Below are 110111 nucleotides of genomic sequence, written 5' to 3' on the forward strand. Positions count from 1 at the left end.
CGGCTTTTGCCGCCGATCGCGCGCCGATGCCGATCGACGGGGATCGTGCCACCCTCATGCGGCGGTGAGCCGCCGCATGAGCCTGGCCAGCGCGCTGACCAGGCTCAGGGCGTCCAAGTCGGCCCAGGCCTTGGCCCCGATGATCCAGATCGATACCGGTCCGCCGATCCGCCCGGCGGCGAAGGCTGCGGTCAGCCGCGCCAGCAAGGGGGTGCGTTGTCGGGGCGCTACACGCGCGCTGTAGGCCCGCCATACTGACGACCATGAACGTACCGCTCACGAGAGCCGCCGACGCGGCGATGGCCCAGAGTGTCGGGGCGGTCAGCGGCAACGCGGTCCCGAGGACCAGCGTCCCCTGTGCCACGGCTCAGAGCCGCTTGCGCGACCACATCGGGAGCCAGCGCGACGGCCACGAGGGCGACCATACCGCTGCCGACGACCGGCCACGACGACGGGTCGGGTCCCGGGGGAGGAGGCCGCTCCGGGACTCATGGATCTCTGTCCCGGTGGACCTCGTCGGATCGGGACGAGGTCCTTCAAGCTTGGCGAGGTCGGACCTCGGCGGCGGCGGTGGCCGGGACGCGCTCAGGCGGCCTGTCTCGGTGCCTCGATCAACTCATCGGCGGGGCCGAAGAACTCGAAGCGGATCCGCTCAAGGGGGACTCCGTTGCGCAGGAGACCGTTCACGAGTGCGCCCAGGAAGGGTTTGGGGCCGCACAGATAGTAGGTCGCCTGCTCCCGCGGGGTGTGCGTCACCAGCCATTCCGCCGTGATCAGGCCGGCCTCGGCGGGCTGTCCGTCCGTGCCCTCCTGCGCGTGCCCCTCCGCATAGAAGACCTGGGCGTGCAGGTTCTCGTGGCCGTCCGTCAGGGCCCGCGCATGTGCGCCCATGGCGTGGACATGTCCGTTGAGGGCGCCGTGGACGAACCAGGTCGGACGCTCCGGCGCGGTCGCGGCGATCGTCTCCAGTATGCTGATCATGGGGGTCAGCCCAACGCCGCCGCTGACCAGGACGACGGGCGCGTCGGTGCCCCGATCGAGGAAGAAATCCCCGGCCGGCGGAGCGGCCCTGACCGACGTGCCCGGCCCGGCATGGTCGTGCAGCCAGTTCGAGACGATGCCCGCCGGCACATCCGGGGAAGCTTCCCGCTTCACGGTGATGCGATAGGCGCGGTCGTTCGGGGCGCAGGAGATGGAATAGTTGCGCCGGAGCGCGCCCCGACCGGGGATGTCGAACAGGAGGCCGAGATATTGGCCCGGCTCGTGCTGCAACACCGGCTGCCGATCGGCCGGCACCAGCACGAAGGAACGGATCGTCGCGCTTTCCTGGGTGACGCTTTCGACCATGAACTCGCGCCAGCCATTCCAGCCGCCGGACTTCCGGGCGAGATCCCGATAGATCGTGGCCTCACGTCCGATCAGTAGCTCTGCGAGGAACCAGTACGCCTCTCCCCAGGCCGCGCAGATCTCCGGCGTGGCGGCTTCGCCGAGCACGTCCTGGATCGCGCCGAGCAGGGCATCGGCGACGTAGGGGTAATGCTCCGGCAGGATGTTCAGGGCGACGTGCTTCTGCGCGATCCGCTCGACGGCGCCTGCGAGGACGCCGAGGTTGTCGATGTTGCGGGCGTAGGCGAGCACGGCTTGCGCCAGCGCCTTGGGCTGCGACCCGGTCTCGCCATGGTGCGACTGGTTGAAGAGTTCACGGATGCCGGCATCGGCGAACAGGCGTTCGTACATGCGGCTGGTGATGGTGAGCCCGTGTCCCTCCAGGGCCGGTACGGTGGCCTTGATCAGGGCGATGGTGGCCGGAGCGAGAGGGGTCGGCATCTGCATCTCTCATAAGGTTCATTGGATATGGACCTTATACGACGCCGATTGAAAAGGTGCAAACGAGATATACCTTAGCCGGCGACGGGAGCTGCCATGCGTCTGACGCGCTACACCGACTACGCCCTCCGGACCCTCATCTTCGTCGGCCTGAACGAGCCGCGACAGAGCTCGATCGCCGAGATCGCGCGGGCCTACGGCATTTCCGAAAGCCATCTCACGAAGGTGGTGCACCAGCTCGGACGCCTGGGACTGATCCGTACCATCCGAGGGCGCGGTGGCGGATTGCGGCTCGCCAGGCCCCCTGCGGAGATCGTCGTCGGAGCCGTGGTGCGCCAGACCGAGGAAGACCTCGCGCTGGTCGAGTGTTTCGCGAGCGGTGCCTGCGCGATCACGGCACCGTGCCGCTTGCGGCGCGCCCTCGGGGAGGCGCTGGCCGCATTTCTTGCCGTTCTCGATCGCTATACCTTGGCGGACCTGCTGGGCGGATCGGACGGGATTGCGATCGCCACCCTGCTGGGCCTGCCTTTGCCGACCCCGGAAGCGGCGGAACGCGGGGAAGCACGCCGACCCGTCGACGTGGCCCGGGCAGAACTCGCTGGCCGAAACGAGGGCGGCGGCACGCAATAGGGCCGCGCCGAGGCCGTCACGCGGAATCGGCGACCCGTTCGGGGCCGCACCGCGCTCGGCGTATCTCATCCGCTGTCGGTGCGTCTTCCCTTCGACCGGATCCGATAGAATTGGGACCGGCTGATCCCGAGCTGGCGGGCCGCGTCGTCCACGTCGCCGCCGGCCTTGGCCAGAGCTTCTTCCGCCGTCTGGGAGCGCTGGCGATCCGTGAGCGCCTTCAGGTTGCCGGTCGCCTCCGCTTCGCCGATGGAATCTGTACCGGGGATCCGGCTGATCTCAATATCACCCATCACCAGAAATCGGGTGAGGACGCTTTCGAGTTCGCGTACGTTTCCCGGCCAGCGGTGGGACTGCAATCGGCGCATTTGCGGCTCCGTCAGCGCCCGGTTCACGATGCCGCTCGTTTCGCGGATACGGCCGAGCAATGCGTCCACCAGCATCGTGAAGTCGTTGCGTTCGCCCAAGGCGGGCATCCGGACCCTCAGGACGGCGATGCGATAGAAGAGGTCGCTTCGGAAGGCTCCCGTCGCCAGCCATTCCTCGAGCTTCCGGTGCGTGGCGCAGACCAGCCTGAAGTCCACCGGAATCGGCCGCGTACCGCCCACCCGCACGATCTCCCCGGTCTGCAGCACCCTGAGCAGGCTGCCCTGAAGGCGAAGCGGCATGTCGCCGATCTCGTCCAGGAAAAGCGTACCCCCGGAGGCGAGTTCGATCTTCCCCACCTTGCCGGTGCTCGCCGCACCGGTGAACGCGCCCCCCTCGTAACCGAACAGCTCGGAATCGACGAGTTCGGCGGGAATGGATGCGCAGTTGACGGTGACGAACGGTCCGTCGGCTCGGGACGACGCGGCGTGAAGGGCGTGGGCGGCGAGCTCCTTGCCGGTCCCCGTCTCGCCATCGATCAGCACCGGGAAGTCCGTGTCGGCCGCCGATCTCAGGCGTGACCTGCATTCCTCCATCGCGGGGTCGTCACCGATCAGGTGACCGAGATCGAATTTCGCCCGCCAGGCTGCCGTCGTCGCCGGAACCGCGACGGCGCTCTCGAAACGCTGGTAGGCACGACGGAGGGCGGAGGAGCTGGAGAACAGAGCTACGCCGATGGCCCCCACCGGCTTTCCATCCTTCAGGACCGGGGTCTGGCGCGCCAGCAGCTTGTGACCGCGTACCTCCAGGGGAAAGGGTGACATCGGCTTGTCACCCTGGGCGACGAGATGGAGGCGCGTCTGGGGTCCGATGACGTCGGTGATGTGCCGGCCGAGGAAGTCCTCCTCCCGGCCACCCAGCAAGGTGCAGTAGGAGCGGTTGATCAGGACGATCAGCCCGGCGCCGTCGACGGCGACCAGGCAATCCGAGACGTGGTCCAGCAGGAGACGAAGCATCTGTGCGTCGTCCGTACCCGCTGCGGGCCATGCGAGCGGAACGTGCATGACGTCTCAGATCTGCGACAGAAGTGTCATCGATGCGACGATACGGGGCGCCCCGCGCGCCGTCAATGCGTCGCCGATCACCGAGTTCGCGAAATTACCCTCACGAAATCAATATCTTGATCTATTTCAGGCTGGCCGTTCCGATGTGGCGTCCGAGTTGCCCTGTCTCAGCAGGTCCAGCAACCCTCCGGAGCATCGGCGTGACGAAGAATCAGCGGCGAGTGATTGGCGACAGCGTCGTCGAGATCACGGGTCAGGGACCCGCGATCGTGTTCGTTCACGGCTTCACGACCACCGCCGAATTCTGGAAGGAGCAGGTCGCGCCTTTCTCGCAGGATTGGCGCGTCATCCGCATCAACCTTCCGGGCCACGGCGTCTCACCGCATCCGGACGACCGGTTCTACACGATCGACGCATTCGTGTCGGACGTGGACCGGGTGTTGTCGGAGCTCGAGATCGAGTCCTGCGTGCTCGTCGGACTCTCCATGGGCGGCACCATCGCCCAGCGCTTCACGCTCCAGTACCCGGACCGCGTCACGTCGCTCGTGCTGGTGGGTGCGACCCCGCATGGCCTCGGACCCGACGTGAAGGTCGAGAACGTGATCGCCGCCATCGACAGCGTCGGCGTCGCCACGGCGAGCCAGAACGTCATCGAAAAATCCTTCGCCGCCTGCGCCCCCGCCGCGCTCGTGCAATGGGCCAAGAACGAGGTCATCCAGACCCCGGATCACGTCGCGCGCACCGCGATTCGGTCCCTCAACGCGAGCGACAGCCGGTCCGAACTCGCCTCGATCGCGGTGCCGACACTGGTGGTCGTCGGTGCCGAGGATGCCATCACGCCGCCGGCCCAGTCCCGCGCGCTCGCCGACGGCATTCCCGGAAGCATGCTCACGGTGATCCCCGATGCGGCGCATTTCCCGATGATCGAGCAGCCCGACGCCTTCAACGCGGTCTTCCGCGAGTTCCTCGGCCGTTACGCGCTCCGCTGACCTCGGTTCCGGACCGGGCCGTCACGCTCCATTCAAGGCAAGTCATCATCAGAACGAGGGGATACCGATGTCGACCAGCGCCACGACACCCATCAGCGGCCAGGGCTCCACGCTCGATCAACCGTCTCCCGGGATCCATGATCCGGCCGACACCCGCCGCGTCGTGCTCGCCGCCGCCCTCGGCACCGTGTTCGAATGGTACGACTTCTTCATCTACGGAAGCCTCGCGGCCTTCTTCGGGGTCCTCTTCTTTCCGCCCGGCAACGAGACCGCGGCCTTCCTCGCTTCGCTGGCCACTTTCGGAGCCGGGTTCGTGCTCCGGCCGTTCGGCGCCCTCGTCTTCGGTCGTCTCGGGGATGTCGTCGGCCGCAAGCGCACGTTCCTCATCACGATGCTGATCATGGGGCTGGCGACGGCGGTCGTCGGCCTCCTGCCGACCTTCGCTCAGATCGGCTGGTGGGCGCCCGTCATCCTGGTCCTTCTGCGATTGCTGCAGGGATTGGCGGTCGGCGGCGAGTTCGGCGGCGCCGTCACCTACGTGGCGGAACACGCCTCGAGCGGACGTCGCGGATTCCTCACGAGCTGGATCCAGATCACCGCGACCGGCGGCCTCCTGCTCTCGCTCCTCGCGATCCTCGTCTGCCGCAACGCGATGTCGCCCGAGGCCTTCGCCTCCTGGGGCTGGCGCATCCCGTTTGTCGGTTCCGTCGGCCTGCTGCTGCTCTCGCTCTACATCCGGCTGAAGCTGCACGAGTCGCCGGTCTTCAAGCAGATGCAATCGGAGGGCAAGACCTCGAAGAACCCGATCAAGGAAGTCCTCGGCGAGAAACGCAACCTGAAGATTGTCCTGATCGCGATCTTCGGCGCCGTCGCGGGTCAGGCCGTGATCTGGTATACGGGCCACTTCTACAGCCTGTACTTCATGACCAATACCCTGCGGCTCGATGCGAGCACGGCGTACGTCTACCTGACGATTGCCCTCGTTCTCGGAACGCCGTTCTTCGTGGTGTTCGGGTGGCTCTCCGACATCATCGGCCGCAAGTGGATCATCATCGCCGGCTGCGCCTTGTCCGCGTTCCTCTTCATCCCGGTCTTCAACGGGCTGATGACCTACGGCAATCCGCGCCTTGCGGCGTTCCGGGCGAGCCACGCGGTCGCGCTCCAGGGAGCCGAGTGCATCGCCGAGCAATCGGTCGTCACGCAGCTGTTCACCCCTGCCAAGACCACGCCCTGCTCGAAGGCCAAGTCGTTCCTGACGGCCTACGCCGTGCCGTACACCGTCGAGCCCGGCGACCGTTTCACCCTGCGTCTCGGCGACCGTGCCTTCGAGGGCTTCGACGAGCCGGCGCTCAAGGCCGCCCTCGTCGAGGCGGGAATGCCGCTCAAGGCCGATCCGGCCCAGGTCAACGCCCCGATGATGGTGGGGCTGCTGTTCGTCCTCGTCTTCCTCGCGACCATGGTCTACGGCCCGCTCGGGGCGATGCTGGTCGAGCTCTTCCCCACCCACATCCGCTACAGCGGCGTGTCGGTGGCGCTGCAGTTCGGCAATGGCTGGATCGGGGGCTTCGCTCCCCTGATCGCCGCCTCGATGGTGGTGAGCGCCGGCGATGTCTTCGCGGGCCTCTGGTACACCGTCGTCATCGCCGCCGGCACCGCCATCATCGGGGCCCTGCTGCTGCGCGAGACCAGCACCGCACGCCTCTGACCGACCATCCCCGCCGTCCGACCCTCGGGCGGCGCGGCCCTGCTTCCGGTCGGAGCGGCATCGGCCGTTCCGACCGGCGCCATCGACCCGTTCACGTCCCGGCACAGTAGACCGATGTCCGATCCCGAACGCCGCGTGATCAACGTCGGCATCGTCGCCCCGGGCGGATCCCCGGCCCTCGACATCGTCGGTCCGGTGGATACGTTCGCTCAGGTCGACCGGATCCCCGACGCACCGGTCCACTACGCGGTCTCCCTGCTCGGCACGGCCCCCGGCCCGATCCTGGCATCGTCCGGCCTTCGCATCCTCCCGGATCGGCTCATCGGCGAGGCCCGCGAAATCTTCGATACCCTCCTCGTCGTGGGCAGCCCCGCCATCGAAGGCGGGACGCAGGAGCCGGCCCTGAGGGCCTGGCTCCTGGAAAAGGCACCGACGACGCGGCGGATCGCCTCCATCTGCAACGGAGCCTTCATCCTGGCTGAGGCCGGCCTCCTGGAAGGCCGGCGCGCAACCGCGCAGGGGCGGGACGCCGACGCATTGGCGGCGCGTTACCCGGGGGTCCGGGTCGAACCCGACCGGATCTTCGTCCGCGACGAACACATCTACAGCGCGTCGGGCGTCACCGCGGGCATCGACCTCGCCCTCGCCCTCATCGAGCAGGATTGCGGATCCGGCGTTTCGCGCGCCGTCGCCCGGGCCCGCGTCGTCCCCCTGCCTCGGCCGGTTGGGCAGTCGCAGTTCGGCGTGCACCCCCGGGTCCTTCTCGCGGAACAATCCCAGCTCGGCGAGATAGCGGATTTCGTGCGCACCAACCTGTCCGCGGACCTCTCCCTCGCCAATCTGGCGCGCCGGGCGGCCATGAGCGAGAGAAGCCTGATGCGCCTCTTCAGGGAGGCGATGCACACGACGCCGGCCCGATACGTCGAGGCGGCACGGGTCGAGGCCGCCCGCAACTGCCTCGAAACCGGGACGACGGGAATCCAACAGGTCGCCCATCAGTGCGGCTTCGGATCGACCGATACCCTGCGCCGTGCCTTCCTGCGCCATCTCGGGACCTCCCCGGGCGACTATCGGCAGCGTTCCCAGGGGACCGCGCGAACCGCCGGTGCGCAGTCCGATCCGGCGGGCGCGCCCATCCTGCAAATTCGGTAGGCAGGGGATGTCCAAGCTTGCGGCAGCATGGAGAGACTGTCGCGATCTGCAGTCCGTTTGGCGGAAACTGCCGCCTCGTCAAGCTGGCCATCAAGGTTCGATGGTCCTAGCCTTGCTTTCGAAAGTGCAAGACTTCTGAGGAGTGTGTCTGATGTCGGAGACCAACGGCAAAGTCCCGGTGACGGTTCTCACGGGCTTCCTCGGCTCGGGCAAGACCACCCTCCTGAACCAGCTGCTGGCCCAGGAGGGGGCGGAAGGGACCGCCGTCATCGTCAACGAGTTCGGGGCGGTCGGCATCGACGGCCAACTCGTCGTCGGCGTCGACGAGGACATCATCGAGATCAACAACGGCTGCATCTGCTGCACGGTGCGGGCGGATCTCGTCTCGACCATCGAGCGTCTGCTCGCGCGGCCCCAGCGGGTCCGCCGGATCCTGATCGAGACGACGGGCCTCGCCGATCCGGCGCCGGTCATCCAGAGCTTCATCCTGGACGAGCGGCTGCGGGCGAGCACGGAACTGGACGCGCTCGTCACCGTCGTCGATGCGCTCCACAATCCGATCTGGCTCGCCATGGGCGCGGAGGCCGAGGCGGCCGGCGGCGAGAACATCGCGGCCGAGCAGATCGCCTTCGCGGACCTCCTGGTGCTGAACAAGACCGATCTCGTCGATGGAGACACGCTCGCGCTGCGCGAAACGGACCTGCGCCGCCTCAATCCCCTCGCGCGCATCCTGCGCGTCCGGGACGGGACGGTGCCGGCCGCCGAGGTGCTGGGCATCCGGGCCTTCGACCTCAAGAACGCCCTCGCCATCGAGCCCGAGCTCCTGTCCGATCTCGAGCACGAGCACGACGACGCGATTACGAGCGTCGCGCTGACGATCGAGGACGACCTGGACCCGGCGCCGTTCTTCAAATGGCTCAACACCTTCGTCCAGGCCAAGGGCTCCGATATCTTCCGGATCAAGGGCATCGTGCCCGTGCGGGGCGAGGCGCGCCGCTACGTCTTCCACGGCGTCCACATGACGCTGGACGGCCGGCCCGGGCGTCCGTGGCGGCCAGGTGAGATGCGACGCGGCGAGATCGTCTTCATCGGGCGCAACCTCGACCGGACTGCGATCGAGGCCGAGGTGCACGCCTGCATCGCGCGCCGCGCCGCCGCCTGAAGACACGTACCGCCCCGTTCCGACAGGAGTGCCCCGAATGTCCCCGACACTTGCCCTGGCCACCAGCATCGCCGTCCTCGGAGGGCTCGACACCTATCTCACGGCCACCGCGCTTCCGATCCCCGTCTGGGTCACCTTCATCGCGTGGGCCTCGTTCTTCGCCTGCGGTGGCGGCGTTCCCGGGCTCGTCAAATCGGTCGCGTCGAACTGGATCGGCATCGTCATCGCGAGCCTGTGCCTGCTCGTGATCTCGCTCGCACCGGGATCGCCCGTCGTCGCCGCCGTCTCGGTGGGCGTCGGCAGCGGCCTCATGATCCTGGCCGCATCGGCGGGGTTCCTCGGCTATCCACCGGCCATCGTCTTCGGCTTCGCCTCCCTCGTCGGCACGACGCAGGCGACCGGCCACGGCGTGCTCGACGGAGGGATCACCCATCCCACCCTCGTGGCCGGGTTCTCGATGCTGGTGGGAGCCCTCTTCGGCATCGTCTCGGAGATGCTGGCACAGGCGCTGACGCAACGTTCCACCGCCCCCGCGACGGTTCGCTAAAACCGGAGGTCACATGAAACTTCAGCACACCCTCGGCGGCCTCGAAGGCCTCGACCCCGTCGTTCCGGAACTCCGCGTCTTCGTCGAGCCCTGGGAGGAACGCATCTTCGGCATCCACACCGCGATGATGGCGCTCAGCCCGCAGCTGAACCTGCCGCAGACATCGAGCACCTTCAAGACGATCTGGACCTGGGCCGACCTTCGCAAGGGCGCGGAGGCGATGAATCCGTTCGATTACTTCAAATACCGCTACTACGAGAAGTGGCTCGGCGGAATCTCGGGCTACTTCGTCGCCCACGGCTACATCACGCAGGCGGAGCTCGACGCCCGGACGGACGAGTACCTCGCCGATCCGGCAAAGCCTCTGTCGTCCGGCGGTACGCCGGAGGTCGACGACCGCATCCACACGTACCTCATCGACGGGGACTCGCCCTGGCATCAATGGGCGGACAAGCCTCGCTTCGCCGTCGGCGACACCGTCCTCATCGGCGACCCGCCCACGGTGGAGCATACCCGCCTGCCCGGCTACCTGCGCAACAAGGTCGGTGTCGTCGAGACCGTCTACGACGACGCGTTCAGCTACCTGTGCTCGACCGGCCCGGACGGCATCGGCCCGGCGATGCCGGTCTACTGCATCAAGTTCGATCCGCAGCACCTGTGGCCGGGCAATGCCGAACCCGGCTTCTTCCTCTACGCGGACCTGTTCGACGCCTACCTGCGCCCGGTGGCGCAGCAGGCCGCCGCCTAGATCCGATCCTCGACGAGACGCACTCGTCGAGGACCCCTCACCCGCCCGCCCCGCGAAGACCTTCGCCCGGACCCTTTCGCCCGCGATCACCCGTCGACGGCAGCGAACCGGCATCGACAAGGTAGGAACCCCATGACTGATCGTTTCGCCTATTCCGAGGACCGCGAGAAGCGCAACGCGGCGCGCGTGCGGGCGCTGGAAGCCCTGCTGATCGAGAAGGGCGTCATCACGGACCAGACCGTCGACAAGGTGATGGAGACCTTTGCGACCGAGATGGGGCCCTTCAACGGCGCGAAGCTCGTCGCCCGGGCCTGGGTCGACGACGCCTTCAAGGCCCTGCTCGTGACCGATACCATGGCGGCCGTCGCGCAACTCGGGCTCCCGACGGGAGCGGCAGGGGCCGAGGGCGAGCACATGCGGGCCGTGGCGAACACGCCGGACGTCCACAACCTCATCATCTGCACGCTTTGCTCGTGCTATCCGTGGCCGGTCCTGGGTCTCCCGCCCTACTGGTACAAGGACCCATCCTTCCGTGCCCGCGCGGCCCGTGAGCCGCGTGCCGTGCTCAAGGAGTTCGGGCTGGAGGTCGCGCCGTCGAAGGAGATCCGGACCTGGGACAGCTCGGCCCAGATCCGCTGGTTCGTCGTGCCCGAGCGGCCGGACGGCACCCAGGGCATGAATGAGGACGAACTCGCGGCGCTGGTCACCCCGGAGACGATGATGGGTGTCGCCATCGCGTTGCCGCAGGCCGCCTGAGGCGTCCCCCATGCAGACGAGCTTCGAGCACTTCGCCGTCGCCAGCATGTTGGGGCAGTCCGATACGCCCCCCCGGGCCAATGGCAGCCTCTGCTTCCATCAGCCCTGGGAGCGGCAGGCGTTCGGCCTGGCCGTGGCGCTCGCCCGGGACGGGCACTTCGAATGGGAGGCGTTCCGGCAGGCGCTGATCGCCGAGATCACCGCGTGGGAGGCGTCCCACGCCCGCGACGACCCGGACTGGGACTACTACGAGTGCTGGCTGAACGCCCTCGAACGCGTGATGCCGCCCGAGATCCTGCCCGGCATCGCAACGGGGTCTCGGGCCTGACCGCGCGTGGATCGAGAGATCCGGGCGGACGATGCCTCATCCGACGCATCTCCGCCTCCATCCCGGGGCAATCCTCGGCCGCGGGCAGACAGCCTGCCCGTATGGAAGCGGTGACCCTGCCGCGATGACGGGCTGCCGTGGCCAGGACGGCCAACCGGAGTGAACTCTTGACCGCCACCCGTCCGACCGACCCTCACCTGCCCGGCTCGGTGCGGCGGAAGATCGGCGTGCTGTACCTGTTCCTGGTTTCCGCGAACGTCGCGGTCTGGGCCTGGGCGTACGATCTCTTCGCCGGCAACCCGGCCCTGCTCTCGACGGCATTCCTGGCCTATGTCCTCGGGGTGCGGCACGGCGTCGATCCGGATCACATCGCGGCGATCGACAACGTCACGCGCAAGCTGATGCAGGAGGGCCAGCGACCGATCGCCGTCGGTCTCTGGTTCGCGCTCGGTCACTCCACCGTCGTCGTCGTCGCGGCCACCTTCGTCGCGCTCGCCACGACCAGCATGCTCGATGTCCCGGGGCGATACCGGGAGCTGGGAAGCCTAGTCGGGACGGGCGTGTCGGCGACGTTCCTGATCCTCATCAGCCTCGTCAATTGCGTGGTTCTGGCCGGCGTCTGCCGCGCCTTCTGGCGCCTGCGCCGGGGGCGGGACGTCCCCCGGGATCCCGAGCGCATGCCGCCCGCGCATCAGGGTCTCCTGACCCGGATCCTGCGTCCCCTGTTCGGGCTGATCACGCGGTCCTGGCAGATGTACCCGTTGGGCCTGCTCTTCGCGCTCGGCTTCGAGACGGCCACGGAAGTGAGCCTGTTCGGCCTCTCGGCGGCACAGGCCGGGAGCGGGGCGGATCTCTGGCTCGTCCTCGTGTTCGCAGCCCTCTTCACCGCCGGCATGACGCTGGTCGATGCCACCGATGGCGTGCTGATGCTCGGGGCCTACAGCTGGGCGTATGTGCAGCCGCAGAGGAAGCTTCTCTACAACCTCGTCGTCACCCTCCTGTCCGTCGTGGTCGCCCTGGTGATCGGCACGTCGGAGGCCATCGATATCGTCGCCGACCGGTTCGGATCACAGAGCGGGCACGGGACCTGGCTCGGCAGCATCTCCGACCATTACGATACGCTCGGGTTCGGAATCATCGGCGCTTTCGTCCTGGCCTGGGCGGTGTCCTGGCTCATGCACCGCCGTGACCGGTCCGGTTCCGACAATCCCGGGTTCTGGCTCGACCGTTCGCGAGCCGCGCCTGACGCCTGTACGCGCGCCGCACTTGCCGGGCCTCCGATCGGCTTGGCTTCTCCGCCCCGACCCGCTCCGCCGGGCTGACGACCTGGCGCTCGAAGGAGGCCGGGTGGCCGCTGGGGTCCGCCCTACCGCAGATCCCCGTCCATCCGAACACCGTTCGAACGGTCGTGCCCAAGGGCGGGGGCGGGCAAGGATTCGGCCGTCGCGCGCCCCGTCTCGTCCGTCGCTGCAGCATCGCCGTCGTGGAAGGTGGCGGGCTGCTGGCGCCGGCGTCGAACCGTGAGGTCGAAGATGTCGAAGCGATTGTAATACCCGACGACATCGTGGAACTGCTTCGGCTCGATGCAGGCGTTGAGGTCGATGTCGGCGTAGACGATGCCTTCCTCGTTCTGAAGGACTTCGCTGATCTGGCGTCCGGTGGGATCGATGACGAAGGATGCGGCGCGCGGCGTTTCGTCGAGGACGCGCGCGGCCCTTGCGTCGCGTCCGACGAGGGCGTCCCGCATGGCACTGTCCATGAAGCCGGCGGTCACGATGCCGAAGGCCTTGGCTTCGAACGAATGGGCGCTCGCCCGGATCCGGTTGGCCGCAACGTTGTCGAAATTGCCGTCTTCCGCCGGCGGACGCGTCGGCTAGATCGGCGGCCAGGACGAGACGTGGACCTGCTCGCCCTGCGCCATCAGCGCGAACCGCGCGAGGGGGTTGGTGTTCTCGCCGCAGATCAGCCCGCCGAGGCGCCCGATCCGGGTGTCGGCCACGCGCAGACCCTCGCCGTCCCCGGCAGCCCAGACGAGCTTCTCATAGAAGGTCGGCACCAGCTTGCGGTGGTGAACGAGGATGGCGCCGTCATCGCCGATGAGAAGGTTGGTGTTCCACAGGCAGCCGACGCTGGCCGGCGAGCGCTCGCTGATGCCGATGGAGACGAAGACGCCGAGTTGCCGGGCCTGGTGCCGGATCTCGGTCACTTCCGGCCCGTCCACGAAGACGGATTCGGTCACCATGCGCTGGAACAGGTCGTGGTTCTCGATGGGCGCCCACAGGGCCGCCCAGACGGGAAAGGCCGGGATGTAGGTTTCCGGGAAGGCGATGAACTCCGCGCCGGCGCGAGCCGCTTCCCGAAGAATCGAAACGGCCTTTCGGGTGGTCGCGGCCTTGTCGAGAAAGACCGGGGCGGCGTGCACGGCCGCGACCTTGAAGCGTGGAAGCTGACCCATCTGCGACCTCTCTGCCTGGGTGATCCGCGAAAGTTCGCCGATGCCGCCGTGCGGGTTTTTCTCCCCGGCGCGGAACCGCGATGTCTCGCCCGTTCCACCTCGAACCGGTTCGACCTTGGGACCTTCGGGGGAACCGATAACAGGGGGCCGCGACCGCCGTTGAGAGCCTTTCGCTGCAAAGGGGTTTGCAGACCTGCACGGGGCTGACCCGGTATGCGCCGGCGATCGCGGCCTCGCCCACGGAGCCGGTCAGAAGCGTGTCAGATACGCGTTCTCGCGATCGAACAGCCCGGTGAGGAAGCGGGTCACCGCACGGACGCGACCGAGATGTTCGATGTCCTCGTGCACGGACAGGTACACGTCCCGCATGACGACGGCGGTGTCGGGAAGGACGGGCACCAGACTAGGCTCGCGCTTCGAACAGAACAGCGGCAACAGCCCGATCCCGAACCCGGCGGCCACCGCGTTCTGCTGTGCGGCGAGGCTCGTCGACCGGAAGACCACGCTCTCCGGCTGCAGGATGTCCAGGAGCCAGTGCACCGTGTCTATGGCGAGGAGATCCTCCACGTAATCCACGAAGTCGTGCCGCTGGAGTTCACATCGCTCCGTGGGTGTACCCCGATCGGCCAGGTAGGCTGGCGCGGCGAACAGGGCGAGGCGGATCGCCCCGATCCGCTGGACCTTCAGGCGCGGCCCCTGGGGTGGGACGAAGCTGACGGAGATGTCGGCCTCGCGCTTGGTGAGGTTGATCAGGTGGCGTTCGGTGACGAGCTCGATCACGATGCCCGGATGGGTCCGGGCGAGTTCGCGGAAGCGCCCGCTGAGATAGAAGGCCGCGATTCCCTCCATGCTCGCCACCCGGACCCGCCCGGCGGGTTCCGTCCCGACCGACGAGCCGAGCACCCCGGGGACCGAGAGCGCCTGCGCCTCGATGGCCTCCGCGACCGCCAGCAGCCTGTGCCCGTGCTCGGTCAGGATGAAGCCATCGGGGCGGCGGTCGAAGAGTTTCGCGTCGATGGAGCGCTCGAGCTCGGCGACGCGACGGCTGACCGTCGTGTGGTCGACCCTCAGCCGCTTGGCCGCCGGCATGAGGCGCCCATGCCGGGCGAGTTCCAGAAAGAACGTCAGGTCGTTCCAGTCGAACACGGACGACTCGGGTGTGAGGCCACGGATGCCGAACGGTACCTCGGCGTGCGGCAAGCGCCTAGCAGTGACAGGGACCGAGCGTTCGATGCGCCGAGCACGGATCGACAATGGGCCCCAAGGGAGCGTCGGACCAATCGGCATCGCTTAAACGGGCGGCGTATTGATGCAAGAAGTGGCAGGGCGCGCTGCAGTTTTCAGCGGAACTTCCGCAGGGGGCTGTGCGCGTTTTTCCAGTCCCGCGTCGCTCGGGCTGCGGTTACCCTCGCGTCGAATTGGGGGGATCCACATGCTTCGAGTACTGGCGAACACGCTGCTGGCGGCCGTGACCGTTCTGGGCCCGGCGCGGATGGCGGAAGCGAAGGATACGGTGAAGATCGCCTTCATCGGGCCGTTGACGGGCGGCAACGCCGCTGCCGGCATGGGTGGGCGCAACTCGTCGCTGCTCGCCGTGCAGATCTGGAACGCGGATCCGAAGAGCCGATACCTCTACGAGCTCGCCGTCTTCGACGACGAATGCAAGCCGAACATCGGCGTCCAGGTCGCGACCAAGGCCGCCGCGGACCGTTCGGTCACGGCCGGCATCACCCATTACTGCTCGGCCGTCGGGATCGCGACCGTCGACACCTACGCCCGCTTCAAGCTCCCGGTGGTGGTCTGGGGCGCCATCCTGCCGGAGATCACCTACGGCAACGCGCATAAACAGATCCACCGTGTGAACGGCACGATGATCAACGAAGGCAAGCTCGCGGCGTCGTTCCTCTCGGAGCACGGTTTCAAGACCGTCGCGGTGATCCACGACACGACGGATTACGGCAAAGGACAGAACAAGTACTTTTCCGAATATCTCAAGCCGGCCGGAGGCGAGATCCTGGCGACCTTCGCGGTCGCGCCCGACCAGCAGGATTTCACGGCGGAACTGACGCGGATCAAGGAGCTGAGGCCGGACCTCGTCTTCATCGGCGGCCTGACGCCCCTCGGCGTCCGCGTCCGCTCGCAGATGGAGCGTCTCGGGATCGAGGCCCGCATGGCGGGGGTCTCGGGGATCATGACGGCGGGCTTCCTCGAAGGTGCGGGCGCCGCCGCAGAGGGAACCGTCTCGTTCCATAACGGCGCGCCCCTCTCGAAATACGCCAACGGTCAGGCCTTCACCGAAGCCTACGGGAAGGCCGGGTTCCGGGAGGATCCCGATGCCTACGGCCCGTTCGCCTATTCCGCCGCGAACCTGATCATGGATGCCGTCGAGAAGGTCGGGCCCGATCGGGCGAAGGTCACGACCGAGCTGAACGGCACCAAAGGCTACCCGTCCCTCATCGGCGAGATCAACTTCGACGATCACCGTCAGAACCTCGTGAACGCGAACGTCTACGTCGCGCAGGGTGGGAAGTGGGTCTACTGGCCGGACAGCGACTATGCGGCCGGAAAGAAGGCCCTGGTGCCCGCCCGGCGCTGATGAACAGGGCCGGTTAGGCCCGCCCCTTCGATCATCTCGTAACACGCGGGAGCACAGGATGGATTTCGGCTTTCTGGCCCAGCATCTGTTCAATGGACTGATGCTGGGCGTCATCTACGCGATGATCGCCGTGGGGTTCTCGCTGTTCTTCGGCGTCCTCGACGTGATCAAGTTCTCGCACGGCGATGTCGTCACCCTCGGCGCTTTCGCGGCCCTCGGTGCCGTCGCCTTCGTGGGCTCCCTCGTTCCCGTGCCGGGCCTCGCCCTGATCCTCGGGCTCCTGGCCGCCATCGCGGCCGGCATGGCGGCGGGCGTCCTGATCGGCGGCACCCTCGTGCTGCCCCTGCGCAACGCGCCGCCCGTCAACGTCCTGCTGATCACCCTGATGGCCGGCACCATCCTGCGCGAGGCGATCCGCCTCGGCGTGCCGAACGGCGGCAACCCCAAGCCGTTCCCGGCCCTGCTTCCGGAACAGCGCATCACGGCGGGCTCCTTCAGTGTCGGGCTCGACAGCGTGATCATCCTCGTGGCGGGCCTTGCGGTGATCTTCGCCACCCATCGCCTCGTCACGCGCACCCGTCTCGGGCTGGCGATCCGTGCGGTCGCCCAGGATCCCGAGGTGGCCTGTCTGTCCGGCATCGATTTCCGCCGCACGGTGCTCGGGACTTTCGCCCTCGGCTCGGCGCTCGCCGCCATCGCGGGCTGCATGCTCGGGCTCTACTACCGCGAGATCAACTTCAGCATGGGTCTCGTTCTCGGCGTGATCGGCTTCGCCGCCGCTGTGGTGGGCGGGCTCGGCAGCCTGCTCGGACCCATCCTCGGCGGCTTCCTGTTCGCCGGCGTCCAGACTCTCGTCACGATCTCCGTGCCCTCCGCCAGCGCCTACAAGGACGTGGCGGCCTTCGCGGTGGTGATCGTGCTTATCGGCCTGTTTCCCACGGGCCTGATCTCCGAACATTCCAGCGAGCGGGTCTGACCATGAACTCTGCCGAGATCCAGCTCTCCGGCGCTGCCCCTGCGGCCGCGGGCGCCCCGTTCGAACGCATCGCCGCGGTCGCGGTGCCGATCCTGAGTTTCGCCGCCCTGGCCTGTCTCCTGGGGGCCGAGCGGGAGTGGGAGATCCTCGGGATTCTCCTCGCCTTCCTGGCCGCCCTCGTCGTCCTCGACCGGACGCCGACCGGCCGAGCGGCGGTCGCCGCCTGCCGCAGCCAGCGCGGGATCGCGAACGCCACCGCGGCCCTGGCGACCCTGGTTCTCCTGTGGATCTTCCGCGAGGAGCACTACGCCCTCCTCATGGTCGCGACGGTGGCGCTCTCCGCCACGGCCTGCATCGGCCTCAACATCCAGATGGCGCTCGGCGGCATCGCCAACTTCGCCTCGGCGGCGTTCTTCACCCTCGGTGCCTACACCGCCGCCGTGCTGGCGGGACACACCGCGCTCCCGCACCTCGCGGTGCTCGCGGCGGGCGGACTCGTGACCGCCGCCCTCGGCCTGCTCCTGCTGCTGCCCGTCCTGCGGACGCGTGGCCACTACGTGGCCCTCGTGACCATCGCCTTCGGCGTGCTGCTGCGCAACCTGCTGGAGGTGAACGATACCCTTGGCGGACCCCAGGGCCTGAAGATCCCGAGTTTCGCGCCGTTCGGCCTCGATTTCGGGGCCGTCAGTGCCGTGGCCGGCTACGAGGTCTCGTTCTACCTGCCCTACGCCCTGGCGGCGGCGATCCTCTTCGCCCTGGCCTTCGCGGCGATGCGGTGCCTGGAGCTTTCCTGGATCGGCATCGCCATCGACGCCGTGCGCACCGACCCCATCGCGGCGTCCACCTTCGGCCTGTCGCCGGCGCGCTGGAAGGCCACCGCCTTCCTGTTCGGCAATGCCATGATCGGCGTCGCCGGCGCGCTCTACGGAATGATGAACGGGTTCGTGAACCCCAACGGCGCAGGCTTCGGCGAATCCCTGACCCTGCTCTCCATCGTGGTCCTCGGCGGCCTCGGCAACGTCTGGGGGACGGTGGCGGCCGCGGCCATCATCCTCGTCCTCCCCGAGAAACTTCAGGCGATCCAGGAGTACCGCCTGCTGATCTTCGCCGCCGTGGTGATCGCGATCCTGCGCTTCCGCCCGAGCGGTCTTCTGCCGCGCCCCTTGCGCATCCTCGGCGGCCGGACGGGAGGCTGAGACCATGACTGCGTCCCTCATGACCGCGCCCCTGCTCACCTGCTCCGGCCTGACCATGCGTTTCGGAGGCCTCACCGCCCTCGACGGGCTCGACATTTCCGTCGACCCCGGCACGACCATCGGCCTCGTCGGCCCGAACGGATCGGGCAAGACCACGTTCTTCAACGTGCTCACCGGCCTCTACCGCCCCTCGGCGGGCACGGCGGCCCTCGCCGAGGCGGACATCTTCGGAAAATCGCCCCAGGCGATCGGACGCGCCGGCGTGGCGCGCACCTTCCAGAGGTGCCGGCTCATGCTCGACCAGAGCGTATTCGACAACATCGCCCTCGGTGCCCTGCGCCACCAGGATCTCGGCCTCGCGGCCCAGTTGTTCCGTCGGCGCCGGCTGCGCGCGGAGATCGACGCCCTGGTCGAACGGGTGCACGGCATCGCCATGCGGTTCAACCCGGCTATCGCCGCGTCCCTGTTCGAGCCGGCGGGGAGCTTCACGATGATCGACCGCCGCCGCATCGAGATCTGCCGCGCGCTGATCGCCAATCCGCGCCTCCTCCTCCTCGACGAACCGTCGGCGGGCATGACCCCGGAGGAGACGCGCCGCCTGATGGACGACCTCCTCGATTTCCGGCGGGAGGCTCCGGACCTCGCGGTGATCCTCGTGGAGCATGAGATGGACGTGATCCGCCGGGTCTCGAACCGCTGCGTCGTGCTGAATTTCGGCCGCAAGATCTTCGAGGGGTCCTTCGAGGACCTGATTGAGGACCGGGACGTCCAGACCGCCTACCTGGGGAGCGGACATTGAGCACGGTGCGCAAGGCCGCCTCGCGGCACCTCTCGGTCTCCGGGGTCAGTTCGGGCTACGACCGCGCCGATGTGCTCAAGCAGGTCTCCCTGGACGTCCGCCCCGGCGAGGTCACCTGCATCCTCGGGGCCAACGGCGCCGGCAAGAGCACGCTCATCCGGACGATCCTGGGGTTGAACCGGGTCCGTTCGGGCACGATCCGCTTCGGGACCACGAACCTCGACGGGCTTCCCCCGCACAGGATCGTGGCGCTCGGCATCGGCGTCGTCCCGGAGGGCAACCGGGTCCTGCCTCGGATGACGGTCGCGGAGAACCTCGAAGTCGGCGGACTCCTCGATCCCGACCCCGGCAAGGTCGCCGAGCGGATGGAAGCGATGTTCGCGGTGTTTCCGCGCCTCAGGGAGCGGCGCACGCAGCTCGCCGGCACCCTGTCGGGGGGCGAGCGCTCGATGCTCTCCATCGCCCGCGGCCTCATGACCGATCCCGAACTCGTGGTGTTCGACGAACCGTCGCTCGGTCTCTCGCCGCTGTTCGTCTCCGAGGTCTTCGGCATCGTCCGGCGCCTCAAGGAGACGGGCCTGACGATCCTGCTCGTCGAGCAGAACGTGCGCCAGACGCTCGACGTCGCCGATCACGGCTACGTCCTCTCCCAGGGGAGCGTCGTGGCCTCGGGAGAGACGCGGGCGCTCCGGGAGGACGCCGAACTCCACAAGGCCTACTTCGGCGTGCATTGATGGACGACACCGGCAGCCTGCGCGCGATCTGGCTGGATGCTCCGCCCGGCCTGACGGCTCCGAGCCCTCGGAGCGCTCTCGAGCTTCGCGCCGGGGGGCCGGTGACTGAGGGGGAGGATCTCGCGACTATCCTCACCGGCCGGGCGATCGTGGTGACCGCCCACGTGCCCTTGCGCGCGCCCCTGCTCCGGCGCTGCCGCTGGGTCCGGGGCATCGTCGGGATCGGCCCCGGCGCCCCGGTGGACTGGGAGGAAGCCTCCCTCATGTGCCTCCTGACCGCAAAGGTCGGGCTCGAAAGCAGTCCGCCCCTGATGGCGAGCCGCGTGAGGGAGGCGGTCACCGCGATGGCGATTCGCCTGCGCATCCTCGATGATCTCGCGGACGGCTGGGAGGGCACGTGAGGTTGCCGGGGCCGACGTTTCGGATCTGCATGCGGCTTCCGGGGCCATGGGCACCCGGCCAAGGTTGGGCGCCCGGCCAAGGCCGGGGCGCAACCTCACCCAACTGCGACGATGACGGCGGACCTCGCCCGGTCGACGTTTGCGCACGGATCGTTGCGGCGAACGCGTGCTGATTCCGACGCCGATCCTGGGCATGCTCCGTCCCGAGGTTCCAGAGCTCAGAGAATGCCGTCATGACCCTTCGTTCGGATGAAGCGCCACGGCACGGTGGTGCACGGATCCTCGATGCGGTGCCCCCCGAAGCCTTCGGGGCGCTCGAACGCATCGCGCCGCTGCGCAAGCCACCGGGCTTCACGCCCGCGGTCCAGCGCTGGTCGTTCCTCCTTCCGGAGGGTGAGACGGGACTGCACGTCGCCTTCTTCGGGGCCCAGGCCGATGCCCAGGCCGAGCTCGACGGCCACCCGATGCGGCACTGGATCGACACCCATCTCGTCGGCCATGCCGACGGGCCGACCTGCCTCGACCATGCACGCGCGCCCCTGTCCGGCGGACGCGTGGAGCATGTCGTCTGCGCGTACTGGGTCTCGGCGGCGCGGTTCGCGCGCTGGGCCGCGGACCCGGCGGCGGAAGGCTGGTGGCACGACCCGAAGCGGCTCACCGGCCGCCACGGCGCTTGGCGCGAGGTTCTCTGGGTGCCGCGTGCGCGCCAGGAGAGCATCTACTGGAAAGATTATCCCGCCGGCCTGATGGCGAGCCCGGAGGTTGCGATCTTCCCGACACCCTTCTGTGGATATTACGGCGCCATGCGCGACCGACTCCCGGCGGCCGCGACGGATCGCCTGGACGCCCCTCCGGGCGCCGAACTCGCGGTCCGGTCCGAGCGGCGCGGCTATGGCGAGCACTGGTCGGTGCGTCCGCCGCACAACCTCGCGCTCATCCGCTCCGCGAACAGCTGGGCGCGCATGGATGGGGAGCAGCGCGCCGATTACGACGCCAAGCTGCGCGATCCCCTCGCAGCCGGCATGGACTACCTCGGCGAGAATCCCCTGCCCTCCGGCTGCGCCTGCATGCGCTGGCAGGGCACGACGGACACGGAGGGAGCGCCCCAGCCGGAAGCGCACGCACACGCCTATTTCCTCTCCCTCAGCCACATGGAGCGCTGGGCGGAGGGCCATGCCACGCATGCCGCGATCTTCAGGGCTGCGATCCAGCGCTACCGTCACTACGGCTCCGCCAACCAGCTCCGGACCTGGCACGAAGTCTATGTGCTTCCGGAGGACAGGCAGCGGTTCGAGTACCTGAACTGCGATCCGCAGACAGGCCTGCTGCGCTGGTTCGAGGCCGATCGACTGGCGTGAAGCGCGAGAACGCAGACTTCGGATCGACAATCATCCCGCCTGCCTGTCCCCGTCCGGGGGCGCGATCGTGTTGCCGGCCCTCTCCTTTCCCGAATCGGCTGCGGGTGGCGGCTCTCTGAGCTTGCCAGCATTCGTCTCGAGTGTCGGCCGGATTACGAACCCTCGCCGCCGGGTCACGGGTGGGGACTGCGTCGGAATCCTGATGAGACCCTGATGCGGAAGCCCCGGGCTCCCGCTCGAACCCTGATGCGCCGGGGTCCAGCTTACGGGGGCGGTCCAGCCACGGATCGCGCGAACCCCCGACGTTCCATGCCCCTCACCAGCCCGGCCGCTATCGTCTCCGAGGCGGCCCCGTCCCCATCCACACGGTTCATCGTCGGCCAGGATCCCCAGGGGCGCTGGGTCGCCATGGAGGTCCACGGCCTGGGGGGTGGCCTGTTCCGCACCCGGAACGACGCACTCCACTACGCGACCGACGTCACCGACCATCGTCCGGACGCGGTCGTGATCTCGACCGACCGTGTCGAGCTTCGGCTCTGAGATAGGTGCCATCCTGCATAGGACCGGTGCCCGCGGGTGCGGCCTTGCCCGCCTCGCGCACGCCGATGGTGACCTGATCGGGCGAGGGAAGCCCATCGATGGTCATTCGGCTCGGTCGCGGGATTGCGGCTCGGTCGCGGGATTGCGGGTCGGGTCGATGGGTTCGCTCCGACGCGCCCTGCATCGAGGGATCGCGCGGGAACAATCTCTGCGCGCGCGGACGCCACCCTCAGGCGTGAGTGTCGTCCTCGGGCGCACGCAGGCGATAGCCGACGCCGGTCTCCGTCAGGAGGATGCGCGGGCGCTCCGGGTCGGCTTCCAGCTTGAGGCGAAGCTGGCGCATGTAGACGCGCAGGTATTGCGGGTCGGACGAGGTCGAGACCGCCTTCATGAGCTGGGCATGGGTCAGGGCCTTGCCCGCATGCTGGATCAGGACGCGCAGGAAGTCGTACTCGCGCGGGGTCAGCTTCACCTCGGCGCCCCGAACCCGCACGCGGCGGCGGACGAGATCGACGCTGAGGCCGTCGACCTCGAACAGCGCGCGTTCGCCCTGGACGGCGAGTTGGTGGCGCAGGGCCGCACGGATGCGGGCCAGCAACTCGCCCATGCCGAAGGGCTTGGTGACGTAGTCGTCGGCGCCGAGGTCGAGGGCTTCGACCTTGCCGGGTTCGTCGTCGCGGCTCGACAGGACCACGACGGGCAGATCGCGAAAATCCCGGCGGATCAGGCGCAGGAGGTCGTGCCCGCGCATGTCCGGCAGCCCGAGGTCGAGGAGGACGAGTGCGACGGTCTCGCGCGCCAGGACGTCGAGGGCGGTGCGGGCGTCCGGCGCCTCGAAGATCCCGTAGCCCTGCGTGGCCAGACCCGTCCGCAGGAGCTTTCGGATCGGCGGCTCGTCGTCGATGACGAGGATGCTCAGGCTCATGCGGCGATGTCCGAATGCGCGTGTCCCGCCGGGGGGATGGGCAGGAGGATGGTGAAGACGGCGCCAAGGCGCTCGCGGCGATTTCCGGCTGTGAGCGTGCCGCCCATGGCCTCGATGAAGCCGCGCGCGATGGCGAGGCCGAGCCCGGTTCCGGCCCGGACACTGTCGGACTTGTGGACCCGGTAGAATTTGTCGAACACCCGCTCCCGGTCGGCCTCGGGCAGGCCCTCGCCCTCATCGAGGACCTGGAGCCGGACCTGCCCACGCTCCACTGCGCCCCGGATGGTCACCGTCGACCCGTCCGGCGCGTACTTGGCGGCGTTGTCGAGGAGGTTGACCAGGACCTGCTCGAACAGGACCGGATCGAGCCGCAGGGCCGGCAGGGTGGTCGGAAGCTCCAGGCGCACCCGGTGCCCGGCGAGGATCGAGCCCAGCCGGCGCAGGGCGGTGTCGACGCTCTCGCCGACGTCCTGCGGGGTGAGGCTCGCCGCCACGGCACCCGCCTCCAGCCGGGTCATGTCGAGGAGGTTGACGATGAAGCGGTTCAACCGTTCCGATTCCGCGATGACGGTGGTGAGGAGGTCCGCCTTGGCGTCGCGGGACAAGGCCTCGTCGAGGTCGCGCAGGGTCGTGGCCGCACCCAGCACCGATGACAGCGGGGTGCGCAGATCGTGGCTGATCGAGGTGAGCAGGGCCTGCCGCAGCCGGTCGGTCTCGGCGGCGCGCTCGGCCCGGTCGAGATCCTCCACCAGCCGGACCCGCTCGACGGCGAGCGCCGCCATGTCGGCGAGCGCGTCGAACAGGCGACGGTCCTCGGGCGAGAGGATCGGGCCGGTGCCGTCGGCGTCGAGGCCGATCACCCCGACGATGCCGCGCCCCGTGCGCATCGGCAGGAACAGGCGCCTGGCCCCCGGCAGGGTGTCGGCGCCCCGCCCCGCCGGCCTCTCGTTGTCGAAGGCCCAGGTGGCGGCACCGAGGTCGGCCGCGTCGAGACTGTCCTCGGGCGGGAAGCCGGCGCGCACCGAGACCGCACCGTCCTGGGGCAGCAGCAGAACGACGCGAACCCGCAGCATCGCGGCGATCTGGGCCGAGGTCGCCCAGAGCACGTCGTCGAGGGTGCCGCAGCCGGCGAGCTTGCGGCTGAAGCCGTAGAGCCGCTCCGTGGCCCGGGCCCTGCCCTGCGAAACCACGGCCTCGCGCCGGGAGCGGGAGGCGAGGTTCGAGACGGCGACGGCCACCACCGTGAACAGCAGGAACGCGGCGACGTTGGTCGGGTCGGCGATGGTCAGCGTGTAGACCGGCGGCAGGAAGAAGAAGTTGTAGGACAGCGAGGCCGCGACGACGGCGGCCAGCGACGGTCCCAGGCCGAAGCGCACGGCGACCGCGACGATGGCGGTCAGCAGGATGAGGTCGGCGTTCTCCACGCCGAGATACGGTTCGACCACGAGGGCGAGCCCGAGGGCTGCGGCGGTGGCGAGGACGCCCACCATGTAGGGCAGCGGCTGGAACGATGGGCTGGCCCGGGCCGTGGCGACCGTCTTCGCCGGGATCGTATCCGTCTTCGCGGCCTCGCCGGCGATGACGTGGATGCTGATCGTGCCCGAGCGCCGGACGATGTCGTGCACCACCGAGCCGTTGAGAAGCTCGAACAGCGGCGAGCGGTCGGCCTTGCCGAGGATGATGTGGTTGACGTTGGTCGAGCGGGCATATGCCAGGATGTCGTCGGCCACGCGCCGTCCGCCCGGGAGGGTGACGGCGTCTCCGCCGAGGCGGTCGGCCAGCCTCAGGGTGTCGGCGATGCGGTCGTGCGCGGCCTCGTTCAGGGAGAGGCTGCGGGGCCCCTCGACCGTGATGGCTGTCCAGGGGGCGTGCAGCCGGTCGGCGAGGCGCTTGGCGTGGCGCACGAGGCCGGCCGAGCGGGGATCCTCGCTGATGCAGACCAGTACCCGCTCGCCGGCGCCCCAGGGGCCCGCGATGGCGTTGGCCCGCATGTGGCTGAGGAGTTCGTCGTCGACCCGGTCGGCGGTGCGGCGCAGCGCCAATTCGCGAAGCGCCGTCAGGTTGCCGCGCGAGAAGTAGTGCTTGAGGGCGCGTTCCGCATTGCCCTTCACATAGACCTTGCCGTCGCGCAGACGCTGGATCAGGTCGTCCGGATTGAGGTCGACCACCTCGATGTCGTCCGCCCGGTCGAGGATGCCGTCCGGCACCGTCTCCCGCACCCGGATGCGGGTGATCTGGGCCACCACGTCGTTCAGGCTCTCCACGTGCTGGATGTTGAGGGTCGTGTAGACGTCGATGCCGGCGTCGAGGAGTTCTTCCACATCCTGGTAGCGCTTCGGGTGTCGCGAGCCCGGCGCGTTGGTGTGGGCGAGTTCGTCCACCAATGCCAGCGCCGGCCGGCGGGCGCGCAGCGCGTCGAGGTCCATCTCCGCCAGGACGGCACCGTGATACGGGACCTGGCGTCGCCCCAGGATCTCGAAGCCCTCGAGGAGGGCCTCCGTCTCGGCCCGGCCATGCGTCTCGACCACCCCGACGACCACGTCGGTCCCGGCCTTGAGCCGCGCACGCCCGACGGTCAGCATTTCGTAGGTCTTGCCGACGCCGGGCGCCGCCCCGAGGAAGATCTTGAGGCGGCCGCGATGGCCCTCTTCCCGGTGGGCGGCAGTCAACAGCGCCTCGGGCGACGGACGGTCCGGATCGCGAGGGGGCGTCGACATGGTGTGGCCTGTCATCCGGCGGGCTTACTGGGTTCCCAAGTCGTCCAGGGCAAGGTTGAGGGCGAGCACGTTGACCCGGGGTTCGCCGAGGATACCAAGAAGACGGCCCTGGGTCCCGGCCTCCACGAGGGCGCGCACCCGATCCTCGGACAGGCTGCGCGCCCTGGCGACGCGGGGCACTTGGAACAGGGCAGCGTCCGGCGAGATGTCCGGGTCGAGGCCCGAGCCGCTCGCCGTGACGAGGTCGACCGGGACGGGTTTGCCGGGGTTCTCGGCCTGGCGCGAGGCGAGGTCGGCCTTCACGCGCTCGGCCAGCGCGGCACTGGTCGGACCGAGGTTGGAGCCCGAGGAGTTCGCTGCGTTGTAGGGCGCCGACACCGTCTTGGTGGCGTCCGCCGGGTCGACGGCGCTCGTGGCGGAGGGGCGGCCCTGGAAGTAGCGCTCGCTGGTGAAGGATTGCCCGATCAGGCTGGAGCCGACGATCCTGCCGTCGCGCTCGATCAGGCTGCCGGCGGCCTTGGCGGGGAAGATGGCTCCGGCGAGGCCGGTCATCGCGAGGGGGTAGGCAAGCCCGGTGAGCGCCGTCAGGGCGATCAGCAGGACGAGGGCGGGGCGAAGCTGGTTCAGCATGGTGGATCTCGAGGTTGGGAAGGGACGGCTCAGACGAGGTGCAGGGCGGTGATGGCGAGATCGATGGCCTTGATGCCGATGAAGGGCACCAGGATGCCGCCGAGGCCGTAGAGAGCCAGGTTGCGCCGGAGGAGCGCGCCCGCCCCCACCGCCCGGTAGGAGACGCCGCGGAGCGCCAGCGGGATCAGCGCGACGATGATGAGCGCGTTGAAGATGATTGCCGAGAGGATCGCGCTCTCGGGCGAGGCCAGCCGCATGATGTTGAGGGCCTGGAGCTGCGGGTAGAGCACCAGGAACATCGCCGGGATGATGGCGAAATACTTGGCGACATCGTTGGCGATCGAGAAGGTGGTCAGCGCTCCCCGGGTCATCAGGAGCTGCTTGCCGATGCCGACGATCTCGATGAGCTTGGTCGGATCGCTGTCGAGGTCGACCATGTTGCCGGCCTCGCGGGCCGCCACCGTGCCGGTGTTCATGGCGACACCGACATCGGCCTGGGCCAGCGCCGGGGCGTCGTTGGTGCCGTCGCCGCACATGGCGACGAGCTTGCCCTGCGCCTGCTCCTTGCGGATCAGCGCCAGCTTGTCCTCCGGCGTGGCTTGAGCGAGGAAATCGTCGACGCCGGCTTCCGCCGCGATGGCGGCGGCGGTCATGGGATTGTCGCCGGTGATCATCACCGTGCGGATGCCCATTCGGCGGAGTTCCGCGAAGCGCTCGCGGATGCCGCCCTTCACGATGTCCTTCAGGGTGACGACGCCGAGGAGTTGCCCGTCGCGGGCGACCGCCAGGGGCGTCCCTCCGGCCTTGGCGACCTCCTCGGCGATGGCCTGGATCTCGCGCACGGTCTCGGAAGGAACACCGGGGCTGTAGGCCAAGGCCGTGCTGGCGCCGCGCGTGGCCATCGGCTGCGGGCTCACCGAGGCGACGATGGAATCCACCGCGCCCTTCCGGATCGAGGCGCCGTCGAGGTCGACGCCGCTCATCCGGGTCTGCGCCGTGAACGGCACGAAGGTGGCGTTCAAGCTTCCCATGTCGCGCGCCCGGATGCCGTACTTGTCCTTGGCCAGCACCACGATGGAGCGACCTTCCGGCGTCTCGTCGGCGAGCGACGCCAACTGGGCGGCGTCGGCGAGATCCTGCTCGGACACGCCGCGCACGGGACGGAACTCGGTGGCCTGCCGGTTGCCCAGCGTGATGGTGCCGGTCTTGTCGAGGAGGAGCGTGTCGACGTCGCCGGCCGCTTCCACGGCCCGGCCGGACATGGCCAGCACGTTGAAGCGCACGAGGCGATCCATGCCGGCGATGCCGATGGCGGACAGGAGCGCGCCGATGGTCGTCGGGATCAGGGTCACGAACAGGGCGACCAGCACGATCAGCGGGATCGTGCCACCGGCATAGGATGCGAAGCTCGGAATGCTCGCCACCGCGAAGACGAAGATGATGGTGAGGCCGGCGAGCAGGATGTTGAGAGCGATCTCGTTAGGGGTCTTCTGCCGCGAAGCGCCCTCGACCAGGGCGATCATCCGATCGACGAAGGTGGAGCCGGCCGCGGCCGTGATGCGCACCCGGATCTCGTCGGAGAGCACCTGCGTGCCACCGGTGACCGCCGAGCGGTCGCCGCCGGACTCGCGGATGACGGGGGCGGATTCGCCGGTGATGGCGGCCTCGTTGACGGAGGCAACGCCGAGGATGACCTCGCCGTCCGAGGGGATGATGTCGCCGGCCTCCACCAGCACCACGTCGCCGACCTTGAGGTCGTTGCCGGGTACCGTCTCGAACACCCGGCCAGGGCCTTTCAGGCGCTTGGCCATGGTCTCGGTGCGGGTGCGCCGCAGGCTGTCGGCCTGGGCCTTGCCGCGCCCTTCCGCGAGCGCCTCGGCGAAGTTGGCGAAGATCAGGGTAAACCACAGCCAGAGGATGATCTGGCCGGAAAAGGCGAGGTTGGCGCCGCCGGTGAGGACGTCGCGCGCGAACAGCACCGTGGTCAGCGCGGCCACCACCTCGACCACGAACATGACCGGGTTCCGGATCATGGCGCGCGGGTCGAGCTTCCTGACGGAGCCGAGGAGCGCCGGACCGACGAGGGCGGCGCTGAAGAGGGACGACGAGGGACGGGACATGGTGTTGTGTCCGGGATGGGAGGTTCGGAACCGGGCGCGGGGCGCCCGGTCGGGATTTCGATTCAGGGCGCGACGGCGCGACCGATCAGGGAGGCCGCGACCACCAGGGCGAGCCCACCGAGCAGCGTGACGCCGAGCAGTCCGAGGATCAGGTTGGAGAGCCGGACCGGCGCAGCGGCGGCCCGGGCGGAGGCGCGGTTCCTGCGCTGGGGCCGCCGGCGGATCATCAGGTGATGGCGCGGGATGCGTCGGGCCGGGAGGGCGCGCGGCATCTCAGCCTCCCGTCGAAAAGGTCTGGCCGAGGCCGCCGGCGAGGTGCTCGACGATGGGTCCGAGCGCCAGCGCCGGGAAGAAGGTCAGGCCGCCGACGATGAGGATCACGCCCACCAGCAGCCCGACGAACAGGCCGCCATGCGTCGGGAACGTCCCGGCCGAGGCCGGCACGGTCTTCTTGGCGGCGAGCGAGCCCGCGATGGCGAGCGCCGGGACGATGACGAAGAACCGCCCGAACAGCATGCCGAGGCCGAGCGTGGTGTTGTAGAAGGCGGTGTTGGCCGTGAGCCCGCCGAAGGCCGAGCCGTTGTTGGCGGCCGCCGAGGTGAAGGCGTAGAGGATCTCCGAGAACCCGTGCGGGCCGACATTGGCGGGTCCCGCGAGACCGGCCGCAATCACGGTGGCCAGGGCGGTGAAGCCCAGCATCATCAGCGGCAGGCAGAGGATGGCGAGCATCGCCATCTTGACCTCGCGCCCCTCGATCTTCTTCCCGAGGTATTCCGGCGTGCGCCCGACCATGAGGCCGGCGACGAAGATCGTCACGATGACGAAGACCAGGATGCCGTAGAGCCCCGCCCCGACCCCGCCGACGATGATCTCGCCGAGCTCCATGTTGATCAGCGGGATCATGCCGCCGAGCGCCGTGAAGCTATCGTGCATGGCGTTGACCGCGCCGCAGGAGGCTGCCGTGGTGATGGCCGCGAACAGGGCCGAGGCGAGAATCCCGAACCGGACCTCCTTGCCCTCCATGTTGCCGCCGGTCAGGCCGAGCCCGTTCAGGACGGGGCTGCCCGCGCTCTCGGCCCAGTAGACCACCGCCGTACCGGCCAGGAACAGCACGCCCATGGCGGCGAGGATCGCCCAGCCCTGGCGCTCGTCGCCGACCATCCGGCCGAAGACGTTGGTCATCGCGGCGCCGATGGCGAAGATCGAGACCATCTGGACGAAGTTCGACAGGGCGGTCGGGTTCTCGAACGGGTGCGCGGCGTTGGCGTTGAAGAAACCGCCGCCGTTGGTGCCGAGCATCTTGATCGCGACCTGGCTCGCCACCGGCCCGACCGCGAGGGTCTGCCTGGCGCCCTCGAGGGTGGTCGCTTCGACGGCGCCGCCCAGCGTCTGGGGAATGCCCTGGGAGACCAGGAACAGGGTGTAGACGACGCAGAGCGGCAGCAGCACGTAGAGGGTCGTGCGGGTGAGATCGACCCAGAACGAGCCCACGGTCCTGGCCGAGGCGCGGCTGAACCCGCGCACCAGGGCGACGGCCAGCGCGATGCCGGTGGCGGCCGAGAGGAAGTTCTGATGGGTCAGCCCCAGCATCTGCGTGAGGTACGACATCGTCGTCTCGCCGCCGTAGGACTGCCAGTTGGTGTTGGTGAGGAAGCTCACCGCGGTGTTGAATGCGAGGTCCGGTGCCACGGCGGATTGTCCGTCCGGGTTGAACGGCAGCAGCGCCTGGACGCGCAGCAGCGCGTAGAGGGCCAGGAATCCGAGGGCGTGGAAGCTCAGCACGGCGAGCGCGTAGGCCAGCCAGTGCTGCTCCTGAGCGGCGTCGATGCCGGCCACGCGGTAGAGCCCGCGCTCGACGGGCGCGAGCACCGGCGACAGGACGGTGCGCTCTCCCGCGAAGACGCGAGTCATGTAGCCGCCCAGCGGACGGGCGAGCGCAAGGATGACCGCGCAGAACAGCGCGATCTGGAACCAGCCGTTGAGGGTCATGGGAGGTGTTCCTTCAGAACCGCTCGGGGCGGACGAGGGCGTAGGTGAGGTATCCGAGCAGCCCCAGGGTCACGAGGGCGCCGAGGGTGAGATCGAGGGTCATGGCAAGGGTCCTGGCGAGGGTCTCTTGACGAGGCGGCTCAGAGGCGTTCGCAGAGGGCGGCGTAGCCGGCGGCCAGGCCGAAGAAGGCGAGGCCTGCGGCGATGAAGGCGAGGTCGAGCATGGTGCGTCCGTTTCGGTTCGGCGGGCCGGTGGCATGACCGGTCGCGCTCGCCTTCCGATGTGGCCTGGAACCGCGTGAGGGTTCGAGAGGGACGCGAGGGCGATCTTATAAGGATCGCATGAGGATCAGTCGGTCCCGGGCGTCCCGGGGCTGATCGCGCGGCTCGTCCGGCGCAGGCTGGCCTGGAGTTCCCGGCAGGCGCAGGGCGCGGGCAGGCGTCCCGCACCCGGGCACGAGGCGCGCCACCGACGACGCTCGACCCGGATGACTCCGGTGTCGTGATCCACGAAGCCCCCGAACGGGAGGCCGCAGGAACGGCAGTGGCCGCTGAGCCGCCGAAGGTCGGCGGCCGAATGCGTATCAGCCTCCTCCCGCGGCGTTCGCAGCATCGTGGACCGAAGGCCGGGAGCGGTCGCGTGACCCGCGATGCCGGCGCGCGATCCGATGCTCAAGACCGTGGAAGCAGGTCGAGGAGGATTACGGCGAGCAGCGCAAGGGACAAGGCCGACCAGACGCCCAGGACGGCGACCATGGTGGCGAAGACGCGGTCAGCCCCGCATTCGGTGGCGATATCCCGGAAAACACGCATCGCTCCACTCCACCCGGGCGGAGGCCCGGTGGTGCGAGATCTCCCGCTTCGCCCATTAGGAAACCAGACGAAGGCACGGTTCGCCGTATGAGGGAACCATCAACGCGGCCATCGGATCTTCGACCGTCGTTGAATATGCCTGGAGTTCGACTTGGAGCGATCTCTCGCCTGAGGGCCATCGATGTCCGCTTGAATCAGGTACGGACGCGAAAGCAGCCTTTCCGTTCTCAGGCGACGATCCATGGTTGGTGGAGCGTGCACGGCCGTCTTCCGGGGAAGCCGCCATGCACGCCCCACGGATGCGATCCGTGCTGGTCAGCGCCACTGCTGAGGCATCAGCGCGCGGGCCTGTTGCACCGCGTCCCGGCAGGATTGATCACCCTTGGCGTTGAGGTCGGTCGCGCGCTGCAGGGCCGTCTTGGCCTGGGAGACCTTGTCCTCGGGGGACAGGCTCGCGGACGCCGAGGCCTCGCCACCCTTCGCGGCTTCGGCGGCCGCGGTCGGCTTGTTCTCGGATTGCGCGCGGACATCGGCCGGTGAGGTGGCGATCCGCCCGCTGGCGACAGAATCCGCCTGGCCGACCCCGGCCGCAGCGGCCACGGGTCCGGAGACACCGCCCACCGTGCCCGGCGATCCGCCGGTCTCGCGGGAGGCGCCTCCCTGCTGCGAACGATCGGTCTCGGCGTTCCCGACGGGCTTGGCGGCGCCCGAGGCCGTGCTCGCCGTCTGGTCGCTCGAACCCTCGTTCGGTCCTTTGCGCTGTCCGGTATCGGGCTGGGAGACGGGCGCTCCCAGCCCGACCTGGGTTCCGAGTTCGCGCTTGAGCTTGGCGATGTCGTCCGAGCAGGGGCCGCCCTCCTGCGCGGAGGCAACGGTGTGTACCAGACCCAGGGCGGAGATGGCGGCTGCGCCACACAGCATCTTCAAACGTGACATGTGCTTCCTTTGATCAATCTGATAACCAACGAAAACATCAGAATAAAGTTCATCTTCTTTCGGATAGATTTGTATTATCGCGTCAATATTCGGCGGATGCTTTGAATGTAACGGACGCTGCCTCCAGTTGGCACCGGATTCGCGGCTGTAGGGCGGATCGAAGCCAGCGTAGCCCCATCCGCGCCCCCCGGCGGGCGCGGATGCCGGCGATCCGGTCTGGAAACAGTCGCCGCGCCCGCCGCCGTTCAAGACGTCAGAGTCTCAATAGCCGTTGCCGCCGTGGTAGCCATCGTATCCGATGGCTGGTGCAAAGCCATGCGATACCGGTGACGGGCCACCCCAAGTATAGCTCTGGCCGACGGGATAGATCGCCCCTTCGCTGAGGGGATGGGATGTTGCGGCAAAGCTCGACCTTAACGCCTTTTGCGGCGATTGTTCAGGTTTGCCGCGTCTCCTGAATATCGAGAGGGCAGATGGTACGCGACGCATGCACGCCTCCGGCTTGAGCTGGGAAGCCGAAAACAATTCTGCGTCTAGACCGTTCCTTCACTAACCCGTTATTCAGTCTAGATCCTCGACCCGGGTTCATGGCCGTCGCCTGCTAGGAACTTGCGAGCATGCTCGTCGACTGAAGGACGACGACGATGAGGGTGGCGAAGGCCGCGGCGGCCAGAACGTAGGTGATGGTCTTGTTGAACTTGGTCATGGCCCTGATCCCATTGGTCGTGCTTGTCATACCGCCCTGCCCTGCCGGCATTCCGGTTCCGCGCCCTGTCGGGGGATCCGTGAGCGAGGGCGCGGAGGACCCACGCTGGCGGTTGCTCGCGTGGGTCGGCGTTGCCTCAGCGAGCCGGCTGGCCGCTCCCGGACGGGCTCGGTGACGCAGCGGGCGGAGCGGCGAGCTGCTGGCGGACCTCGGCGAGCGTCGCCTGTGCGGTGCTGAGGTCCTGTCGGGCCGAGGCCAGTCGCTCGTCGATGGCTGCAGCCTCCCTGTTGCGCGAGGCCAGCGTCTCGGTGAGCGTGGCCAACTCGGCTTGAGCTTCGGTTTGGCGCTTGCGCAGGGCGTCGAGGGCGGCGGTGCCCGCGTCGCGGTCGGCGGAAAGCGTCTGCAGCGCCTGCTCGGCCTGGCCGCGCTCGGAAACCACGCGGTCACGCTGCGCCTGGGCCTCGGCGAGTTCCTTGCGGATATTCGCCAGGGCGTCGCGTGCCTGCTGGGCGTCGCGCTGGGCGAGACCGATCTCGGAGGTCAGCTTGTCCCTGGTGGCGGTCAGGTCGGCGATGGCCCGATCGGTGTCCGTACGCTGCCGGGTGGCCTGCTCGGTCGCGGTCCGCGCGTCGGCCAGGTCTTTCTGGGCTGCGGCGGCGGCCTCGCGGGCGGTCTGCTGGCGCTCCTCCGCCTTGGCGAGATCGGCGGTCTTGCCGGTCGCCTCCTGGGTCATGGTCGCGAGGTCGGCGCGGAGCTTGGCTTCCTGCACGCGGGCGTCCTCGAGACGCCGTCCGACCTCGGCGAGGTCCTGCGTCCGGTCGACCGCGGCCTTCTCAGCGGTGGTGATGGCCTCGCGCAGCGGGGTCAGCTTCCCCTCGGCCTGCGTGACCTGCGACTGGAGCTCGGTCAGCGTCCGGGTCGCGGCCTCGGCCGTCGTCTTCGCCTCCGACGCCTTGGCCTCGGCCGCCCGCTGCTCCTGGGTCAGGGTCGTGGTGCGAGCGCTCGCCTGCTCGGCGGCCTGACCCGCTTCGCGCTCCTGCTGCTGGGCGGTGGCGATCTTGGCCTGGAGCGCGGTCAGGGTGCCGGCGGTCGAGATCTGCCGCTCGAGGTCGGCGCGCAGCGCCACCTGCTGAGCCTGCAGATCCTCGATACGGTGGTCCCGGGCGCTGCGCTGGCGCGCGCCGGCGATCGAGGCGACGATGAGCCAGACGAGCAGGACCACGGCCACGACCGCGAGGCTGAAGGGCAAGGGACGGCGCAGTTCGGAGCGATAGTCGATGGCCATGGCGGTCTCGCGAGGTCGGGGGTGGTGGTGAATCGAACCCCGGCGCGGCGTCGCCCGGCGTCATGTGCGGCCGGCGCCACGGGGCACCGGCCGTGTCGCGGCGTCAGGCCGGCCGGCGGCCGTCGGTGGCGTAGCGGTCGATGGCCGAGGGCAGTTCGCGGGAGAGACGGGACAGGAGCGCGCTGCGGCTCAGGCCGGTCTGCTGGGTGAGGTGGTCGAGGGTGTCCGGGCCGATCGCCCGTTCGAGCTCGGCCTCGGGGATGTCGCGATTGGCGCCCTGGTTGACCCAGGAGTTCGCCGTCTCACCGTGACCGCCCTTGGTGAAGTGGTCGACGAGTTCGCTCAGACCGCTGGCGATCAGGCCGCCGACGCCGGCCGTCCCGAGGCCGCCGAGCAGGCTGCCGAGATTGCCGATACCCCCCGTGTTCGACGCGGTGTTCGGGATGGGCGGGACCGTGCCGTGGCTCGGACTCAGGGAGGGGTTCGGGCTCAGGGAGGGGTTCGACGGCGCGTCGTGGCCCTTCAGGAGCTCGGCGAGTTTGTCGCGGTTCTGGTAGCCGGCCACGGCCAGCAGGCCCAGCAGCGCGGTCATCGAGGGATAGCCCTTGCTCATCGGTCGTCCTTGTCGGTTGGAGGGTTCGAGCGGAGCGCCGCCCGGCGATGTCCCGGCCACCGTGAGGGCCGGTCGGGATCCTGCCCGATAGCCTGCCCGGTGGAGCCCGGGACGGCTGGCGGTTCGCCGTCCGGACAGACGACGGGGACGTGCCCAGGCTCGGGTCAGTAGCCCCGACGGTTCGGCGGGGCGCCGGACCGGCCGCCGAAGCGGCGGCTCACATAGGCGATGACCTTCGGGAGCAGGAACGCGGTGAGGAGCTTGCGGATCATGGGGAGGGTCTCCGAGGTTGATGGGTCAGCGCTTGGAGCGGGACAGCCAGCCCACCGCGAAGGCCACGGCGGCGAGACCGAGCAGGGCGGCGCTGCGGTTGTCGTCGGCATAGCGCACGGCCTGATGACCATAGCGTGTGCCGCGCTTCCGCGCCTGTTGGGCGAAGTCGCGACCGTCCGTGATGAGGTTCCCGGCCCGGTCGCGCGCCGCGTCGACGCGATGACGGCCGTCCTCGACGAGGTTGCCGGCGCGATCCCGAACCTCGCGGGCGAGGTCGCGCCCATCCTCGGCCCAATCCTCCGCCCTGTCGCGCGCGCGGCCATAGGCGTATTGCGCGCCGCCCGCCACCTGGTTCACGGCGCCGCGGACCTGGCGAGCCGGGTCTCCGGTGAGGCCGCCCAGCGTGGTCTGGGCGCGGCCTTTGAGGTGGCGGGACGCGCCACGGAACTGGTCGCCGTTCATGGGGTACTCCTGGGTTCGAGGATTGTGGGGGCGGCGGGCCCCTCATCGGGTCTCCCGCCGTCCCAAGTCGGCGCTTGCCGGGGCAGTGCTTGCCAGATCAGTGCTTGCCGGTGACCTTGTCGACGACCGACGCGACGCCGTCCTTGGCCTCGCCGACGGTGCGCTGGGCCTCGCCCTTGAGTTCCTGCGCCTTGCCCTCGGCGACCAGCTTGTCGTTGCCGGTGACCTTGCCGACGCCTTCCTTCAGATTGCCGACGGCTTCGTTGGCGAGGCCCTTCAGCTTGTCCGTGGTGCTGCTCATGGGATGTCTCCTTGAGTTCGAGTCCGTGGGCTGGGTGGACCGGCCGGTCGCTATGACCGGCCGGGGATGGGGTCAGACGCGGCGGGCGTCGTAGCTGTCGGCGAGGGTGGGGAGCTTCGGGGCACCGATCCGGCCGCCGAGGAAGCCCGCGAGGGCGCCGAGGATCAGGGCGAGCGCGCCGTAGAAGGCGCCCTGGGTGGCGGCGGACTTGGCGGCGACGGCCGCGGCCTCGGCCTTCACCTTCGCGGTGGCGACGGTCTCGTCGTACTGCTTCTTGTAGTCCTGGATCTGGGTCTTGGCCTGGTCGACCGGGATGCCCTGGGCCTTGGCCAGCGCGTCGGCGGCGCGGTTCTCGGCCTGGGCCTTCTGGGCCGGGTCACCGGTGAACAGGGCGCGCATGGCGGCGACGGCGGCATCCTTGGCCGCCTGCGGGTCCTGGCCGGCGGCCTGGTTGCGGACCGACTGCTCGATGCCGTCGAAAGGGTTGGTGATCTTCGACAGCGAGGGGGCCGCCGCCTGGGCCGCCGTCTGCACGGTGCCGCCCACGAGGGAGCCGGCACCGCCGAGCGTGCTGGTCACGCCCGAGAAGGCGCCGCCGATGAGGCCGCCGGCCGCCGAGGTCAGCAGGTACAGCACCACGAGGGTGGTCACCGCCCAGGAGACGAGGCCGTGCAGGCCGGCAGCACCCGTGACGGGCTTGCCGGAGAGGCGCCCGGCGATGAAGCCGCCGGCGAGCGCGGCGACGATGCCGGACCCCACGAACCAGATGCCGGCGCTCATCGACAGGGTGGACGCGGCCGGATTGTCGGCGGCGGTCGTGCCGACGCTCGACAGGCCGACGCCGACACCGACCATGTTGAGGATGACCTGGGTCACCAGCGCGGTGACGGCGCCGGCGAAGATCGCGCCCCAAGACACCTGATTCAGGAGGACGGTACGGGTGGCGGCCGAGGCCGCGGTGGACGGGGTCGCGAGAAGGGGGGAAGTGGACACGTGACAGGTACTCCGGGTCGTCGGTCGTCCGAGAAGTTCGGTCGTTCGAGGGGCAGTTGGGGGTGGAACTTTTGGATCTGTCCTGGGTCCGACCGCACGGTTACGGCGCGCTCGAACCGGTCGATGGCGGCCCTGCGGATCAGTTGCGGCCGTGGATGAGCAGGCCGAGGCCGTAGCCGAGGAGGCCGGCGACGAGCAGGGCGGCCATGGGGTGTTCGGCGATCTGGCTGGTGGCTTCGCGACCGCCCTGGCGCAGGTACCGGCCGCCGTTCTCGTAGGCGTCCTCGGCCCGGTCGTAGGCCTCGCGGCCGGCACCGCGCACGGAGCGCTCGGCGCGGTCGTAGGTGTCGGCGGCCGCGCCCTGGGCGCGGCGCGCGCGGTCCTCGACGTCGTCGGAGCCGATCAGGTTGCCGACCGTGTCGCGCACCTTGCCGCCGATGTCGCGGGCGGTGTCGGCGACGTGGTCGGCCGCCTCGCGCACGGTGTCCTTGGCCTGGCCATACAGGTTCTCGGCGGCACCCTGCGCCTCGCGGGCACGTCCCTCCAAAGAGTCCCGCCGCGAGCCGGTGAGGTCGCCCACCGTGCCCTGCACCTTGCCACCGAGCTCCTTGGCGGCGCCCGTGATGCGATCCGTATCGACCATGATGTCTCTCCTGTTCTGGTTTCGAAGGATGTTCGTTGGGTTCGACCTGCGACCGAAGCTACGGCTTAGGGGTGGTCTTCGGTTTCACGTCGGACTTCGGTAATTTCTGCTGAGACTTGCCCTCGGCCTCGATTTTGGGATCGCCGACCAACTTGCCGATACTCTCCTTCACCGAGCCCTTGAGCTTGTCGGAGAGATCACTGGTCTTCTGCGCGCTCACGAGGTGCTCCGGGGCCTGGGCGATGGACGCACCCCTCAAGTGGCCCCCCATCCCAGGGGAGCAATGATACGGATATACCAGTAGAGGGGTTTTTATTTGCTAGTTTCTGATAACGGGAAGCCGTTGTTCCGGCCCCAGACGATGGCCTCGGAGCGCTTGTGGACGTCGAGCTTCCGGTAGAGGGACGCGGCGTGGTTGCGGACCGTGTTCTTCGACAGGCCGAGCCGTTTCGCGATGACGTCGTCGTCCTGGCCCTGGCAGATGAGGTCGAGGATCTGGCGCTCGCGGACCGTGACGTTCGGGACGATGCCGTCCTTGTGCTCGCTTCCCGGCTGACGCAGGTTGGCCAGCTTCTCGATCAGCCCACGGCTGAACCAGGACGTGTCGGCCATCACCGCTTCGATGGCCTCGAACAGGTCGCGCTCGGTGCGCTTGCGCTCGGTAATGTCCTGCAGGACCAGCAGCGCGAAGGTCTGGTCGCCGATCTCGACCCGCTCGGCCGAGATCAGGCAATCGAGGTTGGTGCCGTTCTCATGGCGCAGGCAGACTTCCAGGCCGAGCACGTAGCCGGTTCGTGCCACGGCGGTCTCGAACTTGATCCGGGCGGCATCGTGCACCCAGAGGCCGAGATCGCCGGGCGAACGCCCGGATATGCTGTCGGGCGCATAGCCGAAGACGCGGGTGAAGGCCTCGTTCGCCCCGGTGAGGGCGAAGTCGTCACCGCGGGCCAGCACGGTCGGCACGGGGGTGAGGCGGAACGCCTTGGCGAAGCGCTCCTCGCTCTGGCGCAGCGCCGTCTCGGCCTTCCGGCGCAGCTCCAGATCCGCGAAGGTGAACAGCATGCAGGGCTCGTCGCCGAGCTCCATCGGCTGGCCGGCGACGATGACGAAGCGGGTTCCCCCGTCCGGCAGATCGAGGCAGGCCTCCATCTGCGGGATGGTGCCGCCCTCGTTGAGCCGGGAGACCGCCAGGTCACGGTTGCGGGCGCCCGCCAGCACGTCGACCTCGTAGACGCTGCGGCCGACGACGGCTTCGCGGGTGTAGCCCGTCATCTCCAGGAAGCCGAGATTGACCTTGACGTGGCGCAGGTCCGAGAGCCGGCAGATCGCCGCCGGAGCGGGGTTGGCGTTGAAGGTCTTCTCGAAGCGTTCCTCGGCCTCGAACTGGTCCGATACGTCCTTGAGGATGAGAGCGAGGCAACTCGGATTGCCCTGGCGGTCGGTGGCCACCAGGCTGCGCAGGGAATGCACGAAATCGACGTCCGGCCGGTCGGTGCGCTTCACCTCGACGATGACGTCGTGGAAGCGCTCGCCCGAGACGACACGCTCCATCGGGTATTGATTCGGGGCGTGATTGTTTCGGTAGCGCAGGGCGAAGCGCCGGCGGTAGGCGTCCACCGTCTCGCCGAGTTCCTCGACGGTCTCGGCACCGTGCATCGCGAGCGCGGCCTCGTTGGCGTAGGCGATCGTCTGGTCGGGCTCGACCAGGATCACCCCTTCGCTGAGACCGGCGATGATCTGCCGGAGCTCATGCCTGTCGACGCCAACCGTCACCTTCGACCGCCTTCCTAACTGCTCGGATCGAGCCCGGCCGTAACAGGTGCCGGAGGACGGCGGTTCCGGCCGAAGCGGCCGGATGACTGGTATATTTGGATCATTGACGTGAACGTGAACGATCAGCCAGAACCGGGCGTGCCGGTTCCTCCGTAGAGCTGCGGAAATATCGGGCCGTCATCCGAAAGAACGATGCCTCTCCCGCGTGGACTTGAGTATGGCCCCCGACGAGCCCTTGCTTGGTGAATCCTTGCCTGAAGAGGGATTGCCCCGCCACATCCAGGACCAGATCGGGCGAAGTCTCGACGAACTCATTCCCAGGACCGATACGGTCGACATCGATACGAGGCTGGGTCGGGTCCTTCTTCGGCTCAGGGCCGCCCTGCTCGATGCCGAGGCGGAACGGCAGGTCACCAAGGCATTCGGCGACGAACTGATTGCCCTTGTGCCGCGCCTGCGCCGCTTCGCCTACCTCCGCACCGGCAACGCCGCGGAGGCCGACGACATGGTCCAGGCAACCCTGATGCGGGCGTGGGAGCACCGGTCCCAGTTCGCGGCCGGCACCAACCTCGTCGCGTGGTTGTTCACGATCCTGCGCAACACGCACCTGAATCAGCGCAAGCGCCTTCGACGCGAAGTCGAGGACGTCGACGGCGCCCTCGCGGGCAGGCTGTCGTCGGCTCCGGACCAGGAGCACCGTATCGCCCTCGTCGCCCTGCAGGCCGCGCTGAAGACCCTTCCGGCGGAGCAGCGCGAGACGCTGCTGCTGGTCACGGTCGATGGGCTGATGCACGAGGAGGCGGCGGCCGTCCTCGGCTGTCAGGTCGGAACCATCAAGAGCCGTGTGAGCCGGGCCCGCGATCGCCTCGCCATCGCATTGGACCTGTCCTGACCGCGGTCACGCCCGCGAACGGGCACGCGTGCCCTTCGGCGGGGATCCGGTGAGTCTGCGATGGATGCTCCGGGCTCTTCGCGTCTGAGCGATCGGGCGGCCTGCGCGTGTGGCGCCGGCGGCGATTCAGGAGGGGCCGGCGCTCGAGGCGTTCCGCAGTGAAGATCCCGCCAAGGCACCATTGGGTTGGCATCCGTCGGTCGACCTCATGAATGGCTCATGCGGAGGCTCGCCGACGCGTTCAATCGAATCGGCGGTCATTTCCCTGAGGCAGGCCACGTCCGCGATTCGCGCGGAAGAGTGGGGGCGATGGCGATCCGCGGCGAGACATGATGTCTCCCTTCAGAAGTGCGGCCAACGCCCTAGCTTGCGTTTCAGCGGTCTGGCGATTGCAACCGGTACCATCGAAGACACGCGCAGGTTGGTCCCCGGCGAGGAACCAATTTCGGCCTATCCGACTTGAGACTGCCGACCGTCCAGCCCCGCATCAGGCATTTCAGGAACTGGGAAGATTAGATCGGCGTGGAAAACCAGGACGCTTGGCATCTGACTGATCGCTTGAACACCGAGCACGGCAAAGGAGATCCCTTTGCTGCGGCTGTGCGTGCCACGCGTATGCCTATGATTATCACCGATCCCAAGCAGCAGGATAATCCCATTATCTTCGCAAATGACGCGTTTCTGAAGATGACCGGCTACGCGCGTGAGGAAATACAGGGCAAGAATTGCCGCTTTCTGCAGGGTCCGGAGACGGACCGGAATGACGTCACCCGCATCCGGGAAGCCATCGAGAACCGTACGGACATCGGTGTTGACCTTCTGAACTATCGGAAGGACGGAACCAAATTCTGGAATGCCCTCTACATCAGCCCCGTGAGCAATGAGGCTGGCGAGCTGCAATATTTTTTTCGCCTCCCAGCTCGACGTCACGGATCGTAAACAATACGAGCTGCGGATCGTCGAAGAGAAAGATCGTTTCGAGAAGGCCGTCTCCGACCGCACAGCCGATCTGCGCGAGGCCAACGACCAATTGAAGAGCGCCTTGTCGATCAAGGACGAGTTGCTGCACGAGGTCGACCACCGCGTCAAAAACAACATGCAGATCATTTCGTCGCTGATTTCCATGCAGCTTCGCACGATCGACGACGACAAGATCAAGGCGTCCCTTCAGACGACTCTCGGTCGTGTCGAGGCGATGAGCACGGTTCACCGCCGCTTCTATCAGTCCGGCGACGTGACGCATTTCGATATCGCGGCGTTCGTACGTGACCTGGCCTCCGATCTGGTCGTGGCGACCGGCCGCCCCGATATTCGGCTGGACATCGATCTGGAGCCGGTGCAGGTGCCAGCCGAGAAGGCGGCCCCGTTGGCGCTGATGGTCAATGAGTTGGCAACCAACGCGATCAAACATGGGTTAAGCAGTGAGAGGGGTGGGGTGCTGTCGGTCACGACGCGGCACCAGGGCGACCGTTGCCGGATCACGGTTGCGGATGATGGACCGGGAATGATCGAAGGCACCACCACATCTCTCACGTACGGTAAGCGCTTGGTGGAACGACTGGGTAAGCAGCTGCAAGCGGAGCTTCGATGGCTCGATGCCGAGCCGGGGCTTCAAGTTGAAATCACGGTGCCGATCGCGCAACGACTGCGCGGTCAGTGATGCCGTCTCGTCCGTTGAAGGTTCTGATCGTCGAGGACGAAGCTGTCCTCGCGATGGACTTGGAGTTCCTGCTGGAAGAGGCGGGCCACGAGGTCGTGGGTTGGGCGACCTGCCTCAAGGAGGCGGATCAGCTGATCGAACAGGGCGCGGCCGATCTGGCTCTGGTCGACGTCCACCTGACGGATGGCATCACCGGCGTCACGGTGGCGGATCACATCCGGCGTGCGAACGACGAGGCCCTCGTGGTGTTCATGACGGCGAACCCCAAGCTGATCCCCCAGGACTTCGTCGGTGCCGTCGGTGTCATCGCGAAGCCCTATACCGTCAACGGGCTGCACGCGGCATTGCGTTACCTGGAGCAGGGCATCGCGATGCCACCCCCGAAACTGAAGGTTCCGACCGGGCTGACGCTCGCGCCGGACTACCTGTCACGCTGGATGCCGTGAGGGCAGCGGGCTCGATGTTACGGGCCCGGCCGGTCTGACCGTCGCATTCGCATTCCTGCCCCCAGAGGGGGCACGAGCGTCGTGTGTGATGGACGTCCTCATCGGCGGCGTGGGAGGTTGCGCCGCCGCGCACGGGCGTCCGCCCTGGGTACACACGCGCGGTCCGAGGTCGAATGCAGAAGGTCTCAGCAAACAGTCTGCGCGTCGTCGATGTGATGTCGCGCGACGTCGAGTTCATCGAGCCGCTGGCGAGCGCACAGGACGCCGCCATCCTCATGGGGGAAATCGAGGTCGGTGCGCTGCCCGTCGGGTCCGCGGATCGCCTCGACGGGATCGTCACCGATCGTGACCTCCTCTACCGCGTCGTGGCGCGTGGACGTGACCCCACGACGGTCTCCGTCCAGGAGGTCGCCTCACGGCCCGTTCTCTCGTGCCGGCAGGAGGACACGCTGCGTGCTGCCATGGATCTCATGGTCGTCAACTACGTGCGCCGTTTGCCGGTCGTGGATCCCGCCGGAACCGTGGTGGGATGGCTGACGCTCGCCGATATCTCCCGCCACCTTCTCGTCGAGGACAGCGCGCTGCAATCGGCGCTCCAGGCCCTGACCGAGGAGGTCGAGTCTGTGTGATCAGGTACGATACCGGCGCACGGCCGCGCGCATGGTCGTCGTCGGCAGGGCACGATGCAGCGCGACGTAGTCCGCGAAGGCGCGCGCCGCCGGACCCGCATCGCGGGCGGCGATCAGGGCGAGCACGAAGGCGATGAGCGCCAGGTCTTTGCTCTCGAGGTCGCCGAGGGCGGCGCTCAGGGTCGGCGGTGCCTCCAGCGCTACCGTGTAGGCCGTGAGCAGGTCCGGCGCGGCGCCGGCCGCGGCCAGCCATGCGCGCACGGTCTCGGAGGCTGCCGGGACACCGCCGGCGAGCGCCGCCACCGCCGCGAAGCGGACCACCGCCTCGGCTTCCGACTGGGGAAGGCGGCCCAGGTTGATGGTCAGCGGCACGGCCGTCTGGTGACGGTTCTGCAGCCAGCCATGCAGCACCTTCTGACTGACCACCTCGGCGATCTGGCGCAGCCCGGGAGCGATCTCGCGATGACGCCGGTCGACGGTCCCATCGACCGACGAAGCCTCCGCTTCCAGCGGCCTGTCCCCCGAACCGGGGTGGGTCTCTCGAACGAAGCCCGTCATCGGGCAACGGCCGAACGAACCTTGCGGCCGCGCGCCCGTTGGCGGCCGTAACGACCCTCGAATGCTTGCATGCGCTCTCCCTCCTCCCGTCCGCCGCTGCCGCGGCTCTCCCAGGTGCCCACGCGATGACCCTCGATCAAGTGCTTGCCTTCAGCCTGATCGGCATCACGGTCGCGGCCTTCGTCTGGGACCGGCTGCCCTACGACCTCATCGCGCTCACTGCCCTCGCGGCGGGGATCGCGCTCGGTCTGGTGCCGGCGGACAAGGCATTCTCTGGGTTTTCGGACGACATCGTCATCATCGTCGGGTCGGCCCTCGTCCTGTCGACGGCCATCGCCCGGTCGGGCGCGGTGGAAACGCTGATGCGGCCGATCCTGCCCCATCTGACGAGCGCGCAAAGGCAGGTCTGGACCCTGGTCGCGGGCGTCCTGCTCCTGTCCATGGTCACGAAGAACGTGGGTGCCCTGGCGATCTTCATGCCGATCGCGCTGCAGCTCGCTCGCCGCACCGGCACGTCGCCCTCGACGCTCCTGATGCCGATGGCGTTCGCCTCGCTGATCGGCGGGATCGTCACGCTGGTCGGAACCTCGCCGAACGTGATCGTCTCGAAGGTCCGGGCCGACCTGACCGGACAGCCCTTCGGGATGTTCGACTATGCGCCGGTCGGGCTCTGCGTCGCCGCGACCGGCTTTCTCTTCCTGTGCCTGGGCTGGCGGCTGTTGCCGCGTCGCGAGAGCGGTGCGCGGGCCATGGACGCCGCGTTCAACCTCGAACGGTATACCACGGAGGCGAACCTGCCCGCCGGACATCCGGGGATCGGAGGCACGATCGCGGAACTCGAAGCTGCGAGCGATGGCGACGTCCGGATCGCGACGGTCCTGCGCGAGCGCTTCCGACGCTATCCGGCCAGCCCCGACTTCCGGCTTCGAGCCAACGACGTCCTGCTCCTCACGGGTGAGCCGGATGCCCTGGAGCGCTTCATCGCGCGCACGGATCTGATGCTGGCCGGAACCTTGCCGGAGGCCGAGGCCGTCGTGATGGAAGGGGTCGTCACCGCCGAGTCCGGCCTCGTCGGACGCACCGCCGCCCAACTCGACCTGGAGCGTCGTCAGGGCGTCCTCATCCTCGCCGTCAGCCGACGCGGCCGCCGCATCGAGCAGCGTCTCTCGGCTGTCCGCTTCCGGGCAGGCGACGTGGTGGTGATGCGTGGCCGTACGGCGGCCCTCGGTCCGAGCCTGGGCGCGCTCGGCGTGCTGCCGCTGGCGGCACGGGAGATCGCCCTCGGCCGCAACGACCGGAGCTGGATCCCGGCCGCGATCCTGGCGGTCGCGATGGGGCTCGTCGCCCTGCACGTGGTGCCGGTCACCGTGGCGTTCTTCGGGGCCGTCGTCGCGGTTCTCCTCCTGCGGAGCATGACCCCGCACGAAGCCTACCAGGCCGTCGAGTGGCCGGTCCTCGTTCTCCTGGGGGCGCTGATCCCGATCTCCGAAACCGTGACCAGCACCGGCGGGGCCGACCTCATCGCCGCTCATCTGACGACGCTGGTTCAGGATCTGCCGCCGATTGCGGCGATGAGCACGATCCTGGTGCTGGCGATGGCCGTGACCCCTTTCCTTAACAACGCCGCGACGGTGCTGGTGATGGGTCCGATCGCCGCCAAGCTGGCGACGAAGCTCGGGCTGGCGCCGGACCCCTTCCTCATGGCCGTCGCGCTCGGCGCGGCCTGCGATTTCCTCACGCCGATCGGTCACCAGTGCAACACCCTCGTCATGGGACCGGGGGGATATCGCTTCGGGGACTACGCGCGGCTCGGATTGCCACTCTCGCTGATCGTCATCGCCGTGGGCGTTCCGATGATCGCGCTGGTCTGGCCGCTGCGGCCGGTCTGACGGCGTCGCCCCAGGCGCGGGGCGAAACGCTCGGACCCCTTCTCAAGGGGCCGCAGGGTCGGCCTGGCCCTTCGCCGGCGCGCCGGACTGCCCGGGTCCCTCGATCAGGCGGGCATATTCCGCCTCGGTAGCGCCGTAGCTCCCGCGCGCGAGCTGGATCAGGCCGGCCCGGTCCTGCACCGTGATGCGTCCCCGCTTCGCCTTGATGAGCCTGCCCCCTTCCAGCACCTGCACGGCGATCGTCGCGCCGGAACGCTGTACGCCGAGCATCATGGCGATGAACTCGTGGGTGACCGGGATCTCGTTGCCCTCCGAACGGTCGTGGCACATCAGGATCCAGCGCGCGAGACGGGCCTCCATGTTGTGGCTGGCATTCACGTAGGCCGCCTGCCGGGCCTGGACCAGCTTGGTCTGGATGTAGCGCAGCAGCAACTTGCGCAGGGTCGGACTGCGATCCACGGCGGTGGTGAAGGCCGTGGCGTCGATCGCGAACATCTCACCGGGACACTGCACGAACTCATGGTGGGGCGTGGTGCCGCTGTCGAGCAGGATCGGCGAAGCGCCCACCAGCCCCTCGCGCCCGATGAGGCCGACTTCGATCTTGCCCTCCGCCCGTTCGACCGTGATGGAGGCGTAGCCGACCTCCGGGAAGAAGAGCCGGGTGACCGGCTCATGCGGTGTGATCAGCGTCTGGCGGAGTTCGGTTCGGACCCGCTGGAGATAGGGGCCGACGAGCGCGAAGTCCTCGTGAGACAGACGTCCGAGCAGGCGATTGCGGACGCTGGCTTGCTGCGGCGGCGACACGGCCCTGCTCCTTTGCGGGAAGAGCACGCCACCTCTCTCGAGCACCTGCATCCCGGGACCCTCGCAAGCGATGCCAACCGATGCGCGTGTGCCCAAGCCCTGTCTCTAATCCAGATTAGGATCAGCGGTTTTCAACGCACCCGACCCATTGTCGATCGCGCCCGGGCCGTTCCCGAAGGGCTCGCGTCGCTTGGGATCGGCGCTCCCGCTTGCCCGTGTGTCACGCGGGACGAGCTTGGGAGGGCGGAGTGCGGCTCTCGGCCCTGTACCTCGATCTGCGCCAGCGTGCCGTGGCCAGGAGCGTCAGTCCCGCCCCTCGATCATCACCGTCCTCGCCCGTTCGATGGGCGACGGGCTCATGGCCATGGGGCCGTCGAAGGGGCGCTCGTGCAGGGCCACGAGGCCGAGGGTCGTCACCATGGCGATGGAGAACAGCGTCAGCGAGGTGGCCTGCGCCATCGGGCGTTCGAGGTGCACGAAGCCGATGGCCACGAGCGTGAGGCCGGCCAGCACCATGAGGGTCAGCCATTTCGATTGATCGCTCTGCGCGTCGCTGAGGGCCAGACGCTCGCCCCGCGCCGTGCGCAGGTTCATCACCGCGTCGAGCAGGAGAGCATGGGCGGCCTGGCCCGACGCGGAGTGCTTCGGGTCGGCGGCGGCCGCCATGAGTTGCCCGAGGGCTGCGCCGGCCTGGGACGAGGATGTCCCATCGGTCATCTTCGGCCATTCGTCGGTGATCAGGGCATCGGCGTAAGCCAACAGGGCGGTGCGGATCTCGCGCATGTCCGAGACCGTGGCGAGGCTGAGATCGTGGATGGCGAGGAGGTTCGAGCGCTCGTTCTGGACCACCCGCGCCGCCTGCCGATGACGCTCCCAGGCATCGTTGGCGACGAAGCCCGTCAGCAGGGAGAGCATCACCGAGATCGCGGTGAAGTAGGTCGGCACCAGGCCGAGGCCGAGGCACAGGATGGTGGGCCGCGTCCGGGACAGATTGGTAAGTGCGACGAGGAGCCCCGCAGCCACGGCGAATACGCCCGCGAGGGTGGCGAAGATCAGCCAGACCGGCAGGTCGAGCCATAGGCTGAGGATCATGCCGCATCTCCGTCCGGCGTTTCGGCGGGAATTGTAGGCCGCGGGCGCTACCGAAGCGTGAAGCAGGCTCGGACCGTGGCCGGGCCCGCCCTCGACCCCCCGCCTCGACGAGCCCTCACTCGAGCGCCGTCGGCCTGGGGTTGCGACCTGTCCGCGAGCGTCCGGTGTCCGCACGTAGGATACAAGGCAGGCCGCCAGGGCTGCCGTAAGGCCTCGGGACCACCGCCTCGAATGACACTGGCGGAACGCACCTCGCCTTCGTAAAGAAGGTTCGTCTCGCGGGTTCAGGGACGGTGGGCGAACTCAACGCTCGAGAGGGCGGACGTATGGCAGACGTAGTTACGGGCGATTTCGGCACCGGTCGTGAGGCACTGGACGGCCTCGAACGCATCTTCGGAGAAGCTGCGGGGCTCCGAGTCGGGCTCCGGCGTATCGAGGCGCCGCATGGAGACGAGCTGCAAGTGACAGTCGGTGCTCGGGCACTTTCCGTTCCTCGGCCCGTCGCTGTCGTTCTTGCAAACCCTGCTGGTGAGGACGAGGTAGACCGGATCGGCAAGGCTGTGCTTCAAGCCCTCCAGCTTGCAGAAAGCCTCCGCACCGGAGCAGTCTGACGCGGCAATCGTCGTGTATCGGCAGCCAAGGGGCCGCCTTTCGATGGTGAGCCAGTGCTCGTCCTCCGCAACTACCGCCCCTTGTCCGCTTCCTTTTTTGCAAGCCGAAGTGCCTTCAACCGCACCGTTTTGTCCTCGGTAGCTTGCCGGACAGCATCGTAGTCCGCCCGTGCCTCTCCGCCTGCACGAGCCCTTTCCAGGTGCTTGGCAGCCTTCGTTTCGCGGCGATCCTGCGCACCGCTGTCATCGCTTGTCATGATGCTCCCGCTTTGTGACCGGCCGTCGACTTCTGAGCTTTAGCGAGGCTTGGCTTGCCCGCCGGCCGTCCACCCGTGCGCCTGGATTGCCTTCGTCAGCTTCCCCTGGATCTCGGGCATGACCGACTGCATCCACTGCTGCGTCCCGGCCATCTGGGCTTGTGCGAGTTGCGGTTGCGCCGCAACGAGCCGCTTACCGGCCGGCGATGCGTAGAACGTCGCGATGGCCTGAAGATCGTCCTTCCCGAGCGCGACTGCAAAGCTGCGAGCCTGGATGTCGAGAAGCTCGTCGTAGTGTGCAGTCAGGGTCGGCAGCACGACCTCCTGGACGAGAACCTGCGCCTGGTCCTGCTGCTTGATCCCGATCTGCTGCATCATGCCGACCATGGGGGCGGCCACGGCATTCAGAAGCGCGGTGCGATCGCCCTGCATCTGCGCAACGACCTCTCGCGCGGCTTTCAGGGTCGCTGGGTCGGGGGCAGCGGCCGGAGGAGATGATGAAGTGGCAGGTTGAGCCATCGCCGAGCAAGGTAGCACGACGCTAAGGCAGAGGCTGGCAAGAAGTCGGGCCGGGCGCATGGCGTTTCCGATCGCAAGCGCCGCACGATCCAAAACCGCGCGGCTGATATCGCCCTGCTATCACAGTTCGGTGTCAAACCTGCCCAGGCTGACAGCCATAGGGGGGCACAGCGCGCGGGAACCGCTCCTTGATGTGCGCACAGCCCCAGCTACGGAGCGAGTCAGGCAGGCGGCGGTTCACCTCGATACCAACCTCATCGTAGGGCGAAGCTCCAGCCGTCACGTAGCTGTACCAGCGCCAGCCGATCGTACCCAGTCCAGCAAGCAGAATGGCAAAGGCCACACAGGCAGCCGTAGCTACCCGCGATTGAGGAGGCCGCGCGTCTCGCGTCATGCGAAGCTCTTATCGTTGACCACGGCCGCCTGCCGGCGGTCGCGGAGAGTTCGAAGTTTCATCACAGCCTCAGGCGCTTTGCGATGTTCGTGGGTGTCGTATTCCTAGGAGACCTCCACCAGACACAGGGAGTCTATCGAACGGTCATAGGTGCGTTGAAGACGTGGCCAGTTCGGGCATGCCGCGGGGGTATATCCATTCCGACACCCTGTCACCGGAGCGCACCTGAGATCTCGCGAATCGCCTTCAGGAATCCTGGCGGCGTGCGAAGTTGCGTACCGGCTCAGCGTGAGATGGACGATCCTGCCTGCCCGTGATCAGATCGGGCGGCTGGGCTCCTTAAACCGATCCTGCTTACAAGAGCTTCAACACACGCGAAAACCGAGTCTATCGACAGTTTAGGATCATTTTTTAGGCACTACTGTGATCGCGCCTGTATGTTCCACGATCGCGGACTGCACGTCCACCAGGTTCGTGATGCCCTGCTGGCGCATCTCAGCCATGACATCCCGCGCATCGACGCGTCGCCGCCGCATCTGCTCATCGTCCCACGTGCCGTTGGAATAGATCACGACCGGATTGCCTTCTGTGACCATACCAATGGTCGGCCAGATGCGCTTGAGGTGCGATAGCGCCATGTGCAGACCAGCAATCGTGCAGAGCGCAAGCACAGCCCCGGTGATTGAACGGTCGTCGCCGAGGATCGGCGGTACAGCCATGCCGCCGAAGAAGAAGATCACTACCATGTCGAGTGGCGTAGCTGAACGCATGATCCGCTGCGTCGTAAGCCTCAGCAGGATCAGCACGATAAGGTACATCAATGCAGCGCGGAAAACAATTTCCATGGCTACAGATCCCTACTTCAGGATTGTCTGTCAGGGATAGATGAAGAGCGGCAGCATGAGGTCTTCACCGTGTGCTGATAGCTTGGCTTGCACGGAGCCGACGATGCGAGGCGCTAGCTTGAACATGACCTTGCCTTGACGCTCCGGCCCGAGACGAAAGGTATAGGTCACGCCATGCGGTGTCGCATCGACGGACACGGCACGTGGTTGGGTCGAGCCGATCGAGGCATGGTCAAGAAGGTCGGAACCGAGTTCGACCCGCAGGATATCTTCCGTCAACGGGCGCGTGACGGCGACTATCATCTCAGTCGGCGCATTGGCTCTCAAGAGACGTTCATAGGTCACGGCCAAAGGGGTGTTCGGGAAGGTTCCCGTCGCTTTGGAAAGCCAGCCTTGGCCGAACAGTCCCGCGAGGCCTGCAACGACGATCAGAGCAACCAGGCTTTGCAGAATGGTTTGTGCTCGGCTCCACCAAGCCTCGAAGCCGGTATTTGGCTCGATCTCGGTTTCGGTCGCATCCGCCGAGGTTATCATCTCAGGGAGCCTCGGCAGAGCGTGTCGCGAAAGCGTCTCCACATAACCTGGGCGATTGAAGAACCGCCTGGGGAGGCGAAATTTCGCCTTCACCTACCTTCGTCGTTCCTGCTGTGGCTGGAGCAGCGCTCCGCTCCGCCTCAGCGGCCTCAAGATCGAGGAGCATATCCTGGATCTCGGCTGGTCCAATCATCGCGCTGCCCTCCGCAAGCTGCTGCTCTGCAATGCGAGAAGGAGGATCGGCGACGAGCCGTTCCCTACAAGGACGCCGCAGCCATCTGGATCACCCGGGTGGTATCCGGACCTTCGACAGTGTCCGGAGGTTTACCCGACACGACAACCAGCCCGCGTTCTCGGTTGCCAGCCCAGCTTCGCGGGTTTGGGAGAGAGGTGAGGTCATTGGTGCGTCTGCCTCGGACAAAAGGAGCGATCGATTCCTGCTGCCTCTCGTGGCGGTCGCCGTAATGGTCCGTGGAATTGTCGCCGTCGGGCTTCCTGTCCGTGGACCCTCAGCTATCTTGCGCACGTCGATGTTCTACCCTCAGGTTATCCCAGCGGTAACCGGAACGTGAACCGAATGATCAGCGCCCACGACGTGACGGAACGTCGGCTTCCCAACTCGTTGCTGCCCCATGCCTGAGAACGCGTCCGAGGGCTTCCCGCTGTTCCTCGCAGGAGGTGGGGAGATGGGTGAGCTCATTCGATCCCACGACTGGTCCGGCTCGCCGCTCGGGCATCCGGATACTTGGCCGCCCTGCCTACGCTCAACCGTGAGCCTGCTGCTGGGGTCGCGGTTCCCGATGTTCGTGGGCTTCGGACCCGAGCTCGGGTTCGTCTACAACGATTCCTACGCGGAAATCCTCGGTGACAAGCATCCGGCCGCCCTTGGCGGTCGCTTCCAGGACATCTGGTCGGAGATCTGGCCCGACATCGTCCCGCTCATCGAGCGGGCGATGGCAGGCGAGGCGACCTGGTCCGAAAACTTGCCCCTCACCCTGAACCGGCATGGCTACGACGAGCCGACCTGGTTCACGTTCTCCTACTCGCCGGTGCGCGACGAGGAGGACAGGGTCGCGGGTATGTTTTGCGCCTGCACCGAGACGACCGGACGCGTCCAGGCCGAAGCGGCACTTCGCGAGAACGAGGCGCGCCTCAGGTTCCTCGACCGTCTTGGTAAGGAGGCGGCCAACAGCCTTGACGCCGACGCTATCCTCGCCACGACCACCCGCATGCTCGCCGAGCACCTCGGACTATCCAACTGCGCCTACGCGGACATGGACCCGGACGAGGATGGGTTCACCATCCGTGGGGACTGGGCGGCCGAAGGGTCCCCGAGCATCGTCGGACACTACAGCCTCGCCGACTTCGGAAGGCGGGCCGTCGAAGACCTGGGCGCCGGCAGGCCTCTCGTCATCCACGACAACCTGGCGGAGTTGGAACCCGGGGAAGCGGCCACGTTCCAAGCCATCGGCATCGCGGCCACGATCTGCATGCCCCTCGTCAAGGACGGTCGCCTCACCGCGCTGATGGCCATCCACGATCGCGTGCCTCGCACCTGGACGGACCACGAGCTTGCCCTCCTCGGCGAGGTGACCGAGCGCTCGTGGGCACACATCGAACGTGTCCGGGCCGTTGCGGCACTGCGCGAGGCGGTCGCCGACCTCGAAGCCTTGAACTTGACGCTCGAGCAGCGCGTGGAGGAACGGACCTCGCGGCTTTTCGAAACGGAAGAGGTTTTGAGGCAGTCGCAAAAGCTGGAGGCCGTGGGACAGCTCACCGGGGGTGTTGCGCACGACTTCAACAACCTGCTGACCATCATCCGCTCGTCCGTGGATTTCCTGCTCCGGCCCGACCTGCCCGAAGCACGTCGGAGCCGCTACCTGCATGCAGTCTCCGAGACGGTCGAGCGCGCCTCCAAGCTCACGAGCCAACTCCTCGCGTTCGCCCGCCGTCAGACGCTCCAACCGGTGACGATCGACGTCGGTGCGCGGCTGCATGCCTTGGCCGATTTGCTCGATACGGTCACGGGCGCTCGCATCACGGTCGTGACCGAACTGCCGGAGCGGCCCTGCTTCATCGAGGTGGACGTCAGCCAGTTCGAGACCGCCCTGGTGAACATGGCGGTGAACGCGCGCGACGCGATGGATGGCGAGGGAACGCTGACGCTGCGGCTCGCATGCGGCTCGTCACTCCCCCCCATTCGGGGGCATGCCGGTTCTCCGGGCCCGTTCGCGGCGATATCGCTTGGGGATACGGGCAGCGGCATTCCTCCCGACCTTCAAGCGCGGGTCTTCGAGCCGTTCTTCACCACGAAGGAAGTCGGCAAGGGGACGGGCCTCGGCCTCTCCCAGGTCTTCGGGTTCGCCAAGCAGTCGGGCGGGGATGTTACGTTCGAGAGCACTCCGTCTCTCGGCACGACCTTCACGCTCTATCTGCCGCAAGTCGCCGCCATGGCATCCTCTGGGGAGCCGGTGGTCGAGGCCGCCGAGGTTGAGCCGGGTGGTGCCGGCCAGAGGGTCCTGGTGGTCGAGGACAACATTGAGGTCGGACGCTTCGCGACGCAGATCCTGCACGATCTTGGATACGAGACGACCTGGGCGACCAACGCCGAGGAGGCCTTGAACAAGCTCGGGCCGAGCGGGGCCGAGTTCGACGTGGTATTCTCGGACGTCGTGATGCCTGGCATGGGTGGCGTCGCGCTCGCCAAGCTTCTACGGGACGAATTCCCTGACCTGCCGGTGGTCTTGGCCTCGGGTTATAGCCACGTCCTGGCCCGCGACGGGACGCACGGCTTCGAGCTCCTGAGCAAGCCTTACTCCGCGGATCAGGTCTCGCGCGTGCTTCGCCGGGTCGTTCGGGCTAAGCGGCGGGTATCACCCGAGCCGATGTCATAGACCCCGACGGCTGTGACGGGCCTCCGACAGACACTGCTTCGTCAAAGCCGAACCAAACCCCTGTTCGACGGCCAAGATACGTGCATGCCGGCTGGTCGGCACCGGCCGACCAGCCGGTCACCCGGCGGTCGGGGTCGAGGGTGAGGATGGCGTAGTCGGTGGCGCTGTCGAGGATGAGTTGCAGGCGCTGCTCACGCTCTCTCAGGTGCTCCTCGGCCTGCTTGCGCTCGGAGATGTCGAGCACGAACTCGATGGCGCCGTCCTCGATCCTGCGCGGGGCGAACAGGCCCCACCGCCGCGAGCCGTCCTTGCGGACGTATTGCTTCTCGTAGGGCACCGCCTCGCCCAGGGTGGCGACCTGCTCGACCGCACGCTCCGAGGCCGGCCAGAACGCCTCCGGCGTCAACTCCTGCCAAGTCCTGCCAAGCGCCTCAGGCTCGCTGAAGCCGGTCATCTGGAGGAAGGCCTCATTGACTTCGGTGAGGCGGTAGTCATCGCTCCAGTGGATGATGCCGACCGTCCTGATCGCGAGGGCTGCCTGGATCCGGTCCGCGACTGCCCGTCGCTCCCGTTCGGCCATGACCTGCGCGGTGGTTTCCCAACAGGCGCAGAAGAAGCCGGCGACGGCTCCATCCTCGCTTCGGACCGGCGTGTAGGAGAAGGCGAAATGCGCCTCCTCTGGCTCGCCGCGGCGATGCATCAGGAGCGTGATGTCGTCCATCTGGACGGCCTCACCGGCATAAGCCCGGTCGACGAGCGGCGTAAGGTCGTCCTGGATCTCGGACCAGACATCGAGAAAGGGTCGGCCAAGGGCCCAGGCGCGCTTCTCGGCCAAAATAGGTGCGTAGGCCTGATTGTGAATGAGGATGCGTTCCGGTCCCCAGACGATGAACATCGGCTGAGCTGAGCCGTCAATGACTTCGCACAGGGTCCGAAGCGAGCTCGGCCAGGTCTGCACCGGACCGAGTGGGGTCTCGTTCCAATCCCGGGCGAGCGTTACCCTCAGAGGATTGGAAACGGCGGAATGGGGGTGAGTCGATAGCACTTCAGCGTTCGTGTGGATGAGAAGCATACTGGGTCGAGGAAGTTGCCCCTCAACCTTCGCCAGGCAGACGCCCCGGGGCAATCGTCCATCGGGGCGCGAACCGTCGTAAGCGTATCAGGCCGCCCCATTGTTCAGGACCAGGCGCAGCGAACGCGCGAGCTCGTCACGCCGATACGGCTTGTTCAGAACGGTGAGCTCACCCTTGCCTATGACCTGACCCTCATCGAGGTTGGCGACATAGCCGGAGGTCAGAAGGACCTTCAGGCCTGGACGCAGGCGCTGCGCCTCGACTGCCAGCTGCGACCCATTCATCCCACCGGGCATCACCACGTCGGAGAACAGGATATCGATGCGCTCGACGCCCCTCAGGTGTTCCAGCGCTTCCGCCGCGTTGAGCGCAACGATCACCCGATAGCGCAACTCTTCCAGGCTCTCGACCGCCATGCCGAGCACCCCCTCGTCGTCCTCGACCAGGAGGACCGTGTCCCCTTCGACAGCGCGACGCAGGGGAAGCACGCTGGCCGGGCCGGCGCCGACTTCCTCCCCGGCCGCATCGGCGGAACGCGGTATCCTGATGCGGAACGTGGTGCCTGCGCCAACCTCCGACTGGATGTCGACGTAGCCGCCGGCGCTGCAGGTGAAGCCGTAGACCTGGCTCAAGCCGAGGCCCGTCCCCTTGCCCACTTCCTTCGTGGTGAAGAACGGCTCGAAGACCCGCGCGAGCATCTCGGCCGGAATGCCGCTGCCGAGATCGGAGACCGAGATTTCGACGTAGTCGCCCGGCGGCACGCCCTTGTCGGCGACGGCGGCGGTGTCGAGACGGACGTTGCGGCTGCGCACCGCGATGCGTGCCACGCGTTCGCTGCCCTCCATCGCGTCACGGGCGTTGACCACGAGGTTCAGCACGGCGGCCTCGAACTGGGCCGGGTCGATGCGGATCGGATCCAGGGCCGGATCGAGGTCGAAGACCATCTCGATGGCAGCACCGGCGGCCCGCTCGGCCAGGGGCCGGAAGTCGATCAACAGGCGGTTCGGGTTGAGGGTCTGGGGCCGCAGCATCTGGCGTCGGGAGAAGGCCAGAAGCTGCTGGGTGAGCTGCTCGCCCCGCCGGGCTGCACCCATGGCGGCCTTGGCCAGACGCACGACCCGCTCGGTGTTCTCCGGCTTGCGGATCACCATGTCGAGACCGCCGACGATGACCGTCAGCAGGTTGTTGAAGTCGTGGGCCACGCCCCCGGTCAGCTGGCCGATAGCCTCCATCTTCTGGGCCTGCCGCAGGGCATCTTCGGTCACGCGCTGATCGGACCGGTCGAGGACGATGCCCGCCATGCGGACGGGATGGCCGTCGCAGCCATATTCCGCCCGGCCCTTGGCGGCGATCCACCGGATCGCGCCGTCCGGACGCTGGATGCGGCATTCGATATCGAGGAAACCGGTCTCCTCGGCCCGCGCGAAGGCTGCCTCCACGAGGGGCCGATCCTCCGGGACGGCATGGCCGAGGAGGTCGGCCCGTCCCCAGGAGGCGACAGGCTGGTCGTAACCGAAGATCGCGTCGTGGCGGCCGGAGCGGCGGGCGGTGTCGTTGACGAGATCGAGGTCCCAAGAGCCCATGCCGGCGGAATCGAGTGCGAATGCCAGCGTCTCGCGCGCCGCTTCGACTTCTCGCGTGCGCTCCTCGACGCGACGCTCCAGCGTTTCGTTGGCGATCCGGAGACGCTCCTGCGCCTGCTCGCGTTCGAGGATGTGCCCGCGTGCCTGGTACTGACGGCGCCGGACCCGCAAGGCGGACGCGACCGCGCTTGCTAGGGTCTCGGCGTTGATCGGCCGCTCCAGCAGCACGACGTTTCCCAGGCGCTCGATGAGCGCGGCAGCACGCGCGGGCCGACGTCCGGCCTGGCGCGTCGCCAGCATGACGAAGGGGAAATCGGACCACGGCGGCTGGTGATTGACCCAGTCGTCCAGGGTGACCGTGTCTGCCTCGACCAGGGCCTCCTCGGTGACGATGGTGGCGGCCGCGCCGTTCCGCAGTTCACCGACCCAGGTGGCGACATCCAGGCAGATGCAGGCAGGCGTCCCCCGCTTGGCGAGCAATTGTTCGATGACCCCCGCATCGCGCCCGCGCGGTGCCAGGATCAGGATCCGGCTCTCGATGTCCGTCAACGCCGTCATGCGTTTGCGGCGGGCGTCGTGGCGGCATCGCTCTTCAGCATGGCGACCTTGCCGCCGTAGGCCGGCAACCCCGTGAGAACGCCTTGGAAATCGGTCAGCGCCTCGCCGACCTGCAAGCCGGTCCCGGCGATGCGCAATTCGCGAATGGTGCGCTCGTGCGCGTTGACCCGGCTCTTCACCACGGACAGGGCCGTCCGCACCGCGCCTTCGGCCTCGAAGTACCGGAACAGCACGATGCCATCGCTGAGGTAGCTCAAGTCGACGTCCGTGCGGACCTCGCCGATCACCCCGTGCTGGCCCAGCACGAGGACGGTCGTCGCCCCCTTCTGGTTAAGGTAGCTCAGGAGCTCGTGCATCTGCAGGACAAGGTACTGCTCGTCCGGCATGGCGTGAACGTAGGCGTTGAGGCTGTCGATGGCGACGAAGATCGAGCCATGGCCCTCGACGGCCTCACGGGCCCGGCAGGCGAATTCACCCGGCGAGATCTCGGCCGGGTCGATCTGCATGAGATTCAGGGCCCCGGTCTTAACATAGGGCCGCAGGTCCATGCCGAGGAGTGCGGACCGGGCGAGCAAGGTCGCCCTCCCCTCGTCGAACAGGAAGTAGGTCGCGCGTGCGCCCCGCTCCAGCGCGGCAAGCAGGCACCGGACGGCGGTGGTCGTCTTGCCGGCGCCGGACGGGCCCATGAGCAGGGTGTTGGTTCCCTGAACGAGGCCGCCGCCGAGCAGCAGGTCGAGTTCGGCCAGGCCGGTCGAGGTTGTGACCGGCTCGAAGTCTGCTCCGTGCTCGGCCGCAATGAGCCGCGGGAAGACGGTGAGACCCCCCGTGTCGAGCGCAAAATCGTGGAAACCGCCGCGGACCTTCACGCCGCGCATCTTCACGACGCGGATGCGCCGACGCTCGGCCCCGAACTCGCGCTCCATCTGTTCGAGGACCAGGACCCCGTGGGCGATGCTGTGGAGCTGGACGTCCGCCGTGTTGTCGTCGAGCATCAACACCGTGCAACGACGCGACGCGAAGAACTGCTTCAGGGCCAGGATCTGGCGCCGGTATCGCAGCGGGTTCTGGGCAAGAAGGCGGAGCTCGGACAGGCTGTCGAAGACCACTCGGGCTGGCTTGAGCGCGTCAACGCGCTCCATGACCTCGCGCACGGTCTCGCCGAGCTCGACCTCGGACGGGTGCAGGATGGACTGCTCGCTGTCAGGGTCGAGGCCGAGCTCGCTGACGAGTTCGTACACATCGATGCCATCCAGGCTCCAGCCATGGGAGGCGGCACCGGCGCGAAGTTCGTCGGCACTCTCCGACAGGGTGACGTAGAGGCCCTTCTCGCCTCGGTCGACGCCTTCGAGCAGGAACTGCAGCGACAGGGTCGTCTTGCCCGCACCAGGCGTGCCCTCGACCAGAAAAAGGCGCTCACGGGTGAAGCCGCCGATCAGGATGTCGTCCAGGCCGGGAATGCCGGTCGAGGCGACGGGACGGGAACCTGGGGCGGCGGGGCCTGATGGATCAGCGGGCATGGTCACCGTGATGCGGGAAAGGCGCATCCGGTTGCCCTCTGGGTCGGAGCAGCTCGTCGGCCTTTCGATGGATGTCGTCGTGGGTTAACTCGGAAACCCGCGATTGGTGTCCACCGCAACGTGGGCTGAAGGCCAGTCGCCGTACCTTTCCGGGGCCAGGCATCCGAAGCTCGACGCCGCGTCACCCTCTCGTATCGCCTCATCCCCTGCCTGCGCCCAGGGATGAGGCGCCGGCCCCCTCCAGCCGTCCAGCCGATCCCGCAAACGCCTCAGTTCCAACGGGGCCCCGTCGACACGCGCCAACGCGTCGTTCCGCATGTTGTCGCCTGCCGGCGGCCGTCCCCCTATTGTCGGGTGATCTGCATCCGGTTTCCGTATCCGCTTCGTCCGAGCTGTCCGACGGGGTTGGGCGGATGCCAGCCGGTCCGCTGTAGGAAGAGCGCAGGCGCATTGCTTCCTGAGCTCATCCGGGCAGATCATCAGCAGCGCAGGCGTCGTCGGATCGCGGCGCGCCCTGTCAGGCCTTTCGCCTGCCCGTGATCGTCACCAGCGATATCGCAGCGTGGCAAGAATCGTCTGCCTGTTTCCGTAGAAGCAGCCGGTGGCCGCGATGCACGTCGTGACATAGGTCCTGTCGAAGAGGTTCGTAGCGTTGAGTGCGAGGTCGACGCCCTTCAGCGATGGGTAGCGATATCCGAAATCGTACCGCAGCGCCGCGTCGACGAGCGTGACCACAGGGGTCTTGTAGAGGTTGGCATTGTCGCCGACCGAGACGCCGATGTAGCGCACGCCCGTACCCAGGCCGAGGCCAGCCCAGTCGCCGGTCCGGATCGTGTAGTCGAGCCAGACGGAGGCCTGGTGGCGCGGAACGAAGGGCAGTTCGTTCCCGACGATGCTGACGCCCGCCGCATTGGCGTTCGCCTTGGTGAATTCGCTGGTCATCGCCGCGTAGGAGGCGATGACGTCGAGGCTCTCGCTCAGGCTCGCCTTGGCCTCCAGCTCCAGCCCGCGGACCCGTGCCTCGCCGGCCTGGGTATTGAAGCGGAAATCCAGGGCGTCCGGCGTCAGCACGTTCTGCTGCTTCAGATCAAAGACTGCGCCAGTCAGCAGGAGGTTGGTTCCTGCCGGCTGCACCTTGATGCCGCCCTCGATCTGATCGCCTGTGGTCGGAGCGAAGGGCGTACCGAGGCGATTCGTCCCGGATGTCGGCTGGAACGACGTCGCGTAGCTCACATACGGCGCGAAGCCCCCCTCGAACAGGTAGCTCAAGCCCACACGCCCGGTGAAGGCCGCATCGTCCTGCCTGACCCGGCTCACCGCTCCGGTCGCAGCCGTCCGGGTCCGGGTGACCGCATCGGCCCAGTCCTGCCGGCCGCTCAGGGTGAGACTGAACCCGCCCACGCGGATCTCGTCCTGGACGTAGAGGCCGGCCTGGTTACGCCCTTGCGTAATCCGGGTTCCCAGCGGGGGGCGCGTGACCGTGCCGGCATAGACCGGAGTGAAGATGTCGACGGACGGGACGACCCGGAGTTCGGATTCGTCGTAGCGCGCATCCTCGCGCAGGTAATCGGCCCCGAACAGAAGTGTGTGCGCGAGAGGTCCTGTGAAGAAACGTGCCTCCGCTTGGTTGTCGACGTTGAAGAGGTTGGAGCGTTCCGGGAACGCCCAGGCATACCGCGACAGTGTCCGGCCGTTGGCCGCGAGACCGATCGCCTGCACGCGCTGGGTGTCGGCTTCGACGTGCGAGAACCGGAGGTTCTGGCGCACGGTCCAAACATCGTTGAACCGATGCTCGAAGGCATAGCCGATAAAGCCCTGGTCGAGCTTGAAGCGATCGTAGTTCGGCTCACCGATGAAGCGGTTGGTGGGAATGCGCCCGCGCGGGTTGTTGTAGAGCGTGCCGAGCGTTGGCAAGCCCTGTGGCGCGCCGCCTCCGGGCGAGTCGATGTGCAGGTACTGCGACAGGATCGTGAGGGAGGTGTCGGCATCCGGCCGGAACGTGACGCTCGGAGCGATGAAGACGCGGTCCTCCTCCAGATGATCGACCTGTGTGCCGGTGGTGCGGGCGAGGCCCGTCAGGCGATAGAGGATCCGGCCGTCGGGATCGACGGGACCGAAGAGATCGAAGGCGGCCTGCGCACGCCCGAAGCTGCCGGTCTGAAGCTGGATCTCGCGCAAAGGCACCGCACTCGGCCGCTTGCTCACGAGGTTGAGCAAGCCACCTGGCGAGTTCTGCCCATACAGCCCCGATGAGGGACCCTTCAGCAACTCGATCCGCTCCAAGCCGTACGACTCGATGCGCGGCTGCGAGTAGCCCCGGGCGCCGAAGGGCAGGCGCAATCCATCGAGGTAGCGTCCGGGCACGAAGCCACGGACATAAAGCCAGTCGTAGCGCAGGTCCGTGCCGTACTGCGTGAGAACGCCCGGCGTATAGAGCAGAGCTTGGCTGACGCTCTGCGCCTGCCGATCCTCGATCTCCTTGCGGCCGACCACGTTGACCGCCTGGGGCGTCTCCAGGATCGAGGTGCCAGTCTTGGTCGCCGTCGCGCTGCGTCTGGCGACATAGCCGTTCGTCGGACCGAGGGCCGTATCCCCCATCACCTCCAGGGCATCGAGGGTGACGGCGCCATCCTGGATGCTGCCGAGATCGGCCTGGGCGACGAGGCCGACGATGGTTGCGGAGCGCGGCGCCGTGAAGTGCGGCACGAGGCCGGTTCCAACGAGGAGGCGTCGAAGTCCTTCCACCCGCTCGTAGCGTCCGGCAAGCGGCATCGCACGAAGGCGACGGGTGGCGTGGCTGTCGTAGATGAGCTGAACGCCGCTGACGGCACCGTACGTCGCCAGGGCCTCATCCAGGGGCTGGGCGGAAATCGCGAAGTCGAGGATCTCCTCCGAACCCGGCCCCATCGCGGCCACGCGAACGATGTGCGGACCAAGGGCCATGTGGCTCCGGTCCGCCTGCCCGATGGCCCCCGAGGCCGGTGCCGGCAGGGCGAGGACGAGCGCCGCGACACCACTCAAGCCCGTCACCATCCGATAGCCGTCCCCCGTCCGCTTCTGTCCACGTCCCCGTACCGTCATTCGACCCACCGTCTCCGCGCGGTCTTCTGACCGCGGCCCGACGGGTCGTGATCGCCCGCCTGACTCCTCAGACGTGCGGCGGGTGACGAACCCGCAAAAAAAGATCATGGCTCACGTCGTCATGCGTGAGCGCTCTCGGGATCAGCGCAGGACCACGATCCGGTCGCCCAATCTGACCTCGGACAAGGCCAGGGCGGTCCGGATGCTGCCGAGGGCTTCCTCCGGACGTGCGAGGTGGAAGATCCCCGTCACTCGCCGGGAGGCCGCGCTCGGACTGCCCAGGATGATCCGGCCCGGGCGATATCGATTGAGGTCCTCCACGACCTGGGAGAGGGGGGTGTCGCGGAACACGAGGAGGCCCCGCCTCCAGGCCGCGACGGAGGCGATGTCGACGGGATGGACCCCGCGCGCATCCGATCCGATCGCCATCGCGTGCCCTGCCGTGAGGCGCATTGCGGCTCTGCCCGGCGCGGGAACGACCGTGACGAGGCCGGAGAGGCAGGTCAGGTCGGCATCCGTGCCGCCGACCCAGCCGGAGAGTCCGTCGCTCGGCCTGCAGCGAACGGCGAATTCCGTCGCTTGACCGGTCTGGGTGGCGAGGCGAGCCTCGCCGACGCTCAGGGTGAGGGCCGCATGGCCGGCCGGCACCGTGACGACCACCGCACCCGCGTGCAGTGCGATCGCCGGCCTTTCCGGATCGGGATCGGCGTCGAGCGCCGTCTCGGCATCCAGTTCGACGCGGATGCCGCTCGCGAGGGCCAAGGTCCGGATCTCGCCGGTTCCGGTCCGGTGGGCCGCGTTCAAGGCCGGCCATCGTAGCGCGAACGTGGCGCCCGCGGCCGCGATGGAGGCCGACGCAACCCCGCCCACGGCGACCCGGCCGATCATGCGGCGCCGGGTCAACCCACGCGTGCCGGCACGGGCGGCCGATGCCTCTCCTGAGGCCGCCAGTGCATGGCCGGCCGTCTTCCAAAGGCCTGCCGCGGCGCGAAACGCAGCGTCGTGTTCCGGGTTCGCGCGCCAGTCCGCGAGGGCCCGCGCATCGTCCTGAGTTGCCGTGCCGGATGTCAGGCGGACCACCCAGGCGCGCGCCTCCTGCTCGACGCTTCGATCCCCGTCGCCCGAAGGCTGGCCCCGATGGTTCGGCACGCTCATTCTACTTTTGCCGATTGCCGGAAGGGTTGCGGGCCCTCCTTCGGAGAGCGCTCCATGCAGTGAGACGTTTCCACGAGGACGATCCCGCAATCAATCCGGATGCCGTCGGGCGTGCAGACGTTCGGCACAGTGATCGAGCGCCATTCTGACGTCCGCTTCCACGGTTCGAAGCGACACACCGAGGCGCGTGGCGATCGCCGCGTGGCTCAGGTTCTCGAGACGGCTGAGGCGGAAGGCCTCGGCGCGGCGGGGTGGCAGTTCGCGCAGCGCCGCAGCGAGTCCTTGCAGCTCGCCACGGGATTGAGCCTGTCGCTCAGGGCCGGGTGTCTCGTCGGCGACCGTCAGCAGATCGTTGATCTCGGTGTTCGTGAGAACACGAGACTGGCGCCGCTGCGCACGCTGGTGATCCACGGCGAGATTTGCAGCGATCTGGAACAGGAAGGCACGTTCATTGTGCAGGGGCGTTTGGCCAAAGTCGGCACGCGCGACCCGGATGAACGCCTCGTGCGCGAGATCCGCCGCATCGTGTTGACCGACCTTGCGGCCGAGGAAGCGCAGCAAGGCCTTGCACTGCGTACGATACAGCTTCGCAAGCTGGCTCCCGCGCTCGTCGCGGGTGGGAGTAACGACAGGCATGGACCCCTGTCCGTGGATGACAGCCGGAGCGACGTCGCGGGCCCATCGCGTATAGCAACGATTCGCCCTATGGCAAGTACTTCACGGGCTGGAATCGATATAGAGTCTCCATATTATAATTATTCTATTTTAAAAAATCGAGTTGTGATTGCGATGTATCTCCTATTTGGTTTCTTATAGCTAGCCGAGGTCGCATGAATTTGCCCTCTACTGCCATCGCTAGTCCGACGTATCCTTGAAAAGGATGGGGGATTGGCTCCGTTCCGCCCACGGCGACTGGATCTGGCAGGTCAAGGACATGGCCGAAGCAAGCGAGTGGGTGACGCGCTGTCCCAACCCAATGTCTGGTCCCCGCGAGATCGAGATCCGCCCCTTGTCCGAAGCATCCGACTTTACGCTGGCGTAGGATAGACTCGGCAGCGTTTCGCCATACCAGCGAATAGCTTCTAATCAATCTGCGCCTGCTCGCCCTCCCCCCGCGTCCAGAGTACCGACGCGGGGGCCATTCTATGATCCTGACGCAAGCTTCTGCGCAGCTCGTAGATCAGGAAGAAGCGTTGTTGCGCCCCAATTCGAAAGCGTGGTCGATGGCCTGAACGACCTTCTCTGGCGCGAGATGGTGGATCATGTGCCCCATGCCCGGAACGACGATGAACTCGCTCTGAGGCAAGGCATGGTGCAGTCGCTCCGACTGACGCCCAACATCTGCGATCTGATCGTCGGCCCCTGCGATGATGACGACGGGCAGCTTCAGTTCGCGGTAATGTTCCTGCAGTTCGATCGTCACAGGTGTCATCAGAGCCGCGTCCTCCGCGGAGGCGCGCAGTTGAAGGGGCCGCAGCATCATCTCCTTGGGGAACTCGCGTTCGAACCGCTCTGGCACAGGCGCTGGTGCGAACATCCCCTTGATCATGCCCGGCATCAAAGCTCGTCCGACGAGCGGCGACACCGTGTAGCGCAGCACATCACCAAGGCCAGGGATGGCCGGTGGCGAAGCCAGGATCACGTCGGCGCGCAACGTCGGATAGTAGTAGCCCGACGCCAGGACGAGGCTCCGGACAAGGCCTGGAGCCTGTAGGGCCAGCGCAACTGCAACGAGGCTGCCCCAGGAGTGCCCGAGGACGACGGCCTTCGATACGCCGAGGCGTTCCAAGGCCTTCTCATACAGAGTGGCATGAGCCCTCGGGGTCCAGAGCCCTCGGGGTCTGCTGCTGTAGCCATAGCCCGGTCGGTCAAAGATGATGACGCAGTAGCGCTTTGCGAGTTCGTCCACGATCCCGCTGACCAGGAAGTCCTGGATCATGGTGCCGTTGCCGTGGATCAGTACGAGCGGCTGTCCGCGGCCACGAACGATGTAGTGCAGGCGAACACCATCCACGGTCATAAAATCGCCGATGGGCGGCGTGCGTCTTTCGGCTTCACGGGCCTTCGAGACGGCATAGAGGGCGGACGTACCGAGGGCGGCAGCAGTCCCGAGCAGGGCGGGCATCAGCCAAGGGGTGGTCGAGCGGCGTGTCATGATAGGATCCTGCGTGATGGATGAGGCTACATGGTCCAAGAGACGCCGCCGAGGGATTGAGGCGAGGGTCCTCAAGGACGTGAGGCAGCTCCCAGGAGCTTCGGTGACATCGCTGCGAGAGCCAGCAGCGGTCCAGGCATCACGACACCGGCCCGGCGCATGGTCTGGGCTGCCGCCCGGCAACCCTGAAGATCGTTGGCACCAGCCGCGTTCTCGATCTGCTGGACGTTCTCGGCAGATGGCTTGGGAGCCGCTGGCGCAGCCGGCGTTGCCGCAGGTGCATCCTTCACGGGTCCTGATGCCGTCGCCGTAGAGCCGGTCGGAGCGGCTTTGTTCTGCGCGTCACCCTGTGGACCGGCAGCACCAGGTCCGGAGGCCGTGATCTGCCCGCTCTGGCCTGAGGTGTTCTGCGGCGTGCCCGGCGCTGACGGCTTTGCTGAAGACTCGTCACTCCTCTTGGCCGTCACAGCAGTCGCGAGCTGAGGCGGTGTCTCCGCAGCCTTCGTGGCAGCCTCGGGCTGATGCACGAAGGCGACGAGTTCCTGGCAGAGGTTCGCAGGCTCCCCCGCACTCGTGCCGTTACCGTTGGACGGCCAGGTGGGCGCGCCTTGAGCGAGCGCGATCGCTGGTGTCAAGACCAGCGCGGCGATCATCGTCGCCTTCAAAGCTTGCATTGTCGAAGTCCTTGGATCAGCCGCGATCTGCGCAAGGGCGCGACCGTCGGTGCTGACGAAGGGGAACCAGCTGGAAAGGCGAATGGTTGCAGCACCCGAACTGACCGGTGCTCGCTCCGGATCACCGACGCCTGGAGCAGGCAGAATTCGCTGACAGCTTTGATAAGACTTCGTCGCACATGCTACCTAGTCTACGGCGCATCACGATCTTGGCCCAAATGCGCCGCCCACCATTCGTGAGACCTCATGCTATCCACCTGATACCAAGCCTCGTTGAGCGAGACTCACGCGGGGTGGCGTCGATATGCGGGTCATGATTCTGTCCTCTGGTTTTGGAGCCTGAGGAGGATGCGATGGCTGCTCCGGTACCGCTGCGGTCGGATTTTGATGCCGAGGCCCTGCGTGTCTTAGCCAAGGGGTCACGTGATCCGTCCCAGACCCGCCGCCTGTTGGCGCTGTCTGTGATTGCCGCGGGTGGCTCGCGTTCGGAGGCGGCCGAGATCGGCGGGGTCGGGTTGCAGACGGTGCGTGATTGGGTGATGGCCTTCAACGCCGATGGCCCAAGCGGGCTAATCGACGGCAAGGCCCCGGGTGCCCGTCCGCGCCTGAACGCCGACCAGCGCGAGGTTCTCAGGGCCCTGGTCGAACAGGGGCCGACGCCCGCCGCCCACGGTGTGGTCCGCTGGCGCTTGTGCGACCTTGCCCAGATCCTGTGCGAGGATCACGGCGTGTCGGTCTCCGAGCAGACCTTGAGCCGGGTCTTGCGGACCATGGGCTACCGGAAGCTTTCGGCCCGTCCACGCCATCACGCCCAGGACCCGGACGCCGCGGCTGTTTTTAAAAAAGCTTCACCGACCGTTTGGCGCAGATCGCGCAGGCTGTCGGGGCCAAGCCCGTAGAGATCTGGTTCTGCGACGAGGCCCGTGTCGGCCAGAAGAACACGCTCACCCGACGCTGGGCTAAGCGTGGAACGCGTCCCTCGGCGCCAAAGGATCAGCGCACGGCCTCGGCCTACATCTTCGGAGCGATCTGTCCGGCCCGAGGCGTGGGGGCAGGCTTGGTTATGCCCCGTTGCACCACCTCGGCCATGGCCCATCACCTCGAAGAGATCTCCGCAACCGTCGCGCCCGGCGCCCACGCCGTGCTGCTGCTCGATCAGGCCGGCTGGCACACCACCAGGAAGCTGCCTGTGCCCGACAACATCACCCTGCTGCCCCTCCCAGCCCGCTCGCCCGAGCTGAACCCCGTCGAAAACCTCTGGCAGTTCATGCGGGACAACTGGCTCGGCAACCGCGTCTTCCGATCCTATGCCGACATCCTCGACCACTGTTGCAACGCCTGGAACAAGCTCATCGCCCAGCCCTGGCGCATCACGTCCATCGGACGGCGCCAATGGGCTCATGCATGCTGATCAATGAGAGTTGGTATGAGGTGCCCGTTTCGATCCATGATCTTGCGCAACTGAAGTCGATTGCCCCGGTGAGGGCGGTAACCTCGCTTACCTGTCGCCCTAACCGGCTTCGCCATTCGCGCGTTGGACAAAGCAAAGGAGAGCCGGCCCGCCCATAAAGTGGGACGCGCTCATGACCGAATCGGAATACAGGGTACTGCACCGAAGCTTGTCGCGCGAACGACGGGTGCCCCACAGGCGGTCATCAGATCCCGCAGGAACTCCACCTCCTCCTCGGTCTCGGCCAGGGTCATGAACCCTGTCCGCGCATGCAGCACGCGCGCGCCGAGGAGCACGAGAAGATCGAAGCGCCCATCCGGCTGATCGACGATGGTGTATGTTACCCGCTGAGCCATGGAGCTACCTACGCGGGTAGACGTCGAAGGTTGCAAGGAAGCTGTGCGGAGCCGCTCCTTACGCAGAAACGCCTTCCTCAGATGTCCCGAGAGCCGCCGCCAGAAATGCACGGGCCCGGCTCACCCGGCTCTTCATGGTGCCTGTCTGCGTCCCCAGGAGGGCGGCGGCCGCTTCGTAGGTCATGCCCTGGCCTGCCACGAGCAGCAGGGCCTCGCGCTGCGCTGGCGGCAGCTTGGCGAGGATCGCCCAAACCTTCTGCAATTCGATCCCATGCTCCTGTGAAGGAAGCTCGATGAGCTGTGCGGCCGCAGCGCCATCGGCATCCTCGACTTCGCGCCTGGCCTTGCGGCACTCGGTGTAGAACTGATTGCGCATGATGGTGAAGAGCCACGCGTTCAGGTTCGTGCCGGGCACGAAGCGATCCTGGCTCTTCCACGCCTTCAGCAGCGTCTCCTGCACGAGATCGTCCGCGCGGGTGGCGTTCACGACAAGCGACATCGCAAAGCCGCGCAGGCTTGGCAAAGCGGCGAGGAGACCGGCTTTGAACGAAGCAGCGGCGCGCGTGTCCTGAGACGCGAATACCGCATCGAGTTGCGCGATCAGCTCGCGGAGCCGCTGAGGCGGCTCATCTGTCGTGAGCAAGCCGTAGGCGAGCTGAAGCTGGCTGCCGAGATGGTCGCGGACATGCTCCGGCAGTGCTGCGTTGCTTGCTGACTTCGCTTGCGCTTCGACGCCGATACGCACTGGGATCATGCAGGGTGGATCTCGTTCATGCGCTGCCATTCCGGTGCCGTCTCCTCACGCTACTCCTCTGCCGGCTAAGGGCATCGGGATGTTTCGGCAATTGGATGCGGGAGCGATTGGCACACCAATTCTGAAGGGTGCCTAACGCGAGATTAGACTGATATTCAGGAAGGGCCGCGGCCTTGCGAAAGCCGGTCCGCGTGGCTGCTCTATCCAGCCCGTCGCCCTCCTCGGAAAAGGGCCCGATGCCGCCATAACGATAGAGGGCCCGGTGCTGCGAACGGTGGTGCGAACGGCGAGTGTCCAAGCCGATACGCGTCTCCCACAATCCGAGGCGTGCATGAGGATGGGAGAGGCCTGATCGGCCTCTCCTTGCGGTATGGCTCAAACCGGCTTGCGCGGGGTCGTCTCGGTGGTGGTGCCGGTGGTCCCGGTCCGGCTGACCGTGCCGCGTCCGTCCTCCACCTCGACCTCGGTGTGGCGGACCTTGTCGGACACCGTCTCGGTGCGCTGGGTCGCGTCCTTGCGGATGCCGACCTCACCCGTGGCGCCGAGGTCGCTCAGTTCCGCCACCCCATGCATCGCGAGCGCCGCCTCGTTGGCATAGGCAAGCGTGTGATCGGGCTCGATCAGGATCACGCCTCACCGAGACCGGCAACGACCTGGGCCAACTGCGCTTGTGTATGCTGGCCGAGCATCGGCAGGTCCTTCGTTCGACACGACGACACATGTCGGAGGGCAGCTTGTCGCCGCACCCGCTACTGAATGGCCGCACCAACTTTTCCGAGCCCCACACGATCGCCTGCTGCGTTCACACGGCCATATCGAATGATTTGCGCCTGTAGATCGTTGATGGCTTCAACAGCATGTGCACGGGCCGTCCCGATGGCTCGCTGCAAGCGTCCGTCGTACGGTCCAGTTGTGCCCCGATCGATCAGACGCGCGGTGCTCTCCAGCCGCTCGAGTACTGCCCGACGAGCCTCCCAGATGCTGTGATCCTGTTCGAGAAAGCGTAGGGCTCCATCGACCAAGCGCATTACGTCATCCACGAAAGTAAGGGTATCACTCCCAGCTCCTTTGGCCTGTTCACCGGCTGCTGTCAGGGCTCGAACAATATCAGCACGAAGCTGTGTCGACACGCTGATTTCCTTTTAGCGGGTATTGGTACATTCGATAACGCCTTCCCAGGTGCAAATTTCAAACGACATCACGAAGATCGGGCCGGCTCGCCAGGTTCCAACAATCTTACGCTTTTGATTAACTACGATCGCGCGCTCACACACCCGTGAGGGTTCATAGGATCAACGCCGCACGTTCCTCGAACATGCGTATGTCCCGGTCGGTTCTTCCCACACTACATACCCTGGCTATCCTGCCAGCGCGCGATGCAGATATGCTCCTCCGTTCCGCTGAACAGCTGTATCTGGCTCAATTGGGTCAAGAAAAACGCAATGCCTTGAGACGCATCGCCGTCTATCGCCGCGTCCTGGGCCTGCCGCTGTCGATGCAGCTGATGCAGGAGAGATGGGCGGCTTCCGCGTGATGGGTGGAGCAGAGTAGCTCGGTGCGCCCTCTTCGCCGCGCCCCGTACAGACTTGATGCAATCGATACGCAGGCGGCCCTACAACTCGGCCCAGCCCATTTGATGCGCTCACAGATGTCACACCCACGGCCGCAACCCGTCCGAGCGGGCCGATGGTAGCCGCTCGCGTCGTCTACGATTCCTCCCGGTGAAGGATGCCGTTGAAGGAACAAGAGGCCCCGTGCTCGGTGCAGCCTTCGCCCTCGATGATGCGAGCGGAAGGGCCATGAAAGCGGATCGTGAGGGAGCAGAAGCCCCCAACCTTCAGGATTTTGCCGCGCAGTACGCCGACACGCTCGGCCTGGGAAGCGCGGTTCGTATGCGTGAATGGGGCATCAGTCCGATACTGGCCGCCCGGGAGTACGGTGATTTTGGCGTACGCCTCCCGTCGGTATCTGTCCCCTACCGTGGCAGGTACCGTCGATCGACACAGCGCTGCTCAGCACCAACGCTGCGCCAACCCTCCCGACCCATGACCGCGCGCATGTCGCTGCTCCGTAAAGGGGAGGCGCATGAGAGTTAACGGCTCGTAAACGAATTGCTGGCATATCGAAATTCAACGGCTTTGGTGCGCCCGAGCCACACTTCGAAAGGGCCCGAGGCATGATCACAGCGACCTTCATCGGCATGATGACCGCAGCGCTGACCGCTGCGGTGGCTGGAGCGATCAGCGATCCAGGCGCGAGATAAGCCACCAGCCATCGAGCTGCCGGGATCTCGACGGGCCGGTCACAGGCGCACGTCCAACTCCTTATGTGACTGCTACGCTACGGCGGATGTTTCTCGTACGTTGGGGCAGTTCGAGCCCTCGCCTGAGCGTAATTGGCTGATCAGACGGTGGGAGCACACCTGCTCTTGGTTCAGTCCGATGTCACTCACGCGCTCCGTCCTACGCCAGCACCGCGAGGTCGCCGCCGTAGTCGCGACCTACGGCATGTTTCTGGGTGGTATTCTGGTGCTCGCCTGGGCGATGGCCTAAGCTCGGCCCTGCAGCGTTGGCTGCTGCCGAGCTGGGAGCACTCAGCGAACGCATACGCGAGAGACCACTCGCACGTGCGGTCATTGGTGAGGTGGGCCGGCCGGCACGGCCAATCCCGGTGGCGCGCGGTCTGGCGGTCCATCGCGTCCATCGAGACCTTGAACGCCTCGGAGGCTACGTTTCACGGACGGGTACCCGGCGCCGACCCTGGCCACGATCTCCTCGCGTGACAGGCGGCTGAGGCGCCCGATGCGGGGAACGGGCCTCCAGGCGGACGAGGCGCGTTTCCAGGCGTGCAGATCCGTCGCCTCGATCGCACACACAGGGGCGTCAACGGACTTCGAGATGTCGGCGGCCTCGGCCGGGCTCAGATCCCCCGCTGCCAGCGCGTGCAGGATGGTGCCGGTCGCCCTGGGCAGGTCCGCCGTATCCACGATGGGTGGCAGGGCGAATAGCACAGCCCGGTCCTTCCGAGGCGGCACAAGGCGGTCCAGGCACATGCGCAGAACCGCAGGGTCAGCTCGATAGCCTTTCGGGTGATCGCCTCGCCCTCGCCGTCAAAGATGGCTTCCAGAGCGAGCGTAGCCTTGCTGCGGGACCCTTTCGAGCGCTGGGCCGGATTGCCGCACTGGCCTGGCTGAACGTCGGGTTTCCTCGTCGTCGTGGCTCGATCCTACCCCACCGTCAGCCTAGGCAATGGCCTGTTTCGATCAACGTTCAAACAGCTGCGTGCTGGCAAAGAAGCCTCAGGCCTCATCGACTTGAGGCATTGACGAGGGAGGTCGGACTTTCGTCCCAGCATTTCCGAGCCGGCACGAGTTCACCGTGTCGCCTCTTCGCGGTCTTCTCACGCTCGCACGCAACGATGCGCTCCCGATAAGCCACACGCTTTTCATGATCGGCTTCACGAGGAGATATCGGAATGCGGGTCGTGTTTGCGGCCAAAGGAAGGTTGCACGTTACTGCGCTGAGCAGTCGAAAATCGCAGGCGTACACCCTCCAAGGAGAAAATTCTTTGGTGCCAGGCCCCATGACAGCGGCTATCGAAGCCGCGACAGCGATAATGGCGATGACGTTGAGGATGATCTTTCCTGCCTTTGCCATCCGTTCAGCTCAGCAAAACCTAAATCGGCCGTAAGGTGCGCTTGTTAGACCCCGTTTCATAACGGGGTGAGGATGTTGGCGGTTGGGTGAGCGGCGGGTGCCGCAGGCGTTGGGGGAGTGTCTGACGCTCACCCTGGATCGCTGATGTGGACACCCACCGCTCGCGCCGAGCTTGCGCGCGAAAGCCGACCCTACGCAACCTGCCTGACCGATGCCGAATGGGCTGTGGTCGGCACGATGCTGCCCTGTCCCGCCGCGACTGGTCGTCCATGGCGCTGGCCAATGCGGTCGGTGCTCGACGGGATTCTCTACGTGCTCCGCACAGGCTGCGCATGGCGGCACCTGCCGCATGAGTTCCCGCCCTGGTCGACCGTGCACCGCTGGTTCTTGCGCCTGTCAGCGTCGGGCGTGTTCGAGCGCCTTGCCCATGCGCTCACGATGGACGACCGTGAACGAGCTGGGCGCGAGGCTAGCCCAACGGGCTCCGTCATGGATGCTCAAGCGGCGCGCTCGGGTGGTGTGGGCGTCGACGGGCAACGCGGCTACGATCCAGCCCGGCGTGTCGTGGGCCGCAAGCGCCACGCCCTGACCGACACGGATGGTCGCCTTCTGATCGCCGCCGTCTCGCCCGCTAACCTGCACGACAGCCATGGCGGCGTCGCACTTTTGCGTGCCTCACGTGATCTCTGGCCATTCCTGGCCCACTGCTTCGCAGACCGGGCTTATCGAGGCGAGCGCGTCGGCACCGCGACGGCGATCACCATCGAGATCGTCGCGCCCGACGAGGGACAGAAGGGCTTCGCGGTTCAACCGCGACGGTGGGTCATCGAGCGAACCTTCGGCTGGATCAGTCGATGCCGTAGGCTCGCCAGGGATCATGAGGCGACGGCCTCTTCCGCACTCGCCTTCTTCGTCCTAGCAGCAGCGATGGTCCTGGTCAGGCGACTGGCGAAGGAATTATGAAACAGGGTCTTATGGTTCCGACGCCAAATAATGTACCATCTTCGCAGCTTTGATCATAGTGATTGCCGTGTGCTTGCTTATATCACCGATATGCCGGCTTCGGTTCGATCCGTCAGCATCAACACCTTGGCGCTGTCGGCGGAGACAACCATCGTCTCGGTGGTGATGCGCTCCCGGAAGGTCCCAGCGTCCGGGCTGCATTCGTCCGTGTGGGCGACGATCTGGGCTTTCTTGATGCCGGCGTTGTCGGCGGCGCGTTCGGTCTCGGTCATGTGAAGAGCCTCCGGGTCACGGGTCTGAGACTGTCTGAACGGAACGGCCGCGCTTCCATCAGCATCGGTTCAGCGGATGGGGCGCAGCTTCAGGTTTCTCCGGACAGCCAAGGCTGCGGCCGGCCGCCAACAAGGTTCAGGTCATGAAGCGCGTGAAGGTACTGGGAATAGCTGCCGTGATGGTTTCCGGGCTCAGTCTGGCGACCTCGGCCAATGCCGCTGACCTCTCGTTCGACCCCTTCGAACAGAGCCGGAGTGAAGCTGTGGTCGAGTTCGTAGCCGGTGGATGCGGCCCCGGCTTCCATCCCAATCCGTGGGGCCGCTGCCGCCCGAATGACCGTGGCTACGGCTATGGTGGGTATGGAGGTCCTCGCCGGTTCTACGAAGGACGCCCGGCTTACGGCTACGGAGACGGTTATGGCCGTCGCGGTGACGGCGATGGGTATGGCGGCCCGCGTCGCTTCTATGACGGCTACTGAGGACATCACGGCTGGTGTCCCTCCGGGCGCCACCCGGGCAGGCCTGCCCATGCCTTGTCGATGATGCTTTTGCGGCGCTCAGAGCGGTCCTGAGCGGCATCGGCGACGATCCGTAGCGCCGCGTCCATGGCTTCAAGACCGCCCGCCGCCGAGGCTTCCTCGCCCTTTCGCCGGATCGCGGCTTGGAAGGCTTTCACAGCCGGGCCGGCGCTCGGCTGGGTCTCGACGGCCGCGATGAGGGTCAGCAGGGCGTCTGCGATCGGGACGATGGCTTCCTGCCACGGCGGAGCAGGGGGAGCGGCCGGTTCCTGAGGAACAGCGGAGGACAGCACGGTCGTTCGCGGACGGATCATGCGTCGTACTCCTGTGCGCGAGATGTCGGTTTGATGCACGCGTGCCAAACGGCACGGCGATCCGGCTGAAGGGCTCCTAGATCAAGGTCACTGAACAAGTCACGGCCAGCCGCCATTCGACGGAGACCGCGCAAACCCAAGTGGATTGTGCCATGAACACCCGTATCACCTCTGCTGTTGCTGCTATTGTCCTGAGCGTGAGCGCGATTGCTTCGCCCGCCCTTGCTCAGGGCCGCGCCTCTTCGACGAACGTTGCTGCCGCGATCCCATCGGCCAGCGTCGACAGCCGCTACGACGACATCACCACCGGCTCGATCGGCTATGGCCGGCGCTACGACTCGGCCCAGGAAGGCAACGCCAACCAGCCGAACTTCCTCGTCCAGCAGTACGGCCAGACCTCCGGTGGTCCGGCTCGCTAGGCCGTCACACGATTGAGACGATCGGCGGCGGGGCGAAAGCCTCGCCGTTTTCGTGTCTGGCGCACGCGGCGCCATCCCGCTAGGCCGGTCCACCCCTCGGCTGGGGCCGCCGCATCCGTGCGCAATCACACCGGCAGACCCCCCTCCAATCTGAGTTAATGAATGTCGCACCTTCGAGGCAGACCCACGCCTCCGTGACCTCACAGGAGTGCGCGCTATGCTCGAACGGCCTGCGGAGTTCTGGGCAACCATCCCCTCCCTAGTCACGTCGAAGGTCGGACCCGCACTCAAGGGAAGACCGGAAGCGCGTGAGCTGGTGATCGAGTACCTGAGAGACCTAGAAGTGGTGGCTCGGCAGGAGTGCATCAGCCGCGAAGCCGTGCAGGTGATCGCCTCAGGGCGTCGGCTGCTGGGGGATAAGACGAGCGTCGGCGAAGGCATGGGCCGCTCTTTTCAAATGGCTTGGGCGAGACGCGCCTAGGACGCCAGCACGTTGCGCCGGTCTGCTGGTGCGAGGCGGTTGAGGGCGACGCTCGCGGGCTCCAGGGCAGCAGGATCGGTCTCAGCCTGGGCGAGAAGCCGGCAGGCATCCGCCACGCGGGGGCTGGCCTAGACCCGCACCAAAGCCCGGAGGGCTTGGAGCCGGGCGCGCTGCTCGGCGGAGTCAATCTCTTCCGCGAAAGCCCCCCATTTGTCGCCCGCCGGGATCACCGTGAGGGCTCTCACATCTACACCAGAGAGGGGCGCCCGCGAGCCACCCCCACCCCTTATGATCGGGGTGTGGGTGTGGATTACGGGTGGCCCACACCTCCACACCATTCCACACCACATCTGTGCAGATGTGGAAGCTCACCCTTGTCGTTGACGAACCATCCAGCCGCCTTCAGCAAGGCGCTCATCTTCCGGCAGCCGTAGCGACCGTACCGCTCCGCCAGAGCGATGAGATCGGCCGTCAACGCTTCTTCGTCGTCGCGCCCCCGCGGTACCTTGCGCGGTGTCGAGCGATGCTGACCGAGCGCCCGGCAGGCGCCACGCCCGGAGACGGTCATCCTCAGCATGATGTGCTCGACACGGGCGCGTCGGCGCGCGGGGCTTAGACGTTTCCCCGGGACGCCTCCGGCAAGATCAGCTTGTCCAGCGTTAGGTCGACAATGGCTTTCCTGAGACGCTGGTTCTCCGTCTCAAGACCCTTCATCCGCTTCACTGGGCCCGATTTCCGGCTGCCGTACTCCTTGCGCCAGCGAGAGTACGTCACCTCGGTCACGCCGATCGCCCTGCTCGACGCGGCGACGCTCTGTCCTTGTGAGACCCGCACGTCGACCTGACGCAGCTTGCTCACGATCTCCTCGGGCTTGGGGTCGTTGGGCCATCGGTTCCGTCCTCTGTCGGCTCAAAAGACAGGCTTCAGGACGGGCCACTCCCAAGGGGGCCGATCACCAGCGGCTAGGCCCTTCATCGAAAGCAGCATTTTCAAAGGGGTGCGCTGGCATTGAGCGCGCGTATAGCCGTTCTTATGGGTCTCGAAGAGCAAAGAAAAAGCCCGCTAAGTCATTGACTCAGCGGGCTAGAACTTTGGTAGCGAGGGAGAGATTTGAACTCCCGACACAAGGATTATGATTCCTCTGCTCTAACCAACTGAGCTACCCCGCCATCTCGCGGCCACCGATCCCGGCGGCTGCGCTGAGATCGGCGGTATAAGGAAACCCGCCCTCGGGTGTCAACGGGGTCCGGAGGTGGAAAACGCAGCCCTTCGGCCGTCCCTCAGAGGCGTGTGCCGAGGATCTCGGCGACCTGCGGGATGTCCTTGTCGCCCCGGCCGGAGAGGTTGAGCACCATGAGGTGGTCGGCCGGCTTCTGCGGCGCCAGTTCAAAGATCTTGGAGAGGGCGTGGGCCGGCTCCAGGGCCGGGATGATGCCCTCCAGCATCGAGCACAGCTTGAAGGCCTCCAGCGTCTCGGAATCGGTGGCGGAGAGGTAGGTCACCCGGCCCGCCTCGTGCAGCCAGGCGTGCTCGGGGCCGATGCCCGGATAGTCGAGGCCGGCCGAGATCGAGTGCGCGTCGGCGATCTGCCCGTCGGTATCCTGCAGCAGGTAGGTGCGGTTGCCGTGCAGCACGCCGGGCTTGCCGCCCGAGAGCGAGGCCGCGTGCAGGCCGCTGGCGATGCCGTGGCCCGCCGCCTCGACGCCGTAGATCTGCACCTCGGGGTCGTCGAGGAAGGGGTGGAACAGGCCCATGGCGTTCGAGCCGCCGCCGATGCAGGCGACCAGCGAATCCGGCAGCCGGCCCTCCATCTCGAGCATCTGCTGCTTCGTCTCGCGCCCGATGATCGACTGGAAGTCGCGCACCATGGCCGGGTAGGGATGCGGTCCCGCCACCGTGCCGATGCAGTAGAAGGTGTCGGCGACGTTGGTGACCCAGTCGCGCAGGGCCTCGTTCATCGCGTCCTTGAGGGTCTTCGTGCCCGACTGGACCGGCACCACCTCGGCGCCGAGCATCTTCATGCGGAACACGTTCGGTGCCTGGCGCGCCACGTCGACGGCGCCCATGTAGACCACGCATTTCAGGCCGAAGCGCGCGCAGAGGGTGGCGGTGGCGACCCCGTGCTGTCCGGCGCCCGTCTCGGCGATGATGCGCGGCTTGCCCATGCGGCGGGCCAGCATGATCTGGCCGAGCACGTTGTTCACCTTGTGCGAGCCGGTGTGGTTCAACTCTTCCCGCTTAAAGAAGATCTTGGCGCCGTGCCCAGGGGCCGCCTGCGCGCGCAGGTGCTCCGTCATGCGCTCGGCGTAGTAGAGCGGGCTCGGCCGCCCGACATAGTGGGTGAGGTGGCTGTCCATCTCCGCCTGGAAGGCCGGATCGGCCTTGGCGGTTTCGTAGGCCGCCTCCAGGTCGAGGATCAGCGGCATCAGGGTCTCGGCCACGAAGCGTCCGCCGAAGATGCCGAAGCGGCCGCGCTCGTCCGGGCCGTTGCGGAACGAGTTCGGAGGGGGAGCGATGGTCACGGGCTTGGTCCTTGAAATCACGGGGTGCGCTTGGCGACACGCCTAGACCCGCACGGGGTCCGGCGACAATGCGGCCAACGCGCCGATCCTTGAGATCAGGGGTTTTCGCACGCGAATGCAAGGGTCTTGGGGCGAGAGTTCTTGAGCCGGAGTTCTTGAGCCGGAGTTCTTGAGCCGGAGTTCTCGGGCAAGCGGCGCGGGGCGCGGAGCCCCCTGCCCCGTCAGCGCCTGGCGGCCGCGATGAAGGCAGCGATCCGCTCCGGCGACTTCTCGCCCGGCTGGGTCTCGACGCCCGAGGAGACGTCCACCGCCCGCGCGCCGGTGCGGGCGAGCGCCTCCGCCACGGTCTCTGGGGTGAGGCCGCCCGAGAGCATGGTGCCCACCGGAAGTTCCGCGCCGGTGAGGATGTCCCAGTCGAAAGCATGGCCGTTGCCGCCGGGCAGGGCCGCGCCGGGGGGCGCCTTGGCGTCGAGGAGGAGCCGGTCGGCGCCGGCATGAACCGCCACGGCGTCGAGGTCGGCGCGCGTCGCGATTCCGACCGCCTTCATCACCCGGCGCCCCGTCGCGGCGCGGATGGCGGCCACGCGCTCCGGGGTCTCGCGGCCGTGGAGCTGGATCCAGTCGGGGTCCAGGGCTTCGACCGACGCCGCCACCAGGGCGTCGTCGGGATCGACGAGGAGCACCACCCGCTCGGTCCGCCCCCTGGCGCGCGCGGAGAGGACCCGGCCGGTCTCCAGGCTCACGTGGCGTGGGCTTCGTGCGAAGTGCACGAAGCCCACGAGGTCGGCGCCCGCCTCTAGGGCGGCGTCGAGGGTCGGCGCCGTGCTCAGCCCGCAGATCTTGATCGCGATGGCGGCCATGGTGGAACGCGTGTGGCCTTCAGCGCGGGGCCGGCAGGGCGACGCGGTCGGAGGCGTTGCGGTAGATGCCGTTCGGACCCTCGTTGGCCGGCGGCGGCGCGTAGGTCTTCAGGCGGGCGGTCTCGCTCTCCAGGCGGCGGATCTCGCGGCGGCGCTCGGCGCTGGTGCGGCGGGTGCCCGATTGCCCGAGCCAGGCGCCGCAGCCGCCCAGCAGCACCCCCAAGGCCACGGCGATGAACAGCAGGAGGTAGAGCGGCAGCGTCGCGCTGAAGACCGGCATGTCGGGCGAGAACGGATCGAACGAGATCCGAACCAGATCGCGGTTGGCGACCGCCAGGGCCACCACCAGGATCGCCACGGGAAGCAGCACCAGGCCCTTGAGGAAGCGGATCATCGCGGGAAACTCCGAAGCGTTGGGGAACGGGGCGGCGGTCAGGAGGCGGAGGCGGCGTCCGCCTCACCGATGCCGGCCTCGTTGAGGCGAAGGCGCATCTCCTTGCCCGTCTTGAACACGGGGATGGCCTTCTCGGAGACGGCAACGGCCGCACCCGTGCGCGGGTTGCGCCCGCGCCGCGCATCGCGGCGCTTGACCGAGAAGGCGCCGAAGCCGCGCAGCTCGACCCGGTCACCCCGGGCCAGGGCATCCGCGATGGTGTCGAGGATCGCGTTCACGAGGGTCTCGACGTCGCGCTGGTAGAGGTGCGGGTTCTGCTCGGCGATCTTGAGCACGAGCTCCGACTTGATCATGCGGGAACCTTCACGACGTCATGCACGAATGGGGTGGGGACGGGCCCGCGCTTCAGCGGGCGGCTTCCGCCGGCCCGGGGCGCCACAGGACCAGGAGACCGCCCTCGGCGAGCCCGGCCGTCTCGTCGCCGACCTGGCGCAGGCGAGCCGCGAGGCCGCCCAGGCCCGCGAGGTCGGCGCCGATTCCGAGGGCCGACCAGAGCCGGAAATCGCTCCTGGCCGTGGGCTTCCAGTCGAGCACCGGCAGGTCCTTGGCGACGCCCCGCTCCGCCTCGAGCCAGGCGATGGCCTGGCGCTCGCCGCCGACGCCGTCCACGAGCTTGAGGGGCACGCTCTGGCGCCCGCTGAAGACCCGGCCGTCGGAGACGCTGGCGAGCTCCTTGTCGGTGAGCTTGCGCCGGTCGGCCACCAGGCCCTTGAACCACGCGTAGGTGTCGCCGACCACCGAGGCCAGCGCCGCGCGCGCCTCCGGCGAGGTGGGCGAGAAGCCCGAGGGCTCGGCCTTCAGGGGTGCGGACTTCACCGATTCGACCTTGACCCCGACCTTGTCGAGGAGGCCCGAGACGTCGGGATACTGGAACAGAACGCCGATGGAGCCGACCAGCGCCGTCTCGCGGGCCACGATGTGGTCGGCCGCGATCGCCGCGATGTAGGCGCCCGAGGCGGCCGTGCCGTCCACGAAGGCGACCATCGGCTTCTTCTCCGAGAGCGCCCGCAGGTTGCGGTAGAGTTCCTCGGAGCCGGTGGTGGTGCCGCCCGGCGAGGAGATCGAGACCACGACGCCCTGGACGGCGTTCGAGTTCCGCACCCGCTCGATGAGCTTGGTGGTGGCCTCGCTGCCGGCGATGAAGCCGCCGAGCGAGATACGGGCGATCTGCGGCCGCACGCTGCCGAGGCCGAGACCCTCGCTGCCGCTGCGCACCCGCAGGCCCACCGCACCGACCGCGACCACGAGGCCGCCGATGCCGACCACGCGCCACAGGGAGAGCTTGCGGCGCAGGCGCCGGCGATCGATCAGAAGTTCGGCATCCGCAGCCATGCGCTGATTACGCTCCCTCGCGCGCCGGCTGCGCCGGCTGATTCTGTCCGGACCCGAGGGCCGGCATCGGCCCACATGCGTGCGCCTTCCGGTCCTTGTCCCACACTCCCCGCCGATTTGCACCAAGCCTTTGGTGCGGCACGCGTCCTTGCGCGAGACAGGGGCGGGACGCCGTCATATCCGCCGTCGTCGGCGCGATGACGGGCGCGTGTTCTAGCGCCGTCCGGCACGGACCGACAAGGGGTCTCCCATGGCGGCTCGCGTCGGGGGGAGCGCATGCGAAAACGCCCGCGCGGGAGGCGATCCCGCGCGGGCGTCGTGGTCGTATCCCGGCCCCCGGTCCCGAAGGACCGGGGGCTTGCCGAAGGGCTTAGTCCTGCGGCTCGTCCTTGTCGTCGCTGGTGCGGGCCTTCTTGAAGGCCGCGCCCAGGATCTCGCCCAGCGAAGCGCCCGAATCGGTCGAACCGAACTGGGCCATCGCCTCCTTCTCCTCGGCCATTTCGAGGGCCTTGATGGAGAGCTGGACCCGGCGCGCCTTGCGGTCGAACTGGATCACGCGGGCATCGAACTTCTCGCCGGCGGCGAAGCGCTCGGGGCGCTGGTCGCCACGGTCGCGGGCGAGTTCGGCGCGACGGATGAAGGTGGTGAGGTCGGTATCGACGATCTTCACGTCGACGCCGGAATCCTTCACGTCCACCACTTCACAGGTCACGATCTGACCCTTCTTGAGGTCACCCGCTTCCGTGAAGGGGTCGCCGCCGAGCTGCTTCACGCCGAGCGAGATGCGCTCCTTCTCGACATCGACGTCGAGAACCTGGGCGCGCAGCATGTCGCCCTTCTTGAACTCCTCGATGACCTGCTCGCCGGGACGGTTCCAGTCGAGATCCGACAGGTGGACCATGCCGTCGACATCGCCGTCGAGGCCGATGAACAGGCCGAACTCGGTCTTGTTCTTGACCTCGCCCTCGACCTCGGAGCCCACCGGATGCTGCTGGGCGAAGGCCTCCCAGGGGTTCTGGAGGGTCTGCTTGAGGCCGAGCGAGATGCGGCGCTTGACCGGATCGACCTCGAGGATCTGCACTTCCACTTCCTGCGAGGTGGAGACGATCTTGCCCGGATGGACGTTCTTCTTCGTCCAGGACATCTCGGAGACGTGGATCAGGCCCTCGATCCCCGGCTCCAGCTCCACGAAGGCGCCGTAATCGGTGATGTTGGTGACACGGCCCTTGAGCTTGGCGTCGACGGGGTAGCGCTGGGCGATGCCCTCCCACGGATCGGCGAGCAGCTGCTTGATGCCGAGCGAGATGCGGTGGGTCTCGTGATTGATCTTGATGATCTTGACCTTGACCGTCTGGCCGATGGTCACGACCTCGGACGGGTGGTTCACGCGGCGCCACGCCATGTCGGTGACGTGGAGCAGGCCGTCGATGCCGCCGAGATCGACGAAGGCGCCGTACTCGGTAATGTTCTTGACGACGCCGTCGATGACCTGGCCTTCCTCAAGGTTGGCCACCAGCTCGGAGCGCTGCTCGGCGCGGCTCTCCTCGAGGACGGTGCGGCGCGACACGACGATGTTGCCGCGGCGGCGATCCATCTTGAGGATCTGGAAGGGCTGGGGGGTGCCCAGCAGGGGCGTGACGTCGCGCACGGGGCGGATGTCCACCTGGGAGCGCGGCAGGAACGCCACGGCGCCGTCGAGGTCGACGGTGTAGCCGCCCTTGACCTGGTTGAAGATCGCGCCGGTGACGCGCTCGTTGGCCTCGAAGGCCTTCTCGAGCTTGACCCAGCTCTCCTCGCGGCGCGCCTTGTCGCGCGAGATCACGGCTTCGCCGAGCGCATTCTCGATGCGGTCGACATAGACCTCGACCTCGTCGCCGACGGCGAGTTCGCCTTCGCGGCCGGGGCCGTTGAATTCCTTGAGAGCGACACGGCCTTCCGTCTTGGCGCCGATGTCGATGACGGCCACGTCCTTCTCGATCGCAACGACGCGACCCTTGACGACGGACCCTTCGGTGATCTCGTGCTGGAGGAAGGACTCCTCGAGCAGGGCCGCGAAATCGTCGCGGCTCGGGCTACGCTGCAGGGCGTTACCAGCGGTCATTCTGTCTCCTGACAGGCCTCATCGGGAGGCCGGCATCGGCGGCTCGTGTGACGGGGCGCCCTCGACGTCGCCGCCCGGGGTCGCTGACCCGACGGGCTCAACCTCCCGGACAGGAGGGCCGACGCGTTCTCAAACGATGGTCGAGAGCGATCCTCCAACGGGCGCGAGACCCGGCGCAGGTGCCCGAGCCGTATCGAGTCCGAACGGAGAACCGGCGTGGCATAGCCGATCGCGGCGCGTCGGGCAACCGTCCGCGCGCTGCCGCGTCCGGTCTCTCCGGAACGATCGGCGCGGCAGGCCCGCAACGCGAAGGGGCCGCGCCAGCCGGCGCGGCCCCCCTGCATCGCCGGTGCTCGGGTTCAGGCGATGGTGCCGTAGCCGAAGGTGCCGTCGTTGAGGACGGCGCGGTTCTCGACCAGACCGTACTGCAGATAGTGCTGCATCGGGTTGAGCCCCGCCTGCGCCACGTCGCCGTTGACCGCAAGGTATTCCGAGCTGTCGAAGTCGGCGGAGGGATCGCGGCCTTCCTTCCAGCCGTAGGTGTCGTAGTGGCCGAGCGGGTTGATGCCCGCCGCCGCGACGTCGCCGTAGGCGGCCAGATACCCCTTGGTGTCGAACACCGCGTTCGGATCGCGGCCTTCCTTCCAGCCATCGGTGTCGAAGTGCTGGCGGGCGAAGGCGAAGGTGTCGCTCGCGCCCGTGCTCTGCGCGACCTGCAGCACGTCGGCATTGGCGAGCAGGTAGAACTCGGCGTCGAACCCGGCCTTGATGTCGGCGGCCTTGCCGACCGCGTCGAAGATGGCGCGGCCTTCGGCCTGGCCGTACTGGAGGTAGTGCTCCAGCGGGTTCAGCCCGGCGTCCCGCACGTCCGTGTGGCGGGCGAGATAGAACTCGTTGTCGAAGCGCGCGCCCGGGTCGCGGCCCTCCTTGAAGCCGGACTGCTGGTACTGGGTGAGCGCCTCGGCCCCGGACTTCACCACGTCGGCGTTCACGCCGAGATAGCCCTTGGTGGAGAAGAAGGCGTTGGGGTCGCGGCCCTCGGCGGCACCGTAGGCGGCGTAGTGCGCATCCGCATCCTGGCCGGCGGCGAGCACATCCCGGTTGGTCAGGAGGTAGTACAGGTCGTCGACCAGGGGGTTGCCGTCCGCCGTGTCGATCATGCGATCGCTGAACTGGAACTGCTCGATGCCGATCAGGGTATCGGTACCGTCGGCCCCGGAGATGGTGACGAATCCGTTCGCATCCCGGCCGAGCGCGACGGAGCCGACGGTCCCGGTGAAGATCACCCGGTCCACCCCGTCTCCGCCGACGATCCGGTCGTTGCCCGCACCGCCGATGAAGCTGTCCGTGCCGCCCGCCCCGTTGAGGGTGTCGTTGCCGGCGCCTCCCACGAGGAAGTCCGCGGCGCTGCCGCCCGTCACGGTGTCGTTGCCCTGGCCGGCATTGACGTAGTGGCTCTGATCCACACGGCCGCTGAGCGGTACGAGGGTGTCGTTGCCCGAGGTGCCGAGCGCCACGACCCGGAAGCCGTCTCCGCGCTGCGTTCCCGCGACGAGGTCGCGCACGTCGAAGGTGAGGCCATCGGTCGTCGCCACGAAGGCGAGGCCCTCGTCGTCGATGCGGGTGACGGCGCCGGTGAGCGTGTCCCCCGCGCCTTCGGCCTGAAGCCGCACGGCGAGGCCGCCATCCTGGTTCGCGCCGGTCAGCCCGTCATTGGCCGTGCCGTTGCCGACCTCGGCCGAGGTGAAGGTGAGGCGCACTTGGCCCGCCGCCGCCGCCGAGACCTCGACGCGGTCGCTGCCCTCGCCGAGGTCGATCCGGTCGGTACCGTCGGTGCTGACGTTGAACAGGGCGGTGTCGTTGCCCGCGCCGCCCGAGAGGGCATCGTCGCCGAGGCCGCCATGCATGACGTCGTTGCCGAGGCCGCCGACCAGGGTGTCGTTGCCGCCGCGACCGTCGATGACGTCGTTGCCGGCGAGCCCGTCCAGGGTCTCGCCCACCTCCGAGCCGATCAGGTTGTCGTTGCCGGTGGTCACCGGCGTCGCGCCGAGGCGGGCCTGGGCCAGCAGGTAATCGCCGAGTTCGGCCTCATCGGTGAAGGCGCGGCCGCTGCCGAGGGCCTGGCCCCGGGCGTCGGTGAAGGCGTCGGTCTGGTCGGCCAGCTGCGTCAGCTGGGCCGAACCCGCGCCGGCGGCGAAGAGCGGGATGACCTGGTTCGAGTGATTGGTCGAGAAGAACAGGCCCTCCGGCACACCGTCGCCGTTCCGGTCGGGCTGGACCGCCTGGTAGGGGATCGTGGCGCCCTCGGGGCCGAAGAACAGGTGGTCGTGGTCGGCCGTGACGATGAGCAGCGTGTCCTCGAAGGTCGCCTTGCTGGTGGGCGCGTTGATGTAGTCGACGACCGACTTCACGGCGTTGTTGAAGTCGATGTATTCCTCGATCATCCGGCCGCGATTGTTCGCGTGCATCGCCCGGTCGACGGCGCCGCCCTCGATCATCAGGTAGAGGCCGTCAGGATCGGCGTTGAGCTTGTTGAGCGCGGCCAGCGACAGTTCGGAGAGCGTCGCGGAGGATTCGAGCCGCGGCACGCTGAACGGGATCTCGGTGGTGTTGGCGGCGGCCGCGCCCGAGCGGTTGAAGTTGTTGCTGGTGAAGGCCTTCGAGATCATCGCGAGGCGCTCGGAGGTCGGGGCGCCGGTGGCCGCCGCCTGGATCGCGGCGCGGTCCTGAAGCAGGTTCCAGGTCGCGCCGTCCTGCGACTGGTAGCTGTCGGCCTTGAGGCCGTTCCAGAGGTCGGCGCCGATCCAGGTGTAGTCGGCAGTGGTCCGGAGGCGGCCGTTGTCGTCATAATCCGGATTGCCGGTGCCGGCGATCACGTCGAGGGTGCCGGCCCCGAACATCTCCTGGGCGATCTGGTTGGCGTTGGAGCGCGCGATGTTGTGCGCGCCGCCCGTCGCCGAGGGGGTCGCGTCGCTGAACTGCACCGTGGTGACGACGCCGGTGGCCTTGCCCTGCTGCTTGGCGAGCTCGGCGATCGAGAACAGTTCCGCGCCGTTGCCGTCCACGTCGATGGCGTTGTTGTAGGTCTTGTCGCCCGTGGCGATGGACGAGGCGGTGTTGCCCGAATCCGGATAGGTGCTGCGGTTCCACTCGTAGCCCGCGAAGGCGCGGGGCTGGCCGTTCGGATCGAGGCCCGAGACGGGGGTGAAGTCGTAGTTCTTGGCCGGGTCGTAGACCACGGCCGGGTTCTGGGCGAGCCCGGTTTCGCCGGGCACGGGGGTCGTGCGGTTGTCGAGGGGATAGACCGACTGCGCCGTGGCGGTGAAGCTCGCCCCGTCGGCGATCAGCACCTTGCCGGCGGCGCCCGCGCGCGCATCGCCGTCCGCGAGGCCCTTCAGGTAGAGCCGGGTGGCTTCCAGGGTGTTGTACCCCGCGCCATCGGCGATCATCACGATGACGTTCTTGACGGAGCCCGCATTGGCCATGTCGACGCTTCCCTCTCCCACAGCGCGGATGCCGGTCGGGTTCGCCGCCGGATGCCGAGTTCCGTGGAGTTATTCGCAAGCGTGCGACGGCCGGATGACTGCGGAGACAAAGAGAAACATTTTGAACGCGGGAAGCGAACACGGTTTCGTGTGCACGGCCCCGATCCGCGATCCGGCGGGGATCGGGTGGCCTGAACGCGAAAGCCCCGCTGCCTGCGGGGCCGCGGGGCTCGATGGCGAGGTCGTCCGTGCCGAGGACCGTCAGTCCTCGTCGTGGTCCTTGGTGCTGCGCATGCCCTTGAGCTTGGCGAACACCGAATCGGCGTTGAGCCGCTCGTCGCGGGCGCTGCGGTGGTGCTCGTCGGCCTCCGTGTAGTCCGTGGCCGTCGAGACCTCGGTGGGCAGGAGCGTCGCGCCGCCATCCACCGGCATGTTGGCCGGGCGGTCCTTGGCCGAGCGCTGGACCTCGAAGTCGAGGTCGATCTGCGTGCACAGGCCGAGCGTCACCGGATCCATCGGCTGGAGCGAGCCCGAGTTCCAGTGGGTGCGCTCGCGGATCTGCTGGATCGTCGACTTGGTGGTGCCGACCAGCCGGATGATCTGCGCGTCCTTCAGCTCGGGATGGTTGCGCAGCAGCCAGAGAATGGCGTTCGGTCGGTCCTGGCGGCGCGAGAGGGGGGTGTAGCGCGGACCCTTGGTGGTGCGCTTGACCTCGGGCAGCTTCACCTTGGAAACCGCGACCTTGAGCTTGTAGGCCGGGCTCTTCTGCGCCTTCTCGATCTCGTCACGGGTGAGCTGGCCCGTGGTGATCGGGTCGAGCCCCTTGATACCGGCGGCGACCTCGCCGTCGGCGATGCCCTTCACTTCGAGGGGGTGCAGCTTGCAGAAATCGGCGATCTGCTCGAAGGCCAGCGAGGTGTTCTCCACCAGCCACACGGCGGTGGCTTTCGGCATCAGCGGGCCTTGCGACATCGGGTAACTCCAACAGGTACGTGCGGGACGGGTCCGGGGCGCCGCCGACAGGGCGTCGCTCGCTCCGGCCTGAAGAGGGGCCGGCAGCATCCCGTCTCAACGCTGCAATAGGGAAGCGCCGTCTATACAGGTTCCGATGGGGTCTGCGCAATTGCGATCCGCCCGCGTCGGCGCGGGATCGCGTCGCCGGCCCGGGAGAGACCCCGGGCCGCGCCTCAGGCGAAGAGGCTGGAGACGCTCGATTCCGTCGCGGTCCGGCCAATCGCCTCGCCGAGCAGCGGCGCGATGGTGGCGACCCGGATGTTGCGGGCGAGCTTGACGGCCTGGGTCGGCTGGATGGAATCGGTGATGACCAGTTCCTTCATCCGGGAGGCGGCGATGCGCGAGACCGCCCCGCCGGAGAGCACCCCGTGCGTGATGTAGGCCGAGACGTCCTTGGCGCCGGCGTTGAGCAGGGCTTCGGCCGCGTTCACCAGGGTGCCGCCGGAATCCACGATGTCGTCGACGAGGATGCAGGAGCGGCCCTCGACTTCGCCGATGATGTTCATCACCTCCGACTCGCCGGGGCGCTCGCGGCGCTTGTCCACGATGGCGAGCGTGGCGTCGATGCGCTTGGCGATGGCGCGGGCGCGCACCACGCCGCCGACGTCCGGGGAGACCACCATCCAGTCCTTGGGGTCGAGCCGTTCCTTGATGTCGCGCACCATCACGGGGGCGGCGAAGAGGTTGTCGGTCGGGATGTCGAAGAAGCCCTGGATCTGCCCGGCATGCAGGTCGAGGGTCATGACGCGGTCGGCGCCCGCCTCGGTGATGAGGTTGGCCACCAGCTTGGCCGAGATCGGCGTGCGGCCGGAAGTGCGCCGGTCCTGGCGAGCATAGCCGAAATACGGGATCACGGCGGTGATGCGCCGCGCCGAGGAGCGCCGCGCCGCGTCGATCATGATGAGCAGTTCCATCAGGTGATCGTTGGCCGGGAAGGAGGTCGACTGGACGATGAAGACGTCCTCGCCGCGCACGTTCTCCTGCAACTCGACGAAAATTTCCATGTCGGCGAAGCGCCGGACCATGCATTTGGCCAGCGGCAATTCGAGGTAGGCCGCGATGGCTTCGGCCAGGGGGCGGCTGGCGTTGCCGGCGATGATCTTGATCGAGGACTTCATGCCGAGGTTTTCATCTCGCGATCCTTGAGGTCCGTCCCGTCAACGGTCAACAGGCCTGCCCGCTGCGGGGGTCCATTACAGCCGCGTGACGGTCCCCACAATGCCTTCACCTAAGTTATAGTTATCCTGCACCGATCAGGGCTCGAGCAGGCGGTGCAGATGCACGATGAAGTAGCGCGTCTGCGCGCTGTCGACCGTGGATTGTGCCTTGGACTTCCACGCCGTCTGCGCCGAGGCGTAGTCCGGGAAGATTCCGACGATGTCGAGACCCTTCACATCGCGAAAGTTCACGCCGTCGAGGCTCTCCAATTCGCCGCCGAAGACGAGGTGGAGCTTCTGGCCGCTGTCGATCGCCGTGGTCATGCCGCATCTTCTCCGCGTCGTCGCGGCCCTGGCCTCGCAAGGGGTGGGCCGTCTCCCCGGTGCGGTCGCAAACGGAGCCGGATTCGTCAACCCGGCCGGCGTGCCGGGAGACACCTGAGCAGAGCCTCACCCATGCATCGGACGCGGACGTGGCGCAGGCGCCACCGCTCACAGGTCGAACAGGGTCCCCTGGCGGGCCGCAGGCCCCGGAAGTGCGGCCTCCCCCGGCGCGGCGGGGGCGACGGCGGGCTTGCGCGTGGAAGCCTTCCGTTCGGGAGTCTTGCGTGAGGATTCCTGGCCAGAGGTTTCCTTACCGGGAGAACCTTTGCTCACGGAATCCTTGCGACCACCCGTCCGCCTGGGCGGCGCTGCGTCGCGGTTCGCGGCCGGAGGATCCGCCTCCGGACCGGGCGGGGCCGCGCCCTCCCCCATCCGCACCGCGACGGTGCCGTCGGCGAATTCGAGGGTCATGACGGGGCGGGCCTGGGCGGCGGCGCGGACCGGCGCCCCGTCGCCGTCGCGCACCAGGGCGTAGCCGCGCGCCAGCACGGCCCGGTAGCTCAGCGAACCGAGCAGGCCGGCGAGGCCGGCGAGGCGGTCGGCACGGCGCTCGGTGAGGCGCGCCCCGGCCTGGACGAGGCGGGCCTGGAGGGCGCCGAGACGGTCGGATCTGCGGGCCTGCTCGGTGCGGGCGCGGACGAGGGTGGCATCCCGGGCGATGACGAGGCGGCGCCCGAGATAGGACAGCCCCTCCCCCTTCCGGGCCGTGTCGTGTCGCAGGGCCGCGCCGGACCGGTCGCCGATGCGCGCGAGGCGGCCGCGCGCCTGGGCGAGCGCCAGGGTCGGCGGGTGCCGGGCGAACCGCTCCACGAGGTGCGATACCCGCAGGCGGTGGACCCGGGCATTGCCCGCGAGCGCCGGGCCGAGCCGGGCCTCGGCGAGGTCCAGGCGCTGGCGCTTGGCCGCCAGGAAGGCGTCGGTGTCGGGCATGGCCCGCACCAGGGCACGCAGGTCGCTGCGCTCCCGGTCGAGGCGCCGGCCGATCGCCTCGCGCTGGCGGCGCGCGAGGTCCACCACCTCGGCGACGAGGTCGGCGCGGACCGGCACCGCCATCTCGGCGGCTCCGGTCGGCGTCGGGGCGCGGCGGTCGGAGACGAAGTCGATCAGGGTGGTGTCGGTCTCGTGGCCCACTGCCGAGATCAGGGGAATCGCGGAGTCCGAGGCGGCGCGCACCACGCACTCCTCGTTGAAGGCCCAGAGGTCCTCGATCGAGCCGCCGCCGCGCGCCACGATGAGGACGTCCGGACGCGGGATCGGCCCGCCGGGCGCGAGCGCGTTGAAGCCCCGGATCGCGGCGGCGATCTCCTCGGCCGCGCCCTCCCCCTGCACCCGCACGGGCCAGACCAGGACGGGGCGGGGAAAGCGATCCTCCAGCCGGTGCAGGATGTCGCGGATGACGGCTCCGGTGGGCGAGGTCACCACCCCGACCACGCGCGGGAGATAGGGGATCGCCCGCTTGCGCTCGGCCGCGAACAGGCCCTCGGCGGCGAGCACGCGCTTGCGCTCCTCCAGGAGCGCCATCCAGGCGCCGATGCCGGCGGGCTCCAGGGTCTCGATGACGATCTGGTAGGAGGACTTGCCCGGAAAGGTCGTGATCCGCCCCGTGGCGACGACCTCCAACCCCTCCTGCGGCCGCTGCCGGAGGCGGTTGAAGGTGCCCTTCCAGACCACCGCGTCGATGCGGGCGTTGCCGTCCTTCAGCGAGAAATAGGCGTGGCCCGAGCCATGCTGGCCCCGGAACCCCGAGATCTCCCCGCGCAGGCGGACATGCCCGAAGGCGTCCTCCAGGGTGCGCTTCAACGCGGAGGCGAGGTCGCCGACGGACCATTCCGGCACGTTGGAGACGGGGTTCGCGGCTTTGGCGGGTGGGGGAGGAACGGCCATGGCGGCGGACGCTAGGGTGCCGTCACGCCGAGGTAAAGTGGAGGCTGTACGCCCGAGCTCACATGAGGATCGACAGGATCACCAGCACGGAGACGATCGGAACGGCGCTCACCGCGAGGGCCATCCGCCAGACGGGCAGGCCGTCGATGGGCCGGTTGTCGTTGGCGGGGCGAACGGGCTGTCGGCCACGCGCGACATAATGCGACAGGAGCACCCGCCGCCCCTGGGGCGGGGCCATCGTCGGCGGAACGGATTTGCGACAGCCTGGCATGATCAGTTTCAACGTGGAGGGAACCGGTTCGTTCCAGGCTGAAATGCGAGAACGTCGTATCCCGGCCGCGGGTTCGGGAGGCCGGCCACGGCCGCAGCGCCGCGCTTTGCGTGCACAGGCGCGCGGCCGGCGCCAGAACGGCCTTTTCAAACCGCGCCTTTTGGGGGACATCACCCCCATGAACATCCTTCTCATCGGCTCGGGCGGGCGTGAGCACGCCCTCGCCTACGCCATCGCCAAGAGCCCCCTCTGCGGCCGCCTGTTCATCGCGCCGGGTAATCCGGGAACCACCGCGTACGGTGAGAACCGGCCCGACCTCACGGTGGCCGACCACGCGGCCGTGCGCGCCTTCTGCGCGGCCGAGGGCATCGGCCTCGTGGTCGTCGGGCCCGAGGCGCCCCTGGTGGCGGGTCTGGTGGACGATCTCCAGGCGGCGGGCATCCGCGCCTTCGGGCCGACGAAGGCCGCCGCCCAACTGGAGGGTTCGAAGGGCTTCACCAAGGACCTCTGCGCCGAATACGGTATCCCCACCGCCGCCTTCGCACGCTTCCGGGCGCTGGAGCCGGCGCTTGCCTACCTTGCCGCGCGCGGCGCACCCATCGTGGTGAAGGCCGATGGCCTCGCGGCGGGCAAGGGCGTGGTGGTGGCCGAGACCGCCGAGCAGGCCGAAGCCGCGGTGCGCGCCCTGTTCGAGGAACCGGGCGCCGAGATCGTCATCGAGGAATGCCTGTTCGGCGAGGAGGCAAGCTTCTTCGCCCTGTGCGACGGCACCCGCGCCGTCCCGGTCGGCACGGCCCAGGATCACAAGCGCGTCTTCGACGGAGATCGCGGCCCCAATACCGGCGGCATGGGTGCCTATTCGCCCGCCACCATCCTCACCCCCGCCCTGGAGCGGCAGGTGATGGAGACCATCATCGCCCCCACCCTCGACGGGATGCGCGCGCGCGGCACGCCCTTCACCGGCATCCTCTATGCCGGGCTGATGCTCACCGCCGAGGGGCCGAAGCTCATCGAGTACAACACCCGCTTCGGCGATCCCGAAGCTCAGGTTCTGATGCCCCGCCTCACCTCCGACCTGGTGCCGGCCCTGCTCGCCGCCTGCGACGGCGACGTCTCCGGTCTGCGCCTCGACTTCGACGAACGCCGCGCGGCGCTCACCGTGGTGATGGCCGCGGCGGGCTATCCCGGTGCGGTGACGCGCGGGTCCGAGATCCGGGGCGTGGCGACGGCGGGCGCGGACGCGGACGTCATCGTGTTCCAGGCCGGCACCCGCGCCGAGGGCGAGCGCCTGCTGGCCGATGGCGGGCGCGTCCTCGCCGTCACCGCTTTGGGCGACAGCATGCGGCAGGCGCAGGATCGCGCCTACGCCGCCGTCGCCCGCATCGACTGGCCGGAGGGCTTCTGCCGCCGGGATATCGGCCACCGCGCCATCGCGCGCGAGGATGCCGGCGGCGCCTGACCGTGCCGCCGTTCAGCGCTTCTTGTTGCCGCGTGGGCCGGTGGCGATCGCGGTGTTGCCCCGGTTCTCCGCGCGCAGCGTCTGCCAGCGCGCGACCCGCTCGGGATCGAGGCGGCCGTCCGCCACCGCCGCCCGCACGGCGCAGCCGGGCTCGTGGACATGGGTGCAGTCGCGGAAGCGGCAGGCCGGCGTCAGTTCGGTGATCTCGGCGAACAGCGTATCGAGGCCCTGCGCCGCGTCACCGAGCTGCAGCGAGCGGATGCCCGGCGTGTCGATGACCCAGCCGCCCCCCGCGATGGCGTGGAGCGAGCGGGACGTGGTGGTGTGGCGCCCTTTGGCGTCGTGCTCGCGGATGCCGCCCGTGGCCTGGGGTGCATCCTGGTCAGGCCCCGCCAGGGTGTTGACCAGGGTCGATTTGCCCACCCCCGACGAGCCCACCACCGCCACAGTCCGGCCGGGTCCGCACCAGGGGGCGAGTTGCGCCGCCGCCTCCGGCACGCGCGGGTTCACGATCACCACGGACAGGGCCCGCTGGAGCGCCTCGGCCTCCCGGCGGTAGCGCTCCGCATCCTCCGCCACATCCGCCTTCGTCAGCACGATGACGGGCTCCGCCCCGCCCTGGTTGGCGAGGGCGAGATAGCGCTCGAGCCGGGTGAGGTTGAAGTCGGCATTGCAGGAGGTGACGATGAAGAGCGCATCGACATTCGCCGCCGCGAGCTGCGGTGTCGGGCTGCCCTCGCGACGCCGTTCCAGCACCGTGCGCCGGTCGAGGCGGCGGTGCAGGGTCCCGGTCTCGGGCTCCACCAGCACCCAGTCGCCCACCGCGTAGTCGCCGGTGTTGGTGTGGACCGGCAGCACCAGCTTGACCGGACCTGCCTCCGAGAGGGCGCCCATGCGCGCGCGGTGCACCGTGGCGATGCGCTGGGGCTCGAGGGCGGCCTCGTCCGGGCGGCACTGATCCGAGAAGAAATCGGACCAGCCGAGGCCCGCCAGGGTGACGGCGCCGGTCATGACGCGACCGCCGGCCGGACGGGGCGATGGCCGGTGACGCTCAACCGGCGAGCCGCGTGAGCGCCTCCGAGATCTTCTCCAGGCGGGCCGCCTGGGCGTCCCGGCGCTCGCGCTGCTCGTCCACCACCTCGTCGGGGGCGCGGGCGAGGAAGTCCGCATTACCGAGCTTGGCCTCGATCTTGGCGATCTCGGCCGTGGCCTTGGCAGCCTCCTTCTGCAGGCGCGCGACCTCGGCGGTCAGGTCCACGATGCCCTCCAGCGGCAGGGCCGCCACCGAGCCGCGCACCAGCAACTGCACCGAGTTCTTCGGGGCGCTCGCCTCGAAGCGGATCCCGGAGAGCCGCGCCAGCCGGATCAGCGTGTCGCCCCAGCGGGTGGCGCGGGCACGCAGGGCGTCGTCGGCCCCCACCACCACGAGGGGGATCTGCGCGGCGGCCGGCACGCTGGTCTCCGAACGGGCCGAGCGGATCTCGGAGACGAGGTCCACCAGCCAGCCCACCTCGGCCTCGGAATCGGCGTCGTTCAGGGCCGCGAGGTCCGGCCAGGGTGCGAGCGCCAGGAGGCCGCGCTCCGGAACACCCTCGCCCTTGATCGCCCAGAGTTCCTCGGTGAGGAACGGCATGAACGGGTGCAGCAGCTTGGCGATCTGATCGATCAGGAACGCCACGGTCGCCTGCGTCTCGGCCTTCAGGGCGGGATCGACGCCCTCCCCCTGCAGCACGGGTTTCGCCAGTTCGAGGTACCAGTCGCAGAAGATGTTCCAGACGAAGCGGTAGGCGGCCGCCGCCGCATCGTTGAAGCGGTAGGCCTCGAGCGCCGCCGTGACCTCGGCGACGGCCCGGGCCGCCTCCCCCAGGGCCCAGCGGTTGAGGGATTCGGCGGCGGCCTCGGGGCGGTAATCGACGCGCAGCACGCAGCCGTTCATCTCGGCGAAGCGCGAGGCGTTCCAGAGCTTCGTCGCGAAGTTGCGGTAGCCCTCGACCCGGTTCACCGCGAGCTTGATGTCGCGCCCCTGCGCCGCCATCGCCGCGAGGGTGAAGCGCAGGGCGTCCGCGCCGTACTGGTCGATGAGTCCCAGCGGATCGACCACGTTGCCCTTCGACTTCGACATCTTGGCGCCGGACGCGTCGCGCACCAGGGTGTGCAGGTAGACGGTGTCGAACGGCACCCGGTCGGTGACGTGCAGCCCGAGCATCATCATCCGGGCGACCCAGAAGAAGATGATGTCCTTGCCCGTGACCAGGGTGTTCGTCGGGTAGTAGCGCTCCAGTTCCGGCGTCGCGTCGGGCCAGCCCAGCGTCGAGAACGGCCACAGGGCGGAGGAGAACCAGGTGTCGAGGACGTCCTCGTCCCGGCGCAGGGCGACGGGGGTCCCGCGCTTCGCGTCGGCCTGGGCTTGTGCCTCCGCCTCGCTGGTCGCGACGTAGATCCCGCCCTCGTCGTCGTACCAGACCGGGATCTGGTGGCCCCACCAGAGCTGGCGCGAGATGCACCACGGCTCGATGTTCTCCAACCATTGGAAGAACGTCTTCTCGTAATTCTCGGGCACGAAACGGGTTTTGCCGTCGCGCACCGCCTGCAGGGCGCGCTCCGCCAGCGGCTTCACATTCACGTACCACTGGTCCGTGAGGTAGGGCTCGATGACGACGTTGGAGCGGTCGCCATGCGGGACCGCATGGGTGTTGGGCTCCACCAGACGCAGGCGCTCCCGCGCCTCCATCAGCTCGACCACGCGCTTGCGCGCCGCGAAGCGGTCGAGTCCGTGGAGAGCCAGCGCCTCCGGCTCGGGGTTCGCATCCGCCAGGAAAGCCGCGTTCCCGTCGAGGCTTACGCGGGCTTCCGCATCCAAAATGTTGATCGGCGTGCAGCCGGCGCGGCGACCCACCTCGAAGTCGTTGAAGTCGTGCGCCGGCGTTATCTTGACCGCACCCGTGCCCTTCTCCGGGTCGGAATAGGTGTCGGCGATGATCGGGATGAGGCGCCCGACCAGCGGCAGGCGCACGCGGCGGCCGACGAGGTGGGTGTAGCGCTCATCCTCCGGATGGACCGCGACCGCCGTGTCGCCGAGCATGGTCTCGGGCCGGGTGGTCGCCACGGTGATGACGTCCCCGGTCTCGGCGCCGGTGTCGTCCACGATCGGATAGTCGAAGTGCCAGAGGTGGCCCTTCACTTCGACCTGGAGCACCTCGAGGTCGGAGATCGCGGTCTGGAACTTCGGATCCCAGTTCACGAGGCGCTTGTCGCGGTAGATCAGCCCCTGGGCGTGGAGGTCCACGAAGGTCTTGGTGACGGCGCGGACCATCTGGTCGTCGGGGGCGCCCGAGACGCCCATGGTGAAGCGCTCGCGCGTCCAGTCGCAGGAGGCGCCGAGCCGCTTCAGCTGATTGACGATGGCCCCGCCCGATTCCGCCTTCCAGGCCCAGACTTTCTCCACGAAGGCGGTGCGGCCGATCTCGCGCCGGCCCGGCTCCCCCGCCTCGGCGAGGCGGCGCTCCACCACCATCTGGGTGGCGATGCCGGCATGGTCGGTGCCCGGCTGCCAGAGCACGTCGCGGCCGCGCATGCGCTCGAACCGGCAGAGGATGTCCTGCAGCGTGTTGTTGAGGGCGTGCCCCATGTGCAGGCTGCCCGTCACGTTCGGTGGCGGGATCACCATGGTGAAGGGCTTCGCCCCGGCGCGCTCGGGGCGGCCGGCCCGGAAGGCGCCGCCGGTCTCCCAGGCGGCACTGACGCGCGCCTCGACGGCGGCGGGGTCGAAGGTCTTGTCCATCATGGGCGGTGTCGGTTCACGTCTCGGATCGGCGGGGTCGGCCCGCTTTCAACCCGTCAGGTGCCCGGCGTCAACACGCACGCCCCGCGATTCGCCCGTCCGGGCCCGGCGCTGACGCCTAGCGGCCCCGCGCCACGCGCTCGATCTCGGCCCGGACCAGCCGCTCGACCATGCTCGGCAGGTTCTCGTCGAGCCAGCCCTTCAGCATCGGACGCAGCATGTCCTGCACGAGGTCTTCCAGGGTACGGGCCTGGCTGCTCATCACCGTGTTCGAGAGCATATGGAAGGCCTGCGCCACGCTGGCGTCGGTGACGGCCGAGGTCAGGCGCTCGGTGGCGGCCGATACGGGGGCCGACATCGGAGCCGGCTCCGGCTCCAGACCCCAGGGGTCGGGCTCCGGGCGCGGTGGTTCGACCGGGGCGGCGGCCCGGGGCGGCGGGAGCGGCTCGGGTTCGGGCTCGTCGTCGTCGAAGGAGATCGCATCGAAGTCGATCTGCCCGTCCTCGATCGGCGCCTTCTCCGGCGGTGCCTTGGCGAAGGCGACCACCGGCTCGTCGAGGGGCACGGGCTTGCGGATCGGCTGCGCGATCTCGGCGAGATCGAGCACGTCGTCGTTCTCGGGCGGCGGCGGTGGCGCGGGACGCGGGGCCGCCGGTCCCTCGGCCTTGGCGTTCTGGTCGTCGGCGATGATGCGACGGATGGAGGCGAGGATCTCCTCCATCGAGGGTTCCTGCGCCTTGTCCGACACCTTGGGGCTCGCTGCACTCATCCGGACGACGCTCGGGATTGGGGGTAAACGGTTGATGACGGGCGCGAGTATTTCACGCTCCCATCCCGATACAAGCGCCGGCCGCCGCGCGGCACGGGATAAGTGCCGCTCCGGACGGTCCCGTCGCGGCAGCCCGCTCCGGCCGTCGAAAGGCACCCGGCCAGACCCGCGCGCCGGCCCCCGGACAAGTCGTGGCGAGGCCGTCCGGACGCGCGCCGGCCCCGGCTTCGGCGCTCGGGTTCCGGTCAGATCCGCGCCCGGCTTCGTGATCCGGCGGCTCCGGTCCCCGGCCCGATCGGCCGGGGTTCGGCTCAGCGGCCGTCGGGCGTGCGCACGCCGTACCAGAGGTCCTTGACCTGGTCGAAATGCTCGCGTGGGCTGTAGACTGCCACGGGCAGTGCGGTGAAGCGCACGGTGAGGCGGCCCACCGCCTGGACCACGCCGTAGGAGAAGATCACCCGGTCGCGCTGGGCGAGGATGAGGTTGGTGCGGGCGTTCAGCAATTCCTGCTGCGCGTTCAGCACGTCGAGGGTGGTGCGCTGGCCGACGCGGGCTTCCTCGCGCACGCCGTTGAGGGCGACCTCGTTGGCCTGCACCTGCGCCTGTGAGGCGATCACCTGCGCCTTGGCGGCCTCCAGGCGGCCCCAGGCCGTCACGATGGCCGACCGGATCTGGTCGCGGATGTCCTCGGCATCGAGGCGCCGCTGCCCGACCGTCTCCTTGGCCTGGCGGATCTGCGAGTAGGTCTGCCCGCCCTCGTAGAGCGGGATGGAGAGCCGGCCCACGATGGTGGCGCTGACCGCGTTGTCGCCAGGGAACTGGGAATCGTAGCGCTGCTGCACGGAGCCCTGCAGGCCGGCAGTGGGGTAGAGTGCGCCCTCGAGCACCTTCACCTGGGCCTCGGCAACGTCCACGAGGTGCAGGGCCGAGAGGATCTGCGGATGCTCCTTCAGCCCGATATTGATCGAGGCGTCGAGGCTGGGCGGCACGTAGCGGTCGAGGGGGCGCCCCGGGGCGAGCTGGCGCGGTTCCACGCCGATGAAGCGCCGGTAATTGCCGATGCTGGCGCGCAAGGTCGCCTCGGCGCCGCTCACGTCCGAGCGGGCGCCGGCGAGGCGCGCCTCAGCCTGGGCGACGTCGGTGCGGGTCACCTCGCCGACGTTGAAGCGGTCGCGTGTCTGCCGGAGCTGCTCCTCGAGCACCTCCACGTTGTTGCGGCGCAGCTCGAGATTCGCCGTGTCGCTCAGCACGAACATGTACGCCTGGGCGGCATTGTACAGCGTCGTCATCTCGGTGGAGCGCAAGGCTTCCCGGACGCGGAGCACGTCGGACTCCGCCTGACGGGTCTGGTTGTCCGTGCGAAAGCCGTTGAACAGGGTCTGGTTCACGGTCAGACCCGCGCCGCCCGGGCGGGTGACCCGGTTGAAGCGCACGCCCGAGACCCGACCGTCGGTCTGGCCAAGGCCGATATCGGCGTCGAGGCTCACGGTGGGACGATAGCCGGATTTCGCCTGCGCCACGGTCTCATCGGTGGCGCGGACGTTGGCACGGCCGGAATTCAGGGCCGGATTGGCGGCGTATGCCCGCGAGAGCGCGCTCTCCAACGTCTCCGCAGCGGCCGGGCTCGCCACGGCGAGGGCCAGTACGGCGAGGCCGGCCGGCCGAAGCCTCGTGCGCATCGCAGGTCTCGATTCTCTCACGCTCATCAGCCCTTGCGGTTTCTCGATGAACCGGACGACCATCGAAATGGCCGCCGCGCCTGGACGCGATCCGGGTTGCCCGCCTCAACGCCAAGTCTACTCGACCTTCGCCGCCGGGGCACCGGCTGGTTCCTGTGTGCGGCGCGAATGGCCGGGGGTGCCGCAAAAAAGCGACACCGCGTCCGTGGGCGGACGCGGTGTGTCCCAGGACGCCTTCAGAAGGCGAAGCCGGCCTCGGCCGCGAAAGCCCCGAGGGCTGGAAGGGCGGCGTCGAAGAGCGGGCGCGCCCCGAAGGCGTCGCCGGCCCTGACGAACAGAGTCGCCTTGGCGGCCCGGTCCGGGCCCAGCACGCAGGCGAGGCGGCCGCCATCGGCGAGCTGATCGAGGAGCGCCTGGGGGCGGGTCTCGATGCGGCCGTTCACCAGGATGGCCGCGTAGGGGGCCGTCTTGGGGGCGCCGGCCGCGATCGGACCCTCGACGACCTCGATGCCGGCGGTGTCGGCCAAGCGCTCACGGGCGCCGGCCGCGAGTTCGGGGCTGGATTCGAGCGCCACCACCTTCGCGCCGAGGCGCTCCAGGATCGCGGCGCCGTAGCCGTAGCCCGTGCCGACGTCGAGGACCCGGTCCCCGGGCTGGATCGCCAGGGCCTGGATCAGGCGCGCCAGCAGCATCGGCGCGGCCACCGCCCGGCCTTCGGAACCGACCCGGAGGGTCTGGTCGATATAGGCGAAATCCTCGCGGCCCGGCGGCACGAAGCGCTCGCGGGGAACCGCCTCGAACGCATCGAGGACCGCGACGTCGTTCACGTCGAAGGTCCGCAGCTGACAATCGACCATGAGGCGTCGCGCCTGCGCGTAATCGAGCATGGGTGCCGTCTTCCCTCGCCGCTGGGCCGGCTCGCCGGCCTGTTCCTTCGGGCGGCGGGCGGCCACGCCGAAGCTTGCGGGTTGTCGTGGATCGACTCGCAAAACGCAAGGTTCGCGGAAGTCGGTTCGGCGGCGCTGACGAGGGGGAGCGGGCATTGAATTCGCGAGGGGAGTCGAGGATTCGCGAAGGGGGAACGACCGGGGAGCGAACCGAAGTCGCTGGGCAGGTCCCGGTTCGGAAACGCGTCCGAGTTCGAAAGCGCGTCCCAGTCCGGAAGATGGAGGCCTCGCCCGGAATCGAACCGGGGTGCAAGGATTTGCAGTCCTCTGCGTAACCACTCCGCCACGAGGCCTCTGTCGCGCGGCCCGATCGCTCGGGCCTCTCGGCGACCCCCGTCCGGGCGGCCGGCTCGGGGAGAGCCGGTCTCTAGCAGAGCCTTGGGCGGAAGGGCAACGGCCTTTGGGTGATCTCGGGGTGATCTCGTCAAAAAGGTTGGCGGTGCCTCGTCCGGCACCGGCGCGGCGTCCGGGCGCGGACCATAAGGGTGCGACGAGCATGGCCGAAAAACATGACGGTTTTATCGAATCCCGTGCCGCGGGGCTCTTGCGCCCGGACAACCCGCTGTGTAGACCCCCGATCGCGGTCCCCGATAGCTCAGTTGGTAGAGCAAGCGACTGTTAATCGCTTTGTCGCAGGTTCGAGTCCTGCTCGGGGAGCCAAACCTTCCTTTGATCCCGCCGCTGTCGGTTCGACGTGCCGGTGAACGTGGAAGAGCCCATCCGGCACCATCTCTGTTTTGTACGTGCGGCGGTTGCCGTCCCAGGCATGGCTGCGAGCATCGCCAGCCCCAACGGTGCGGGACTTCGCGGTATCCCGACGGTGCGCGAAGGCCTTTCCCACCATGCGCGAAGGCTCTTTGCATCATGCGCAAAGGCTCCTGCCCTCTTGCGCGAAGGCTCTTGCGTCTCGGCAAAGTGCTGTGTAGACCCCCGATCGCGGTCCCCGATAGCTCAGTTGGTAGAGCAAGCGACTGTTAATCGCTTTGTCGCAGGTTCGAGTCCTGCTCGGGGAGCCAAATCTTTTCCTGGACTTCGCTGATCTCTGATCGAGACAGCTTCGGATCGTGGATCGACCTTCTGGGATCGGTCCTGCCGCTCGTTCGAATCCTTCCCTGCTCTGCTTGCCGTCCGCCCTCGCATCGCACCCGGGGGCGAAGGGCGGTGTTCCGCGTCCGAACGCCGAACCACCCCACCGGCCCCGGGGCCGGTGGGGTGGTTCGGTTCGAGAGGCGTCAGGCCAGGGGGCCGGGGATCGCGAGTTCGGCCTGCGCGAGCAGCCGCGCCTCATGCTTGCGCACGAACAGCCACAAGGCCAGGCCGCCGAAGATCACCACCGCGAGCAGCGCGAGGCCGACGGGACCGGCGATATGCTCGATGGAGCGGCCGCAATAGTAGGAGCCGACGCCCATGATCGAGGCCCAGGCGACGCCTCCGAGCCCGTTGAACACGAGGAAGCGGCGGGCATCGAGCCGGTTCACGCCCGCCAGCACCGCCGCATAGGCGCGCAGCATCGCGGTGAAACGGCCGAAGAACACGATCTTTCCGCCATGCTCGCGGAAGAGGTACTGGCCGAGCTTGAGCCGGCCGTGATCCAGGGCGATGAGGTGGCCGTAGCGCAGCAGGAGCGGCATGCCCCAGCGCCGACCGACCCAGTAGCCGAGATTGTCGCCGATGATCGCGGCCGAAGCGGCGGCCAGGATGATCAGGCCGAGGTTCAGATGCCCCGTGCTGCCGGCATAGACCGCCGAGGAGATCAGGATGGTCTCCCCCGGCAGCGGCACGCCCGCGCTCTCCAGGGTGATGATTCCGAAGATCGCGAGGTAGCCGTAGCTGGCGATCAGGTCGGCGATGGGCAGGTTCGAGAGAAACGACATGGGATCTTCCCGCTTAGGTCCGTGGCGCGCACTGTGCGCCGGAACATGGCGGGATCGGGGCTCCTGCGCGGCGAAGACCGGGCGGGGGCCCGCCGTGATCCGGCGGGCGGTCGGGTGTTCCCGCCGCGAGGGCCGATGCCCTGGGGCGGGGTGGCCGGGTCAGCCGAAGGAGCCGAACCCCGCGAAACTGTCGCTGTCGAAGGTCGAAGGGGTTTCGGGTTCGGGAGTCGCCGTGTCGTCGGCGGCCGGTTCCGGTATTCGCGAGCGGGTGGGCGGGTGAATCGCGTCAGAGACGGTGGCAAGCGGCGCGGTCGCGCGATCGTGCTGCACGTCTTGGGTCATCCAGGCTCCTCGGTCAGCATGCCGTGGTTACGGCACAGCTTGGCGTAGACCAGCGGGCTCGATCCGTTAACCCTTCGGTCGCCCGTTGAGAGTGGGGCTGACATGCAGTGGCCGAGGGGCCGCGCGGGGGCCTGAGGCGCGCCTGTCATCGGGCCTTCGCGCGTCCGTGCCGGGCGGACGGATTCGCGCGGTTCAGCGAGCGGCGGCCGTATGGGCAAGCCCCGATGAGTCGAGCCCATCGGGGCCACGTTCCGGCGTTCTGAACTCAGGCGTTCCGGTTCAGGCGTTCTTGCGGGGGCGGTGGTCCGGGTCGACGCCGCCCTCGGGCGTGGTCTCGTTGTCGACGTCGCCCTCGAAGGTGGAATCCGCCGCGATATCCTCCGGGTCGCGCCCGGTCATGCCCTTCGAGGCACCGATGCCCGGATTGCCCTTGAGGTCGGCGTCGCTCGGGACGTCGGTCTTGAGATGCTTGTTCGACATGGTCGCTCCTGTCGGCGTGCCGGTGGATCTGCACCGGCAACCGCCCGGCGGACCCCGCGTTCCGGGCGACAGGATGCGCGGCGTGGTCGCGGCCGGGGGAAGCCCTCCCCCGGCCCGACGGCGCGCGGCTCAGGGCTGCTCGTTGCCGGCGTAGTTGATGGCGCCGTCGGCGCCCTTCTTCCACATGTACATCACGTAGTCCGGCCGGGTGATGTCGCCCTTCTTGTCGTAGGAAATGTCGCCGATCACCGTGTTGAAGGGCTTGCCCTGGTGCAGGTAGGCGGCGACCTTCTGGCCGTCGGTGGACTTGGTGGCCTTCATCGCCTCGGCGAGGATCTGCATCGCCGCGTAGGAATAGAGCGTGTAGCCCTCGGGGTCGAAGTTCATCGCCTTGAAGGCGTCGACGGTGGCCTTCGATTTCGGGTTCTTGCGGGCGTCCGGCGAGAAGGTCATCAGGGTGCCGTCGGAGCCGGGGCCGGCGACCTGCGCGAATTCCCGGTCGGCGATGCCGTCGCCGCCCATGAGCGGAGCCTTCAGGCCCTGGTCGCGCATCTGGCGGATGAGCAGGCCGGCTTCCGTGTAGAGGCCGCCGAAGTAGATCACGTCCACGTTGGCCTGCTTCAGCTTGGAGACGAGGGCGGAGAAGTCCTTCTCGCCGGGGTTGATGCCCTCGTAGAGCACGTTCGCGCCGCCCTTGGCCTTGAGGGCCTTCAGGGTCTCGTCGGCCAGTCCCTTGCCGTAGGGCGTCTTGTCGTGGACGAAGGCGATCTTCTTGCCCTTGAACTTGTCGGCGAGGTAGGTGCCCGCCACCGCGCCCTGCTGGTCGTCGCGTCCGCAGGTGCGGAACGTGTTCCAGTTGCCGCGCTCGGTGTACTTGATCGCCGTGGAGGCGGGGCTGATCTCGATGATGCCGGCCTCCTGGAGCACGTCCGAGACCGGGATCGAGACGCCGGAATTGAAGGCGCCGATGACGGCCTTCACCCCGTCCGAGGCGAACTTGTTGGCCACCGACACGCCCTGCTTGGGGTCGGAGGCGTCGTCGCCGACCGTCATGACGACGGTCTCGCCGTTGATGCCGCCGGCCTTGTTGAGGTCGGCGATGGCCTGCTGCGCGCCGGTCCGGATCTGCGCGCCGAAGGCCGCGTTCGGGCCGGTGACGGGCACGACCACGCCGATCTTGATCTCCGCCTGCGCGGCCGTGACCATCAGGCCGAGCGCGACGCCGGCCGACAACACTGACTTCATGCCCGTTTCCCCTCTCGAAGCGCCGCGCCGATGGTCGGCGACGCGGTCGCGTGACACTTTCAGGGCCCCTCGCGGGGCGTGGTCCGCGCCGCGCCTCAGGGCGTCGGCGCGCTCGTCCGGTCCCGCCAGCTCAGCGGGCCCGTGCGTTCGTAAAGCCAGCCGTATTGCCGGGTCATCTGTCCGGTGCGGGTGTAGCGGTAGGCCACCGCGCCGATGGCGAGGACCGTCGCGGCGTCGACGGCGTAGCCGGGGCCCGACAGCAGCGTGCCCTCGAACAGCGCGTAGTGCAGGAAGCGCGTCACGGCCGCGATGAGGAGGAGCGCCGCGGCGCAGTGCCAGAACGGGCGCCAGCCGCGCGCGAGCCCGCTGCCGGTCATCCAGGCCGCACCGCCTCCCATCGCCACGGTGACGAGGAGGAAGATCCCGAGGGTGCGTGGATCGAGGCTGAAACCGTCGGCCATGCTCAGTGCGATCCCCCCTCGAGGTAGGCGGCCTTGACCTGCGGATCGTCGAGGAGCGCCTGGCCCGTCCCGCTCATGGTGACCGCCCCCGTGACCATGACGTAGCCGCGATGCGCGAGCTTGAGCGCATGATAGGCGTTCTGCTCCACGATGAACACGGTCAGGCCCTCGCTGCGGTTGAGGTCGCGCACGGCGGAGAAGATCTGCTTGACCACCAGGGGCGCCAGCCCGAGCGAGGGCTCGTCGAGCATGAGCAGGCGCGGCCGGCTCATCAGGGCGCGGGCGATGGCGAGCATCTGCTGCTCGCCCCCCGACATGGTGCCCCCGCGCTGGTCGATGCGCTCGCGCAGGCGCGGGAACAGCGTGCACATCCGCTCGAGATCCTCGGCGAAGTGGCGCCCGCCATTCACCGCCGCGCCCATCTGCAGGTTCTCCCGCACCGTCATGCGGGAGAAGATGCGCCGGCCTTCCGGCGATTGCGCGAGGTTGAGCCGGGCGATCTCGTGGGTGGGCAGCCGGGTGATGTCCTGGCCCGCGAAGGTGATGGTGCCCTCGCGCGCCTGGGGCTGGCCGAAGATCGTCATCATCAGGGTGGACTTGCCTGCCCCGTTGGCGCCGATCAGCGCGACGATCTCGCCCTCGTGCACGTCGACGTCGACGTTCTTGAGGGCACGGATGCTGCCGTAATAGGCGGAGACGCCGCGTACGCTCAGCAGCGGCGCCTTCGCGCCCTGTCCGTCGGTCTGCCCCATCCGGGCGCGGGTCTCGTCCACCAGGACGTTGATGCCGGCGACGCTCATGCGGACGCTCCCGTCAGCCCGACCTCCGCCTCGACGGCGGCGACCTCCTCGTCGTCCACCCCGAGATAGGCCGCGATCACGCGGGTGTCGTTGCGGATCTCGTCGGGTGTGCCGTCGGCGATCTTCATGCCGTAGTCGAGCACCACGATCCGGTCGGAGATCTGCATGACCACCGACATGTCGTGCTCGATCAGCAGCACCGAGGTGCCGTGCTCGTCGCGGATCATCCGCAGCAGGGTGTTGAGGTCGGCCGATTCGCGCGGGTTGAGGCCGGCGGCTGGCTCGTCGAGGCAGAGCAGGACCGGGTCGGTGCACATGGCCCGCGCGATCTCGAGCCGGCGCTGGTCGCCGTAGGGCAGATCGCCCGCCGGCTCGTCGGCCCGGTGGGTGAGGCCGATCCGCTCGATCCAGCCGGCGGCCTTCTCGATCGCCTGGGCCTGCGCCCGGCGATAGCCCGGCAGGCCGAGGATGCCCGCGAGGCTGAAGCCCGAAGCCCGCATCAGCGGCTTGTGCATGGCCACCAGCAGGTTCTCCAGCACCGTCATCTGCGGAAACAGGCGGATGTTCTGGAAGGTGCGGGCGACCCCGGCGAGGCGGTTGACGTCGTGGCCGGGCAGTCGCTCCAGCAGGTAGGTCTCGCCGCCCTGCTGACGAAGGCGGATCATGCCCTCGGTCGGTTTGTAGAAGCCGGTGATGCAGTTGAACACCGTGGTCTTGCCGGCGCCGTTGGGGCCGATCAGCGCCGTGATGTCTCCGCGCCCCACCTTGAAGGAGAGGTCGCCGACGGCGGTGAGGCCGCCGAAGCGCATGGTGAGGTGATCGACCACGAGGATCGGGTCGGCGGGGCCGCCGGGGATGGCGGCCGGCGGCGCGTCCTGGACGGTGGCCAGGCGGGTGGTGCCGGTGGCGAGCGTCATCGGGCGTTCCCCGCCAGGGTCACGGAGGGCGTGCGCTCCGAAATGAGCCCGCGCGGGCGCCAGACCATCATGCAGACCATCGCGAGGCCGAAGAGCAGCAGGCGGTACTCGTTCGGGTCGAAGTGATCGCCGAACACCGCCTTGAGGAAGGTGAGGTTGCGCAGCAGTTCCGGCGCCCCGACCATGACGATGGCGGCGATGGCGACGCCGATCTGGCTGCCCATGCCGCCCAGCACCACGATGGCGAGGATGATCGCGCTCTCCAGGAAGTTGAAGCTCTCCGGGCTGACGAAGCCCTGGCGCACGGCGAAGAACGAGCCGGCGAAGCCCGCGAACATGGCGCCGAGCGCGAAGGCGGTGAGCTTCGTCATGGTGGTGTCGATCCCGAGCGACCGGCAGGCGATCTCGTCCTCGCGCAGGGCTTCCCAGGCCCGGCCCAGCGGCAGGCGGCGCATGCGCAGGGTGACGAGGTTGGTGACCAGCGCCAGCGCCAGGATCAGGTAATAGAGAAAGACGATGCGGTGCATCGGGCTGAAGCTCAGGCCGAAGGTGGCGGCGAACCCGCCCTCCCCGGCGGTGAACGGAATCCCGAAGAAGCTCGCGCGGGGAATCGAGGAGAGGCCCGCGGCGCCGCCGGAAAAATCGACCCAGTTGATGAGGACGAGGCGGATGATCTCGCCGAAGGCCAGCGTGACGATGGCGAGGTAATCGCCGCGCAGGCGCAGCACGGGGAAGCCGAGCAGGACGCCGAAGGCGGCGGCGAACAGCCCCGCCAGCGGCAGGCAGATCCAGAACGAGAGCCCGAATACGGTGGAGAGCAGCGCGTAGGAATAGGCCCCCACCGCGTAGAAGGCGACGTAGCCGAGGTCGAGGAGCCCCGCGAGGCCCACCACGATGTTCAGGCCCCAGCCGAGCATGACGTAAGTGAGGATGAGGATGCCGAGATCGATCCAGTAGCGCCCCTCGGAGAGGCCCCCGGAGGCGAGGGCCGCGAGCAGCGGCAGGGTCAGGGCGACAGCGAGCGTCACCGGCGCGAGGACGCGCCCCGCACGGGCCGCCGCCGGGGCCGTCTCCGCGCTGGCGAGGCGGCGGGTCTCGCGCCGGCGCGCCACTTCGCCGAGCAGCAGGCGCTGGGCGAGGCGCAGCACGAACACCGCGCCGCAGAGCGCCGCGACGACGCCCCAGCGCCCGGTGAGTTCGAGGCCGGTGCCCTGCCCGAGGTCGGTGCGGTAGGCCACCACGGGAATGCTGAGGCCCAGCGTCACAAGGGCGAAGAGGGCCGCATCCTTGAGGATTTCGGGAAGAGCCGCGCCGGAGCGCCGAGCCACGGTGGGGGCCACCGCGCCGATGGTCGATCCTGTTGCCGTCGATCCGGTTACCATGGGTCAGACCTTCTCGACTTCGGGGCGTCCGAGGATGCCGGAGGGTTTGAAGATGAGCACCACGATGAGGATGAGGAACGCGGCCACGTCCTTGTACTCGATGGAGAAGTAGGCCGACCAGAAGGTCTCGATCAATCCGATGATGAGACCGCCGAGCACCGCCCCGGGCAGGGAGCCGATGCCCCCGAGAACCGCCGCCGTGAAGGCCTTCACCCCGGGCACGAAGCCGTCCGAGAACGAGACCACGCCGTAATAGAGGAGGTAGAGCGTGCCGGCCACCGCCGCGAGCGCCGCACCGAGCACGAAGGTCAGGGAGATCGTGCGGTCGACGTTGATGCCGAGCAGCGCGGCCATGCGCCGGTCCTGCTCGCAGGCGCGCTGGGCCCGGCCGAAGGAGGTGCGCTGCACGAGGTACCAGAAGCCGGCGAGCAGGAGCGCCGTCGTCGTCATGATGATCGCCTGCTTGTACGACAGGGTCACGGTGTATTGCTCGTTCTCGTAGAGGACGAACACGTCGCGGACCAGTGGCGGCACCGGCTTGTTGCGGGCGCCCTGCACCACCTGGACGAAGTTCGACAGGAAGATCGACACGCCGATGGCCGAGATCAGCGGCGCGAGCCGGAACGAGCCGCGCAAGGGCCGGTAGGCCGCCCGCTCGATCGCCCAGCCCCACAGGGCGGTCAGGATCATCGCGAGCACCAGCACGATCAGGAACACCAGGGCGACCGAGGTGAGCCCGAGCCAGGTGGTGAGGATGAGGAAGAAGATCAGCGCGATGAAGGACGAAAGCATGAAGACGTCGCCATGGGCGAAGTTCACCATGCCGATGATGCCGAAGACCATGGTGTAGCCGAGCGCGATCAGCCCGTAGATCGACCCGAGCGTCAGGCCGTTGATGAACTGCTGGGCGAAAAATTCCATGAAGCGGCCTTCGTGTCCACGCCGGCGCCCGTCGCGAAGGACGTGCCAGCTTGGAATGTTCCGAACTCGCGCCTCCGGTCAATCCTCGCCGTTGCGCCGGTCGGGGGATTGCGGGCCGATCGCCGGGATGCCGCTTCCCGGTCCGGGCAGCCGGCCCGCGACCTCGCGTCCCGTCTCGTTCCGAGGGCAACCGGTCGCTCCGGGCTTCGCTCGCGACCCTGTTCTCGCCGGCCCGTGATCGAGCCCGGCCCATCGTGGTCCGGTTTTCGGGTGACAGACGATGCGCTCACTTCGAGGCGCGGCCATCGTACGCCTTCGACGGATCACCCCGGCATCGCGATGCCGGACGGGCCCTTCGGGACGACCCGCCATACGCCGTGACAAGCGCCCGGACCGCGTCGATCCGCCGGGGCGCTGTCGGACCAGGAACGCGCCGGTCCGGGCTGCATGGCAACTCGGTAGTTTGACCACCTGACAGGCCAACAAGGGTGACTTCTAACGCTGGCACACTCCGAGGCCTGTGTTTACGCAGTCTCCGGATTGACGGTGAGCAGGACAGCACTTACCGAGATATATCAATAAAAACCCTGACTTCGAGCCTATTATCCAATGATTTTTGGTGGGCGAGCTTGGGTTTTATGGTCGCCAGAATCCGGGGCACGCGAGAGAATAGAGGCTCAGATGAGTCGGAGTATTGGAAGCGAACGGAGGCTTCGTGAGCCTGTGCAGCGCATCGTATGGGATGCGGTCTGGCGCGCCCTCGGGCGTCCCTTCGATCGGCGGCTCGGCGTGCGAACCGAAGGGCGTCGCCAACCCGAGGACATGCAGACCGTCGGTTCGAATGCAGCCAGCGCCTACGAGTATGCGCCGAGTCCGGCACGCACGTTCTGGCTCAGCGTCGGCTCCCTGAATATCGATATGAAGCAGTTCACCTTCATCGATTATGGGTCCGGGATGGGCCGTGCCTTATTGCTGGCCGGCAAGCTTCCCTTCAAGCAGGTCAGGGGCGTCGAATTCGCCCGTGAACTGAATCTCGTCGCTCAAGACAACATCAATGCCGTGTTCGGCTCGGAAAGCGCTCGGAACCGCTTCAGCCTCGATACGATCGATGCGGTCGAGTTCGAAATCCCGCATTGCCCCTGTGTTCTGTACCTGTTCAATCCCTTCGAAGCACGCATCGTCGGGCAACTCGCCGATAAGATCCTTCGCTCTTACAGAGACGCGCCGCGAGAGATCTACGTGGTTTATGTAAATCCGAAATTTCAGGATGTCTTTGGGAGGGAAGCGTTCACGCCGATCGAAGGACCGTGGTACGCGAAGTACTTCGATCGGCGCGTGCCCTCCGGATTCTCGATTTATCGACTTCACGGATAGGTTTTGCGCGGGGTTCGGCGCCGACCCGCGATTCCCCCAAGGCGCGAGCCTGCCTGGAACCGCCGATCCGCTGCCGTCCTGTCGGAGACGACGCGCGATGCGCGAACGGCCCGGCGCGTCGCACCGGGCCGTCGTGAGCGTGTCACCGATCCGGTGCCGCGGGCACCGTGAAGAAGCTACTTCAGCAGCTTGACCAGCGCCTTGCCGGCGGGGGTCTTCAGCTCCTTGGCGTCGAGGGTGCCGTCGTTGTCCGGGTCGGCGGCCTTGAAGCGGGCCTCCACGAGGGCGAGGTACTCGGCCTTGTCGAGTGTGCCGTCCGAATCCGGGTCGGCCAGCTTCAGCTCCTTCTTGCTGACCCGGCCCTTGAGCTCCTTGGTGTCGAGGGTGCCGTCCGTGTCCGTCTCCAGCCGGTCGAACAGGGCGCCGGCCACCGTCTGGACCTCCTTGAGGTCGATGGTGCTGTCGTTGTCGGTGTCGATCGTCGAGATCATCTTCTCGGCGCCCGGACCCTTGGCCGAGGCCGGGAGCGCCAGCGGCAGCGCGAGGGCGGCGGCGCCGAGAAGGGCGGCGAAGCGGGACAGGTTGGACATGCGGAGGACTCCGATTCGGCAAAGAGACTTGCCGCGTTATCACGCTTGCACGGCACGGTGGTAGAGGCCCGTTGCAATGCAGTATCGCGCGACCGGCCCGTCGCCGGGCGCGTGCCCCGTCCCGGCTGGGCCGGGACACGCTCGTGTCGATCAGCCGGGACACGCTCGTGTCGATCAGAAGACCTTCTTCTCCCGGATCTCGCCGCCGAAGCCCACATGGAGCTGGCGTTCACGGCCATCGGCCCCCCGCGCCGCGACCTCGAGGTGGCGCGGACCCCGGCCCGTGACGCGGATGTCGGTGTAGCCGGCGGCCTCGACCCGGGCGGTCAGGGCGGCCTGGTCGGGCTTGGGCCCGAGGCCGATCGTGTCCTTGGCCCAGTCGAGGGTTCCGGCCGGCGGGCCGCCGGCGGGGCCGAGCCGGACCTGGGTTCCGTCCGCGCGGGTGATCAGGCTGGCGTGGAGGAAGCCCTTCTCGAACCGGCCCTGGACGGTGACCGCCTCGCCCGGCCTGACGAGGGTTGCGCCCTCCCCCTGGCGCCCGGTCTCCACCAGCGCCCGGCCGGTACTGTCCTGGATCACGAACTTGTTGCCGTAGATCTCGGTCACCTCCCCCCGGGCCGCGATGGCGCCGGACGCCGTGAGGGCGGAGATCGCGGTGGGTTCCACCGGAGTGACCGTGGTGCCGGTCTGGGCCAGGGACAGCCCGACGGCGCCGAAGGCGAGGGGCGCCGCGATGGCTCCCGCGACGAGGGCCCGGCGTCGGCGGCGCGGCGTGGCGGCGGGGGTCGGAAAGGTGTCCGTCATGGTTGGCCTGCGTTGCGAGGACGTCCCGGTTCGGCGATTGCCCGTCCGGTTCGACGCCGTTCTAGGCCGGGTCCGCCAACCCGATCTGAACCGCACGGTTCAGCCCCCGTTAAACGACGCGGCGTAGGCCGCGCTCACCGCCCCACCCACGGACCGTGCCCGATGAAGCTCCTGCTCGTGGAGGATGATGCAGCGCTCGCCGCTGAAATCTGCCGGATGTTGCGCGCAGCCCATTGCGCCCTCGACCACGCGGTCAACGGCGAGGATGCCCAGCATCTCGGGGAGACCGGCACGTACGATGCCGTCATCCTCGA

Annotated in this window: 103 protein-coding genes, 4 tRNA genes and 3 pseudogenes (1 of these 110 running past the window's edge); 36 read left to right on the top strand and 74 right to left on the bottom strand. The window is 67.9% G+C overall.

The annotated features are described in order from the left end of the window. Nucleotides 1-54 precede the first annotated feature (54 nt). Both OF380_RS24380 and hmpA read right to left on the bottom strand, forming a co-directional pair. Nucleotides 55-207 (bottom strand): hypothetical protein, encoded by a 153-nt coding sequence (locus tag OF380_RS24380; RefSeq protein WP_264048225.1) that lies wholly within the window; start codon nt 205-207, stop codon nt 55-57. 378 nt (nt 208-585) lie between these two features. Beyond that, nucleotides 586-1827, bottom strand: coding sequence for an NO-inducible flavohemoprotein (gene hmpA, locus OF380_RS24385; protein ID WP_264048226.1), 1242 nt, complete (start codon nt 1825-1827; stop codon nt 586-588). A gap of 96 nt (nt 1828-1923) precedes the next feature. Here hmpA and OF380_RS24390 point away from each other — a divergent pair, with 96 nt between their 5' ends. Beyond that, a complete protein-coding gene (locus OF380_RS24390; RefSeq protein WP_264048227.1) occupies nt 1924-2457 on the top strand; it encodes an Rrf2 family transcriptional regulator in 534 nt (177 codons plus the stop codon). 65 nt (nt 2458-2522) lie between these two features. On the opposite strand, the gene OF380_RS24395 is transcribed toward OF380_RS24390, so the two are convergent. Further along, on the bottom strand, nt 2523-3836 hold the full coding sequence (locus OF380_RS24395) for a sigma-54 interaction domain-containing protein (protein ID WP_264048228.1): 1314 nt from the start codon (nt 3834-3836) through the stop codon (nt 2523-2525). A gap of 248 nt (nt 3837-4084) precedes the next feature. Here OF380_RS24395 and OF380_RS24400 point away from each other — a divergent pair, with 248 nt between their 5' ends. The 9 genes from OF380_RS24400 to OF380_RS24440 all read left to right on the top strand — a co-directional run bounded on the left by OF380_RS24400 (nt 4085) and on the right by OF380_RS24440 (nt 12593). After that, a complete protein-coding gene (locus OF380_RS24400) occupies nt 4085-4873 on the top strand; it encodes an alpha/beta fold hydrolase (RefSeq protein WP_264048229.1) in 789 nt (262 codons plus the stop codon). Between the two features lie 67 nt (nt 4874-4940). Next, on the top strand, nt 4941-6578 hold the full coding sequence (locus tag OF380_RS24405; RefSeq protein ID WP_264048230.1) for an MFS transporter: 1638 nt from the start codon (nt 4941-4943) through the stop codon (nt 6576-6578). A 114-nt stretch (nt 6579-6692) separates the two neighbouring features. Next, a complete protein-coding gene (locus tag OF380_RS24410) occupies nt 6693-7730 on the top strand; it encodes a GlxA family transcriptional regulator (protein ID WP_264048231.1) in 1038 nt (345 codons plus the stop codon). A gap of 151 nt (nt 7731-7881) precedes the next feature. Next, a complete protein-coding gene (locus OF380_RS24415; RefSeq protein WP_264048232.1) occupies nt 7882-8892 on the top strand; it encodes a CobW family GTP-binding protein in 1011 nt (336 codons plus the stop codon). A 37-nt stretch (nt 8893-8929) separates the two neighbouring features. Beyond that, the gene (locus OF380_RS24420) at nt 8930-9439 is read left to right on the top strand and encodes a DUF1097 domain-containing protein (protein WP_264048233.1); all 510 of its coding nucleotides are present in this window, start codon (nt 8930-8932) and stop codon (nt 9437-9439) included. A 13-nt stretch (nt 9440-9452) separates the two neighbouring features. Then, complete coding sequence (gene nthB, locus OF380_RS24425) at nt 9453-10187, top strand: nitrile hydratase subunit beta (protein WP_264048234.1); 735 nt, start codon at nt 9453-9455, stop codon at nt 10185-10187. 132 nt (nt 10188-10319) lie between these two features. Then, nucleotides 10320-10943: a nitrile hydratase subunit alpha gene (nthA, locus tag OF380_RS24430; RefSeq protein WP_264048235.1), complete on the top strand. Its 624-nt coding sequence runs from the start codon at nt 10320-10322 to the stop codon at nt 10941-10943. 10 nt (nt 10944-10953) lie between these two features. Further along, a complete protein-coding gene (locus OF380_RS24435) occupies nt 10954-11271 on the top strand; it encodes a nitrile hydratase accessory protein (protein ID WP_264048236.1) in 318 nt (105 codons plus the stop codon). A 167-nt stretch (nt 11272-11438) separates the two neighbouring features. Next, nucleotides 11439-12593: a HoxN/HupN/NixA family nickel/cobalt transporter gene (locus OF380_RS24440; RefSeq protein ID WP_264048237.1), complete on the top strand. Its 1155-nt coding sequence runs from the start codon at nt 11439-11441 to the stop codon at nt 12591-12593. A 44-nt stretch (nt 12594-12637) separates the two neighbouring features. Here the strand turns inward: OF380_RS24440 and OF380_RS24445 are convergent. After that, a pseudogene (locus tag OF380_RS24445) lies at nt 12638-13726 on the bottom strand (carbon-nitrogen hydrolase family protein). Nucleotides 13727-13975: 249 nt separating this feature from the next. Further along, the gene (locus OF380_RS24450) at nt 13976-14872 is read right to left on the bottom strand and encodes a LysR family transcriptional regulator (protein WP_264048238.1); all 897 of its coding nucleotides are present in this window, start codon (nt 14870-14872) and stop codon (nt 13976-13978) included. Between the two features lie 286 nt (nt 14873-15158). Here OF380_RS24450 and OF380_RS24455 point away from each other — a divergent pair, with 286 nt between their 5' ends. The 8 genes from OF380_RS24455 to OF380_RS24490 all read left to right on the top strand — a co-directional run bounded on the left by OF380_RS24455 (nt 15159) and on the right by OF380_RS24490 (nt 22326). After that, on the top strand, nt 15159-16322 hold the full coding sequence (locus OF380_RS24455) for a branched-chain amino acid ABC transporter substrate-binding protein (RefSeq protein ID WP_264048239.1): 1164 nt from the start codon (nt 15159-15161) through the stop codon (nt 16320-16322). A gap of 58 nt (nt 16323-16380) precedes the next feature. Continuing rightward, nucleotides 16381-17298, top strand: coding sequence for a branched-chain amino acid ABC transporter permease (locus OF380_RS24460; RefSeq protein WP_264048240.1), 918 nt, complete (start codon nt 16381-16383; stop codon nt 17296-17298). Nucleotides 17299-17300: 2 nt separating this feature from the next. Next, nucleotides 17301-18494, top strand: a complete 1194-nt coding sequence (locus tag OF380_RS24465) for a branched-chain amino acid ABC transporter permease (RefSeq protein ID WP_264048241.1) — start codon at nt 17301-17303, stop codon at nt 18492-18494. A gap of 4 nt (nt 18495-18498) precedes the next feature. After that, nucleotides 18499-19293 (top strand): ABC transporter ATP-binding protein, encoded by a 795-nt coding sequence (locus OF380_RS24470; RefSeq protein ID WP_264048242.1) that lies wholly within the window; start codon nt 18499-18501, stop codon nt 19291-19293. 5 nt (nt 19294-19298) lie between these two features. After that, nucleotides 19299-20027, top strand: a complete 729-nt coding sequence (locus OF380_RS24475) for an ABC transporter ATP-binding protein (RefSeq protein ID WP_264051475.1) — start codon at nt 19299-19301, stop codon at nt 20025-20027. Then, complete coding sequence (locus OF380_RS24480; RefSeq protein ID WP_264048243.1) at nt 20027-20428, top strand: hypothetical protein; 402 nt, start codon at nt 20027-20029, stop codon at nt 20426-20428. Before OF380_RS24475 ends, OF380_RS24480 begins: the two co-directional genes overlap by 1 nt. 233 nt (nt 20429-20661) lie before the next feature. Next, nucleotides 20662-21786 carry a phenylacetaldoxime dehydratase family protein gene (locus OF380_RS24485; RefSeq protein WP_264048244.1) on the top strand — a complete coding sequence of 375 codons (1125 nt, stop codon included), beginning with the start codon at nt 20662-20664 and terminating at the stop codon, nt 21784-21786. Between the two features lie 309 nt (nt 21787-22095). Further along, complete coding sequence (locus OF380_RS24490; RefSeq protein ID WP_264048245.1) at nt 22096-22326, top strand: hypothetical protein; 231 nt, start codon at nt 22096-22098, stop codon at nt 22324-22326. A gap of 229 nt (nt 22327-22555) precedes the next feature. Here the strand turns inward: OF380_RS24490 and OF380_RS24495 are convergent, their stop codons facing one another. The 17 genes from OF380_RS24495 to OF380_RS24575 form a co-directional block, all read right to left on the bottom strand. Further along, nucleotides 22556-23251, bottom strand: a complete 696-nt coding sequence (locus tag OF380_RS24495) for a response regulator (protein ID WP_264048246.1) — start codon at nt 23249-23251, stop codon at nt 22556-22558. Beyond that, the gene (locus tag OF380_RS24500; RefSeq protein ID WP_264048247.1) at nt 23248-25968 is read right to left on the bottom strand and encodes a sensor histidine kinase; all 2721 of its coding nucleotides are present in this window, start codon (nt 25966-25968) and stop codon (nt 23248-23250) included. The genes OF380_RS24495 and OF380_RS24500 overlap by 4 nt, the downstream gene beginning before the upstream one ends. A 24-nt stretch (nt 25969-25992) precedes the next feature. Continuing rightward, nucleotides 25993-26598: a K(+)-transporting ATPase subunit C gene (locus OF380_RS24505; protein WP_264048248.1), complete on the bottom strand. Its 606-nt coding sequence runs from the start codon at nt 26596-26598 to the stop codon at nt 25993-25995. A gap of 29 nt (nt 26599-26627) precedes the next feature. Then, nucleotides 26628-28718 (bottom strand): potassium-transporting ATPase subunit KdpB, encoded by a 2091-nt coding sequence (gene kdpB, locus OF380_RS24510; protein WP_264048249.1) that lies wholly within the window; start codon nt 28716-28718, stop codon nt 26628-26630. A gap of 62 nt (nt 28719-28780) precedes the next feature. Continuing rightward, nucleotides 28781-28990: a hypothetical protein gene (locus OF380_RS24515; protein ID WP_264048250.1), complete on the bottom strand. Its 210-nt coding sequence runs from the start codon at nt 28988-28990 to the stop codon at nt 28781-28783. A gap of 1 nt (nt 28991) precedes the next feature. Further along, nucleotides 28992-30707: a potassium-transporting ATPase subunit KdpA gene (kdpA, locus tag OF380_RS24520; RefSeq protein WP_264048251.1), complete on the bottom strand. Its 1716-nt coding sequence runs from the start codon at nt 30705-30707 to the stop codon at nt 28992-28994. Between the two features lie 13 nt (nt 30708-30720). Further along, nucleotides 30721-30810 (bottom strand): K(+)-transporting ATPase subunit F, encoded by a 90-nt coding sequence (locus OF380_RS24525; protein WP_036267122.1) that lies wholly within the window; start codon nt 30808-30810, stop codon nt 30721-30723. Nucleotides 30811-31379: 569 nt separating this feature from the next. Further along, nucleotides 31380-31520, bottom strand: coding sequence for a hypothetical protein (locus tag OF380_RS24530; RefSeq protein ID WP_264048252.1), 141 nt, complete (start codon nt 31518-31520; stop codon nt 31380-31382). A gap of 315 nt (nt 31521-31835) precedes the next feature. Next, nucleotides 31836-32456 (bottom strand): hypothetical protein, encoded by a 621-nt coding sequence (locus OF380_RS24535; protein ID WP_264048253.1) that lies wholly within the window; start codon nt 32454-32456, stop codon nt 31836-31838. Between the two features lie 842 nt (nt 32457-33298). Further along, on the bottom strand, nt 33299-34447 hold the full coding sequence (locus OF380_RS24540) for a coiled-coil domain-containing protein (RefSeq protein ID WP_264048254.1): 1149 nt from the start codon (nt 34445-34447) through the stop codon (nt 33299-33301). Nucleotides 34448-34550: 103 nt separating this feature from the next. After that, complete coding sequence (locus OF380_RS24545; RefSeq protein WP_264048255.1) at nt 34551-35060, bottom strand: YidB family protein; 510 nt, start codon at nt 35058-35060, stop codon at nt 34551-34553. Between the two features lie 297 nt (nt 35061-35357). Further along, nucleotides 35358-35795: a CsbD family protein gene (locus OF380_RS24550; protein WP_264048256.1), complete on the bottom strand. Its 438-nt coding sequence runs from the start codon at nt 35793-35795 to the stop codon at nt 35358-35360. Nucleotides 35796-35892: 97 nt separating this feature from the next. Beyond that, nucleotides 35893-36096 carry a CsbD family protein gene (locus OF380_RS24555; protein WP_056190475.1) on the bottom strand — a complete coding sequence of 68 codons (204 nt, stop codon included), beginning with the start codon at nt 36094-36096 and terminating at the stop codon, nt 35893-35895. A 72-nt stretch (nt 36097-36168) separates the two neighbouring features. Then, entirely contained in the window at nt 36169-37089 is a 921-nt protein-coding gene (locus OF380_RS24560) for a PhnA-like protein (RefSeq protein ID WP_264048257.1), read from the bottom strand. A 139-nt stretch (nt 37090-37228) separates the two neighbouring features. Further along, on the bottom strand, nt 37229-37732 hold the full coding sequence (locus OF380_RS24565; protein WP_264048258.1) for a CsbD family protein: 504 nt from the start codon (nt 37730-37732) through the stop codon (nt 37229-37231). A gap of 58 nt (nt 37733-37790) precedes the next feature. Beyond that, nucleotides 37791-37952 (bottom strand): CsbD family protein, encoded by a 162-nt coding sequence (locus tag OF380_RS24570; protein ID WP_264048259.1) that lies wholly within the window; start codon nt 37950-37952, stop codon nt 37791-37793. A 92-nt stretch (nt 37953-38044) separates the two neighbouring features. Beyond that, nucleotides 38045-39505: a helix-turn-helix transcriptional regulator gene (locus OF380_RS24575; RefSeq protein WP_264048260.1), complete on the bottom strand. Its 1461-nt coding sequence runs from the start codon at nt 39503-39505 to the stop codon at nt 38045-38047. A 265-nt stretch (nt 39506-39770) separates the two neighbouring features. On the opposite strand from OF380_RS24575, the gene OF380_RS24580 reads away from it, so the two are divergent. The 5 genes from OF380_RS24580 to OF380_RS24600 all read left to right on the top strand — a co-directional run bounded on the left by OF380_RS24580 (nt 39771) and on the right by OF380_RS24600 (nt 43132). Then, nucleotides 39771-40397 carry a sigma-70 family RNA polymerase sigma factor gene (locus tag OF380_RS24580; RefSeq protein WP_264048261.1) on the top strand — a complete coding sequence of 209 codons (627 nt, stop codon included), beginning with the start codon at nt 39771-39773 and terminating at the stop codon, nt 40395-40397. Between the two features lie 522 nt (nt 40398-40919). After that, on the top strand, nt 40920-41336 hold the full coding sequence (locus OF380_RS24585; protein ID WP_318784312.1) for a PAS domain-containing protein: 417 nt from the start codon (nt 40920-40922) through the stop codon (nt 41334-41336). Next, nucleotides 41278-42057 (top strand): sensor histidine kinase, encoded by a 780-nt coding sequence (locus OF380_RS24590; RefSeq protein ID WP_318784314.1) that lies wholly within the window; start codon nt 41278-41280, stop codon nt 42055-42057. The genes OF380_RS24585 and OF380_RS24590 overlap by 59 nt, the downstream gene beginning before the upstream one ends. 14 nt (nt 42058-42071) lie before the next feature. After that, nucleotides 42072-42503: a response regulator gene (locus OF380_RS24595; protein ID WP_264048262.1), complete on the top strand. Its 432-nt coding sequence runs from the start codon at nt 42072-42074 to the stop codon at nt 42501-42503. 173 nt (nt 42504-42676) lie between these two features. Next, nucleotides 42677-43132 carry a CBS domain-containing protein gene (locus OF380_RS24600; protein WP_264048263.1) on the top strand — a complete coding sequence of 152 codons (456 nt, stop codon included), beginning with the start codon at nt 42677-42679 and terminating at the stop codon, nt 43130-43132. On the opposite strand, the gene OF380_RS24605 is transcribed toward OF380_RS24600, so the two are convergent. Continuing rightward, complete coding sequence (locus OF380_RS24605; RefSeq protein WP_264048264.1) at nt 43133-43690, bottom strand: hypothetical protein; 558 nt, start codon at nt 43688-43690, stop codon at nt 43133-43135. A 125-nt stretch (nt 43691-43815) separates the two neighbouring features. Here OF380_RS24605 and OF380_RS24610 point away from each other — a divergent pair, with 125 nt between their 5' ends. Then, a complete protein-coding gene (locus OF380_RS24610) occupies nt 43816-45579 on the top strand; it encodes an SLC13 family permease (protein WP_264048265.1) in 1764 nt (587 codons plus the stop codon). Nucleotides 45580-45621: 42 nt separating this feature from the next. Here OF380_RS24610 and OF380_RS24615 read toward each other — a convergent pair whose 3' ends face one another. The 6 genes from OF380_RS24615 to OF380_RS24645 all read right to left on the bottom strand — a co-directional run bounded on the left by OF380_RS24615 (nt 45622) and on the right by OF380_RS24645 (nt 50635). Then, entirely contained in the window at nt 45622-46383 is a 762-nt protein-coding gene (locus OF380_RS24615) for a Crp/Fnr family transcriptional regulator (protein WP_264048266.1), read from the bottom strand. A gap of 303 nt (nt 46384-46686) precedes the next feature. Next, a complete protein-coding gene (locus tag OF380_RS24620; RefSeq protein ID WP_264048267.1) occupies nt 46687-47475 on the bottom strand; it encodes a bestrophin-like domain in 789 nt (262 codons plus the stop codon). 284 nt (nt 47476-47759) lie between these two features. Further along, complete coding sequence (locus OF380_RS24625; RefSeq protein ID WP_264048268.1) at nt 47760-48044, bottom strand: hypothetical protein; 285 nt, start codon at nt 48042-48044, stop codon at nt 47760-47762. Between the two features lie 338 nt (nt 48045-48382). Then, entirely contained in the window at nt 48383-48775 is a 393-nt protein-coding gene (locus tag OF380_RS24630) for a DUF2059 domain-containing protein (RefSeq protein ID WP_264048269.1), read from the bottom strand. A gap of 885 nt (nt 48776-49660) precedes the next feature. Continuing rightward, nucleotides 49661-50101, bottom strand: coding sequence for a DUF421 domain-containing protein (locus tag OF380_RS24640; RefSeq protein ID WP_264048271.1), 441 nt, complete (start codon nt 50099-50101; stop codon nt 49661-49663). A 30-nt stretch (nt 50102-50131) separates the two neighbouring features. Continuing rightward, a complete protein-coding gene (locus OF380_RS24645; RefSeq protein ID WP_264048272.1) occupies nt 50132-50635 on the bottom strand; it encodes a hypothetical protein in 504 nt (167 codons plus the stop codon). A 686-nt stretch (nt 50636-51321) separates the two neighbouring features. Between OF380_RS24645 and OF380_RS24650 the strand changes: the two genes are divergently transcribed. Further along, nucleotides 51322-53529: a GAF domain-containing protein gene (locus tag OF380_RS24650; RefSeq protein WP_264048273.1), complete on the top strand. Its 2208-nt coding sequence runs from the start codon at nt 51322-51324 to the stop codon at nt 53527-53529. Here OF380_RS24650 and OF380_RS24655 read toward each other — a convergent pair. The 8 genes from OF380_RS24655 to OF380_RS24695 all read right to left on the bottom strand — a co-directional run bounded on the left by OF380_RS24655 (nt 53495) and on the right by OF380_RS24695 (nt 65325). Continuing rightward, nucleotides 53495-54487, bottom strand: coding sequence for a PAS domain-containing protein (locus OF380_RS24655; RefSeq protein WP_264048274.1), 993 nt, complete (start codon nt 54485-54487; stop codon nt 53495-53497). The genes OF380_RS24650 and OF380_RS24655 overlap by 35 nt on opposite strands. A gap of 201 nt (nt 54488-54688) precedes the next feature. Continuing rightward, complete coding sequence (locus tag OF380_RS24660; RefSeq protein WP_264048276.1) at nt 54689-56743, bottom strand: PAS domain-containing hybrid sensor histidine kinase/response regulator; 2055 nt, start codon at nt 56741-56743, stop codon at nt 54689-54691. Then, a complete protein-coding gene (locus tag OF380_RS24665) occupies nt 56740-58260 on the bottom strand; it encodes an ATPase domain-containing protein (RefSeq protein WP_264051477.1) in 1521 nt (506 codons plus the stop codon). Before OF380_RS24665 ends, OF380_RS24660 begins: the two co-directional genes overlap by 4 nt. A 543-nt stretch (nt 58261-58803) precedes the next feature. After that, on the bottom strand, nt 58804-61341 hold the full coding sequence (locus OF380_RS24670) for a TonB-dependent siderophore receptor (RefSeq protein WP_264048277.1): 2538 nt from the start codon (nt 61339-61341) through the stop codon (nt 58804-58806). A gap of 141 nt (nt 61342-61482) precedes the next feature. Then, nucleotides 61483-62496: a FecR family protein gene (locus tag OF380_RS24675; RefSeq protein WP_264048278.1), complete on the bottom strand. Its 1014-nt coding sequence runs from the start codon at nt 62494-62496 to the stop codon at nt 61483-61485. Nucleotides 62497-62586: 90 nt separating this feature from the next. Then, nucleotides 62587-63132 carry an RNA polymerase sigma factor gene (locus OF380_RS24680; RefSeq protein WP_264048279.1) on the bottom strand — a complete coding sequence of 182 codons (546 nt, stop codon included), beginning with the start codon at nt 63130-63132 and terminating at the stop codon, nt 62587-62589. Between the two features lie 544 nt (nt 63133-63676). Then, nucleotides 63677-64651 (bottom strand): alpha/beta fold hydrolase, encoded by a 975-nt coding sequence (locus OF380_RS24690; RefSeq protein WP_264048280.1) that lies wholly within the window; start codon nt 64649-64651, stop codon nt 63677-63679. 71 nt (nt 64652-64722) lie between these two features. After that, nucleotides 64723-65325, bottom strand: a complete 603-nt coding sequence (locus OF380_RS24695) for a hypothetical protein (RefSeq protein WP_264048281.1) — start codon at nt 65323-65325, stop codon at nt 64723-64725. Nucleotides 65326-65638: 313 nt separating this feature from the next. Between OF380_RS24695 and OF380_RS24700 the strand changes: the two are divergent. Next, nucleotides 65639-66736, top strand: a pseudogene (locus OF380_RS24700) (IS630 family transposase). A gap of 170 nt (nt 66737-66906) precedes the next feature. Here OF380_RS24700 and OF380_RS24705 read toward each other — a convergent pair. The 4 genes from OF380_RS24705 to OF380_RS24720 all read right to left on the bottom strand — a co-directional run bounded on the left by OF380_RS24705 (nt 66907) and on the right by OF380_RS24720 (nt 69015). Further along, on the bottom strand, nt 66907-67131 hold the full coding sequence (locus OF380_RS24705; protein WP_264048283.1) for a hypothetical protein: 225 nt from the start codon (nt 67129-67131) through the stop codon (nt 66907-66909). A gap of 58 nt (nt 67132-67189) precedes the next feature. Beyond that, nucleotides 67190-67885: a sigma-70 family RNA polymerase sigma factor gene (locus OF380_RS24710; protein WP_264048284.1), complete on the bottom strand. Its 696-nt coding sequence runs from the start codon at nt 67883-67885 to the stop codon at nt 67190-67192. Between the two features lie 375 nt (nt 67886-68260). Continuing rightward, nucleotides 68261-68515 (bottom strand): DUF2382 domain-containing protein, encoded by a 255-nt coding sequence (locus tag OF380_RS24715; RefSeq protein ID WP_264048285.1) that lies wholly within the window; start codon nt 68513-68515, stop codon nt 68261-68263. A gap of 119 nt (nt 68516-68634) precedes the next feature. Further along, nucleotides 68635-69015: a hypothetical protein gene (locus OF380_RS24720; protein ID WP_264048286.1), complete on the bottom strand. Its 381-nt coding sequence runs from the start codon at nt 69013-69015 to the stop codon at nt 68635-68637. 254 nt (nt 69016-69269) lie between these two features. Between OF380_RS24720 and OF380_RS24725 the strand changes: the two genes are divergently transcribed. Together OF380_RS24725 and OF380_RS24730 are read left to right on the top strand one after the other, a co-directional pair. Beyond that, on the top strand, nt 69270-69419 hold the full coding sequence (locus OF380_RS24725; RefSeq protein ID WP_264048287.1) for a hypothetical protein: 150 nt from the start codon (nt 69270-69272) through the stop codon (nt 69417-69419). A gap of 2266 nt (nt 69420-71685) precedes the next feature. Continuing rightward, nucleotides 71686-72504: an IS5 family transposase gene (locus tag OF380_RS24730; RefSeq protein WP_264048288.1), complete on the top strand. Its 819-nt coding sequence runs from the start codon at nt 71686-71688 to the stop codon at nt 72502-72504. Between the two features lie 77 nt (nt 72505-72581). Here the strand turns inward: OF380_RS24730 and OF380_RS24735 are convergent, their stop codons facing one another. After that, a complete protein-coding gene (locus OF380_RS24735; protein ID WP_264048289.1) occupies nt 72582-72776 on the bottom strand; it encodes a hypothetical protein in 195 nt (64 codons plus the stop codon). Nucleotides 72777-72919: 143 nt separating this feature from the next. Here OF380_RS24735 and OF380_RS24740 point away from each other — a divergent pair, with 143 nt between their 5' ends. Then, nucleotides 72920-73255, top strand: coding sequence for a GCG_CRPN prefix-to-repeats domain-containing protein (locus tag OF380_RS24740; protein WP_264048290.1), 336 nt, complete (start codon nt 72920-72922; stop codon nt 73253-73255). A gap of 5 nt (nt 73256-73260) precedes the next feature. On the opposite strand, the gene OF380_RS24745 is transcribed toward OF380_RS24740, so the two are convergent. Continuing rightward, nucleotides 73261-73608, bottom strand: a complete 348-nt coding sequence (locus OF380_RS24745) for a hypothetical protein (protein WP_264048291.1) — start codon at nt 73606-73608, stop codon at nt 73261-73263. Nucleotides 73609-73760: 152 nt separating this feature from the next. Between OF380_RS24745 and OF380_RS24750 the strand changes: the two genes are divergently transcribed. After that, on the top strand, nt 73761-74027 hold the full coding sequence (locus OF380_RS24750) for a hypothetical protein (RefSeq protein WP_264048292.1): 267 nt from the start codon (nt 73761-73763) through the stop codon (nt 74025-74027). 217 nt (nt 74028-74244) lie between these two features. Further along, nucleotides 74245-74508 carry a hypothetical protein gene (locus OF380_RS24755; RefSeq protein ID WP_264048293.1) on the top strand — a complete coding sequence of 88 codons (264 nt, stop codon included), beginning with the start codon at nt 74245-74247 and terminating at the stop codon, nt 74506-74508. Nucleotides 74509-74881: 373 nt separating this feature from the next. On the opposite strand, the pseudogene OF380_RS24760 reads toward OF380_RS24755, so the two are convergent. From OF380_RS24760 to OF380_RS24825, 14 genes and pseudogenes are all read right to left on the bottom strand, one after another. Next, a pseudogene (locus tag OF380_RS24760) lies at nt 74882-75369 on the bottom strand (transposase); the annotation flags it as partial. Between the two features lie 231 nt (nt 75370-75600). After that, nucleotides 75601-75677, bottom strand: a tRNA-Met gene (locus tag OF380_RS24765). 111 nt (nt 75678-75788) lie between these two features. Then, entirely contained in the window at nt 75789-77030 is a 1242-nt protein-coding gene (gene trpB / locus OF380_RS24770; protein WP_264048294.1) for a tryptophan synthase subunit beta, read from the bottom strand. Between the two features lie 221 nt (nt 77031-77251). Continuing rightward, on the bottom strand, nt 77252-77890 hold the full coding sequence (locus tag OF380_RS24775) for a phosphoribosylanthranilate isomerase (RefSeq protein ID WP_264048295.1): 639 nt from the start codon (nt 77888-77890) through the stop codon (nt 77252-77254). Between the two features lie 19 nt (nt 77891-77909). Next, nucleotides 77910-78284, bottom strand: coding sequence for a LapA family protein (locus OF380_RS24780; protein ID WP_264048296.1), 375 nt, complete (start codon nt 78282-78284; stop codon nt 77910-77912). Nucleotides 78285-78322: 38 nt separating this feature from the next. After that, nucleotides 78323-78637, bottom strand: coding sequence for an integration host factor subunit beta (ihfB, locus tag OF380_RS24785; protein WP_264048297.1), 315 nt, complete (start codon nt 78635-78637; stop codon nt 78323-78325). 52 nt (nt 78638-78689) lie between these two features. Then, nucleotides 78690-79676, bottom strand: a complete 987-nt coding sequence (sppA, locus tag OF380_RS24790; RefSeq protein WP_264048298.1) for a signal peptide peptidase SppA — start codon at nt 79674-79676, stop codon at nt 78690-78692. Between the two features lie 370 nt (nt 79677-80046). Continuing rightward, complete coding sequence (gene rpsA, locus OF380_RS24795; RefSeq protein WP_264048299.1) at nt 80047-81777, bottom strand: 30S ribosomal protein S1; 1731 nt, start codon at nt 81775-81777, stop codon at nt 80047-80049. A 359-nt stretch (nt 81778-82136) separates the two neighbouring features. Then, the gene (locus OF380_RS24800) at nt 82137-85262 is read right to left on the bottom strand and encodes an alkaline phosphatase (RefSeq protein WP_264048300.1); all 3126 of its coding nucleotides are present in this window, start codon (nt 85260-85262) and stop codon (nt 82137-82139) included. 261 nt (nt 85263-85523) lie between these two features. Then, complete coding sequence (locus OF380_RS24805) at nt 85524-86234, bottom strand: DUF1013 domain-containing protein (RefSeq protein WP_264048301.1); 711 nt, start codon at nt 86232-86234, stop codon at nt 85524-85526. Nucleotides 86235-86449: 215 nt separating this feature from the next. Next, nucleotides 86450-87394, bottom strand: a complete 945-nt coding sequence (locus tag OF380_RS24810) for a ribose-phosphate pyrophosphokinase (protein ID WP_264048302.1) — start codon at nt 87392-87394, stop codon at nt 86450-86452. A 135-nt stretch (nt 87395-87529) separates the two neighbouring features. After that, complete coding sequence (locus OF380_RS24815) at nt 87530-87757, bottom strand: DUF4170 domain-containing protein (RefSeq protein WP_264048303.1); 228 nt, start codon at nt 87755-87757, stop codon at nt 87530-87532. A gap of 168 nt (nt 87758-87925) precedes the next feature. Then, nucleotides 87926-89701, bottom strand: coding sequence for an exodeoxyribonuclease VII large subunit (gene xseA, locus OF380_RS24820; RefSeq protein WP_264048304.1), 1776 nt, complete (start codon nt 89699-89701; stop codon nt 87926-87928). A 58-nt stretch (nt 89702-89759) separates the two neighbouring features. After that, complete coding sequence (locus OF380_RS24825; protein WP_264048305.1) at nt 89760-89939, bottom strand: hypothetical protein; 180 nt, start codon at nt 89937-89939, stop codon at nt 89760-89762. Nucleotides 89940-90150: 211 nt separating this feature from the next. Here OF380_RS24825 and purD point away from each other — a divergent pair, with 211 nt between their 5' ends. Next, nucleotides 90151-91431, top strand: a complete 1281-nt coding sequence (gene purD / locus OF380_RS24830; RefSeq protein ID WP_264048306.1) for a phosphoribosylamine--glycine ligase — start codon at nt 90151-90153, stop codon at nt 91429-91431. 12 nt (nt 91432-91443) lie between these two features. Here purD and rsgA read toward each other — a convergent pair whose 3' ends face one another. The 6 genes from rsgA to OF380_RS24860 all read right to left on the bottom strand — a co-directional run bounded on the left by rsgA (nt 91444) and on the right by OF380_RS24860 (nt 98900). After that, a complete protein-coding gene (gene rsgA / locus OF380_RS24835) occupies nt 91444-92442 on the bottom strand; it encodes a ribosome small subunit-dependent GTPase A (RefSeq protein ID WP_264048307.1) in 999 nt (332 codons plus the stop codon). A 40-nt stretch (nt 92443-92482) separates the two neighbouring features. Beyond that, complete coding sequence (locus OF380_RS24840) at nt 92483-95215, bottom strand: valine--tRNA ligase (RefSeq protein ID WP_264048308.1); 2733 nt, start codon at nt 95213-95215, stop codon at nt 92483-92485. A 115-nt stretch (nt 95216-95330) separates the two neighbouring features. Then, nucleotides 95331-95981 carry a PopZ family protein gene (locus OF380_RS24845; RefSeq protein WP_318784319.1) on the bottom strand — a complete coding sequence of 217 codons (651 nt, stop codon included), beginning with the start codon at nt 95979-95981 and terminating at the stop codon, nt 95331-95333. A 311-nt stretch (nt 95982-96292) separates the two neighbouring features. After that, nucleotides 96293-97660, bottom strand: coding sequence for a TolC family outer membrane protein (locus OF380_RS24850; RefSeq protein WP_404810506.1), 1368 nt, complete (start codon nt 97658-97660; stop codon nt 96293-96295). Between the two features lie 236 nt (nt 97661-97896). Then, nucleotides 97897-98547: a protein-L-isoaspartate O-methyltransferase family protein gene (locus OF380_RS24855; RefSeq protein ID WP_264048310.1), complete on the bottom strand. Its 651-nt coding sequence runs from the start codon at nt 98545-98547 to the stop codon at nt 97897-97899. A gap of 279 nt (nt 98548-98826) precedes the next feature. Then, nucleotides 98827-98900: transfer RNA gene (locus tag OF380_RS24860), tRNA-Cys, on the bottom strand. Between the two features lie 291 nt (nt 98901-99191). Between OF380_RS24860 and OF380_RS24865 the strand changes: the two genes are divergently transcribed. Both OF380_RS24865 and OF380_RS24870 read left to right on the top strand, forming a co-directional pair. Next, a tRNA-Asn gene (locus OF380_RS24865) sits at nt 99192-99267 on the top strand. A 280-nt stretch (nt 99268-99547) separates the two neighbouring features. Further along, nucleotides 99548-99623 (top strand) — tRNA-Asn (locus tag OF380_RS24870). Nucleotides 99624-99839: 216 nt separating this feature from the next. Here OF380_RS24870 and OF380_RS24875 read toward each other — a convergent pair. The 9 genes from OF380_RS24875 to OF380_RS24915 all read right to left on the bottom strand — a co-directional run bounded on the left by OF380_RS24875 (nt 99840) and on the right by OF380_RS24915 (nt 107029). Then, nucleotides 99840-100481 carry a DedA family protein gene (locus OF380_RS24875; protein WP_264048311.1) on the bottom strand — a complete coding sequence of 214 codons (642 nt, stop codon included), beginning with the start codon at nt 100479-100481 and terminating at the stop codon, nt 99840-99842. 159 nt (nt 100482-100640) lie between these two features. Further along, nucleotides 100641-100823: a hypothetical protein gene (locus OF380_RS24880; protein WP_264048312.1), complete on the bottom strand. Its 183-nt coding sequence runs from the start codon at nt 100821-100823 to the stop codon at nt 100641-100643. A gap of 279 nt (nt 100824-101102) precedes the next feature. After that, entirely contained in the window at nt 101103-101303 is a 201-nt protein-coding gene (locus OF380_RS24885; RefSeq protein ID WP_264048313.1) for a hypothetical protein, read from the bottom strand. 129 nt (nt 101304-101432) lie between these two features. Next, nucleotides 101433-102548, bottom strand: coding sequence for a branched-chain amino acid ABC transporter substrate-binding protein (locus OF380_RS24890; protein WP_264048314.1), 1116 nt, complete (start codon nt 102546-102548; stop codon nt 101433-101435). 95 nt (nt 102549-102643) lie between these two features. After that, nucleotides 102644-103009, bottom strand: a complete 366-nt coding sequence (locus OF380_RS24895) for a DUF6867 family protein (protein ID WP_264048315.1) — start codon at nt 103007-103009, stop codon at nt 102644-102646. Nucleotides 103010-103011: 2 nt separating this feature from the next. Next, nucleotides 103012-103809, bottom strand: coding sequence for an ABC transporter ATP-binding protein (locus OF380_RS24900; protein ID WP_264048316.1), 798 nt, complete (start codon nt 103807-103809; stop codon nt 103012-103014). Next, on the bottom strand, nt 103806-104726 hold the full coding sequence (locus OF380_RS24905) for an ABC transporter ATP-binding protein (protein WP_404810507.1): 921 nt from the start codon (nt 104724-104726) through the stop codon (nt 103806-103808). Before OF380_RS24905 ends, OF380_RS24900 begins: the two co-directional genes overlap by 4 nt. Then, a complete protein-coding gene (livM, locus tag OF380_RS24910; protein ID WP_264048317.1) occupies nt 104723-106108 on the bottom strand; it encodes a high-affinity branched-chain amino acid ABC transporter permease LivM in 1386 nt (461 codons plus the stop codon). Before livM ends, OF380_RS24905 begins: the two co-directional genes overlap by 4 nt. A gap of 3 nt (nt 106109-106111) precedes the next feature. Then, complete coding sequence (locus tag OF380_RS24915) at nt 106112-107029, bottom strand: branched-chain amino acid ABC transporter permease (protein WP_264048318.1); 918 nt, start codon at nt 107027-107029, stop codon at nt 106112-106114. Between the two features lie 723 nt (nt 107030-107752). Here OF380_RS24915 and OF380_RS24920 point away from each other — a divergent pair. Further along, on the top strand, nt 107753-108403 hold the full coding sequence (locus OF380_RS24920; protein WP_264048319.1) for a hypothetical protein: 651 nt from the start codon (nt 107753-107755) through the stop codon (nt 108401-108403). A 176-nt stretch (nt 108404-108579) separates the two neighbouring features. Here the strand turns inward: OF380_RS24920 and OF380_RS24925 are convergent, their stop codons facing one another. Next, on the bottom strand, nt 108580-108993 hold the full coding sequence (locus OF380_RS24925; protein ID WP_264048320.1) for an EF-hand domain-containing protein: 414 nt from the start codon (nt 108991-108993) through the stop codon (nt 108580-108582). A gap of 174 nt (nt 108994-109167) precedes the next feature. Continuing rightward, nucleotides 109168-109797, bottom strand: coding sequence for a DNA-binding protein (locus OF380_RS24930; RefSeq protein WP_264048321.1), 630 nt, complete (start codon nt 109795-109797; stop codon nt 109168-109170). Nucleotides 109798-109959: 162 nt separating this feature from the next. Between OF380_RS24930 and OF380_RS24935 the strand changes: the two genes are divergently transcribed. Next, nucleotides 109960-110111, top strand: the start of a protein-coding gene (locus tag OF380_RS24935) for a response regulator transcription factor (RefSeq protein ID WP_264048322.1). It continues 517 nt past the right edge of the window; the window shows 152 of its 669 coding nt (coding positions 1-152); the start codon lies at nt 109960-109962; its stop codon lies off the right edge, out of view.

The sequence above is a fragment of the Methylobacterium sp. FF17 genome (assembly GCF_025813715.1).
Classification (GTDB): domain Bacteria; phylum Pseudomonadota; class Alphaproteobacteria; order Rhizobiales; family Beijerinckiaceae; genus Methylobacterium; species Methylobacterium flocculans.

Bases quoted from the DNA above. Each gene is read 5' to 3' on its own strand.
- hmpA (WP_264048226.1), bottom strand. From the start codon at position 1,827: ATGCCGACCCCTCTCGCTCCGGCCACCATCGCCCTGATCAAGGCCACC.
- OF380_RS24390 (WP_264048227.1), top strand. From the start codon at position 1,924: ATGCGTCTGACGCGCTACACCGACTACGCCCTCCGGACCCTCATCTTC.
- OF380_RS24395 (WP_264048228.1), bottom strand. From the start codon at position 3,836: ATGCTTCGTCTCCTGCTGGACCACGTCTCGGATTGCCTGGTCGCCGTC.
- OF380_RS24405 (WP_264048230.1), top strand. From the start codon at position 4,941: ATGTCGACCAGCGCCACGACACCCATCAGCGGCCAGGGCTCCACGCTC.
- OF380_RS24410 (WP_264048231.1), top strand. From the start codon at position 6,693: ATGTCCGATCCCGAACGCCGCGTGATCAACGTCGGCATCGTCGCCCCG.
- OF380_RS24415 (WP_264048232.1), top strand. From the start codon at position 7,882: ATGTCGGAGACCAACGGCAAAGTCCCGGTGACGGTTCTCACGGGCTTC.
- OF380_RS24420 (WP_264048233.1), top strand. From the start codon at position 8,930: ATGTCCCCGACACTTGCCCTGGCCACCAGCATCGCCGTCCTCGGAGGG.
- nthB (WP_264048234.1), top strand. From the start codon at position 9,453: ATGAAACTTCAGCACACCCTCGGCGGCCTCGAAGGCCTCGACCCCGTC.
- nthA (WP_264048235.1), top strand. From the start codon at position 10,320: ATGACTGATCGTTTCGCCTATTCCGAGGACCGCGAGAAGCGCAACGCG.
- OF380_RS24435 (WP_264048236.1), top strand. From the start codon at position 10,954: ATGCAGACGAGCTTCGAGCACTTCGCCGTCGCCAGCATGTTGGGGCAG.
- OF380_RS24455 (WP_264048239.1), top strand. From the start codon at position 15,159: ATGCTTCGAGTACTGGCGAACACGCTGCTGGCGGCCGTGACCGTTCTG.
- OF380_RS24460 (WP_264048240.1), top strand. From the start codon at position 16,381: ATGGATTTCGGCTTTCTGGCCCAGCATCTGTTCAATGGACTGATGCTG.
- OF380_RS24465 (WP_264048241.1), top strand. From the start codon at position 17,301: ATGAACTCTGCCGAGATCCAGCTCTCCGGCGCTGCCCCTGCGGCCGCG.
- OF380_RS24470 (WP_264048242.1), top strand. From the start codon at position 18,499: ATGACTGCGTCCCTCATGACCGCGCCCCTGCTCACCTGCTCCGGCCTG.
- OF380_RS24480 (WP_264048243.1), top strand. From the start codon at position 20,027: ATGGACGACACCGGCAGCCTGCGCGCGATCTGGCTGGATGCTCCGCCC.
- OF380_RS24485 (WP_264048244.1), top strand. From the start codon at position 20,662: ATGACCCTTCGTTCGGATGAAGCGCCACGGCACGGTGGTGCACGGATC.
- OF380_RS24490 (WP_264048245.1), top strand. From the start codon at position 22,096: ATGCCCCTCACCAGCCCGGCCGCTATCGTCTCCGAGGCGGCCCCGTCC.
- OF380_RS24495 (WP_264048246.1), bottom strand. From the start codon at position 23,251: ATGAGCCTGAGCATCCTCGTCATCGACGACGAGCCGCCGATCCGAAAG.
- OF380_RS24500 (WP_264048247.1), bottom strand. From the start codon at position 25,968: ATGTCGACGCCCCCTCGCGATCCGGACCGTCCGTCGCCCGAGGCGCTG.
- OF380_RS24505 (WP_264048248.1), bottom strand. From the start codon at position 26,598: ATGCTGAACCAGCTTCGCCCCGCCCTCGTCCTGCTGATCGCCCTGACG.
- kdpB (WP_264048249.1), bottom strand. From the start codon at position 28,718: ATGTCCCGTCCCTCGTCGTCCCTCTTCAGCGCCGCCCTCGTCGGTCCG.
- OF380_RS24515 (WP_264048250.1), bottom strand. From the start codon at position 28,990: ATGCCGCGCGCCCTCCCGGCCCGACGCATCCCGCGCCATCACCTGATG.
- kdpA (WP_264048251.1), bottom strand. From the start codon at position 30,707: ATGACCCTCAACGGCTGGTTCCAGATCGCGCTGTTCTGCGCGGTCATC.
- OF380_RS24525 (WP_036267122.1), bottom strand. From the start codon at position 30,810: ATGACCCTCGATCTCACCCTCGGCGCCCTCGTGACCCTGGGGCTGCTC.
- OF380_RS24530 (WP_264048252.1), bottom strand. From the start codon at position 31,520: ATGCGTGTTTTCCGGGATATCGCCACCGAATGCGGGGCTGACCGCGTC.
- OF380_RS24535 (WP_264048253.1), bottom strand. From the start codon at position 32,456: ATGTCACGTTTGAAGATGCTGTGTGGCGCAGCCGCCATCTCCGCCCTG.
- OF380_RS24540 (WP_264048254.1), bottom strand. From the start codon at position 34,447: ATGGCCATCGACTATCGCTCCGAACTGCGCCGTCCCTTGCCCTTCAGC.
- OF380_RS24545 (WP_264048255.1), bottom strand. From the start codon at position 35,060: ATGAGCAAGGGCTATCCCTCGATGACCGCGCTGCTGGGCCTGCTGGCC.
- OF380_RS24550 (WP_264048256.1), bottom strand. From the start codon at position 35,795: ATGAACGGCGACCAGTTCCGTGGCGCGTCCCGCCACCTCAAAGGCCGC.
- OF380_RS24555 (WP_056190475.1), bottom strand. From the start codon at position 36,096: ATGAGCAGCACCACGGACAAGCTGAAGGGCCTCGCCAACGAAGCCGTC.
- OF380_RS24565 (WP_264048258.1), bottom strand. From the start codon at position 37,732: ATGGTCGATACGGATCGCATCACGGGCGCCGCCAAGGAGCTCGGTGGC.
- OF380_RS24590 (WP_318784314.1), top strand. From the start codon at position 41,278: ATGAGGCTGGCGAGCTGCAATATTTTTTTCGCCTCCCAGCTCGACGTC.
- OF380_RS24600 (WP_264048263.1), top strand. From the start codon at position 42,677: ATGCAGAAGGTCTCAGCAAACAGTCTGCGCGTCGTCGATGTGATGTCG.
- OF380_RS24605 (WP_264048264.1), bottom strand. From the start codon at position 43,690: ATGACGGGCTTCGTTCGAGAGACCCACCCCGGTTCGGGGGACAGGCCG.
- OF380_RS24610 (WP_264048265.1), top strand. From the start codon at position 43,816: ATGACCCTCGATCAAGTGCTTGCCTTCAGCCTGATCGGCATCACGGTC.
- OF380_RS24620 (WP_264048267.1), bottom strand. From the start codon at position 47,475: ATGATCCTCAGCCTATGGCTCGACCTGCCGGTCTGGCTGATCTTCGCC.
- OF380_RS24630 (WP_264048269.1), bottom strand. From the start codon at position 48,775: ATGCAGGGCGATCGCACCGCGCTTCTGAATGCCGTGGCCGCCCCCATG.
- OF380_RS24640 (WP_264048271.1), bottom strand. From the start codon at position 50,101: ATGGAAATTGTTTTCCGCGCTGCATTGATGTACCTTATCGTGCTGATC.
- OF380_RS24645 (WP_264048272.1), bottom strand. From the start codon at position 50,635: ATGATAACCTCGGCGGATGCGACCGAAACCGAGATCGAGCCAAATACC.
- OF380_RS24650 (WP_264048273.1), top strand. From the start codon at position 51,322: ATGGGTGAGCTCATTCGATCCCACGACTGGTCCGGCTCGCCGCTCGGG.
- OF380_RS24660 (WP_264048276.1), bottom strand. From the start codon at position 56,743: ATGACGGCGTTGACGGACATCGAGAGCCGGATCCTGATCCTGGCACCG.
- OF380_RS24665 (WP_264051477.1), bottom strand. From the start codon at position 58,260: ATGCCCGCTGATCCATCAGGCCCCGCCGCCCCAGGTTCCCGTCCCGTC.
- OF380_RS24670 (WP_264048277.1), bottom strand. From the start codon at position 61,341: ATGACGGTACGGGGACGTGGACAGAAGCGGACGGGGGACGGCTATCGG.
- OF380_RS24675 (WP_264048278.1), bottom strand. From the start codon at position 62,496: ATGAGCGTGCCGAACCATCGGGGCCAGCCTTCGGGCGACGGGGATCGA.
- OF380_RS24680 (WP_264048279.1), bottom strand. From the start codon at position 63,132: ATGCCTGTCGTTACTCCCACCCGCGACGAGCGCGGGAGCCAGCTTGCG.
- OF380_RS24690 (WP_264048280.1), bottom strand. From the start codon at position 64,651: ATGACACGCCGCTCGACCACCCCTTGGCTGATGCCCGCCCTGCTCGGG.
- OF380_RS24695 (WP_264048281.1), bottom strand. From the start codon at position 65,325: ATGCAAGCTTTGAAGGCGACGATGATCGCCGCGCTGGTCTTGACACCA.
- OF380_RS24705 (WP_264048283.1), bottom strand. From the start codon at position 67,131: ATGGCTCAGCGGGTAACATACACCATCGTCGATCAGCCGGATGGGCGC.
- OF380_RS24710 (WP_264048284.1), bottom strand. From the start codon at position 67,885: ATGATCCCAGTGCGTATCGGCGTCGAAGCGCAAGCGAAGTCAGCAAGC.
- OF380_RS24725 (WP_264048287.1), top strand. From the start codon at position 69,270: ATGCTCCTCCGTTCCGCTGAACAGCTGTATCTGGCTCAATTGGGTCAA.
- OF380_RS24730 (WP_264048288.1), top strand. From the start codon at position 71,686: ATGTGGACACCCACCGCTCGCGCCGAGCTTGCGCGCGAAAGCCGACCC.
- OF380_RS24735 (WP_264048289.1), bottom strand. From the start codon at position 72,776: ATGACCGAGACCGAACGCGCCGCCGACAACGCCGGCATCAAGAAAGCC.
- OF380_RS24740 (WP_264048290.1), top strand. From the start codon at position 72,920: ATGAAGCGCGTGAAGGTACTGGGAATAGCTGCCGTGATGGTTTCCGGG.
- OF380_RS24745 (WP_264048291.1), bottom strand. From the start codon at position 73,608: ATGATCCGTCCGCGAACGACCGTGCTGTCCTCCGCTGTTCCTCAGGAA.
- OF380_RS24750 (WP_264048292.1), top strand. From the start codon at position 73,761: ATGAACACCCGTATCACCTCTGCTGTTGCTGCTATTGTCCTGAGCGTG.
- OF380_RS24755 (WP_264048293.1), top strand. From the start codon at position 74,245: ATGCTCGAACGGCCTGCGGAGTTCTGGGCAACCATCCCCTCCCTAGTC.
- OF380_RS24775 (WP_264048295.1), bottom strand. From the start codon at position 77,890: ATGGCCGCCATCGCGATCAAGATCTGCGGGCTGAGCACGGCGCCGACC.
- OF380_RS24780 (WP_264048296.1), bottom strand. From the start codon at position 78,284: ATGATCCGCTTCCTCAAGGGCCTGGTGCTGCTTCCCGTGGCGATCCTG.
- ihfB (WP_264048297.1), bottom strand. From the start codon at position 78,637: ATGATCAAGTCGGAGCTCGTGCTCAAGATCGCCGAGCAGAACCCGCAC.
- sppA (WP_264048298.1), bottom strand. From the start codon at position 79,676: ATGGCTGCGGATGCCGAACTTCTGATCGATCGCCGGCGCCTGCGCCGC.
- rpsA (WP_264048299.1), bottom strand. From the start codon at position 81,777: ATGACCGCTGGTAACGCCCTGCAGCGTAGCCCGAGCCGCGACGATTTC.
- OF380_RS24800 (WP_264048300.1), bottom strand. From the start codon at position 85,262: ATGGCCAATGCGGGCTCCGTCAAGAACGTCATCGTGATGATCGCCGAT.
- OF380_RS24805 (WP_264048301.1), bottom strand. From the start codon at position 86,234: ATGTCGCAAGGCCCGCTGATGCCGAAAGCCACCGCCGTGTGGCTGGTG.
- OF380_RS24810 (WP_264048302.1), bottom strand. From the start codon at position 87,394: ATGAAGTCCTCGATCAAGATCATCGCCGGCAACGCCAGCCGCCCCCTG.
- OF380_RS24815 (WP_264048303.1), bottom strand. From the start codon at position 87,757: ATGACCACGGCGATCGACAGCGGCCAGAAGCTCCACCTCGTCTTCGGC.
- xseA (WP_264048304.1), bottom strand. From the start codon at position 89,701: ATGGCCGTTCCTCCCCCACCCGCCAAAGCCGCGAACCCCGTCTCCAAC.
- OF380_RS24825 (WP_264048305.1), bottom strand. From the start codon at position 89,939: ATGGCCCCGCCCCAGGGGCGGCGGGTGCTCCTGTCGCATTATGTCGCG.
- purD (WP_264048306.1), top strand. From the start codon at position 90,151: ATGAACATCCTTCTCATCGGCTCGGGCGGGCGTGAGCACGCCCTCGCC.
- rsgA (WP_264048307.1), bottom strand. From the start codon at position 92,442: ATGACCGGCGCCGTCACCCTGGCGGGCCTCGGCTGGTCCGATTTCTTC.
- OF380_RS24840 (WP_264048308.1), bottom strand. From the start codon at position 95,215: ATGATGGACAAGACCTTCGACCCCGCCGCCGTCGAGGCGCGCGTCAGT.
- OF380_RS24845 (WP_318784319.1), bottom strand. From the start codon at position 95,981: ATGAGTGCAGCGAGCCCCAAGGTGTCGGACAAGGCGCAGGAACCCTCG.
- OF380_RS24850 (WP_404810506.1), bottom strand. From the start codon at position 97,660: ATGCGCACGAGGCTTCGGCCGGCCGGCCTCGCCGTACTGGCCCTCGCC.
- OF380_RS24855 (WP_264048310.1), bottom strand. From the start codon at position 98,547: ATGCTCGATTACGCGCAGGCGCGACGCCTCATGGTCGATTGTCAGCTG.
- OF380_RS24875 (WP_264048311.1), bottom strand. From the start codon at position 100,481: ATGTCGTTTCTCTCGAACCTGCCCATCGCCGACCTGATCGCCAGCTAC.
- OF380_RS24880 (WP_264048312.1), bottom strand. From the start codon at position 100,823: ATGACCCAAGACGTGCAGCACGATCGCGCGACCGCGCCGCTTGCCACC.
- OF380_RS24885 (WP_264048313.1), bottom strand. From the start codon at position 101,303: ATGTCGAACAAGCATCTCAAGACCGACGTCCCGAGCGACGCCGACCTC.
- OF380_RS24890 (WP_264048314.1), bottom strand. From the start codon at position 102,548: ATGAAGTCAGTGTTGTCGGCCGGCGTCGCGCTCGGCCTGATGGTCACG.
- OF380_RS24895 (WP_264048315.1), bottom strand. From the start codon at position 103,009: ATGGCCGACGGTTTCAGCCTCGATCCACGCACCCTCGGGATCTTCCTC.
- OF380_RS24900 (WP_264048316.1), bottom strand. From the start codon at position 103,809: ATGAGCGTCGCCGGCATCAACGTCCTGGTGGACGAGACCCGCGCCCGG.
- OF380_RS24905 (WP_404810507.1), bottom strand. From the start codon at position 104,726: ATGACGCTCGCCACCGGCACCACCCGCCTGGCCACCGTCCAGGACGCG.
- livM (WP_264048317.1), bottom strand. From the start codon at position 106,108: ATGGTAACCGGATCGACGGCAACAGGATCGACCATCGGCGCGGTGGCC.
- OF380_RS24915 (WP_264048318.1), bottom strand. From the start codon at position 107,029: ATGGAATTTTTCGCCCAGCAGTTCATCAACGGCCTGACGCTCGGGTCG.
- OF380_RS24925 (WP_264048320.1), bottom strand. From the start codon at position 108,993: ATGTCCAACCTGTCCCGCTTCGCCGCCCTTCTCGGCGCCGCCGCCCTC.
- OF380_RS24930 (WP_264048321.1), bottom strand. From the start codon at position 109,797: ATGACGGACACCTTTCCGACCCCCGCCGCCACGCCGCGCCGCCGACGC.